This is a genomic window from Streptomyces sp. HD (assembly GCF_028369295.1).
In the GTDB taxonomy this organism is placed as follows: Bacteria; Actinomycetota; Actinomycetes; order Streptomycetales; family Streptomycetaceae; genus Streptomyces.
This window is the reverse complement of record NZ_JAQMYP010000036.1, coordinates 1-107449: the sequence shown is the minus strand read 5'-3', so window position 1 is coordinate 107449 and position 107449 is coordinate 1. Positions and strand designations below refer to the sequence as shown.

The following is a 107449-nucleotide window of genomic DNA, read 5'->3' as shown; positions in this document are numbered from 1 at the left end:
GACCGCGGCGGCGACGGCCGGGTCCAGCTCGTGCAGGGGTGCGTTCAGAAGCGACTTGTCAGACATCTCAGACATAAGGGGGACTGCTCCTCAGCCGGCGGAGTGGGCGTCGTACTCGTCGGCGGAGAGCAGGTCGGACGGCTCCTCCGTGACGCGTACCTTGAACAGCCAGCCGCCCTCGAAGGGGGCGGAGTTCACCAGCGACGGGTCGTTCGTCACGTCCTCGTTGACCTCGGTGATCTCACCGGTGACAGGGGAGTACAGGTCGGACACCGACTTGGTCGACTCCAACTCGCCGCAGGTGTCACCCGCGGTCACGGTCGAGCCGACCTCGGGGAGCTGGGCGTAGACGACATCGCCGAGCGCGTTGGCCGCGAACTCGGTGATGCCGACCGTCGCCACGCCGTCCTCGGCGGTCGACAGCCACTCGTGCTCCTTGCTGTAGCGCAGCTGCTGGGGGTTGCTCATGGCCTGAATTCTCCTGTACGCGCGGGAGTGGTGATGAATGGGGGACTGCTGGAAACGTGTGTGAGCAGCGGAAATGTGCGCAGGGTCACGCCCAGGCCGCTGTCGGACTGCCTCTGAGCCAGTCTCTCTACTTCTGTCGCTTGTAGAACGGCAGCGCCACGACCTCGTACGGCTCGTGGCTGCCGCGGATGTCCACACCGACGCCCGCCGTGCCCGGCGCCGAGTGGGCCGAGTCGACGTACGCCATGGCGATGGGCTTGCCCAGCGTGGGGGAGGGGGCACCGGAGGTGACCTCGCCGATGACCTCGCCGCCGGCGACGACCGGGTACCCGGCGCGCGGGACGCGACGCCCCTCGGCGATCAGGCCGACCAGGACGCGCGGCGGGGCGGCCTCGGCCCGGGCGGCGGCCTCGGTCAGCGCCGCACGCCCGACGAAGTCGCCCTCCTTCTCGAACTTCACCACCCGGCCGAGCCCGGCGTCGAAGGGCGTGAGGGAAGTGCTCAGCTCATGGCCGTACAGCGGCATGCCCGCCTCCAGGCGCAGCGTGTCCCGGCAGGACAGCCCGCACGGGACCAGGCCGACGCCCTCGCCCGCCTTGGTGAGCGCCTGCCACAGCTCGACGGCGTGCTCCGGCCGCACGAACAGCTCGAAGCCGTCCTCGCCGGTGTAGCCGGTGCGGGCGATGAGTGCGGGGACACCGGCGACGGTGCCGGGCAGGCCGGCGTAGTACTTCAGACCGTCCAGGTCGGCGTCGGTGAGGGACTTGAGGATGCCGGGGGACTCGGGGCCCTGCACGGCGATCAGCGCGTACGCGTCGCGGTCGTCGCGGACCTCGGCGTCGAAGCCGGCGGATCGTTCCACCAGGGCGTCGAGCACGACCTGGGCGTTGGAGGCGTTGGCGACGACCAGGTACTCGGTCTCGGCGAGCCGGTAGACGATCAGGTCGTCCAGGATGCCGCCGTCGGCCTGGCAGATCATGGTGTAGCGGGCGCGGCCGACGCCGACGGAGGCGATGTTGCCGACCAGGGCGAAGTTCAGGAGGGCGGCGGCCTGCGGGCCGGTGACGGTGATCTCGCCCATGTGGGAGAGGTCGAAGAGTCCGGCCTTGGTCCGTACGGCGTTGTGTTCGTCGCGCTCGGAGCCGTAGCGCAGGGGCATGTCCCAGCCGGCGAAGTCGGTCATCGTTGCGCCGAGCGAGCGATGCAGGGCATCGAGCGCGGTCCGGCGCTTCTCGGAGGGGGCGGTGCTGCTCATCGGTCGGTTGTCTCCAAAGGCATGACGGGCGAGGTCGTTCCTCCCCATCTGTCATCGGAACCTGAGAGGTTCGCCACGACCGCCACGGGGACGATCACGGCTTGCACCTTGGGTGGAGCCACGCCCCTTCGCCAGGACAGAGGGGTGGCCCGCTTTTCAGATGTGCCTCGCCCGCGCGGTAACGGGGCCTGAGAGATTCAAGGGAGGGACTTGCTCCTTCGGCGCCCCAGCGATGGACTGCTGGGGACTCTCCCGCGCGGATTCAAACGGCCGGTATGCAGTTGGCGCGGACATCATTGCACGCCTGGGCCCGGCTTCGGCAGGGCCGTGTCTGTAACCGGGTTGTGGCAGTAAGCGAACGAAAATGCGAGAGATCATCCATTACCTTCTCTTTACGCTCAGTGGGGAAGGGACTCCTGACCCCGGAGGAGGACGATGACGGTGAAGCGCACCACGGCGTACGCGACGACCTCGGGCATCGCGCTGCCCAAGCAGCCCGCGGCCCCCGCTGTCGAAGCCCGCGGCACGTTGCACGCACGTGTGGTCCGCGATCTGCGCGAGCGCTCCGGCCGCAGCCCGCACGCCCTGCTCTTCGGCCCCGAGGACCTCGTCGTGGTCACCGGTCTGCCCGGCAGCGGCAAGTCCACGCTGATGAGGCGGACGGTGAAGGGCCTCCGTGTCGACTCCCAGGACACCCGGGACCGCTGGGCCGCCCGCATGCCCGGCTTCCTCCCCTACGCCGTCTACCGCCCCCTGGTCCGCCTGGCGCACTACGCCGGACTGCGCCGCGCCCTGCGCTCCGGCAAGGGCGTCGTCGTGCACGACTGCGGCACCCAGGCCTGGGTGCGCGCCTGGCTGGCCCGCGAGGCCCACCGCCGCGGCGGCACCCTGCACCTGCTCCTCCTCGACGTCACCCCCGGCACCGCCCTGGAAGGCCAACGCGAGCGCGGCCGAGGCGTCTCCCGCTACGCCTTCCTCCGCCACCGCACGGCGGCCGCCCGCCTCCTGCGCTCGGTGGAGAAGGGCCGTCTGCCCCAGGGCTGCAACTCGGCGGTCCTGATCGACCGCTCGGCGGCGGACGTACTGCGCCGGATCGGGTTCACCGGCTGACAGCCCGGGTGCGCGGGCTGACCGGTCGTGAGTACGGGATGACGGGCCGTAGAGCAGGGCGGGGCCGACACCGGCTAGCCTCTTGGGTCTCAGACGTGGTTCACAGCAGGCGGTCAGACAGATGGACTTCCCGGCGGATCTTCCCGCGGACTTCCCGGCACAGACACACCTCCACCCGCACGGCGGCTGGCCCGGCAACGAGCTGGAGGAGGTGCTCTCGGCCTCCCTCGGCCTGCCCTCGGCGGGCGGGCGGATCATCGAGGTGCTGGGCCGCAGCTTCCTCTGGGTGCCCCTGCCCAGCGGCGGCGGCCCGCAGAGCGGCCCGCTGGACCTGCCCACGGTGGAGATCGCGGGCCAGGCGTACGTCCCGGTCTTCAGCTCCGAGGAACAGTTCCGCCAGGTCGTCGCCTCCCACATGTCGTACACCATCGCCCCCGCGGTGGAGTTCGCCCGCGGGCTGCCCCCGCAGATCGGCATCGCCCTGAACCCGGACGGCGTGGTCGGTGTCCCGCTGCCCCCGGCTGCGGTCGCCGAGCTCTGCCGGGTGGGCCGCACCCCGCTGGACGGCCTCACCTCCGGCGGCCGCGTCAGGCTCTACGAACCCGACTGGCAGGAAGAGCCGGTCGACTTCCTCGCCACGGCGTCCGCCGAGTTCGCCGAGACCGGCGTCGTCGCCACGGCCCGCCGCTGCCTCGCGGCGATCGAGACGGCCACCCCGGTGATGTTCATAGGCGTCGAACTCTCCCAGCGGGAGGGCGACTTGCGCGCGGCCCCCATGGACGCCCTCGCCCGCGCCCTGGGCCGCACCCCGGTCCAGTGGCCGGTCAACCTCGTCCTCCTGGACGTGGCCCAGGACCCGGTGATCGAGTGGATGCGCCAGAAGGTCCGTCCCTTCTACCAGCGGGATTTTTGAACGCCCTGGGGGCAGCGCTCCGTCAGGGGCGCGGGGCCGTGACATATGCGGCTCCGCCGCGGGGCGCGACCAGCCACAATGAATCCGCAGACGGCAGACCACATTAAGTACCGAGCTCTCAACGGCTCGCCCAGCGGAGAGCCTAAGCTGGGAGCGAAAAGCCATGTTTCCCGAAGGGGCGGTAACGGTGAGCGCGAGCGGCACGACCTCGACCGGACAGGTCGAGCACATGCTGCGCCAGGTGACGCCCGGGCGCTACGACGCCTATGAGGCCCTCCTGCGCGCCCTTGCCACCCCCGCCACCGGCCAGGTCTGGATGCTGCTGTGGCACGGCCAGGCCGGCTCCCCGGACGCCCAGTACGGAAACATGGAGGTCGACGGCCACGGCTACGCCCCCTGCGTCACCTCCGCCCAGGAGCTGTCCGCCAGCGGCTGGAACCGCAGCTACGAGGTCGTCGACGGTGTCGACGTCGCGCGCACCCTCTACCCGGACCACTACGGCCTCTGGCTCAACCCGCACGCCCCCGGCGGCGGCGTCGGCATCCCCTGGCTCGACCTGCGCCGCATCGCCACCGGCCTGGACCGCCAGCCCGCCGGCCCGCTCCGCCTGACTGAGCCCGGCATCGAGATCCCGCAGTTCTACGCCCTGCTCGCGCAGAACGCCCACCGCACCCCGGCCGTCCGTTCCCTGCGCCGCGCCTGGGTACAGCCGGCGCTCGGCGCGCCGTATCTCGCCATCGGGCTCGACGTGTACGACACCAGCCCGCCCGCCGTGGACTCGGTGCGCTCGATGATGTCGCAGTCGATCGGCGCGGTCCCGGACGGACTGCCCGTCTCGACCGTGGCGATGTCCGACGAGTTCGACCCGGTCGCCATGTGGATGCGCGCGAACGGCCGGCCCTTCTACGACCGCGAGGCACACGCCCCCGCATCCGTCCAGGCCCCGGCCGCGGGATACGGCTACCCTCCGCCACCAGGGCGCTACTGATCACTCTCCGACTGACCCGCCGTTCAGTCGGTGGCCCGACTGTCGTAGGCGCAAACCGCCACGGACTTCGGTTTCACAGGTAAATCTCCGCGCGTAGATGCGATCGGAAGGTCCCGGTCCGCCCTCATACGCCCCAAGTAGCTCGCGTCCGTCGTTCGTTACCTGCTGTTCGGATAACGGAACCCGCCAGACAGCATCACGGTTGCGCATCCTTTCCCCGCCAGCTCTGGCAACAAAACGCCGAAGCGTTGAAGACTCCCGCTCCAGGGGTGCTCGCCCCTGTGTACGACGACTGAGTACCACTGCGTACGACGGACTGATCACGCCGCCACAGCGGCAAGTGCGGGCCGGCTACCGCCGGTCGAGAGGGGTCCCTGCCACATGACGGCACCATTGCACGAGCCGACCGCGGAAGCGGCCCCCAGTGCGGCCGAGGAAGCGGCGGCGGTTGCCACAACCGGCGCCAAGGCCGTACAGGGGCGTTCCCTGGGACGGATCGCCTGGGAGCGCCTGAAGCGGGACAAACTCGCCCTCACGGGCGGCGTCGTGGTGCTCGTGCTCATCGCCGTCGCCCTCCTCGCACCGGCGATCGCCAGTCTCGTGGGCCAGGACCCCGAGACGCACCACGAGGACTTGATCGACCCTCTGTTCGGCACGCCGACCGGGTCATTGGGCGGCATCAGCGGTGAGCATCTGCTGGGTGTCGAGCCGGTCAGCGGCCGCGACATCTTCGCGCGCATCATCTACGGCGCCCGGATCTCGCTCCTCGTGGGCTTCCTGTCCGCGCTGGTCGCGGTCGTCATCGGCACCGTGCTGGGTGTCCTGGCCGGCTTCTTCGGCGGCTGGGTCGACTCGGTCATCAGCCGGGTCATGGACGGTCTGCTGGCCTTCCCGCAGCTGCTGTTCATCATCGCCCTGGTCTCCGTCATGCCGAACCAGATGCTCGGACTGAGCGGAACCGAAGTCCGGCTGTTCGTGATGATCCTGGTCATCGGCTTCTTCGGCTGGCCCTATATCGGCCGGGTGGTCCGCGGTCAGACGCTCTCGCTGCGCGAACGCGAGTACGTCGAGGCGGCCCGATCACTCGGCGCCGGGCGGTTCTACATCCTGTTCAAGGAACTTCTGCCCAACCTTGTTGCCCCCATCATCGTGTACACGACGATGATGATCCCCACCAACATCCTCACCGAGGCGGCGCTCAGCTTCCTGGGCGTGGGCGTCAAGCCGCCCACGGCCTCCTGGGGGCAGATGCTCTCCAGTGCGATCGACTACTACGACTCGGACCCCATGTACATGGTGATCCCGGGCCTGGCGATCTTCATCACCGTTCTTGCCTTCAATCTCTTCGGCGACGGCGTGCGTGACGCGCTCGACCCGAAGGGCTCCCGCTGAACTGCCGTTACCCAAGCGACCCGTGACACCACACGGGGTCTCTCATCAATTCCGGAGGATCCGAGATCGTGACTACCCAACGCACCTCAGGGCGGCGCAAGCAGGCCATGGCCGCTGCCGCGGTGGTCGCTGCGCTGCTGACCACGGCGGCGTGCGGCGGCGGCAACGACGACGGGGGGTCGAAGGACGGTGCGGCCGGCTTCGACGCCGCGAACAACAAGGTTGCCCAGGCTTCCCTCGCCAAGAAGGGCGGCACGCTGAAGTTCGCCGGCGCCCAGGACGCCGACTCGTGGGACACCACGCGTGGCTACTACGGCTTCATGTGGAACTTCTCCCGCTACTACAGCCGTCAGCTCGTCACGGGCAAGACCGAGCCCGGCAAGGCCGGCGCCGAGCTGACCCCGGACCTCGCCACCGGGCTCGCCAAGGTCTCGGACGACGGCAAGACCTACACGTACACCCTGCGTGACGGGGTGACGTGGGAGGACGGCAAGCCGATCACCTCCAAGGACATCAAGTACGGCATCGAGCGCGTCTGGGCGCAGGACGTGCTGTCCGGCGGTCCCGTCTACCTGAAGGACGTGCTCGACCCCAAGGGCGAGTACAAGGGTCCGTACAAGGACAAGGCGGCCGACAAGCTGGGCCTGAAGGCCATCGAGACGCCGGACGACAAGACCATCGTCTTCAAGCTGCCGCAGGCCAACTCGGACTTCGAGGAGATGCTGGCGCTGACCTCGGCGTCCCCGGTCCGCCAGGACAAGGACACCAAGTCCAAGTACGGTCTGCACCCGTTCTCCTCCGGCCCGTACAAGTTCGAGTCGTACAACCCGGGCAAGGACCTGACGCTGGTCCGCAACGCCGAGTGGAAGCAGGCCTCGGACCCGATCCGCAAGGCGTACCCGGACAAGGTCACGGTCAAGTTCTTCTCCAACGCCAATGACCTGGACGCGCGTCTGATCGCGGGCGACTACGACCTGGACCTCAGCCAGACCGGTCTGTCGCCGCAGGGCCGCACCACCGCCCTGAAGCAGCACAAGGGCAACCTGGACAACCCGGTCTCCGGCTACATCCGTTACGCGGTCTTCCCGCAGAGCGTGAAGCCGTTCGACAACATCGAGTGCCGCAAGGCCGTGATCTACGGCGCCGACCACGTCTCGCTGCAGAACGCGCGCGGCGGCCCGGTCGCCGGTGGTGACATCGGCACCAACATGCTGCCGCCGTCCGTCCCGGGTGCCGAGGGCCAGAAGTACGACCCGTACGAGCTCGCCGGTGCCAACAAGAGCGGCAACGTCGCCAAGGCCAAGGAAGCGCTGAAGGCCTGCGGCAAGCCGAACGGCTTCAAGACCACCATCGCGGTCCGCAACAACAAGCCGTCCGAGGTGGCCACCGCCGAGTCCCTCCAGGCCTCGCTGAAGAAGGTCGGCATCACCGCCGACATCGACCAGTACGACGGCTCGCAGAGCACCGGCATCATCGGCAGCCCCTCGAACGTGGTGAAGAAGGGCTACGGCATCATCATCATGGGCTGGGGTCCGGACTTCCCGTCCGTCCAGGGCTACGGTCTGCCGCTGTGGAGCAGCAAGTACATCCTGGAGAGCGGTAACAACAACTTCGCCCTGATCAAGGACAAGGCGATCGACGGCCTGTTCAACCAGTACGTCACCACGCTGGACGACGCGGGTAAGACCAAGATCGCCTCGGAGATCAACCACAAGGTCATGGAGGGCGGCTACTACCTCCCCTTCGTCTTCGAGAAGTTCATCAACTGGCGCTCCAGCAACCTGGCCAACGTCTACACGACGGACGCGTACAGCGGTATGTACGACTTCGTCAACCTCGGCCTGAAGAACCCGAAGTAGACCCGGCACACCCGCCATACGGCACGAAAGGCAGGTGAAGGCCGGCGCGGCGTGACCGCGGGCCATCGGACGACCTCCGGTGGCCCGCGGTCCGCAGCGGGCCGAGAGCTGTGCTCGCATACCTCATCAGGCGGTTGTTCGCCGCCGCAGTGATGCTCGTGGTCATCATCATGGTGGTCTTCGGCATCTTCTTCCTCGTCCCGAAGTGGGCCGGTGTCGACATCGCCACCAGCTTCGTGGGCAAGCAGGCCGACCCTGCGGCCGTCGAGGCCGTGCGGCAGAAGCTCGGTCTGGGCGACCCGATCTACGCCCAGGTCTGGGAGTTCTTCAAGGGCATCTTCACGGGCCGCACCTACGCGGCCGGCGGCGATGTCACGGAGTGCGCCGCGCCCTGCTTCGGCTACTCGTTCCGCAGCGAGCAGGCCATCTGGCCGGTACTCACCGACCGCTTCCCGGTGACCCTGGGTCTCGCGCTCGGTGCCGCCGTGCTGTGGCTGCTGTTCGGTGTCTCGGCGGGTGTCCTCTCCGCGCTCAAGCGGGGCACCCTGTGGGACCGCAGCGCGATGGTCATCGCGCTCGCCGGCGTCTCCCTCCCGATCTACTTCACCGGTCTGCTCAGCCTGGCGATCTTCTCCTACGGCCTGGGCTGGATCAACGCGGAGTACGTCCCACTGGAGGAGAGCTTCACGGGCTGGCTCGGCGGCATGATCCTCCCGTGGATCACTCTCGCGTTCCTCTACGCGGCGATGTACGCCCGGATCACCCGCGCCACCATGCTGGAGATCCTCGGCGAGGACTACATCCGCACCGCCCGCGCCAAGGGCCTGCGCGAAGGCGTCGTCATCCGCAAGCACGCGATGCGCTCGACGATGACGCCCATCATGACCATGCTCGGCATGGACCTCGGCGCCCTCATCGGCGGTGCCATCCTGACCGAGACCACGTTCAGCCTGCCCGGCCTGGGCCAGGCGGTGCTCAACGCGATCAAGACGCAGGACCTGCCCGTCATCCTGGGCGTCACCCTGATCACTTCTGTCGCGGTGCTCATCGCCAACCTCGTGGTGGACGTCCTGTACGCCGTGATCGACCCCCGAGTGAGGCTGGCATGACCGAACTCAGCAAGACCGGAGCGGCCGTGGGCGAGCCCACGGGCACCTCACCGGCCCCGACCTCCTTCCTGGAGGTGCGCGATCTGAAGGTGCACTTCCCGACCGACGACGGCCTGGTCAAGTCCGTCGACGGACTCAGCTTCCAGCTGGAGAAGGGCAAGACCCTCGGCATCGTGGGCGAGTCGGGCTCCGGCAAGTCGGTGACCTCGCTCGGCATCATGGGCCTGCACACCGCCGGCCAGTACGGCAAGCGCAAGGCGCAGATCTCCGGCGAGATCTGGCTGAACGGCACCGAGTTGCTGTCCGCCGACCCGGACCACGTCCGCAAGCTGCGCGGCCGCGACATGGCGATGATCTTCCAGGACCCGCTGTCCGCGCTGCACCCGTACTACACGATCGGCCACCAGATCGTGGAGGCGTACCGCATCCACCACGACGTCGACAAGAAGACCGCGAAGCGCCGTGCGGTCGAGATGCTCGATCGGGTGGGCATCCCGCAGCCGGACAAGCGGGTCGACAGCTACCCGCACGAGTTCTCCGGCGGTATGCGCCAGCGCGCCATGATCGCGATGTCGCTGGTCAACAACCCCGAACTGCTCATCGCGGACGAGCCGACCACCGCCCTGGACGTCACCGTCCAGGCGCAGATCCTCGACCTCATCCGCGATCTGCAGTCGGAGTTCGGCTCCGCGGTCATCATCATCACCCACGACCTCGGCGTCGTCGCCGAACTGGCCGACGACATCCTCGTGATGTACGGCGGCCGCTGTGTCGAGCGCGGACCGGCCGAGGAGGTCTTCTACGAGCCCCGCCACCCCTACACCTGGGGGCTGCTCGGCTCGATGCCGCGGCTGGACCGTGAGCAGCAGGACCGGCTCATCCCGGTCAAGGGCGCCCCGCCCTCGCTGATCAACATCCCGTCGGGCTGTGCCTTCCACCCCCGCTGCCCGTACGCGGACCTCCCCAAGGACAACGTCACCCGTACCGTCCGCCCGGAGCTGACCGAGGCCGGCAGCCGGCACTGGGCCGCCTGCCATCTGACCATGGAGCAGCGGCAGCGTATCTGGACCGAAGAGATTGCGCCGAAGCTGTGAGCGAGAATCCCAAGGACACAGCCGTGACCACTCCCGCGAAGAGCGACGGTGCCACCCTCACCAAGGACGCCGCCCCCGGCGAGGTCCTGCTGCGGGTGTCGGGGCTGCAGAAGCACTTCCCGATCAAGAAGGGCCTGTTCCAGCGGCAGGTCGGCGCGGTGCACGCCGTCGACGGCATCGACTTCGAGGTCAGGGCCGGTGAGACCCTGGGCGTCGTGGGCGAGTCGGGCTGCGGCAAGTCGACGATGGGCCGGCTGATCACGCGGCTGCTCGAACCGACCGCCGGCAAGGTGGAGTTCGAGGGCCGGGACATCACGCACCTCGGCGTCGGCGGGATGCGCCCGCTGCGCCGCGACGTGCAGATGATCTTCCAGGACCCGTACTCCTCGCTGAACCCCCGGCACACCATCGGCACGATCGTCGGCGCTCCCTTCAAGCTCCAGGGCGTCACGCCCGAGGGCGGCATCAAGAAGGAAGTGCAGCGGCTGCTGTCGGTGGTCGGACTCAACCCCGAGCACTACAACCGCTACCCGCACGAGTTCTCCGGCGGTCAGCGCCAGCGCATCGGCATCGCCCGCGCGCTCGCGCTCAACCCCAAGCTCGTGGTGGCCGACGAGCCGGTCTCCGCGCTGGACGTGTCCATCCAGGCGCAGGTCGTCAACCTCCTCGACGACCTCCAGCAGGAGCTCGGCCTGACGTACGTGATCATCGCGCACGACCTCTCGGTCGTCCGGCACGTCTCGGACCGGATCGCGGTGATGTACCTCGGCAAGATCGTGGAGCTGGCCGACCGCGACTCGCTGTACAAGGCGCCGATGCACCCGTACACCAAGGCGCTGATGTCGGCGGTGCCGATCCCGGACCCGCGGCGCAGGGCGGCCAAGAGCGAGCGCATCCTGCTCAAGGGCGACGTGCCCTCGCCGATCTCCCCGCCGAGCGGCTGCCGCTTCCACACCCGGTGCTGGAAGGCGACGCAGATCTGCACGACGACCGAGCCGCCGCTGAAGGAGCTGGTGCCCGGTCAGCGGGTCGCCTGCCACCACCCGGAGAACTTCGAGGACCAGCAGCCGCAGGACACGGTGCTGCTGTCCGTGGCCAAGGAGGCCGCCGAGCTGGTGGCCGACGAGGTCCTGGCGGAGTCGGCGGCGACGTCCGCCGCGGTGGCGGCGCAGGTGGAGGCCGAGGCGGTCGCTGAGCCCTCGGAGGCTGCTGAGGCCTCGGAGGTTGCCGAGGCCGAGGAGACGGCATCCGAGGAGGCCACCGAGGCCGAGGCCACTTCCGCGGATGCCTCGTCCGAGGAGTCCACCCCGTCCTCGGATTCCACCGAGAAGTAGCCCAGCCCAGCGCAAGCCCTCGCCTTCCTTTGCAAGGCGAGGGCTTTGCGCTGCGCAAGAATGTACGGGTGCTCCAGCAATTGTTCAGCCCGTCCGTCCAGCACACGCTCGACCTGATCGGCATCTTCGTCTTCGCGATCTCCGGCGCGCTGCTGGCCGTCCGCAAGAACTTCGACATCTTCGGCATGGCCGTCCTCGCCGAGGTCACCGCCCTGGGCGGCGGGCTGTTCCGGGATGTGGTGATCGGTGCCGTACCGCCGGCCGCCTTCACGGACCTGGGCTACTTCCTCACCCCGCTGCTCGCCGCGCTTCTCGTCTTCTTCCTCCACCCGCACGTGGAGCGCATCCAGACCGGCGTGAACGTCTTCGACGCGGCGGGCCTCGGTCTGTTCTGCGTCGCCGGGACGACGAAGGCGTACGAGTACGGACTCGGCCTCACCGCCTCCGCCTGCCTGGGCCTCGCGACCGCCGTGGGCGGCGGTGTGCTGCGCGACGTCCTGGCCAACGAGGTGCCGTCCCTGCTGCGCTGGGACCGCGACCTGTACGCGGTCCCGGCGATGGTCGGCGCCACGATGGTCGTCCTGTGCATCCGCTACGACGCCCTGACCCCGCTCACCAGCGCCTTCGCGGCCGTCACGGCTTTCGTGCTGCGTCTTCTCGCGATGCGGTTCCACTGGCGAGCTCCGCGTGCCTGGAACCGGCGGTCGACGGTGCGCGAGGAGTAGTCCCCGACTCCGTGCCGGCCCTGGCTTGCGTCCCCATCACCTCGGTCAGCCAGCGGAACGCGGGCACGACCTGCGGCTTCCACAGCGCCATGGTGTGGCCGCCCGCGTTCTTCGGGACGAACACCACGTTCACGGTCGTCGGCGCCTTCGCGACCTGCTTGAGGGCCATCGCCGCCTCGTACCCGTCGCGGGGCTGACCGGACATGTAGAGCGCGACGCGCGGCGGGACAGGGGCGTTCTTCAGGAGCATGTACGGGTTGTTCGCCGCCCGCAGCGCCCGGGACCTGCCGGCCAGCGACTGGGGTACGGCGGAGGGGTCGTTGTACCCCGACATGCTGACCGCGGCCCGGTAACGGTCGGGGTGGGCGACCGCCAGCTTCGCCGCGCAGTGCGCGCCCGCCGAGTACCCGGCGACCGCCCAGCCGTCCGGCGCGGCCTTGGCCCGGAAGTTGTCCATGACCATCTTCGGCACGTCGATGCTGAGCCAGCTGTCGGCGTTGACCTTGCCGGGTATGTTCGCGCAGCCGGTGTCCTTGCCCGGCAGCAGCGTGGTGCGCGGCGAGACGATGATGAACGGCTCGATCTGCCCGCTGCGCATCAGCGGCGCCAGCTGCTGGGGCGCGTCCATCGTCCCGTACCAGGCCTTCGACGAGCCCGGGTAGCCCGGCAGCACCTCGACCACCGGGAACCGGTGATTGCGGTAGGCGGGCTCGTGGTACTGCGGCGGCAGCCAGACGTTGACCTCGGCGTGCACCCCGGACACCCGGCCCTTGAGCTGCGTGACGAGTACACCGCCCTCCGCGCGCATGCCCGGACCCTTGGCCGGCTTGAAGGTCTGCCGCACCTTGGGCAGCTTCTCCAGCGCGATCCCGCCGGTCCCGCTCACCCCGAGGTCGGCCGCCTCCGCGACATGGTCGCTGGTGCCGAGCAGGTCGCCCCAGTTGTCGTACAGCTGGTTGGAGTTGTTGACCATGGTGAACACCAGGGCGACCGCCGTGCCCTGGGCGAACAGCACCATCAGCATTCTGGCGACGGTCCGCACGACCCTGGGCCCGCGCACTCGCGACCAGAGGACCAGCGGCAGCACGACGGCCACGGCGCACAGCGTGACAAGCGTGTAGAGGAACGGGGTCCCGGTGAGACTCATGTCCTCATAGAGGGCGAGAACGGGCTCCGGGTTTCGGGCGACCAGGGACACTTACCGAAAAGTTGCCCAGGTCTCAATGCCTTTCGGCCTGCACGGAGAGCGAAAAGCTACCGCTTAGTAGTTTGCTGTTGTACCGTTCATCCATGCCAGAAGCAGCCTCCGCACCGACGGCCCCACGGGCCACGATCGGCGACAGCGAGTTCGACCGCGACACCGCGCTCACCCTGCGCGAACCCGGCGTCTACGACATCGACCTCTCCGCCGGCTGGACCATCATCAGCGCCGTCAACGGCGGCTATCTGCTGGCCGTCCTCGGCCGCGCCCTCGCGGACGCCCTGCCGCACGGCGACCCGTTCACCATCTCCGCGCACTACCTGACCGCGTCCCAACCGGGCCCGGCGGTCGTCCGCACGGACGTGGTCCGCACGGGCCGCACCCTGTCCACCGGCCAGGCCTCGCTCTTCCAGTACGACGACCAGGGCAACGAGGTCGAACGCATCCGCGTCCTCGCCTCCTACGGCGACCTCGACGCCCTCCCCGACGACGTTCGTACGACGGCCAAGCCGCCCGCGATCCCGCCGATGGGCCACTGCTTCGGCCCCGAGGACGGTCCGGCACCGGTGTCGGGCAGCTCGGCGATCGCCGACCGCCTGATGCTCAAGCTCGACCCGTCGACCCTGGGCTGGGCGCTGGGCCAGCCCTCGGGCAAGGGCGAGATGCGGGCCTGGTTCGGCCTCGCCGACGGCCGCGACGCCGACCCGCTGTCCCTGCTGCTCGCGGTGGACGCCCTGCCGCCGACCGCCTTCGAGATCGGCATCTCCGGCTGGGTCCCCACGGTCGAACTCACGGTCCACATACGCTGCCGCCCGGCCCCGGGGCCGCTGCGGGTGTCGATCACGACGCGCAACCTCGCGGGCGGGTTCCTGGAGGAGGACGCGGAGGTCTGGGACAGCGCGGACCGGCTGGTGGCCCAGTCGAGGCAGCTGGCGCGGGTGCGGCTGGGCTGAGGCCCCGTTGTGTCACGGGCCTGTACCAGCGAGTGGCGCGAGGCTCCGAGGGAACGCGCAGGTCGGCGAGGCCTCTTGGGCGGTGCTTTGCCCGGCGCACAGGTGATCGACAGCAGGACCTCAAGGAAGCCCTGAGCGGCGTTGGTTGAGTTCCGGCTCCAAGGACTCTCCTCATCTTCCATGGAGCTGTTTCTCATGAAGCGTGCGCGTCTTCTCCCCGCCGTGGCCCTGCTGGCGCTCTCGCCCCTGGCCCTGGGGGCCTGCGGATCCGGCGACTCGTCGTAAGAACTCGAACAGTGGCAACTCCGGTCGGCAGTCGTCGTCTTGCCGGCCGCCGTCCGGGGCGCCCGGTGGCGCCCCGAGCGGTGCACCGAGCGCGGCGGCGTCGGCGACCAAGAGCTGACGCGGGACGACTTGCGTCAGGGGCGGTACTCCCGGTGAACGGGGGTGCCGCCCTGTCGTGTTGCGTCGTGTTGCCGGTGCTCAGTCCAGCCAGTGCTCGCGCCCGATGCTGATCAGCCGCATCTGACGGGTCGCGACCTGGGCGACGCGCTCCCGCTCCTCTTCCGGCTCCTCCAGGGCGTCCAGGAACAGGGAGGCCGTCATCAGCATCTGGTCGACGTAGAGGTTGGCCAGCATCAGGAGGTCGTCGTCGCCCCAGCCCCGGGAGACCGGGTCCTTGGTGAGCGCGACCTTCACCTCCTCGGCGAACTGGGCCAGTTGGTCCTGGATCGCCTCGCGCACCGACTGCACCCCGCCGTGCCGTTCCCGGGCGATGAAGCGGACGTGGGCCGGGTGTGTGTCGACATGCCGGGCGATCAGCTCGACGGCGCGTTCTATGCGCAGGTCGCTGTCGCCGGCGGAGGTGACGATCTTGCGGATCATCGGGTGCAGACTGCCCAGCGCCTCCTCGACGAGAGCGACGCCGAGGTCGGCGGTGGAGCGGAAGTGCCGGTAGAAGGCGGTCGGGGCGACGCCGACCTCGCGCGTGACCTCGCGCAGGCCCAGACTGCTCAGGCTCTGCTCCTCCAGCAGTCCCAACGCCGCGTCCAGGAGCGCCTGTCGGGTCTTCTGTTTCTGGGCCTGCCGAATGCCGAGGGTGTGACTCATGCCATGCAGTTAACAACTGTTCTCTGGAATTGAAAAGCCGTGGGGCACGCTAGACTTGGGAGTCAGTGAACAACTGTTACTACAACTGTTCACCGAAACGTAACGAGAGAGATCGCCGAAAGAGAGATCTCGAAGGGGGATCCGACCCATGCTGTTCCTCGTCGCCGCACTCCTGCTGCTGGGTGTGCTGCTGGGCGCCGTGGCCCACGCACCGCTCACCTTCACCGCTGTCGCCGCCGCCGTGATCGCCGTCTGGCTGGGCATCTTCGCCGCCCGCGAGCGTCACGCCCGCCGCAACTGACCCCATCGACCGGACCGAACCGACTCCTCAGGAGCTGACAATCATGCAACTCACCGCACCGGCCACCCCCCGCCCCGGCACCCGCACCCGCGACGCCGACGGCATGGCCGTGGCGTCCTTCATCCTCGGCCTCCTCGGCCTCCTGGTCTTCAACGTCTTCCTCGGCCCGACCGCCATCGTCCTGGCAGCGGCGTCCCTCTGGCGCGGCACCGCCCGCAAGGGCCGCGCCTACCTGGGGATGGGGCTGGGCGTCGCTGACCTGCTGGTCCTGGTGACGCTGATGCAGATGGACAGCACGTTGTCCTGGAGCTTCTAGCGGACGTCGTCCCGCAGCTTCCAGCGGCTGCTGCCACCCGGGGCCCTTGGCTCGGGGGCGCCCACCAGGGCGCCGTAGAATCGTCGCCACCATGGCTTACCTCGACCACGCCGCGACCACCCCCATGCTCCCGGAGGCGGCAGAGGCGCTGACCGCCCAGCTGAGCGTCACCGGCAACGCGTCCTCCCTCCACGCATCCGGCCGCCGCGCGAGGCGCACCGTCGAGGAGGCCCGCGAGACCCTCGCGGAAGCGCTCGGCGCCCGCCCCAGCGAGGTCGTCTTCACCTCCGGCGGCACCGAGGCCGACAACCTCGCGGTCAAGGGCCTGTACTGGTCCCGCCGCGACGCCGACCCGGCGCGGACCCGCACCCGCGTCCTGGCCAGCCCCGTCGAACACCACGCCGTACTCGACGCCGTCCACTGGCTCGCCGAACACGAGGGCGCCACCGTCGAGTACCTCCCGGTCGACGCCCACGGCCGGGTCCACCCGGACGCTCTGCGCGAGGCCATCGCCCGCAGCCCCCACGACATCGCCCTGGCCACCGTGATGTGGGCCAACAACGAGATCGGCACCGTCATGCCGGTCCGTGAACTGGCCGACGTGGCAAGGGAGTTCGACGTCCCGCTGCACGCCGACGCGGTCCAGGCCTTCGGTCAGGTCCCCGTCGACTTCGCCGCCTCCGGCCTCGCCGCGATGACGGTGTCGGGCCACAAGATCGGCGGCCCGTACGGCATCGGCGCCCTGATCCTCGGCCGTGAGTACACCCCCGTCCCCGTCCTGCACGGCGGCGGGCAGGAACGCCACGTCCGCTCCGGCACCCTCGACGTCCCCGCCATCGCCTCCTTCGCGGTCGCCGGCCGCCTCGCCGCCGAACAGCGCGAGTGGTTCGCATCCGAGATCGGCACCCTGCGCGACGCCCTCGTCGAGGCGGTCCGTACGGCGGTGCCGGACGCGATCCTCGGCGGCGACCCGGCATCCGACGGCCGTCTCCCGGCCAACGCGCACTTCACCTTCCCGGGCTGCGAGGGCGACTCCCTGCTCCTCCTCCTGGACGCCCAGGGCATCGAGTGCTCCACCGGCTCCGCCTGCACCGCGGGCGTCGCCCAGCCCAGCCACGTCCTCCTGGCCACCGGCACCGACCCCGACCTGGCCCGCGGCACGCTCCGCTTCTCCCTCGGCCACACCTCCACGGAGGCCGACGTCGAAGCGGTCGCCAAGGCGATCGGCCCGGCGGTGGAACGGGCACGGGCGGCAGGGCTCACCTAGCGCGCTACGCGGGCGCCGCCGTACGCGCCGCCCGCACCAGCTTCATGTACCGGTCCCAGTCCCAGTGCTCCCCGGGATCCGTGTGGTCGGTCCCCGGCACCTCCACATGCCCGATGATGTGCTCGCGGTCGACGGGTATGTCGTAGCGCGCGCATATCCGGGCCGTGAGCCGCGCGGACGCCTCGTACATCTCGTCCGTGAGGTCCTGCGGCCGCTCCACGAAGCCCTCGTGCTCGATGCCGACACTGCGCTCGTTGTAGTCGCGGTTGCCCGCGTGGTACGCCACGTCCAGCTCGCGGATCATCTGTGTGACGTGGCCGTCCTTGCGGACGATGTAGTGCGCGGCCGCTCCGTGCTCCGGGTCCTGGAACGCCTTCACCGCGCTGTCGAAGCTGCCCTGGGTGACATGGATGATCACCATGTCGATGCCGTAGTCGTCGGGCCGGTCCGCCCGCCGCCAGTTCGCGTCCGACGCCGCCACCCAGCGCGCCCCGGCGTAGTCGACCTCGCCCTCCTTGCGTGGCTTCTCCACGCCGGGCACCCGCCACCACAGGCGCGCCAGCTCGTCGCGGGCCAGCACGGCCGAGCCCACCGCGGCCGCCGTACCGCCGATGAGCAACGCGCGACGACCGACCTTCCGGTCGCCGTCCTTCGAGGCCTTCCGCTGTCCCATGTGATCGTCAACGGATACTCGGGAGCCCTGGTTCCCGCGCCCCCTTACCCTGGAAGGGTTATGACTGACACCGCGCAGCCCTCCCGCCCCCTCCGCGTCCTCGCCGCCATGTCCGGCGGGGTCGACTCCGCCGTAGCCGCCGCCCGCGCCGCCGAAGCGGGCCACGACGTGACCGGCGTCCACCTCGCGCTCTCCGCGAACCCCCAATCCTTCCGCACGGGCGCGCGGGGCTGTTGCACCATCGAGGACTCCCGCGACGCCCGCCGTGCCGCCGACGTCATCGGCATCCCGTTCTACGTCTGGGACCTCGCCGACCGCTTCCGCGAGGACGTCGTCGAGGACTTCATCGCCGAGTACGAGGCCGGCCGCACCCCGAACCCCTGCCTGCGCTGCAACGAGAAGATCAAGTTCGCGGCCCTCCTGGACAAGGCGCTGGCCCTCGGCTTCGACGCCGTCTGCACGGGCCACTACGCCACGGTCGTCCTCAACGAGGACGGCACCCGCGAACTGCACCGCGCCTCCGACATGGCCAAGGACCAGTCGTACGTCCTCGGCGTCCTGGACGAGAAGCAGCTGGCGCACGCGATGTTCCCGCTCGGCGACACGCTGACGACCAAGGACGAGATCCGTGCGGAGGCCGAGCGCCGTGGCCTCGCGGTCGCCAAGAAGCCCGACTCGCACGACATCTGCTTCATCGCCGACGGAGACACCCAGGGCTTCCTCGCGAACCGCCTCGGCAAGGCGGAGGGCGACATCGTCGACGAGTCGGGAGCCAGGCTCGGCACGCACGAGGGCGCGTACGGCTTCACCATCGGCCAGCGCAAGGGCCTGCGCATCGGCACCCCGGCCGCCGACGGCAAGCCGCGCTACGTCCTCGACATCTCGCCGGTGAACAACACGGTGACGGTCGGCCCGGCGTCCGCGCTGGACGTGACCGCCCTGACCGCCATCAAGCCCCGCTGGTGCGGCACCGCCCCGACCGGCCCCGGCACCTACACCGCCCAGCTGCGCGCCCACGGCGGCGAGACCGAGGTGACCGCCGAACTGATCGACGGCTCCCTGGAGGTCACCTTCACCGAGCCGGTCCGCGGCGTCGCCCCCGGCCAGGCGATCGTCCTGTACGACGACACGCGCGTGGTGGGCTCGGCGACGATCGCGTCCACGGTTCGGGCGACTCCGACGGCGGTCTGAGGCCGCCCAGGGTCACCTCCCGAAGAACTCCGCGAGCACCGGCGCGAGCACCTCCGGCTCCACCATGTGGGTCTGCCCCGCCAGGCTCCGATACGCCCCCTCGGGCACCGTCTCCGCGACCGCCCGCGCCGCCTCGTGCATCCACGCGGGGCTCGCGCTGCCCGCGACGGCCAGCACCGGGATGCCGATCGAGGCCAGCCGGTCCCGGGGCACCAGGCCGTCGCCCATCACGGCGTTGTCGTAGGCGAGGCTCGGCGCGATCCTCTCCATGCCGGGCCACATGGGGGACTGGCGTGCACCCTGGATCATCTGCTCGGCCATCCCGGTCAGCCGCAAGAACAGCTCGACGGCGTCCCCACGACTCCCCTGAGCGAGCGCTTCCGTGAGCCGCTCGGTGTACTCCGCTCGCTCCTTCGCGCCGCCCTCGTAGACGGCGAACGGCACCTCGTACACCGCGACCTGACGCACCGGCAGCCCGCTCGCCGCCGCCTCCAGCACCAGCGCGCCGCCCGACGAGACGCCGCACAGCGCCGCCTCCCCGCCCACCGCCTCGATCAACGCGGCAAGGTCCTCGACCTCGCGCTCCACCGCGTACGGCGGCGTGTCACGGCTCTGACCGCGCCCGCGCCTGTCGTACACGGCGACCCTGAAACGGTCCGCCAGAGCCACGGCCAGCGGCGCCACGGTGCCCCCGGTGGACATCGCACCGCTGACGAGGATCACCACCGGACCCTCGCCGCGGATCTCGTACGCGATGGAGGTGCCGTCGGCCGAAATGGTCTTCTTGTCCATGCCTGTGGAGACTGCCCTACGGCACGGAACTAATCGCTCACGACACTTCGACGTCGTAGAAGCAGAGGTGGTCCTTGATCTCGGCCACGTCCGGCTTGGGGTCCGGGTACGCCCAGACCAGGTCCGTCGTGTCCGGCAGGGACCAGTAGGAGGCCGTTCCCTTGAACGGGCAGTACGTGTGCGTGTCGGAGGGAGTGAGCAGGTCGAGTCGTACGTCCTCGGCCGGGATGTAGTAACGCACCGGACAGCCGGTCTCCCGCAGGACGAGGGGGCGGTCGCTCTCCGCCAGGACCTGGTCGCCGTGAACGACCCGTACGCGTCGCGTGCCCTGCTCGATCGTGATCGTGTGTCCATCAGCCATACCCGGAAAGCGCTCGCGGGCGCCTGGTTCTTCCCGCGTACGGTGGCCTCATGCGAATCTGCGTCTTCCTCTCCGCCGCCGACCTCGACGACCGTTACACGCACCCCGCGCGCGAGTTCGCGAAACTGCTGGGCAAGGGCGGGCACACGCTCGTCTGGGGCGGCTCCGACGTCGGGCTGATGAAGGTCGTCGCGGACGGGGTGCAGGAGGCGGGCGGCCGCCTCGTCGGCGTCTCCGTGGAGTTCCTGGCCGCCAAGGCCCGCCCGGGCGTCGACGAGATGGTGATCGCCAAGGACCTCGCCGAGCGCAAGAGGCTGCTGCTGGAGAAGGCCGACGCCGTGGTGATCATGGTCGGCGGCACGGGCACGCTCGACGAGGCCACCGAGATCCTGGAGCTGAAGAAGCACGGCCACACCGACAAGCCGGTGGTGCTGCTCAACACCGCGGGCTTCTACGACGGCCTGAAGGAGCAGTTCCGCCGCATGGAGGACGAGGGCTTCCTGCCCCGCCCGCTGACCGACCTGGTGTTCTTCGCCGAGGAGCCGGTCGGGGCGCTGGCCTACCTGGAGGAGAGCCAGGGCGTGGAGTGAGTTCCCGCTGATGCGAGCATGGCGGGCATGGCTACACATGTGATCACCGGAGCCGGATCCGGCATCGGCGCGGCCGTCGCCCGCCGCCTGCACGCGCGCGGGGACGAACTCGTCCTCCACGCGCGCGACGCGGGCCGCGCGAAGGAACTGGCGGCGGAGTTCCCCGGCGCGCGGACGCTCGTCGGCGACCTGGCGGACCCGGACAAGCTGTCCTGGGCCTTCTCCCACCAGTCCCTCCCGGACCGGGTGGACTCCCTGCTGCACATCGCCGGGGTCGTGGACCTGGGCCCGGTGGGCGACCTGACCCCGAAGGCCTGGCGCCACCAGCTCAACGTCAACCTGATCTCCCCGGCCGAACTGACCCGCCACTTCCTCCCCCAACTGCGCGCCACCCGCGGCCATGTGGTCTTCGTGAACTCCGGCGCAGGCCTCAACGCGCACGCCGACTGGTCCGCGTACGCCGCGTCGAAGCACGGCCTGAAGGCCCTCGCGGACTCCCTCCGCCACGAGGAGCACGCGGGCGGCGTCCGCGTCACCAGCGTCTACCCCGGCCGCACCGCCAGCCCCATGCAGGCCAAGGTGCATCAGCAGGAGGGCAAGGAGTACGACGCCTCGAAGTGGATCGACCCCGAGTCGGTGGCCACGACGATCCTGATGGCCCTGGACCTGCCGAGGGACGCTGAGGTGAACGACCTGACGGTGCGGCCGGGGCGCTGACCGGCCGGAGGGGCGAAGGCGGTCCTGGAAGCCACAGGGGGGAAGCCGGTACCGGAAGGTTGCATAGGCTTCCCGGGTGAGTGAAAACAGCCCGTTCACCTTCGCCCCTGCCACAGCCATCGGTTCCATGCCCGGCGGCGACGCCCGTGAGGCCGCCAAGACCGGCACCGGGTCCTTCGGCGACTTCCCGTTCCTCGCCGAGCTTCCCGCCCGCGGCCCCGGCGCGGACATGATCGGCCGGACCGCGGGGATGCTCGTCGAGCTGTACGCGCGCGTGGAGCCCAGCGGCTGGCGGATCGGGGATCGGCCGGGGCGGGACACCAAGCGGGCGAGGTCCTGGCTGAGGGAGGACCTCGACGCCCTGGAGGAGTTCACCCAGGGGTACGAGGGGATGCTGAAGGTCCAGGCCGTGGGCCCGTGGACGCTGGCCGCCGCACTGGAGCTGAGGAACGGCGAGGCAGCGCTCTCCGACGCCGGCGCCTGCCGGGACCTCGCCGCCTCCCTCGCCGAAGGCCTGCGCCAGCACCTTGCGGAGGTCCACCGCCGAGTCCCCGGCGCCCAGCTCGTCCTCCAGCTCGACGAGCCCTCCCTCGTCGCCGTACTGCGCGGCCAGGTCAAGACCGCCAGCGGCTACCGGACCCACCGCGCCGTCGACCGGCAGATCGTCGAGGCCACCCTCCGCGACGTCGTCGGGGTTCACGGCGACGGCCCCGTCGTGGTCCACTCGTGCGCACCGGACGTCCCGTTCGGCCTGCTGCGCAGGGCGGGCGCGGCGGCGATCTCCTTCGACTTCTCCCTCCTCACCGAGCGTGACGACGACGCGATCGGCGAGGCGGTGGAAGGCGGCACCCGGCTCTTCGCCGGTGTCGTCCCGGGCACGGACGGCCCATTGTCAGACCCTGCCGGTAGCGTCATGGGTGTCAGGACGTTGTGGCGCAGGCTGGGGCTGTCACCGGGGCTTCTCACGGAGGCGGTCACGGTCACGCCGTCGTGCGGACTCGCGGGGGCCTCCCCGGAGTACGCGCGCAGGGCTCTCGCCCACTGCGTCCGGGCGGCGAGATCCCTCGCGGACAACCCAGAGTAACGGGAGGACAACACGGTGGCCGGCGACAAGCAAGCGGAGACGACGGCGGTGCCCGCCGAGGCCCGCGAAAAGCACGCGCAGCTGGCGGAGCAGGTCGAGGAGCACCGCTTCCGGTACTACGTGAAGGACGCTCCGGTCGTCAGCGACGCGGATTTCGACAAGCTGCTGAAGACTCTGGAGGCGCTGGAGGAGGAGTACCCGGAGCTGCGTACGCCGGACTCGCCCACCCAGAAGGTCGCGGGGTCGTACGAGACGGAGTTCACGGCGGTCGAGCACCGCCAGCGGATGCTGTCGCTCGACAACACCTTCAACGACGACGAACTCGCCGCCTGGGCCGACCGGATCGCGCGGGAACTGGGCGATCAGGAGTACCACTTCCTGTGCGAGCTGAAGGTCGACGGTCTGGCCGTCAACCTGACGTACGAGAACGGCCGGCTCACGCGCGCTGCCACGCGCGGCGACGGCCGTACCGGCGAGGACATCACTCCGAACGTCCGGACGATCGCCGAGATCCCGGACCGCCTCAAGGGCGACGAGGTCCCCGCCCTGGTGGAGATCCGCGGCGAGGTCTACTTCCCGATGGAGAAGTTCCTCGAACTCAACGAGCGCCTGGTCGCCGCGGGGGACAAGCCCTTCGCCAACCCCCGCAACGCCGCCGCCGGTTCGCTGCGCCAGAAGGACCCGCGCGTCACCGCGACCCGCCCGCTGCACATGGTCGTCCACGGCATCGGCGCCCTGGAGGGCTTCACGGGCATGACCCGCCTCTCCGAGGCGTACGACCTGCTCAAGACCTGGGGCCTGCCCACTTCGCGGCACAACCGGGTCGTGGACGACCTCGGCGGCGTGCGGGAGTTCATCGCCCATTACGACGGCGAGAACCGCCACTCCGTCGAGCACGAGATCGACGGCGCCGTCGTCAAGCTGGACGAGATCCGGCTCCAGGGCCGCCTCGGCTCCACCGCCCGGGCGCCCCGCTGGGCGATCGCCTACAAGTACGCGCCGGAAGAGGTCAACACCAAGCTCATCGACGTCAAGGTGGGCGTCGGCCGCACCGGCCGCGTCACGCCGTACGCCCAGGTCGAGCCGGTCACGGTCGCGGGCAGTGAGGTCGAGTTCGCGACCCTGCACAACCAGGAGGTCGTCAAGGCCAAGGGCGTGCTGATCGGTGACACCGTGGTGATCCGCAAGGCCGGGGACGTCATCCCGGAGATCCTCGGCCCGGTGGTGGACCTGCGCGACGGCACCGAGCGGGAGTTCGTCATGCCGAGCGAGTGCCCCGAGTGCGGTACGGCGCTCAGGCCCATGAAGGAGGGCGACATCGACCTCCGGTGCCCCAACGCCCGTACCTGCCCCGCTCAGTTGAGAGAGCGCGTCTCCTATCTCGCGGGCCGCGAGTGCCTGGACATCGAGCATTTCGGCGGCGTGGCCGCCGCGGCGCTCACCCGCCCGCTGGAACCGGCCGACCCGCCCCTGGTCGACGAGGGCGACTTGTTCGATCTCACGGTGGAAAAGCTGCTGCCCATCAAGGCCTACGTCCTCGATCAGGACAGCGGCCTGCCCAAGAGGGACCCCAAGACGGGCGAGGAGAAGGTCGTCACGGTCTTCGCGAACCAGAAGGGCGAGCCGAAGAAGAACACCCTCGCGCTGCTGGAGCACATCGAGGCGGCCAAGCAGCGCCCGCTGGCCCGGTTCCTCAACGGGCTGTCCATCCGGCACGTCGGGCCGGTGGCGGCCCAGGCCCTCGCGCGTGAGTTCCGCTCGGTCGACCGTATCGAGCAGGCCACCGAAGAGGAGCTGGCGGCGACCGACGGTGTCGGTCCCATCATCGCCGCCGCGCTCAAGGAATGGTTCGCCGAGGACTGGCACCGCGAGATCGTCCGCAAGTGGAAGGCCGCCGGGGTTCCGCTGGAGGAGCAGTCGACCGGCGAGGACGAGGGACCGCGCCCGCTGGAAGGGCTTACCGTCGTCGTCACCGGCACGCTGGAGCAGTTCACCCGCGACGGCGCCAAGGAGGCGCTGCAAAGTCGCGGAGCGAAGGTGACCGGCTCCGTTTCGAAGAAGACATCTTTTGTGGTCGTCGGCGACAGTCCAGGGTCCAAGTACGACAAGGCCATGCAGCTGAAGGTGCCTGTCCTGAACGAGGACGGCTTCAAAGTCCTCCTTGACGACGGGCCCGAAGCGGCGGCCGAAGTTGCCCTCCCCGTAGAGGAGTAGCGGTTGAAGGCCCCCCGATCGGCGCATACCAGATGCATACGGGTGGCTGGGGCGCATTCGGGCAACCGTCGGCGACCGTTGCCCGAGGAAGCCTTCTGCGGCCTACTGTTGAGGGGTGCGCCTGCCGTGCCCAGCTGCGGTTGGGGCATCCCCTTGCTCTGAGAGGGCTTTGCAGAGCGAGGGGAAGGGTTTTCCAACGCGGTGCCGTTGAGGGTTGTTGTCGGGCATCGGGCCGCGTGGCGTGGGCACCGCCGGCTGTGAGAGGGACGGGAATGGAACCGACCGAGAGCGCCGCCCCCCACTCACGGCTGCGCCGGATCACCGGCGCGTGGCGGGAGTGGGTGGCGCGCACCGCGGAGCGTTCGCGGGCGGAAAGAGGCGCGGGGAGCGCCGCCGGGCAGCACACCGCGACGGACGGCCGCGCCGGCGTGCAGCTCGGCGCCGAGCCCACCGCCGGGCTGCCGGACTCCGAGCATGAACGGCACCTGTCCTGGCCCGCGCTGCCGGCATCGATCGTCGCGGCGGCCGGGTTCGTCCTCGGAGCCGGTTTCTACCAGGCGTTCAGCGGCAGTCACGCCCTCTTCCCGTCCGGCACGGTCGGCTGGTCGCTGGCCGTGCTGACCGGCGTCATCGTCGGCCACCTGGTCGCGCTCGGACGCGCCCGCTGGTGGGGCGGCACCGGCTCCGGCGCCGCCCTCACCCTCGCCGTGCTGATGCTGTACGGCTGGGTGCCCGCCGGGATGGTCAGCCTCACCGTCGTCGTGCTGGTCGGCATCGCCCGCCGCAACCGCTGGCGGCAGGGCGTGCTGCACGGCGCGGTGGACATCCTCGGCATCGCCGCCGGGGCCCTCGTGCTGGCCGCGTTCGGCCGCGTACCGACCGTCGAGCACCCCTGGAACCCCGACAGCTGGACGCTCTACACCGCCCCCGGCGTGGTGCTCGTCGCCGCCGCCTATCTCGTGGTCACGCGCGTCCTGCTCTGGTATCTGCACGCCCCGCGCGGCGGCCTGCCCACCGTCGCCCGTACCGCCCTGGTCAGGCAGGGACTGGTCGCGGTCGCGCTGCTCGGCATCGCGCCGCTGGTGTGCGTGGTCGCCGTCGCCAAGCCCCTGCTGCTGCCGCTGTTCTCCATCCCGCTCATCGCCCTCGACTCCACCCTGTGGATCGCCCGGGCCCGCGCCGAGGAGCAGCTGCGCGACCCGCTGACCGGGCTGCCCAACCGGCAGTGGCTGCTGGAGCGCATCTGGACCGCGCTCGACGACGCCGAGCGCATCGGCGCCCGGTCCGCCCTGATGCTGATCGACCTCGACCGGTTCCGATCGGTCAACGACACGCTCGGTCATCTCGCCGGTGACCGGTTGCTGTTGCAGATAGCCGACCGGCTGCGGCTCGCCCTGCCGCGCGGAGCGGAGGCCGCGCGGCTCGGCGGCGACGAGTTCGCCGTCTTACTGCCGGTCGCCGACTCCACGACGTCCGCGACCCGGGTCGCCCGCAATCTCGTCGCCGCCCTGAGCTCCCCGCTCGACCTCGACGGGCTCACCCTGGTCCTGGAGGCCAGCGCCGGCGTAGCCGTCTTCCCCGACCACGCGCTCGACGCCGAGGGGCTGCTGCGGCGCGCGGACGTGGCGATGTACCAGGCGAAGCGGGACCGTACGGGCGTAGAGGTCTACGAGTCGAAGCGGGACTCCAACACCCCCGACCGGCTGGGTCTGCTGGGGGATCTGCGCCGGGCGCTCGACGCGCACGAGGTGGAGCTGCACTACCAGCCGAAGGTCCGCTTCGACGGACAGGTGGCCGGGCTGGAGGCGCTGGTCCGCTGGATGCATCCCGAACGCGGGCAGGTGCCGCCGGACGAGTTCATAGCGATCGCCGAGTCGTCGGGGCTGATGCCGCATCTGACGGAGTATGTGCTGGAGACGGCGCTCGGGCAGGTCGCGCAGTGGCGGTCGCAGGGGCTGTACGTGCCCGTAGCCGTCAACGTCTCGCCGCGCGATGTCCACACTCCCGGGTTCGCCGGTTCGGTCGCCGCGCGGCTCGCCCGGCACGGGGTTCCGGCCGGAGCCCTCCAGCTGGAGATAACGGAACACGTCCTCCTGGAGGACCCGCAGCGGGCCGCCGACACACTCGCCGGGCTCACCGGGCACGGCGTGAAGATGTCGCTGGACGACTTCGGGACGGGGTACTCCTCACTGGTCCACCTCAGACGGCTGCCGGTGAGCGAGCTGAAGATCGACCGGTCGTTCGTGGCGCGGCTCGCGGTGGACACCGAGGACGCGGAGATCGTGCGGTGCACGGTGGATCTGGCGCACTCGCTGGGGCTGCTGGTGGTCGCCGAAGGCGTCGAGGACGACGAGACGTGGGAACGGCTGCGCGACCTCGGCTGCGACGCAGTGCAGGGCTGGCTGGTGGCCGCGGCGATGCCCGCGGAAGAGACGACGGCCTGGCTGCGGGCGCGCGGATCACGGGGTTGGCAGCGCCCAAGGGCAGCTCTTCCCGCCGCCGAGTAACGTCAACGCGCCCTTTGGGGGCGCGGGGCTGTATCGATATGCGGCTCCGCCGCGTGGGCGCGACACGCCACGACGGGCCTGCAGACGAAAGACGGCACATCGCGGCACTCCCCATCGCGGCCCCATCAGCGAAGCGCCCCCGCGCTGAAGTGCTCCGTCAGCAGCTCCAGCCTCCGCTCGTGCGCCCCCTCCGGCAGTCGCCCGCTGCGCATCAGCGTCACGAGGCCGTGCAGCCCCGCCCAGTACGTCTCCGTCAGCAGGCCAGGATCGTCTCCCGCGGCCGCGATCGGTTCGACGGCATGCAGTAGCTCGCCGAAGCCTTCCTGCAGTGGCGCCGGGGACTCGGACGTGGCGAACGGCAGGTCGACGCGGTGGGTGAACATGGCGTCGTACAGCGCCGGTCGGCGCCGCGCGAACGCCGTGTAGGCCTCGCCCACCGCCGCAAGCGCCCCGCGCGTGCCCTTGGCCGCCGTCCGGGCCGTACGCAACTCGGCGGCCAGCTCCGCGAAGCCCTGCAACGCCACCGCCGCCATGATCGCGTCCTTGCCCTTGAAGTGGCTGTAGAGGACGGGCTGGCTGTACTCGATCTCCGCCGCCAGGCGGCGCGTGGTGACCGCCTCCCAGCCCTCGGCCTCCGCCAGCTCACGGGCCGCCGTGACGATCAGCCGCTCGCGTTCCGCTCGTTCGCGCTCCTTGCGCGTCTGGATCGACATGCCAGAAATTCTAGCAGTGCTAGCCATCTTGTCGCCGCTCTGCTAGCTTCGCTCTCGTCCCTAGCGTTGCTAGCGAGGAGTCAAGACCATGACCGTGACCGCCTACACCCTGGCCGTCGTGCTCAATCTGTTCTGCCTGTTCCTCGGGTACCGGTTCCTGTTCCAGCCCGGCTCCGCCGCCACCGGCTACGGCGTCCCGGCCCGGCCGGACGGCGACGCCGGCGCCTATCTCTCGATCAAGGGCGTGAGGGACGGCACCTTCGGCGTGGTGGGCCTGGCGCTGCTGTTCTTCGTCGGCGCCCGCGCCGAGGCGTGGTTCATGCTCGCCGTGGCGATCGTGCCGCTCTCCGACACACTGATAGTGCTGCGGCACGGCGGCACGAAGGCCGTGGCCTTCGGGATCCACTTCGCCACGGCGGCCGTCGTCCTCATCAGCGCCGCCCTGCTCTTCGTCGCCTGAACAACTCCGAACAGCTCTGCGCCACACCGTCACCGGGGGTTCGCGACATGTCCCCCGAGGAGCGAGGTCCGGGGCCGGCAGCGTCGGTGAGTGAGCGCCGGCCGGGCCCGACCGGCGCGGGGCCGGGAAACCGTTGCGCGGCCACACGTCCCCGCCCCATAGGATTGGCCCCAAACCACAAACTCTCACCCCAGAGGATCGCTGCATGCCTGGCATCACGCGCGAGGAGGTCGCCCACCTCGCCCGGCTGGCGCGTCTGGAGCTGAAGCCCGAAGAGCTTGAACACTTCGCCGGCCAGCTGGACGACATCATCGGCGCGGTCGCCCGCGTCAGCGAGGTCGCCGACCAAGACGTACCGCCGACCTCGCACCCGCTCCCGCTGACGAACGTCATGCGCGTGGACGAGGTCCGTCCGTCGCTCACCCCCGAGCAGGCGCTCTCCGGCGCCCCGGCCCAGGAGCAGCAGCGTTTCAAGGTGCCGCAGATCCTGGGGGAGGACTAAGAAGTCATGACGGACATCATCAAGCTCACCGCCGCCGAGACCGCCGCGAAGATCGCCTCCGGCGAGCTCACGGCCGTCGAGGTCGCCGAGGCCCACCTGGCCCGCATCGAGGCCGTCGACGAGAAGGTGCACGCCTTCCTGCACGTCGACCGCGAAGGCGCCCTGGCGCAGGCGCGCGCCGTGGACGAGAAGCGGGCCAGGGGCGAGAAGCTCGGCCCGCTGGCCGGCGTCCCCCTCGCGCTCAAGGACATCTTCACCACCGAGGGCATTCCGACGACCGTCGGTTCGAAGATCCTGGAAGGGTGGATTCCGCCGTACGACGCCACCCTCACCAAGCGCCTCAAGGCCGCTGACGTCGTCATTCTCGGCAAGACCAACATGGACGAGTTCGCCATGGGGTCCTCCACCGAGAACAGCGCCTACGGCCCGACCGGCAACCCCTGGGACCTCACCAAGATCCCCGGTGGTTCGGGTGGCGGTTCCTCCGCCGCGCTCGCCTCCTTCCAGGCGCCCCTCGCCATCGGCACCGACACCGGCGGCTCCATCCGCCAGCCGGCCGCCGTGACGGGCACGGTCGGTGTGAAGCCGACTTACGGCGCGGTCTCCCGCTTCGGCATGGTCGCCTTCTCGTCCTCCCTCGACCAGGGCGGGCCCTGTGCCCGTACGGTCCTGGACGCGGCCCTGCTCCACGAGGTCATCGCCGGCCACGACCCGCTGGACTCGACGTCGATCGACGCGCCCGTCCCGCCGGTCGTCGAGGCCGCCCGCAACGGCAGCGTGCAGGGCATGCGCGTCGGCGTCGTCAAGCAGTTCCGCGGCGAGGGCTACCAGGCCGGTGTCATCCAGCGCTTCGACGAGTCGGTGGCCCTCCTCAGGGAGCTGGGCGCCGAGATCGTCGAACTGGACTGCCCGTCCTTCGACCTCGCGCTCTCCGCGTACTACCTGATCGCGCCCTCCGAGTGCTCCTCCAACCTCGCCCGCTTCGACGGCCTGCGCTACGGCCTGCGGACCGGCGACGACGGCTCGAACTCCGCCGAGGCGGTCACGTCGCTCACCCGTGAGGCGGGCTTCGGTCCCGAGGTGAAGCGCCGCATCATGCTCGGCACGTATGCGCTGAGCTCGGGCTACTACGACGCGTACTACGGCTCCGCCCAGAAGGTGCGCACGCTCATCACGCGCGACTTCGAGAAGGCCTTCGAGCAGGTCGACGTCATCGTCTCCCCGACGACGCCGACCACCGCCTTCGCGATCGGCGAGCGTGCCGACGACCCGATGGCGATGTACCTCGCCGACCTCTGCACGATCCCGACGAACCTGGCGGGCAACGCGGCCATGTCGCTGCCCTGCGGTCTGGCCCCGGAGGACAACCTCCCGGTCGGACTGCAGATCATCGCGCCGGCGCTGAAGGACGACCGTCTTTACAAGGTCGGGGCGGCCGTCGAGGCGGCCTTCGTGGAAAAGTGGGGGCACCCGCTTCTGGAGGAGGCACCGTCGCTGTGAGCAAGCTGTCGAAGGCCAAGGACTTCAAGAAGTCCAAGTCCGGTCTGTACCTGTCCATGGCCACCACCGCGTTCGGTGCGGTCAGTGTCGCCAAGCAGGCCAAGAAGGCCCGCGTGGAGAGTGACACGCTGCGCCTGATCGACGCCGCCGTGTCCGCCGCCGCCATCGTCACCGGCCTCGCCATCCTCTACCGCGAGCTGAAGCGGCTGGGCGACGACGACGTCCTGCTGGGCTGAGAGGGAAGTTTCACCGTGACCACCACGACCGACCTGGTGTCGTACGAGGACGCGTTGGCGTCGTACGACCCCGTCATGGGCCTTGAGGTCCATGTCGAACTCGGCACCAAGACCAAGATGTTCTGCGGCTGTTCGACCGAGCTCGGTCAGGACGCCAACACGCAGACCTGCCCCACCTGCCTCGGCCTGCCCGGCGCGCTCCCGGTCGTCAACGCGACCGGCGTCGAGTCGGCGATCAAGATCGGTCTCGCGCTGAACTGCGAGATCGCCGAGTGGTGCCGCTTCGCCCGGAAGAACTACTTCTATCCGGACATGCCGAAGAACTTCCAGACCTCCCAGTACGACGAGCCGATCGCCTTCAACGGCTACCTCGACGTGCAGCTGGAGGACGGCGAGACCTTCCGTGTGGAGATCGAGCGCGCCCACATGGAGGAGGACACCGGCAAGTCGACGCACGTCGGCGGCGCGACGGGCCGTATCCACGGCGCTTCGCACTCGCTGCTCGACTACAACCGCGCCGGCATCCCCCTCATCGAGATCGTCACCAAGCCGATCGAGGGCGCCGGCGACCGTGCCCCCGAGGTGGCGAAGGCGTACGTCCGTGAGCTGCGCGAGCTCATCAGGGCGCTCGGCGTCTCCGAGGCCCGGATGGAGATGGGCCAGATGCGCTGCGACGTGAACCTGTCGCTGCGCCCGAACGGCACCGAGAAGTTCGGTACGCGCTCGGAGACGAAGAACGTCAACTCGCTGCGGTCCGTGGAGCGCGCGGCCCGCTTCGAGATCCAGCGGCACGCGGCCGTGCTGAGCAGCGGCGGGACGATCATCCAGGAGACCCGGCACTTCCACGAGGACACGGGGTCCACGACCTCGGGCCGAGTGAAGGAAGAGGCCGAGGACTACCGGTACTTCCCCGAGCCGGACCTCGTCCCGGTCGCCCCGTCCCGCGAGTGGGTCGAGGAGATCCGGGCGGCGCTGCCCGAGCTGCCGCTGGCCCGTCGTACCCGGCTCCTCGCGGAGTGGGGCATCTCGGCCACCGACATGCAGGCGATCCTCAACGCCGGTGCGCTGGACCTGATCGTCGCCACGATCGACGCCGGTGCCGACGCGGCCGCCGCCCGCAAGTGGTGGATGGGTGAACTCGCCCGCAGCGCCAACGAGTCGGGCAAGTCGCTGGACGAGCTGGCCATCACGCCCGCCCAGGTCGCGCGCGTCACCGAGCTGGTCTCGAAGGGCGACCTCAACGACAAGCTGGCCCGCCAGGTCATCGAGGGCGTTCTCGCGGGCGAGGGCACCCCGGACGAGGTCGTCGACAAGCGCGGTCTGAAGGTCGTCTCCGACGAGGGTGCCCTGGGTACCGCCGTCGACGAGGCCATCGCCGGCAACCCGGGCATCGCCGACAAGATCCGTTCCGGCAAGGTCGCCGCGGCCGGCGCCCTGGTCGGCGCGGTCATGAAGGCCACCCGGGGTCAGGCCGACGCCGCCCGCGTCAAGGAGCTGATCCTGGAGAAGCTGGGCGTCAGCGAGGGCTGAGCGCCGAGAACGGTACGGCCCCGGAGGCACTGCCTCCGGGGCCGTGGTCGTGCTCACGGGGTCACTTACGGCGCCCCACGAGTCGTACGAAGCCCAGCGTGCGGCCCTCGTCATGGCGCACCATCTCGCCGACCCGGCGGGCCATCGTGCGATGGAACTCCTCCGGGCTCTCCTCGGCGATCACGTCGCACCACAGCAGCCAGTCCCGCCAGCCGTCCGGCTGCCAGTCGGCGGTCTCGACCTCGACGCCGCCGCCGCGGGTCCAGTGGCGCCGCCACCACTCGGCGGAGTGGAAGCACCAGAAGTCGGGCTCCCACCAGGGCTTGAGATGCTCCGGCGGTTCTAGGCCGTCCGGCTCCTCCCGCAGCGCGGGCACGACGACCCCGATCCGCCCGCCGGGCTTCAGCAGGCGGGTGAGCGTGGGCAGATAGAGATCGTTCGTGCCGAAGTACTGGTACGCGTCGATGCTCACGATCGCATCGAAGCTGCCCTCGGCGAACGGCAGGTCGTGCGCCTCGGCGTGCACGGGCAGTACCCGGTCGGCGAAACCGGCCTCGGCGATGCGCCGGGCGTTGTCGTCGGGCTTGACCCAGAGGTCGGCGGCGGTGACCTGGGCGTCGTACTCCCTGGCCAGGAAGACGGAGGTCATCGCCCGGCCGCAGCCCAGGTCGAGGACGCGCGCGCAGGGGCGCAGGGCGTCCAGGCCGAGGGCGGGGGCCAGCCACTCCAGCAGCCACAGTGCGTTCGGGCCCATCTGGTTCTCGATGACCCAGCGGATGTCGTAGCTGTTGCTGCGCGGGTAGCGGGCGTGGGTCAGCCGCTGGGTGAGGTCCTCATTCGAGGTCCCCGGGGTGATGTCTGGCATCGGTGAACGGGCTCCTTGAGTCCTGGAAGGCGGAAGGGGATACGGAGGAGCTCGGTCGGACGCTCAAACAATGCACCTGCCCAGGTCGGCGGCGATGTGCCGCACAGTGGCTGACCTTCGGAAGCTAGCAGCGGACCGCACGGCCCCGCATCAGGTTTCTCAGCGCGACGCGCTACGCTCGCCCGCCATGAGTGGACGTGGTGATTCCGAGATATCCGAGACGGGGGAGGACCGGACCGAGGCGCCCGACGAGGAGCACGTCGACGAACCGGAGGACGACGAGGACCCGGCGCAGGTGGCGCGGCGGGCCCGCTGGACGGCCGCTGCCGCCGGGATGCTGCTGACCCTGGCCGGGCTGTCCGCGTCGGTCATGCGGGCCACCGGATCCGCCCCGGCCCTCGTCCCGGCCGCCTACGCCTGCGGCGCCGCCGTCTGCGCGCTCGCCGCGTTCCTCGGCTCGCGGGGGCGTACGCGCCGGGCGCTGTGGTTGCTCGTCACCGGAGTGATGGTGATGGCGCTGGGGGATCAGTTCGACTGATGTGAAAGGCGTCACTCGGGAACGACAGAGTGGCCGTTACTGTCCTGTGATCTGCCTCCCACTCCTGTGAATAAACGCACGAATGGGGCAAACGATCTCCTCGGCCTGCGAGAGTTTGCTTCACATCGCTCATGCGTTCTTTGCGGGCTGTTCACTTCATGAACGACTGATCCCGGCCAAAGATCCGTAAATCGTCCCCCGGGAGCACGTTCGTGGCAGCTCTAGCACGCTGGTGTGTCCAACGCCGCCTCGTGGCCGTACTGCTCTGGCTGCTCGCCTTCGGCGGGGTGAGCGCGGCCGCCGCCGTCACGGGCACCGCGTACTCGAACGACTACAACGTCCCCGGCACCGAGTCCGGCCGTGCCACCCAGCTCCTGGCGGACGGCTTCCCCGGCCTCGGCGGCGACAGCGACACCGTCGTCTGGCACACCACGTCCGGCACCGTGCGCGCCGCCGACGTCGAACAGACGATGACGCACACCCTGGACGAGATCGCCGACCTGCCCGGCGTCGCGGCCGTCGGCAGCCCCTACGACAAGCAGGGCGCCGCCCAGATCAGCGAGGACGGGCACACGGCGTATGCCACCGTCACCTTCGACGACAGCGCCGAGAACCTCGACAAGGGCGAGGCGCAGGCCGTCGTGAGCGCGGCCAAGGACGCCGAGGCCGACGGGCTCCAGGTGGAGCTGGGCGGCGGTGCCGTCGGGCTCACCGAGTCGCCGGGCGGGCACATCGCCGAGATCGTCGGGGTGGCCGTCGCCGCGGTCGTGCTGTTCCTCGCCTTCGGCTCGCTCGCCGCCTCGCTGCTGCCCATCGCCACCGCGCTCGTCAGTGTCGGCACCGCGTACGCCGGGATCGCGCTGCTCGGGCACGCCATGACCGTCGCCGACTTCGCGCCCATGCTCGGCATGCTCATCGGCCTCGGCGTCGGCATCGACTACGCGCTGTTCATCGTCACCCGGCACCGGCGCGGGCTGAAACGCGGGCTGCCCGTCACCGAGTCGATCACGAACGCCGTGGCGACCACCGGACGGGCGGTGGTGTTCGCGGGCGCGACGGTGTGCATAGCCCTCCTCGGGATGCTGATCCTGCAGCTCAGCTTCCTCAACGGCGTCGCGATCGCCGCCTCGCTCACCGTGGTCCTCACGGTCGCCGCCTCCGTGACGCTGCTGCCCGCCCTGCTGTCCTTCATCGGCATGCGCGCCCTCAGCCGCCGCGAGCGGCGCCGGCTGGCCGAGCACGGGCCCGAGCCGGAGCTGCCGACCGGGTTCGCCGCCCGCTGGTCGGCGTTCGTGGAGCGCCACCCGAAGGCGCTCGGCGCGATCGCCCTGGCCGTCATCACGGTCCTCGCGCTGCCCACCCTCGGCCTGCGCCTGGGCACCTCCGACCAGGGCAACAACCCGGAGACCGCCACCACCCGCCAGGCCTACGACCTGCTCGCCGACGGCTTCGGGCCCGGCGTGAACGGCCCGCTCACCCTGGTCACCGAGGTCGACGGCGGCGACGACAAGCTCGCCCTCGACAACCTCGACGCCACCTTGCGGGGCACCGAGGGCGTCGCGTCGGTGACGCCCGTTACGTACAGCTCCGGCGGTGACACCGCGTACCTCACCGTCGTACCGGAGTCCTCCCCGCAGTCGCAGCAGACCAGCGATCTCGTCGACCGGCTGCGCTCCGAGGTGCTGCCCCGCGCCGAGACCGGCACCTCGCTCGATGTGCAGGTCGGCGGCATGACGGCCGGCTACGACGACTTCGCCGACGTGATCGTCGGCAAGCTGCCCCTGTTCGTCGGCGTCGTCATCGGCCTGGGCTGTCTGCTGCTCCTGCTCGCCTTCCGGTCCGTCGGCATCCCCCTGAAGGCCGCTGCGATGAACGTGGCCGCCGTCGCCGCCGCCTTCGGAGTCGTCGTCGCGATCTTCCAGTGGGGCTGGGGGAGCGAGCTGCTCGGGCTGGGCCGTGCGGGCCCGATCGAGCCCTTCCTCCCGGTCATCATGGTGTCGGTGCTGTTCGGCCTCTCCATGGACTACCAGGTCTTCCTGGTCAGCCGGATGTACGAGGAGTGGCTGGAGACCGGAGACAACCGACGGGCCGTGCGGGTCGGCCTCGCCGAGACCAGCCGGGTGATCAACTCCGCCGCCGTCATCATGATCTCGGTGTTCCTCGCCTTCGTCCTCAGCGGCGACCGGGTGATCGCCATGTTCGGCATCGCCCTCGCCGCCGCCGTCGCCCTGGACGCCTTCGTGCTCCGCACGCTCCTCGTCCCCGCCCTCATGCACATGCTCGGCGGCGCCAACTGGTGGCTGCCCCGCTGGCTCGACAAGCGCATGCCCCGCATCAGCATCGAGCCGCCCGAGTCCCGCGCCGCCCATGAGAGGCTGGCCGCCGCGACGGACGCCGAGGTGGCGGACGTGCTGGCGGAGGAGGAGCGGCAGCGGGATGTACGCGATATCGCTGGGTGACGACGGAGCCGAACTGCGTCCCCTGGAGCCCTGGCACGCCGAGGAGTTCCTGGCCCATCTGGAGCGCGGGAGGGAGTTCATCAACCAGTACGTCCCCTTCGGCTCCAAGGCCGTCGACGTGGACTCCGCGCGCGAGACGCTCCAGCGGTACGCCGACATGCGCGCCGCCGACACCGCGTCCCTGCACGGCCTGTGGCTGGCGGGGAAGCTGGTGGGCGGGGTGCTCTTCCTCAACTTCGACGCCGAGAACGCCAACTGCGAGGTCGGCTGCTGGCTGGAACCAGCGGCCACCGGGCGCGGGCTCGTCACACGCGCGATGCGTGTCCTCATCGACTTCGCGGTCGAGCTGCGCGGCATGCACCGGGTGGAGTGGATCGCCGCCGCCGGGAACACACCCAGCCTGAACGTGGCACGCCGCCTCGGCATGACCCGCGAGGGCGTACGGCGGGAGAGCTACCCCTATGGTGGGGTGCGGCACGACCTGGAGGTGTGGTCGATCCTGGCCCCCGAATGGCGTGCGGCACGCGCGCGTGCCGCTCACAGCGATCATTAAGAGACTTCTCAGACAGCGTCCGTACGGTGCGAGACATGGGAACGAAGACAGTGGACGAGACCGGGGCCGAGACGGGCACCGAGACGAAGACCGACGACGAGAAGGCGAACGTCGTCAAGACGACCGCCGCCACCGCCGCCACCGGCGTCGCCGACGAGGTGGCGGAGGGCGACGAGGCCGAGGCCGGGGACGAGGTGACCGCCGAGGCAACGGAAGCGGGTCCCTCCGGCGTCGGCCAGGGCGCGGCGGCGGTCGTCTCCGCGGTGCTCGGCCTGGTCTCCCTGACCGGCGGCTGGATCGGTACGGTCGCCTCCGCGCGGCAGAACATCATCGCCCAGCTGGAGTCCTCCTCGTCGTCCTCCCAGAACGTCTCCCAGCTGCTTGAGCGCGGCTACGGGGACGCCTGGAACGCCACCGCGTTGACCGCCGGCCTCTTCGCGCTGGCCGCCTTGATCGTGGGTGTCGGAGTGCTCGCCCGGCCCGCGTTCGGGGCGCCCGGCAAGCCGCAGGCCCCGTGGATCAAGTCGGTCGCCTGGGCCGGCGTCTCGCTCGGTGTCATCGGCCTGCTGATGGCCGTACTCAAGTACACGGACGTGCTGCTCGGCCTGCCGTCAGTGGGCTGAGTCACCGCAGGTCCCGAGGGGTCTCAGAGTCGCCGTAAGCACCTTAGACGGCGCCCTGAGGCCCCTCACGCATGTCTAAGGCCCCTCCCACCGGCGAAGATGCGGAACTCTCCCGATGTGGCGGACCCCTCTGGGAGACGAAGGTTGAGGCATCGCGGCAAGCGATGGCGAAACCGACTCTCACCGGACCGAACGAGGGGCCAACCATGTACGAGTACGAGATCCACCACTTCCGTTCCACCGAACTGATCCGCAAGGCCGAGCACGAGCGCCTGGCCCGCGAGGCCCTCCGCCTCCGCCGCGCCGCCCGCCGCGAGGCCACGGAACGCTCCGCCGAGGGCACGGGAGACGCCGAGTCACATACGTCCCGCCTTCGAAGGCACCGACACCCACGCGCCGCGTGACGGCGGGGGACACGGGGGCCGGGGGACGTTCCTCCCTGGCCCCCGGTCGGCTTCTTTCAGCCCGTCCGGCGTTTGAGGACAAGGCCCCTTCAGGGCCGAAGCGGGGGTCCGGGGGCGGCAGCCTCCAGAAATCCGGTGCCGGACTGTCGACGGTGCGTGCGATGCTCGGCCCCGTGGAGACCAGGTCCGTCAGCCCCGTGTTCGTCGGTCGTGCAGCCGAGTTGGAGACGCTGCACGACAACATCGCCCAAGCCGCCGCAGGCAACCCGCAGGCGTTGGTGATCGGCGGTGAGGCCGGGGTCGGCAAGACGCGCCTCGTCGAGGAGTTCGCCACCGCCGCCGCCCGTGAGGGCGCCGTCGTCGCGCTCGGCGGCTGTGTCGAGATAGGCGCCGACGGCCTGCCGTTCGCCCCCTTCTCCACCGCACTGCGCGCCCTGCGCCGCGAACTGCCCGAGGAACTCGCCGCCGCGGCCGCCGGCCAGGAGGAGGAACTGGCCCGGCTGCTCCCCGAGTTGGCCGACGCGGCCCCTCCCCGACGCCCGGACCGGTCCGACGAGGAGGGCATGGCCCGCCTCTTCGAACTCACCGCCCGCATCCTGGAGCGCGTCGCCGCGCACCGCACGGTCGTCGTCGCCCTGGAAGACCTCCACTGGGCCGACGCCTCCACCCGCCACCTCCTCGCCTATCTCTTCCGCACCCTGCGCACCGGCCGCCTCGTCGTCCTGGCCACCTACCGCTCCGACGACATCCACCGCCGCCACCCGCTGCGCCCCCTCCTCGCCGAACTCGACCGACTGCGCACGGTCCGCCGTATCGAACTCGGCCGCTTCAACCGCGCCGAGGTCGGCCGTCAGATCGCCGGCATCCTCGCCAGCGAACCCGACCCGGCCCAGGTCGACGAGATCTTCGAACGCTCCGACGGCAACGCCTTCTTCGTCGAGGAACTCGCCGTCGCCGCCCACGAGGGCTCCTGCGCCGGCCTCACAGACTCCCTGCGCGACCTGCTCCTGGTCCGCGTCGAGCGGCTGCCCGAGAGCGCCCAGCGGGTCGCCCGGATCGTCGCCGAGGGCGGCTCCACCGTCGAGTACCGGCTGCTCGCCGCCGTCACCCAGCTCGCCGAGGACGACCTCATCGAGGCACTGCGGGCCGCCGTGAACGCCAACATCCTCATCGCCACACCCGCCGGCGACGGCTACCGCTTCCGGCACTCCCTGGTCCGTGAGGCCGTCGGCGACGACCTGCTGCCCGGCGAACGCTCCCGCCTCAACCGCCACTACGCCCAGGCCCTGGAGGCCGACCCGACACTCGTCCCGGCCGACCAGCGCGTCATGCGGCTGGCCAGCTACTGGTACCACGCCCACGACCCCGCCAAGGCCCTGCCCGCCGTCCTGGACGCCTCCGTCACCGCCCGCCGACGGCACGCCCACTCCGAGCAACTGCGGCTGCTCGAACGCGCGATGGAGCTGTGGGACTCCGCCCCCGAGGACATCCGCGCCGCCCTGCGCCCCGTCGACTACACCGAGGTCTACCCGCCCTGCGGCTGCGACCCCGCGACCACACCCCTGCGCTATCTCGACCTGATGGCCGAGGCCGCCGTCGCCGGACGCCTGTGCGGGGAGCGCGAACGCGCCCTGAAGATCACCAAGCGGGCCCTGCACCTGCTGGAGGACGAGGGCGACCCCCTGCGCGCCGCCTGGTTCTGGGTCCAGCGCTCCCGTCTGGTCCAGGCCCTGGCCCGCGGCGACGGCTGGAAGGAACTGGGCACCGCCCAGCAGTTGGTGCGCGGTCTGCCACCGTCCGAGGTGCACGCCGAGGTACTGGCCACCGCGGCCGGCTGGTCCATGCTGCGCGACCCGGGGCCCGAGGCCGTCTCCGCCGCCGAACGGGCCGTCGAGTACGCGCGCATGGTGGGCGCCGAGGACATCGAGCTGAACGCCCGCCTCACTCTCGGCGGGCTCATGGTCGACGCCGGACAGATCGAGGCCGGACTGGCCCAGATGTACGAGGTCAGGGACGAGGTACTGGCCCGAGGCCTCGCCACCGTCGTGGGCCGCAGCCATGTGAACCTCCCGTCCGTCCTGGAAGGCATCGGCCGCTCCGAGGACTCCGTCGGCCTTCTGCAGGAGGGGCTGCGGCTGACCCAGAAGATGGGCCTGCGCGACTCCGAGGCCTGGGTCTGGGCGAACCTCGCCGAGTCACTCATATCCCTCGGCCGCTGGGACGAGGCCGCCGAGGCCGCGGTCAACGCCCAGCGCACGGGACAGTCCGCCAAGCCGCGCGGCGGGGGCTCCAACTCCCTCGCCCATCTCGCGCTCGCGCGCGGCGAGGTCGCCGAGGCCGTCCGCCATCTCGCCGCTGCACGTGCCTCCTACGGCACCCACGACCCCATGCCGCAGAACAACCTCCCGATGTCCTGCCTCACCATCGGCACAGCCGCCGCCGAAGGCCGCCTCCTCGACGCCAGAGCGGAAGCCGACCGGGCCCTGAGCGCCGGCTTCCCGCCCGGCACCCAGCGCTACGCCTGGTCGGTGGTGCTGGCCGCCGCCGTCGCCGAGGCCGATGCCCGCGCACTGCCCGCCGCCCAGGACGGCCGCGACGCCTTCCTGGAACGGCTGGCCGCGGCCGTCCGCAAGCTCACCACGGGCGCGCCCCTGTGGCTGGCCTACGAGAAGTGGACCCGAGCCGAGCTCGATCGCGCAGAGAGCCGGGCCACCCCCGACACCTGGTCGGACGTGGTCACCGCCTTCGAGGCGATGGGGCGCCCCTACGACCTCGCCCAGGTCCGCCACCGGCTGGCCGAGGCGCTGCTCGCGATCGGCGGTGACGACGAGCGTGCCCGCGCCACGGAACTGCTCCGCCTGGCCCGCGCCACCGCCACCCACCTGGGCGCCCACCCCCTCGCCGACGCCACGGCCCAGCTGGCCCAGCGAGCCCGCCTCACCCTCACGGCAGCCCCGCACCCGCCCTCCGCGGACCCAGCCGAGTCCCTAGGCCTCACCACCCGGGAACGGGACGTCCTCCGCCTGGTCTCCGCAGGCCGCACCAACCGCCAGATCGCCGAGGAACTCTTCATCTCCCCGAAGACGGCCAGCGTCCATGTCTCGAACATCCTGGGGAAGCTCGGCGTCTCGGGAAGAGGCGAGGCGGCCGCGGTGGCGCATCGGCTGGGGCTGTTTCCGGCCGAAACGCTCACCTACGGGACCTGAAGCGCAGATATACGCTGTAAGGGACGTCGGCCCTGTGGAGGTCCAGTGTTCAACGCGTTCGAAGAACTCTTCTCTCCTGGCCGCAAGCACACCAGCGACGAACAGAACCGCCTGGAACTGACCCGCGAGGACGTCGGGGACAACGACCCCGGACGCGGGCCGATAGATCTCGCGTCCGGGAAGGTGGTCGTACGGCCGCCCGAGGCGTCGGCCGAGGAGGGCGACGAGGACGACGGCAGGCAGTAGGACCGCTCAGCTCACCTGCACCTCCAGAATCCGGTCGTCCCCGTCCTTGGGATCGCCCCGCCCGTCCGTATTGCTCGTCGTCAGCCACAGCTTGTCGCCGCCCGCCGCGACCACCGTCCGCAGTCGGCCGTACTTGCCCTCCAGGAACGCCTGCGGGGCCGCCGATGCCTCCGTGCCGTTCAGCGGGATGCGCCACAGGCGTTGGCCCTTCAGACCGGCCATCCATATGGAGCCCTCGGCATGGGCGATGCCGCTGGGAGAGGCGTCGTCGGTGCCCCACTGGGCCAGCGGATTGTGGTACTTGGCGTCGTCCGCCTTGCCCTCGACCTCCGGCCAGCCGTAGTTGTCGCCCGGCTTGATCGCGTTCAGCTCGTCCCAGGTGTCCTGGCCGAACTCCGCGGCGAACAGGCGCTGTTTGGAGTCCCAGGCGAGGCCCTGCACGTTCCGGTGCCCGTACGAGTACACGGGGGAGTCGGGGAAGGGGTTGCCGGGGGCCGGTTCGCCCTCCGGTGTCATGCGCAGGATCTTGCCGCCCAGGGACTTCTTGTCCTGCGACAGCCCCGTGTCACCGCTCTCGCCCGTGCCCGCGTACAGCATCTTGTCCGGGCCGAAGGCGATCCGGCCGCCGTTGTGGATATAGCCCTTGGGGATGCCCCTGAATATCGTGTCGGGCGCGCCCAACTGCTCGCCGGACGGCTTCTGCTCGTCGTACAGCATGCGGACGATGCGGTTGTCCGAGGCCGAGGTGAAGTAGGCGTAGACCATGTGGTCCGAGGCGTAGTCCGGCGACAGCGCCAGGCCCATGAGACCGCCCTCGCCCGCGGGTGACACCCCCGGTACCTCGCCCAGCTCGGTCTTCTTGCCGGTCTCTCGGTCGACCCGCGTGATCGTGGCCTCGTCGCGGGAGGAGACGAGCAAGTCATCGTCGGGGAGGGGCGCCAGACCCCAGGGCGTCTTCAGGCCCTCGGCGACCGTACGCACGACCTTGACCGAGCCCTGCGCCGGTGGGGTCTCGGCCGCCTGGCGGGTGGGCGACGCCCCTCCGGCCGTGGCGGTACTGGATGCCGCGCTCTCGCCCTCGCCCGGTGATCCCCCGTCGTCGGAGGAGCAGCCGGCCGTCAGCAGGAGTGCGGCCGCGGCCCATACGGCCGTCACAGCTCGACGATGCACGATCACGGTCCCTTCGACGCGGCCGGTTCTACTCTTCATACACCGCTCGCGCCTCAGAGGTTCCCGATCCATGAACCCCGAATCAGTGCAGCCCGGCCCGCAGCCGGATCGGATCCCCCGACCGGTCTCCGCGTGGCTCTCCGCCGGGCTCTCAGCCGACCGGGATCGCCTGGCCGGATGCCGCCCGGCCCCTCGGTCGGATCGGGTCCCGGCCGGTCTTCGCCAAGTCCCCCGCCGGCTCTGACCGCCTGGCCGGATGCCGCCCGGCTCTCGGTCGGATCGGGTCCCGGCCGGTCTTCGCCAGGCTCTCAGCCGGCTCCGACCGCCTCGCCCGATGCCGCCCGGCCTCCGGCGGACGTCAGTCCCAGGACCCCAGCGCCCCCGGCAGATCCGCCACCTCGGCCAGATCATGCTCGGTCAGCCGTACGCCCTCGGCCCCCGCGTTCTGCGTCACCCAGCGCTCCTGCTTGGTCCCGGGCACCACGATGACATGCCGCCCCTGGGTCAGCACCCACGCCAGCGCCACCTGCGCCGGCGTGACCCCGGCCCCGTGCCTGGCCGCTATCCGGCGCAGGCCGGCCACGATCGGCTGGTTCGCCGCCATCATCTCCGCGGTGAAGCGCGGATGCCGGGCGCGGACGTCGTCCGGCTCGAAGCCCTCGCCGGGGGTGAGCGTGCCGGTCAGGAAGCCGTTGCCCAGGGGCATCGCCGCCAGGAAGCCGATGCCGCGCGCCTCGCACCACGGCAGCAGCGTCTCCAGCGCCTCCGGCGACCACACCGACAGCTCCGCCTGCACGGCGCTCACCGGGAAGACCTGCTGCACCCGCTGCAACTGCCGGATCGTGGCGTCGTGCAGGCGGGTTCCGGAGCGACGGCCACCCCGCGCGCCCACCGCGCACAGCCCCAACGCCCGTACTTTTCCGGCCTGGACGAGCTCCGCCATCGCGCCCCACGTCTCCTCCACGGGGACTTCGGGGTCGGCGCGGTGCAACTGGTAGAGGTCTATGACGTCCGTCTGCAGCCGGCGCAGGGAGGCGTCGCAGGCTCGTTTCACATAGCCGGGGCGGCCGTTGGCCACGATGTGCTGTTCGCCGACGAGCAGCCCGACCTTCGTCGACACGAACGCGTCCTGGCGGCGCTCCTTCAACACCCGCCCCAACAACAGCTCGTTGGTGAACGGGCCGTACATGTCGGCCGTGTCCAGCAGCGTCGAGCCCAGATCGAGTGCCCGGTGCACCGCCCTGAGCGACTCCTCGCCCCGCTGTCGCGACGAGCTGTACGCCCAGTTCATCGGCATGCACCCGAGCCCGACGGCCCCCACCGCGAGTGCCGCCGCGCCGATCGTCCTGCGCTCCACCTGGCCGTAACCCTCCCTCTTCCGGCACCCCAACCTAACCTCTGCACTCCTGTTCGCCTGACATAGCCTCCTGACATGACCGCTGACGTGTGGCTCCCCATCCCGCCGGAAGACATCGAGGGCCTCCCAGAAGGCCCCAACTACCGCTATTGGGACGGCGCCGAGGACTTCCCCGCCGACCCGGCCGAGTGCGTCTTCTACGTCGTCCCGTACATGAAGCCGCCCGCGCTCGGGCAGCGTCCCCTGCCGCGGATGAGCTCCGTCGAGGTCGTGCAGACGCTCTCCGCCGGCGTCGACCACGTGGAGCCGGGCCTCAGGCACCTGCACCCGGGCGTGCGGCTGTGCAACGCGCGCGGGGTGCACGAAGCGAGCACCGGCGAGCTCACCCTCACGCTGATCCTCGCCTCGCTGCGCGGCGTTCCCGACTTCGTGCGGGCGCAGGACAGGGGCGAGTGGCTCGGCGGATTCCGCCCCGCGCTGGCCGACAAGAACGTCCTCATCGTGGGATACGGCTCGATCGGCGCCGCCATCGAGGACCGGCTCGCACCGTTTGAACTCGCGCGGGTGGCGCGCGTCGCGCGCTCTGAGCGCACCACGGCGCGCGGACCCGTGCATCCGCTCACCGAACTGCCCGCCCTGCTGCCGGAAGCGGACGTCGTCATCCTGTCCACACCCCTCACGGACACCACCCGTCACCTGGCAGATGCCGACTTCCTGGCCCGGATGAAGGACGGCGCGCTGCTGGTCAACGTCGCCCGTGGACCCGTCGTCGACACCAAGGCCCTGCTCGCCGAGTTGGAGACCGGGCGCATCACCGCCGCCCTGGACGTCACCGACCCCGAACCGCTGCCCCGGGAGCATCCCCTGTGGCGTGCGCCGGGCGTGCTGATCAGCCCGCATGTGGGCGGGCCGACGTCCGCGTTCCTGCCGCGCGCCAAGCGGCTTCTGGTGGACCAGTTGAGTCGTTATGTGAACCGGGAGCCGTTGCGCAACGTGATCCTTACGACGGGCGCGAAGCGCGCGTGACGCTCACGGGCTGAGCGTCGCGCGGGTGCCGCACACGCCGCGCGCAACAGGCTCTTCATCCGCTTCGAGTACCCTCCGCAACCTCGCGGAAGCGGTCCGTACTCGCATATGCGCTGGTCGTCACGGAGCGTAGAGACGCTATGTCCCTGAGTGACGAGACTGGTGTATCGTCCCGACAGGGGTTGCGCCGCGCACGTTCGGCGCCGGGGATGGACATTTCAGATTTGTGAGGGGGGCGACGGACGATGCACGGCCTATGGACGAGCGATCCGACGCGACGGGGCCGCCGTCGGCGACCCTGGGTCACGGCCGCGCGCAGACGCGGCCACCACGGCACTCACGGCTGCCATCACAACCATCACCACCGCCGGCACACCAGCCGCAGGCGGCATGCGCAGCCGGCGCACCGGGACCCCCGGGACCCGGGAGCGGCGCGGACCGGGAGGGCCCGGTGAGTTCGCCGCCGCCCCCCACGACGACCCTCGACTCGGCGCTGCGGGCACAGCCCTCGTCGGCGGCGATGCTGCCCCGGCTGTCGTCTTCCGGCGGCGGCTCGGGCATGGTTCCGCAACTCGTTCTGGCCCTGCTGTGCGCCGGCTACGCCGTCGGCTCCGCGCTCGGCTGGGGATCGGATCAAGTCGCGCTGATCATGGGCGACTTCGGACTGGCCGCCGCGGCCGGCGCCGCCGCCGTGTCCTGCTTCCGCTACGCCCGTAGCCGCCGTATCCGCTTTCGACCTGCCTGGCTGCTGTTCGCCCTCTCCTCCGCGATGGCGGCCCTCGGCAACCTGGTCTGGGGGTGGTACGAGGTCGTCCTGGAGCGGCCCGTGCCCAGCCCCTCCTACGCCGACGGGTTCTTCCTGTGCTTCGCGCCGCCCGCCATCGTGGGACTCCTGGTGCTCGCCAAGCGACCGGTGACCAAGGCCGGCTGGGTCTGCCTCGGGCTGGACGCCTGGCTGATCGGCGGCTCGCTGCTGACGCTGGCGTGGAGCCTCGCCCTGGCCCAGGCGGCCAAGCTCGACTCGGGCGGTGGGGCGAGCGTGGCGCACACCGCGCTCTCGCTCGCCTACCCGCTGCTCGACATCGCCCTGGTCAGCATGGTGCTCGCGCTGCACTTCCGCCGCTCCTCGGCCAACCGCACCGCGGTCAACACCGCGATCGGCGCGCTCGCCCTGACCGTCATGTGCGACGCCCTGTTCACCTCGCCGCTGCTGCACAACAACTACCGCTCGGGCCAGTTGCTCGACGCGGGCTGGTTCGCCGGCTCCCTGCTCCTGGCGTACGCCCCGTGGGCCGCGCCCAGGCGTGGGCAGGAGGAGGCCGACCGGCACCCCTCGGCGGGGCACACACGCGTGGTGCACGAGCACGTGCCGGGACAGCGCGGCGGGGGCCACCTCCACGCCCCCGCGCAGGGAGGTGATCACAGCCGGTATCCGGCCACCCGGCCGATCTCCGGCTCCCTGGCCGCCCTCACGCCGTACCTCGCCGCCGCCGTCTGCACCCTGGGGATCCTCTACAACGTCCTCAACGGCCGCAGCGTCGACCGCGTGGTGCTCTTCACCGGCGGCACCGTCGTGCTCGCCCTCGTGGTGCGCCAGGGCATCATGCTGCTCGACAACATCACCCTCACCCAGGAACTGGCCCAGAAGGAGAACCACTTCCGCTCCCTGGTGCAGGGCTCCAGCGACGTCATCATGATCGCCGCACCCAACGGCATCCTCCGGTACGTCTCCCCGGCCGCCGCCGGGGTCTACGGCCGCTCCGCCGAGGATCTGGTGGGTACGGAACTGGCCAATCTCATCCACCCGGAGGACCTGGGCTGCGTGGTGCACGAAGTGCGCCGCTTCCTCGCCGCCAGCCCACTTGAGGAACCCACTACGCGCATCGAGTGCCGCTTCCGCTCCGGCGAGGACAGCTGGCTCAACGTCGAGTCAACGGTCAACCGGCACCACGGCGGACTCATCTTCAACAGCCGGGACGTGACCGAAAGAGTGCGCCTACAGGCGCAGCTCCAGCACAACGCCGAGCACGACCCGCTCACCGACCTGCCCAACCGCGCGCTGTTCACCCGGCGCGTGCAGCAGGCCCTCTCCGGCCGCCGCGCCTCCGACCGGGGCCTCGCCCTGCGCAACACGGCCGTGCTCTTCATCGACCTCGACGGCTTCAAGGGCGTCAACGACACGATCGGACACCAGGCCGGGGACGAACTGCTCGTCCAGGCCGCCCGCAGACTCCAGGACACGGTCCGGCGCGGGGACACCGCGTCCCGGCTGGGCGGCGACGAGTTCGCGGCCCTGATCGTCGGAGACAACACCCGGGACCGCGCCGCCCGCGAACGGCACATCGTGGAGCTCGCCGAACGGCTCAGACTGACCCTGTCGCAGCCGTACCTCATCGACGGCAACGATGTCCGTGTCAACGCCTCCATCGGCGTCGCCTTCGCCGAGCCGGGCCTCGGCGCGGGGGAGCTGCTGCGCAACGCCGACCTGGCCATGTACCGCGCCAAGGCGGGCGGCAAGGGCCGCGTCGAGCTGTACAAGCCGCAGATGCAGCAGGACGTCGTACGCAAGGCGGAGCTGGCCACGCGCCTGCGGGCCGCGCTGCACGACGGTGAGTTCGCGCTGCTGCACCAGCCGGTGGTGTGTCTGGCGGACGGCCGGATCACCTCGGTCGCCGCCCAGGCGCGCTGGCGGTCCTCGCAAGGGGTGCTGTTCACGCCCGCCGAGTTCCTGCGGGTGGCCGAGGACAGCGACAAGACCGCCGAGCTGGGCCGCTGGATGCTGGAGGAGGCCGTGGAGCAGGCCGCCGAACGCACCGCGACCGGGCTCGCCGTACCCGTCGTCGTGCGGATGGGTGCGCGCCGGCTGCTGGACCGGTCGATGCCGCTCGGCTCGATCGAGGCGCTGCTGACCCGGCACGGGCTGCCGTCCGGGTCGCTGATCATCGAGCTGTCCGACCTCGACCCGCGCGCCTCGCTGGACGAACTGGAGCGCCGCCTCGGCGGCCTGCGCAGAATCGGTGTCCGGATCGCCCTGGACGGCTTCGGCAGCGGGTTCGCGGCGATCACGGCCCTGCGCCGGCTCCCCGTCGACGTCCTCAGGCTCGACCGCGGTCTGGTCGAGGGAGTCGTCGAGTCCGCCCGGCTGCACAAGATCACGGGCGGGCTGCTGCGGATCGCCGGCGACCTCGGGCTGCAGTCCGTGGCCGACGGCGTGGACCTGCCGGAGCAGGTCGTCGCGCTGCGCGCGATGGGGTGCACGCACGGGCAGGGCATGGCGTTCTCCGGGCCGCTCGACGAGTACCGGCTGCGCCGGGCGCTCAGTTCCGGCCACTATCCGGTGCCGCACGGACCGGCGGAGCCCGCCTACGCGGGTGGTGTGAGAGAGCCGAACGGACGTGTTGGAGGTGAACGCGCCCTGGACAGGGGTGCGGGGGTGTACACCGGTGGTGTGGCCGCTGTTCTCGGAGGCGGAAGCGCCCTCCGCTCACATAATGAGACTCCCGTCCCACCCACTTGACAGTGAGTGTGTGCCGGGGGGAGGGTCAGTGCCATGCGCACCCGAATTCTCGTACTTGGAAAGCGCGTCGGCTGAAGCTGGTGACGTCCGGACAGAACCGGAACTCCCAGCGACCACACCCGGCGCGCTCCCCTCGCTTGCCTTTTGGCACGAGGGGTTTTTTGTTGCACAGGCGCCATTCGTGCAACGCCCGAACTCCGCTCAAACCTCGCAAAAACCCTCAGCATCGAGAAGAGAATGCCGATGACCGAGCAGGCCTCCGGGGCCCATAATCCGCAGCCACGGCCCCGATCCGGAGGACAGCAGCCCGTGCCCGAGCACGTCACGGGTGCGCAGTCCCTCATCCGTTCCCTTGAGGAAGTCGGCGCCGACACGGTATTCGGTATCCCCGGCGGTGCGATCCTTCCGGCGTACGACCCGCTGATGGACTCCACCAAGGTCCGCCACGTCCTGGTCCGGCACGAGCAGGGCGCCGGTCACGCGGCCACCGGCTATGCGCAGGCCACCGGCAAGGTCGGCGTCTGCATGGCGACCTCCGGCCCCGGTGCCACCAACCTGGTCACGCCGATCGCCGACGCGCACATGGACTCGGTGCCGCTCGTGGCGATCACCGGGCAGGTCGCGTCCAAGGCGATCGGTACGGACGCCTTCCAGGAGGCGGACATCGTCGGCATCACCATGCCGATCACCAAGCACAACTTCCTGGTCACCAAGGCCGAGGACATCCCGCAGGTGATCGCCCAGGCGTTCCACATCGCCTCGACCGGCCGCCCCGGCCCGGTCCTGGTCGACATCTCCAAGGACGCCCTCCAGGCGAAGACCACGTTCTCCTGGCCGCCCACCATGGACCTGCCCGGCTACCGGCCCGTCACCAAGCCGCACGCCAAGCAGATCCGCGAGGCCGCCAAGCTGATCACCGCCGCGAAGCGGCCGGTCCTCTACGTCGGCGGCGGTGTCATCAAGGCCGGCGCCACCGCCGAGCTGAAGGTCCTCGCGGAACTCACCGGAGCGCCCGTCACCACCACCCTGATGGCGCTCGGCGCATTCCCCGACAGCCACCCGCTGCACGTGGGAATGCCGGGCATGCACGGTGCGGTCACCGCCGTCACCGCGCTGCAGAAGGCCGACCTGATCGTCGCCCTCGGAGCCCGCTTCGACGACCGCGTCACCGGCAAGCTGGACAGCTTCGCCCCGTACGCCAAGATCGTCCACGCCGACATCGACCCGGCCGAGATCGGCAAGAACCGCGCCGCCGACGTGCCGATCGTCGGTGACGCCCGCGAGGTCATCGCCGACCTGGTCCAGGCCGTCCAGAAGGAGCACGCCGAGGGCCACCGGGGCGACTACGCCGCCTGGTGGAACGACCTCAACCGCTGGCGCGAGACCTACCCGCTCGGCTACGACCAGCCCGAGGACGGCTCGCTGTCCCCGCAGCAGGTCATCGAGCGCATCGGGCAGCTCGCCCCCGAGGGCACGATCTTCGCGGCGGGCGTCGGCCAGCACCAGATGTGGGCCGCCCACTTCGTCCAGTACGAGAAGCCCGCCACCTGGCTGAACTCCGGCGGCGCCGGGACGATGGGCTACGCGGTCCCGGCCGCGATGGGCGCCAAGGCCGGAGCCCCGCAGCAGACCGTCTGGGCGATCGACGGCGACGGCTGCTTCCAGATGACCAACCAGGAGCTCACCACCTGTGCCCTGAACAACATCCCGATCAAGGTCGCCGTCATCAACAACGGTGCCCTCGGGATGGTCCGCCAGTGGCAGACCCTGTTCTACAACCAGCGCTACTCCAACACCGTGCTGCACAGCGGCCCCGAGGCCGACGGCAAGCAGCCGAGCGCCGGCACCCGCGTCCCCGACTTCGTGAAGCTGTCGGAGGCCATGGGCTGCTACGCGATCCGCTGTGAGCGGCCGGAGGACCTGGACAAGGTCATCGAGGAGGCGAACTCGATCAACGACCGCCCGGTCGTCGTCGACTTCATCGTCCACGAGGACGCGATGGTGTGGCCGATGGTCGCCGCCGGCACCTCCAACGACGAGATCATGGCCGCCCGGGACGTCCGCCCCGACTTCGGCGACAACGAAGACGACTGAGCGAGAGAGACGTAAAAAGACCATGTCCAAGCACACGCTCTCCGTCCTGGTGGAGAACACCCCGGGCATCCTCGCCCGGATCGCCGCCCTGTTCTCCCGTCGCGGCTTCAACATCGACTCGCTCGCGGTCGGCGTCACCGAGCACCCCGACATCTCCCGCATCACCATCGTGGTGAACGTCGAGGACCTGCCGCTTGAGCAGGTGACCAAGCAGCTCAACAAGCTCGTCAACGTGCTCAAGATCGTCGAACTGGAGCCGGGTTCGGCCGTTCAGCGCGAACTCGTCCTGGTGAAGGTCCGCGCCGACAACGAGACCCGCTCCCAGATCGTCGAGATCGTCCAGCTGTTCCGCGCCAAGACCGTGGACGTCTCCCCGGAGGCCGTCACCATCGAGGCCACCGGCTCCAGCGACAAGCTGGAGGCCATGCTGAAGATGCTGGAGCCGTTCGGCATCAAGGAACTCGTCCAGTCCGGCACGATCGCGATCGGACGCGGCGCGCGTTCGATCACGGACCGCTCGCTGCGAGCGCTGGACCGGTCGGCGTAAGGGCGTATCGGGCGGTCGGGTGACACCGGCCGTCCGGATTCCGCCCGTATAGCGAGACCCCGAAACTTCCCTTCCGCCCGCCGTCATACGGTGGGACGCAACACCTGCACACAAGGAGAGAACCCAAAGTGGCCGAGCTGTTCTACGACGCCGACGCCGACCTGTCCATCATCCAGGGCCGCAAGGTCGCGGTCATCGGTTACGGCAGCCAGGGCCACGCCCACGCGCTGTCGCTCCGTGACTCGGGTGTCGACGTGCGTGTCGGTCTGCACGAGGGCTCCAAGTCCAAGGCGAAGGCCGAGGAGCAGGGCCTGCGCGTGGTGACCCCGTCCGAGGCCGCCGCCGAGGCCGACGTCATCATGATCCTCGTCCCGGACCCGATCCAGGCCCAGGTCTACGAGGAGCACATCGCGCCGAACCTGAACGACGGCGACGCCCTGTTCTTCGGTCACGGCCTGAACATCCGCTACGGCTTCATCAAGCCCCCGGCCGGCGTGGACGTCTGCATGGTCGCCCCGAAGGGCCCGGGCCACCTGGTCCGCCGCCAGTACGAGGAGGGCCGCGGCGTTCCGTGTATCGCCGCCGTCGAGCAGGACGCGACGGGCAACGCCTTCGCGCTCGCCCTGTCGTACGCCAAGGGCATCGGCGGCACCCGTGCCGGCGTCATCAAGACGACCTTCACCGAGGAGACCGAGACCGACCTGTTCGGTGAGCAGGCCGTCCTCTGCGGTGGTACGGCTGCGCTGGTCAAGGCCGGTTTCGAGACGCTGACCGAGGCGGGCTACCAGCCGGAGATCGCGTACTTCGAGTGCCTGCACGAGCTGAAGCTGATCGTGGACCTCATGTACGAGGGCGGCCTGGAGAAGATGCGCTGGTCGATCTCCGAGACCGCCGAGTGGGGCGACTACGTCACCGGCCCGCGGATCATCACCGACGCCACCAAGGCCGAGATGAAGAAGGTCCTCGCCGAGATCCAGGACGGCACCTTCGCCCAGGCCTGGATGGACGAGTACCACGGCGGTCTGAAGAAGTACAACGAGTACAAGAAGCAGGACTCCGAGCACCTGCTTGAGACCACCGGCAAGGAGCTGCGCAAGCTCATGAGCTGGGTGAACGAGGAGGCGTAAGCCTCAGCCGACGGGACCGGAGCATGCCGCTCCGGTCCCGTTGTCCATCCCGTCGCGTCACGGACGGGTGATCCTTCCACGGAGGCACAGGACCGCCTCTGTGACGGCACTACACTGCCGTACTACATACGCGTCAGGCCCACAGCGTCGTGCGTCTTCCACGCGGCCAGTACCCTCCACCGCCTGCGGCCGTCGGGACGGCCGTCCGCATTGGACATGTGAGGACTCACGTGAGCTCGAAACCCGTTGTACTCATCGCTGAAGAGCTTTCGCCCGCGACCGTGGACGCGCTTGGTCCGGACTTCGAGATCCGGCACTGCAACGGCGCCGACCGGGCCGAGCTGCTGCCCGCCATCGCCGACGTGGACGCGATCCTGATCCGCTCCGCCACCAAGGTCGACGCCGAGGCGATCGCCGCCGCGAAGAAGCTCAAGGTCGTCGCGCGAGCCGGCGTCGGCCTGGACAACGTCGACGTCTCCGCCGCCACCAAGGCCGGCGTGATGGTCGTCAACGCCCCCACCTCGAACATCGTGACCGCCGCCGAGCTGGCCTGCGGTCTGCTCGTCGCCACCGCCCGCCACATCCCGCAGGCCAACGCCGCGCTGAAGAACGGCGAGTGGAAGCGCAGCAAGTACACCGGCGTGGAGCTCGCCGAGAAGACCCTCGGTGTGGTGGGTCTGGGCCGCATCGGTGCGCTGGTCGCCCAGCGCATGTCCGGCTTCGGCATGAAGGTCGTCGCCTACGACCCCTACATCCAGCCCGCGCGCGCCGCGCAGATGGGCGTCAAGGTGCTGTCGCTGGACGAGCTGCTTGAGGTCTCCGACTTCATCACCGTCCACCTGCCCAAGACCCCCGAGACCGTCGGCCTCATCGGCGACGAGGCGCTGCGCAGGGTCAAGCCGAGCGTGCGCATCGTCAACGCCGCGCGCGGCGGCATCGTCGACGAGGAGGCGCTGTACTCGGCGCTGAAGGAGGGCCGGGTCGCCGGCGCCGGTCTCGACGTGTACGCGAAGGAGCCCTGCACGGACTCCCCGCTGTTCGAGTTCGACCAGGTCGTCGCCACCCCGCACCTCGGCGCCTCCACCGACGAGGCGCAGGAGAAGGCCGGTATCGCCGTCGCCCGCTCGGTGCGCCTCGCCCTCGCCGGTGAGCTGGTCCCCGACGCGGTGAACGTCCAGGGCGGCGTCATCGCCGAGGACGTCAAGCCGGGTCTGCCGCTCGCCGAGCGCCTCGGCCGGATCTTCACGGCGCTCGCCGGTGAGGTCGCGGTCCGCCTCGACGTCGAGGTGTACGGCGAGATCACCCAGCACGATGTGAAGGTGCTGGAGCTCAGCGCCCTCAAGGGTGTCTTCGAGGACGTCGTCGACGAGACGGTGTCGTACGTCAACGCCCCGCTGTTCGCCCAGGAGCGTGGCGTCGAGGTGCGGCTGACCACCAGCTCGGAGGCCACCGACCACCGCAACGTCGTCACCGTGCGCGGCACGCTCGGCAACGGCGAGGAGGTGTCGGTGTCCGGCACGCTGGCCGGCCCCAAGCACCTGCAGAAGATCGTCGCGGTCGGCGACTACGACGTGGACCTCGCGCTGGCCGAGCACATGGTCGTCCTGAAGTACGAGGACCGTCCGGGTGTCGTCGGCACCGTCGGCCGCATCTTCGGCGAGGCCGGCATCAACATCGCCGGTATGCAGGTCTCGCGGTCGGTGGCCGGTGGCGAGGCGCTCGCCGTCCTCACCGTCGACGACACGGTGACGCAGACGGTGCTGACGGAGGTCGCCGAGGAGATCGGGGCGACGTCGGCCCGGTCGGTGAACCTGGTCTGAGGCGCCGGCGCCCTTGACGGGCCCAGGGTCTGTCGTTCGGACCATGCCGGCGTCGCGGGGTCTGCTCGGCCGGTCTGCGAGGTTTCCTGCGGCCGACCTGATCCAGACGACAGACCCCGGGCGTCAGACGCCGGACGTGCTGAGTTCACTCGGCGCGTCCGGCGTTTCGCATGTCCGCTCCCGGATCTCGACCCGCCGCAGCGCGACCGACGCCACCACGGCCGCCCCCGCCAGCACCACCGCGCCCGCGATCGCCGCCCCCTGCATCCCGCTGGTGAACGCCTCCCGAGCGACCGTGGCCAGTCCGGGGACCTGATCGGCGACGGCCAGCGCACCGCCGAGCGTCTCGCGGGCCGCGTCCGGCGCCGACGCCGGGATCTCGTGGCGGTAGACCGCCGTACCGATGGAACCGAGCACCGCCATGCCCAGCGCGCCGCCGAACTCTCCGCCGGTCTCCATCAGGGAGGACGCGGCGCCCGCCCGCTCCACCGGGGCGGTGCCCATGGCCAGGTCCATGATCTGGGACATCACCGCGACCGTGCCGACGGCGAGGACCGCGCACGCGACCAGCACCAGCACCATCGAGTCGGTGCCGGCGAGGGACAGCAGCGCGAAGCCCGACGCGGCGACGGCGAAGCCCGCGGTGACGACATGGGCGCGGTGGACGCCCCGCTGCACCAGCAGGGTCGCGACCGGCGCCGCCGCACCGATCGGCACCGACGGCAGCAGCGCCCACAGGGCCGCCTCCAGGGCGCTCCTGCCGAGCACCGACTGCAGGTACTGCGTGGTGAAGTAGGCCGAGCCCATCATCCCGAACACCGATACGAGGTTCAGGGCGACCGAGGGGGCGAAGCCCCGTCCGCGGAACAGGGCCGGGGAGATCATCGGGGCCGCCGCCGTGCGCTGGCGGTGGACGAAGAGCGCCGCCAACAGCAGGCCGACGGTGATCGAGACGACGTAGCGGACGTTCCAGCCCTCGGACGGGATCTCCTTCAGGCCGTAGATCACGGGGAGCACCGCCGCCATCGACAGCGGGACGCTCAGCCAGTCGAAGCGGTCGGGCGCCGGGTTCCTCGACTCGGGGAGCATGAGCGGGCCCAGGACCAGCAGAAGTGCCATCGCGGGCAGATTGACCAGGAAGACCGAGCCCCACCAGAAGTACTCGACCAGCACCCCGCTCATCACCGAGCCCAGTGCGACCCCGGCCGTCATCACGCCGGACCACAGGCCGATCGCCTTCGCGCGCTGGGCGGGGTCGGTGAACATCGTGCGGAGCATGGCCATCGTCGACGGCATCAGGGTCGCGCCGCCGATGCCGAGGAGCGCGCGGGCCGCGATCAGCATCTCGGCGCTGGTGGCGTACGCCGCCGCCAGTGAGGCCGTGCCGAAGGCGGCGGCGCCGATCAGCAGGAGGCGGCGGTGGCCCATGCGGTCGCCGAGCGAGCCCATCGTCATCAGCAGGCCGGCCAGGACGAAGGCGTAGATGTCGAAGATCCACAGCTGCTGGGTGCCGCTCGGCGCCAGGTCCGCGCTGATCGCCGGGATCGCGAAGTAGAGGACCGAGACGTCCATCGAGACCAGGAGCAGCGGAAGCATCAGGACGGCGAGGGCGGTCCATTCACGGCGGCCGGCCAGGGAACCGGCAGGGGTCGGGTTCGTCATGCCGGTGACTATACGAGCGTATTAAACGCTTGTCTATGACGCTTGTATAAATCGCTTGTCTAGATAGGCTGAGCGCATGGGACACCGTGAGGATCTGCTCGAAGGCGCCAAGCGCTGCCTGCTGGGGAAGGGGTTCGTGCGCACCACCGCGCGCGACATCGTCAAGGAGTCGGGGACCAACCTGGCCTCGATCGGCTACCACTACGGCTCGAAGGACGCGTTGCTCGCGCAGGCTTATGTGTCGCTGGTCGAGGGGATGGGCGACGCGTTCGAGGGCGACGGGGCCGGCGGGATCACCGCCGAGCCCGGCTCGGTCGAACGGTTCCGGCAGGTGTGGTCGAACATCATCGGCACCATGCGCGAACCCGGTTCGATGTGGCGTCTCAGCATGGAGATCGTCGTCATGGGCGACCAGCTGCCCGAGGTCCGCGACCATCTCGCGGCGGCCCAGCGGGAGGCCGGGCGCGGACTGATTCCGCTGCTCATGGGCGGGCGGGAGGAGGACGTGCCGGACGAGGCCGCGGACACCCTCGGCATGTTCTACGTGACCCTGATGACCGGGATCATCGCGCAGTGGACCTTCGACCCGAAGACCGCGCCCACCGCGGAGCAGCTCACCGAGGGGCTGCGTCAGGTGATCGAGGCCGCCACTCGGACCTGACCCGCCCGTCCCGCATCTCCAGCACCCGGTCCGCGACATGCCGTACGACGGCCCGGTCGTGGCAGATGAACAGGTAGCCGAGCCCGAGGTCGTCCTGGAGGTCGGCGAGCAGGTTCAGCACGCCGGCCCGGACCGAGGGGTCGAGGGACGAGACGGGTTCGTCGAGGATCAGCAGGCGGGGGTCCGAGGCCAGTGCGCGGGCGATGCCGACGCGTTGGCACTGCCCGCCGGAGAGTTCGTGCGGACGCCGGTCGCCGTACGACGGGTCCAGGCCGACCCGGTCGAGGAGTTCGGCGACCCGGGCGGGGCCGTCGCTGCCGTTCCAGCGGCCCCGCACCTTCAGCGGCTCGGCCACCGCGTCGCGGATGCGGTGGCGAGGGCTCAGTGAGCCGTACGGGTCCTGGAAGACGGGTTGCATACGCGGGCGGAGCGGGCGCAGCTCCGGTTCGGTGAGGGTCGTCAACTCCCGGCCCTCGAAGCGGACTTCGCCGGAATCCGGGCGGCGCAGCTGCAGGACGGCCAGGGCTGTCGAGGACTTGCCGCAGCCGGACGGGCCGTTGAGGGCGAGGGTCTCGCCGGGGGCCAGGGTGAAGGAGACGCGGTCCACGGCGGTCGCGTCGCCGTAGCGGACGACGAGGTCGCGGACGTCGAGCAGGGCGTCACTCATGAAACAACTCCGTTGCCGGATAAGGGAGTTCGGCCCACCGGTGGCAGGCCACCAGCCGTCCCTCCACCTCCTGCGGCTCCGGCTCCGCCGTATGGCAGGGGCCCGCCGCGAGCGGGCAGCGCGGGGCGAAGGCGCAGCCCGGAGGGAGGGCGGCCGGGGCCGGCGGGGTGCCGCGCAGGGCGGGGAGGCGACGGCCCGGGGGTGCGTGCTGGGGGAGGGAGGCCAGCAGGCCCGCCGTGTAGGGGGCGCGGGGGCGGTCCAGCACCTTGCCCGCCCGGCCGAGTTCGGTGAGGCGCCCGGCGTACATGACCAGCACACGGTCCGCGTGGTCCCGTACGACGTCCATGTCGTGGGTGACGAGGACGAGCGCGGCGCCCACGGCCTCCCGCTGCTCGGCGAGCACCCGCAGCACCTGGTCGCGGCGCTCCTCGTCCAGGGCGGTGGTGGGCTCGTCGGCGACCACGACGTCGGGTTCGTTGATCGTCGCCATGGCGATGACCGCGCGCTGGCGCATGCCGCCGGAGTACTCGTGCGGATACGCCCGTGCCTTGCGGGCCGCGTCCGGGATGCCGACCCGGTCGAGCGCGGCGACCGCCCGGGTGCGGGCCTCCTTGCGGGAGACACGGGCCACCGACCGTACGGCGGCGGCGAGTTGGTCGCCCACCGGATGCACGGGGGAGAGGGCGGACAGGGCGTCCTGCGGGACGAGGGAGATACGGCGGCCGCGGTGCGGCGCGAGGTCCGGCTCGATCGTCCCGCTCCTCGTCGCGCCCCGGGGCAGCATGCCCAGCAGCGCCCGGGCGGTGAGGGACTTGCCCGCGCCCGACTCGCCGACGATCGCGAGGGCCTCGCGCGGGCGGACGTCGAAGGACAGACCGCGTACGACCTCGATGCCGTCGAAGGCGATCCGCAGCTCGCGCACCGAGAGGAGCACATCAGACGGCAACGCAGGCCCCCTTCTTCTTCGCCGCGGGCTTCTTCGCCGACGGTGCGACTCGCCGTGTCCTCCGGCCCTGCACGGCCGCCGCCCCGGACACCGCCAGCCCCGCGAGGAGGGCCAGGGCGACGGCCGGGGCGAGAGCGGCCCAGGGGGCGCGTTCGACGTAGGCGCGGGACTCGTCGAGCAGCAGGCCCCACTCGGGGGCGGGCGGCTGGGCGCCGAGGCCCAGGAAGCCGAGGGAGGCCAGGGCGAGCGCGATGCCGGGCAGCCGGAGCAGGGCGTGGCGGGCGACCGGGGCGGCGACGGACGGCAGGACGTGCCGGGTGAGGATCCAGAACGGGCTCGCACCCATGGCCCGTTGGGCGGTCAGGAACGCCGACGCCCGCACCTCCTGCACCAGCGCCGCCGCGTGCGCGGACAGCGCGGGCCAGGAGATCAGGGCCACGGCGAGGGCCGCGCCGCCCGTGCCGGGGCCGGTCGCCGCGGCGACCAGGATGCCGACGATCACCGGGGGCAGGGCGTTGGCGATGTCCGCCGCGCCCGCCGCGACGCCGGGCAGGAAGCCGAGGGCGAGCGCGACCAGCAGGCTCAGTACGCAGATGGCGGCGGCCGTGCCGACCGTCGAGGCGGCACCGTGGCCGAGCCGCGCGAGGACGTCGCGGCCGAGGGCGTCGGTGCCGAGCGGGTGCGCCCAGGTGGGGGCGGCGAGGCGGGCGGCCGTGTGCACGGTGTACGGGTCGCGCAGCAGGCCCCAGCCGATGGTCACGGCGAGGACCGTGAACAGGGTCAGCGGGATCGCCGGGTGGGCGCGGACCGGGCGGGCCGGGGGCAGCGTCAGACCGGCGTCACGCAGTGCGGGGCCCAGCAGCCACCGCCGCGCGAGCGCCGCCGACACGCCCGCGACCAGGCCGAGCAGCAGCAACGCCAGCACCGAACCCTGGAGCAGCGGAAGATCCTGCGACTTGGCCGCGCCGAGCGCGGTACGGCCGATGCCGGGCACCGCGAACACCATCTCCACCGCGACCGCCCCGCCGGTCAGGCCGACGGCGGCCATCCCGAACTGCGGTACCAGCGGCGGCAGTACGCGCTTGAGGGCGGCCGTCGCGATCGCCGTACGGCTCACTCCCGCGCCCCGCCACAGCTCCACCCACCGTTCGTCGAGGACGGCGGGCAGCGCGTCCGCGACCAGTCGGCCGAGCAGACCGCCCGCCGGGACGCCGAGGGCGATCGCGGGCAGCACCAGATACTCGGGGCCCGCCCAGCCGGCCGTCGGCAGCCAGCCCAGCCACACCCCGCACACCAGCAGCGCGACAGTGGCCAGCAGGAACTCGGGAACCGCGGCGAGCATGGCGGCGAAGGCGCCGGCCGATCCGCGCCCGCGCACCAGCACCGGCGCCACCAGCAGGGCGCCCAGCACGACCGCGACGCCGAGTGCCGCGCCCATCAGGCCCAGCGACACCTGGAGCCCCGCGACGACGGACGGCAGCACGTCGGTGCCCGACACCCAGGAGGTGCCGAAGTCGCCGTGCAGCAGGTCCGAGGCCCAACGACCCAGCAGGGAAAGGGGACCGGCGTCCAGTCCCAGGTCCTCGCGGATCGCGGACAGGGCCTCCTCGGTCGGCTCCCGCTCGGCCGACCGGGCGCGCAGCACGGTGAGCGCCGGGTCCCGGTGCGAGAGCCAGGGCAGCAGGCCGACGGTGGCCAGGACGGCGACGAGACAGCCGAAGCGGGTCAGCCCGGCCGGGCTGACCGGCCTCCTTGCCGTGAACCTCACTTGACGTATGTGTGCGCGGTGACGAGTTCACGCTCGCGCGGGTCGTGAGCGGCGTTCACCACGCCGTCGGCGTCGCCCTGGATCACCCGCTCATGGAGCATCGGGACGGCCGCGTCCCGGGCGAGCACGGCGGCCTCGGCCTCGACGACCGCCCTGCGGCGGGCGTCCCCGACCTTGGTGTCGGCGGCCTTGCGCAGGGCCTTGTCGACGCCCTTGTCGGCGAGCCGCGACAGGTTGAAGGTGCCGTCGGAGGCGAAGTCGCTGTAGAGGTACGCGGCCGGGTCACCGGAGTCGAGGACGGTGGCGCGGGAGAGGACGAACGCGTCGAACCGGCCGGCCAGGGCGTCGGCCTCGATGTTGGTGTACTCGCGGACGTCGAGCTTCACCTTGAACCCGGCCTTCTGGAGCTGCTGTTGCAGCGTGGCCGCCACCTCGGGCATCTCCGAGCGTTCGGTGTACGTCCCGATGGTGATCGCCGCACCGCCCGGCTTCCCGGCCCCGGCGCCCCGAGTGACCGGCTTTCGCAGCTCGGCCGCCCACGGCAGCGCCGGCCCCAGCAGCCCCTCGGCGACATCGGCGCGACCCTCGTACACGCCCTTCACGATGGCCTCGGCGTCGATGGCCTCGCGGGCCGCCGCCCGCAGCGAGGCGTCCTTGAACGCGCCCCTCTCGGTGTTCAGGTACAGGGTGTTGGTGCGCGGCATCGGGACCTCGGTGATCAGGTCCTGGTCGAGCACCGCGGCCTGCGACACCGGGATCGCCTCCACGATGTCCGCCTCGCCGCTGCGCAGCGCCGCCGCGCGGGCGGTCCCGTCGGGGACGAACGTCACGTCGATTCCCGGGGCCTTGGCCTTGCCGCCCCAGTAGGCGGCGTAGCGGTCGAGGGTGGCGGAGGCCGTGCCGTTGACCTTCGTGAGCTCGAAGGGGCCGGTGCCGGCGCCGACGGGGTTCACCGTCTTCCCCCGGTACGCCTTCGCCGCCAGGATCGACAGCTGCGGTGAGCTGAGCCGCTGCGGGACCAGGGGGTCCTCGGTGGCGGTCGTGACGGTGACCTTGTCCCCGGCGGCCTTCGCGGTCAGCTCGACGCCGTCGAGGATGCGGGGCTTGGGGGATGCCGTGGCCGCCCTGGTGAGGGAGCGTACGACGGCGTCGGCGTCCAGCTTCGTGCCGTCGTGGAAGGTGACGCCGTCGCGTATCTCGAAGCTCCAGGTACGGCCGGACTGCTGCCACTTGGTGGCGAGCGCGGGTCGGGCGTCACCGTCGTCGTCGAGTTTCACGAGGGTCTCGGCCGTCGACCAGCGGGACAGCTTGAACGCGTCGTCCGAGAGCGGGGACAGCCCGGAGCGCGGGGGCTGCATCATCGCGACTCGGATGCGCTTGCCGTCCGCCGGGTCCGCGGTGGACTCCGCCCCGGCGAAGCAGCCGGTGAGCAGGGCGGAGGCCGCGGTGACGGCGGTGACGGGGAGCAGGCGGCGGGCGGGCAGGCGCACGGGACCCTCCGGGTAAAAGGGCGGTCAAGAGAGCGGTTGCCGTGACCGTAGCATGATGACAATCATTTCCAATAATCGGGTCGGGTGCGACGGGGCGGGTCGCGGTGTCGCCGATGTGCACAACCTCTGCTGGAAGGCGGGCGTGCTGCGCGGGTGGGCCGGGCCGGGGCTGCTGGACGGCCGCTGCGCGTCGCGATCCTGCCCGCCGAGCACGCCGGCCGGTGGGGTCGGGATCCGCTGGGCGTCCTGCTCGTCCGCCCCGACGGTCATATCGCCGTGCGCTGGAGCTCCCCACCGGACAGTGCCACGCTCCATGACGCCCTCGCCGCGATCACCGCGTGCTGACCCAGGCCTACAGCCGCGCCCCCTTCAACGCCATGTGCAGCAGCAGCCGGTCCTCCCCGTCGTCCAGGTCCAGGCCCGTGAGCTGTTCGACGCGGGAGAGGCGGTAGTAGAGGGTCTGGCGGTGGATGCCCAGCTCGGCGGCGGTGCGGCCGGCCTGGCCCGCGCAGTCCAGGTACACCTCGGCGGTGCGGGCGAGTTCGTGGTGGGCGGGGGAGAGGAGAGGGGTGACCGCGGGGTCGTGGACGGAGTCGGGGGAGAGGGCGGTCAGCAGACGGTACGGGCCGATGCGCGACCACTCGGCCACCGGGCCGAACCGCGGTTCCGCCAGGGCCGCGCGGGCCGCGGCCGACGCCTCCTGCCAGACGGTGCCCAGGTCGGCCAGGCCGGTGCGGGGTTCACCGAGACCGGCCGCCATCCGTGCCGGGCCCTGAGCGGATAGCCGTGGCCGCGCCGGGCTCTCCTTCAGCAGCCGGGACGCCGCCGCCAGTGCAGCCGTGCGCACCTCGGGCGAGCGCAGCCGGACCAGCACCGCGAGGCTCTGCCCCGTCGTCCCCCACGGGACCGTGCACAGTGCGGTGGCGTGCGGCACCGTCCGCACCGACGGGGCGTCGTCGGGGTCGGCCGAGGGCCAGGGGGCCACGCAGACCACCGTATGGACGCCGTCGGCGCGTGCGCCCAGGGCCGTGCGCAGCTCGGCGACCGCCATGTCGCCCTGCCAGCCGCGCTCGGCGGTCAGCACCGCCCGCAGCTCCCGGCTCAGGTCCGCCCCGTGCTGCGCCTCGTCCGCGAGCAGGGCGCCGATCCGCGCGGTCACCTCCATCGCGGCCGACAGCTGCCGGTCCGTGGGGCCCGGATCGTCGTCGAGGAGCCAGACGTAGCCCAGCACGACACTCCTATGGCGTACCGGCAGGCAAATACGTCCGCGGTACACCCCCGCCTCCGGAGTCCGCGGGATCCGCACCGGGCCGGTCGCGCGTGTGATGCCGAAGCCCTCGAACCAGGTCCGGACGGCCGACGTCGAGCGGCGGGTCAGGATCGAGCGGGTGCGGACGGGGTCCAGGGCCGACGCGTCGAGCTCGTCCTCGCTGTCGTAGGCACCGAAGGCGATCAGCTCGAAGTCCCGGTTCTCCAGGGTCGCGGGGGCGCCGAGGAGCTCCGAGATCTCATCTACCAGCTCCTGGTAGTCACCCTTGAATTCGGACGTCACACGGGCATTCTCCCGCATATCCCGAGGGGCTTCATACATCTGTCTGAGATCTGCGGCACGGATGCGTGACAGCTGTCGATGGCCGACGATCGGAGGGATCCTTAGGTTTCACGGTGGTTCTCCGTGCCGTACCCGAATGGTTGGGATTCGGCCGCCTTTCGCTGTTCTGTGGAGGTGCCCCGTGCTGGGTCCCGTGATTCTCGCCGCGTCGCGCAGCGACCGGATGCGACGCCTGATCTCGGCCGCTCCGGTGACCAAGCAGGTCGTCGACCGCTTCATCCCGGGCGAGACGGTCGACGAGATGGTGCCGATCATCAAGGACCTCAGCGACCGGGGTCTGGAGCTGACGATGGACGTCGTCGGCGAGGACATCACCCGCCCGGAACAGGCCGCGGCCGCCCGGGACGCCTATCTGGCGCTCATCGACCGGCTCAAGGAGCTGGAGCTGGGCGACCGGGCCGAGATGTCCGTGAAGCTGTCGATGTTCGGGCAGGCGCTGGACGGCGGCCACGAGCTGGCCCTGGCCAACGTCCGTCCGGTCGTCGAGGCCGCCGCGGCGATCGGCACCACCGTGACGCTCGACGCCGAGGACCACACCACCCTCGACTCGATGTTCGCCATCCACGAGGAGCTGCGCAGGGACTTCCCGCAGACCGGCTGCGTCATCCAGGCCTACCTTTTCCGCACCGAGGCCGACGCCCGCCGCCTCGCCGCGGCCGACAGCCGGGTGCGGCTGGTCAAGGGGGCGTACAAGGAGCCCGCCGAGGTCGCCTACCAGCAGAAACACGAGATCGACAAGGCGTACGTCCGGGTCCTGAAGGTTCTGATGGAGGGCGCCGGGTACCCGATGATCGGGTCCCACGACCCGCGTCTGATCTCCATCGCCCAGGAGCTCGCCCGGCGCGCCGGGCGCAAGCTCGACGAGTACGAGTTCCAGATGCTGTACGGGATCAGGAGCGACGAGCACCTGCGACTGGCCGCCGAGGGCCACCGCATGCGCGTCTACACCGCCTACGGCACCGACTGGTACGGCTACTTCATGCGCCGGCTCGCGGAGAAGCCCGCCAACCTGCGGTTCTTCGTACGAAGCATGATCACCAAGGGCTGAACCGCCACCGCTCAGTAAGGAGTTACGGAACCCATGGACGCTGTGACCCAGGTCCCCACCCCCGTCAACGAGCCGGTGCACGGCTATGCCCCCGGCTCGCCCGAGCGCGCCCGGCTGGAGGTCAAGCTGAAGGAGCTGGCCGAGAACCCGATCGACCTGCCGTGCACCATCGGCGGCGAGCGTCGGATGGGCGGCGGTGAGCGCTTCGACGTCGTGCAGCCGCACAACCACAAGGCCCGCCTCGGCACCTACGGCAACGCCACCCAGCAGGACGCCCAGGACGCCATCGACGCGGCCCTCGCCGCCGCACCGGCCTGGCGTGCGATGTCCTTCGACGACCGCGCCGCGATCATCCTGCGCGCCGCCGAGCTGCTGTCCGGCCCGTGGCGCGAGACGCTGGCCGCCTCCACCATGCTCGGCCAGTCCAAGACCGCCCAGCAGGCCGAGATCGACACGCCCTGTGAGCTGATCGACTTCTGGCGCTTCAACGTCAAGTACGCCCGTGACCTGCTCGCCGAGCAGCCGGTCGCCAACTCCCCGGGCGTCTGGAACCGTCTCGACCACCGCCCGCTGGAGGGCTTCGTCTACGCGATCACGCCCTTCAACTTCACGGCGATCGCGGGCAACCTGCCGACCGCACCCGCGCTGATGGGCAACGTCGTCGTCTGGAAGCCGTCCCCGACCCAGACCCACGCCGCCGTACTGCTGATGCAGCTGCTGGAGGAGGCCGGTCTGCCCAAGGGCGTCATCAACCTCGTCACCGGCGACGGCATCGAGGTCTCCAAGGTGGCGCTTGAGCACCGCGACCTCGCCGGCATCCACTTCACCGGCTCGACCAAGACCTTCCAGTACCTGTGGAAGACGGTCGGCAACAACATCGAGAAGTACCGCTCCTACCCGCGCATCGTCGGCGAGACCGGCGGCAAGGACTTCGTCGTCGCCCACCCGAGCGCCGACAAGGCGATCCTGAAGACGGCGCTGACCCGCGGTGCCTTCGAGTTCCAGGGCCAGAAGTGCTCGGCGACGTCCCGGGCGTACATCCCGGCGTCGATCTGGAACTCCGGCTTCAAGGAGGAGTTCGCGGCCGAGGTCGACTACATCACCATGGGTGATGTCACCGACCTGTCGAACTTCATCGGCGCCGTCATCGACGAGCGTGCCTTCGCCAAGAACAAGGCCGCGATCGACCGCGCCAAGTCCGACCCGTCCTGCACGATCGTCGCGGGCGGCTCCTACGACGACTCGGTCGGCTACTTCGTCCGCCCGACCGTCGTCGAGTGCTCCGACCCGGAGAACGAGGTCTTCACGACCGAGTACTTCGGCCCGTTCCTCGCCGTGCACGTCTACGAGGACGACAAGTACGACGAGATGCTGGAGCAGATGGAGTCGGTGTCCGCGTACGCGCTGACCGGCTCGGTCATCGCGGGCGACCGCGCGGCCGCGGCGCACACGATGGACAAGCTGCGCTACGCCGCCGGCAACTTCTACATCAACGACAAGTCGACCGGCGCCGTCGTCGGCCAGCAGCCCTTCGGCGGCGGCCGTGCCTCCGGCACCAACGACAAGGCCGGCGCCCCGCAGAACCTGATGCGCTGGACCCTGACCCGCGCCATCAAGGAGACGCTGGTCCCGCCGACCGACTACACCTACCCGCACATGGGCTGACACCCCGACTCAGCGCACAAGGCCGGGTCCTGACGGACCCGGCCTTTGCCGTGCGGGGAGAATACGGCCGTGACGGTGAGGACGGACGACGGCGTACGACTGTGGGCGAGCGCCTCCGGCCGGGGCGAGCCGCTGGTCCTGTGCCACGGCGGGCCCGGGCTGTGGGACATGTTCGGCGACGTGGCGGGGATGCTCGGTGACCTGGCCACGGTGGTGCGCTGGGACCAGCGCGGATGCGGGCGCTCCGAGCGGTGCGCCGGCCCGTGGACCACCGACCGGTTCGTGGCCGATCTGGACGCCGTACGGCGGCACTTCGGGCTGGAGCGGACGGCGCTGCTCGGTCACTCCTGGGGCGCACAGCTCGCGCTCGCCCACGCACTGGCCCACCCGGAGCGGGTGAGCGCGCTGGTGTACGTGTCCGGAACGGGCATCGGCCCGGATACCGACTGGCGTGCGGCCTACGAGGAGAACTTCCTCGCCAGGCTGGGCGAGGACCCCGAACGGCTCGCCCGCTGGCGGGAGTTGCCCCGGGACGACCGGGAACGGGCGGTGCTGCAATGGTCCGCGGAGTTCGAGGACCGGGCACGGGCGCTGGAGCATGCCGGGCGGATGGCCGACCCGTGGTTCGGGATCAACACCGAGTGCGGTGCGGCCCTGAACGCCGAACGGCGCCGCACCTGGGGCACCCCCGAGCTGTACGCCGCCTGCCAGGACCTCGACGTGCCCGTGCTCATCGTCGACGGGGCCCGGGACATCCGGCCGCGCTCGGCGGTGGACTCGCTGGAGCGGGCGCTGCCGAGGGTGGACCGGGTGATCCTGCCCGACGCCGGGCACCTTCCCTGGGTGGAGGACCCGAAGGGCTTCCGGGAGGCGGTGGCGGCGGTGCTGGGGTGAGCCGCGGTGCTCCGTGACGTAGGACGGGCGGGGCGCTAGCCCGGCATCTCCGTGCGCTCCCACCACTCGTACACGGGGAGGCTGCCCTCGGGTGTGTTCGCCTTGCGTGCGGTCGGCCGGAAGTGTTCGTAGCCGTTGCGGAGCTCGATCTTCACGTCCGGGCCGGGGGAGGGGGTGCGGACGATCCGTTCGGGCAGGTCGTCCGGGCCACCCTCAAGGAACACCTTCGCCGTGTCGTTCATGACCTCACCGTTCCCCTCGTCGTGACCGTCTGTCCCGTGCCGCGCGGAGGATCAGCCAAGTGGGCGATCCACGGCCCGGGCCGCCCGGGCGGCGTCCGTCCATCGTGACCCCGGTGGCCGGTCCTCGACACCCCTCCGACGCGGGCGCCGATACTGGGCCGATGACCACCACCGCATCCCCCTACGCCGTGCGCACCGCCCACACCGCCGACCTCACACCCGCCGAACTGCACGCGATCCGTGCCCTGTTGGACGAGGCGTTCGACGGCGACTTCTCCGACGAGGACTTCGAGCACGGGCTCGGCGGGATGCACGTCCTGGTGCAGGACGACGCCGGGCGGCTCGTCGCGCACGGGTCCGTGATCATGCGGCGGGTGCGGCACCGGGCGCGGTGGCTGCGGGTCGGGTACGTCGAGGCGGTCGCCGTACTGCCGGATGCGCGTCGTACCGGGCTGGGCGGGCGCGTGATGGCGGAGCTGGAGCGGGTCATCGACCGGGCCTACGACGCGGGGATGCTGTCCGCGAGCGACGAGGGGGCCGCGCTGTACGCCGCCCGGGGCTGGCAGGTGTGGGGCGGACGGGTCTGCGGGCTGGGGCCCGAGGGCGTCGTGCGGCTGGCGGAGGAGGAGGGGAGCACGTTTGTGAGGGCTGCCCTCACCCCTGCCCTCGACCCCGCCTTCGAGCTCGTCTTCGACTGGCGGGACGGGGACGTGCTCTGACGGGGTGGCGTTGAAAAGTGCAGGTCAGCGCTGTGTGACCTACTCCACCGTCTCAGATAGTAGGAAGTCCGAGTAATTGTGGAGACAGATGCGCCGTCCTCCCTTAGCTTTGTAGAAGCCGAACGTCTCGCTCGATCAAGCGAATGGCGGTCGTGAGCCGGGCCCCGTGCAGGCAACCCCTGCGGCACCGCTCCCCGCCCCACCCGGCGTCTCGTAACCCCCCGTTGCACTCCAGGATGTCGAAGGAGTCGATTTCCCATGGCCGAGACGACCGCCCGCCGTCGAGTCCGTCACCTCTCCCGTACGAGCGAGTCCGACCGCAAGAACGCCGCAGCCGCCCTTCAGCGCGCCCTCGACCGCAGGGACAACGGCGGCGCCACCGGCCACCAGGCGGCGTAGGCGCCGCACCTCAGGTCGGTCAGCTGCTGCGCCGCACCTCGAAGTGGTCGATGCGCTTGCCGTTCTGGGCCAGTGCCGACACCTTCAGCCGGGGCTTCGCGCCGCCCTCCGCCTCCACGCTGAGGAACGAGAAGCCCCGGTAGCGCACCCGCGACCACTCCACGCTCTCCGCCTTGGTGTTCCGTGACCTGGTCCACTTGAAGGTGTCGACCGACTCCCGCTCGGTGACATGCCCCTCGTAGCTCTCCTCGACGCCCGGGGGGAAGCCGTACAGCTCCTTGCCGCCCCCGCCCGCCGTGACGTACACGATGCCGTCCCGCGTCGGGTCCGTCGAGGCGCCGATGGGCACCTGCCCGCCGACCTCGCCGTTCTTGATGGCGTCCGTCCGCTCGTAGACGTGGTTGTGCCCGTTGATCACCAGGTCCACCTGGTGCCGGGCGAACAGCGGCACCCACTCGGCCCGCACACCCCCGTCGGACGCATGCGAGGAGGTGGAGTAGGCGCAGTGGTGGAAGAAGACGACGATGAAGTCGACGCCCTTCGCCGCCCGCAGTTCACCGAGCCGCTGGTCCAGCCACTTGGTCTGACGGCCGTCCGTGTGACCCTGGTTGGCGGGAATCTCGTACGACACGTCGTTCGCGTCCAGCGCCACGAAGCCGACGTTGCCGTAGGTGAAGGAGTACACGCCCGGGGCCGTACGGGCATCGAAGCCGCTGTCCGGCAGGGACCAGCGTGCCAGCTGGCCGCCGTAGCCGTCCGGCGAGTACCAGGCCTCCATGTCGTGGTTGCCGGTCGTCACCATCCACGGCACCGACCTGGCCACCGACTCGGTCTGCTTGAGGTAACCGTCCCAGAAGCCGGGGTCGTAGCCGTCCGACTTCTCGCCCAGCCCCTTGACATCGGCGTAGCAGATGTCGCCGGCGTGGAGGTGGAAGGCAGGGTTCTGGCCCAGCAGGAGTTTGTCGTTGGTGGCGGCCGCCTCGCTGACGCCCTGGTCGCCGAAGGCCGTGAAGGTGAAGGTCTCCGGGCTCGCGGGAGCCGTGCGGAAGGAGGCGATCGTGGCGCGGTTCCTCGGGGCCGCCGGGTCGAAGCCGTCATGGCCCACGCCGTAGTAGTACGTCGTGCCGGGGCGCAGGGAGTCCAGTGCCGCATGGACGTAGTACTGCTCCAGCGCCGCGCGGATGCCCTGCAGTTCGGGGGTGTACAGGTCACGGACCTCGGCGTCGATCCTGCGGCTCAGGTCGTCGGGACGCAGGCCGATCCGGACGTACGGCTTCTTCACCGCGGCCGGTACCTGCCAGGAGATCCGCATCTGCGACTTCGGGTCGGCGCCGAAGGCGAGATGGCGGCCGAAGGGGGCGACGGCGGAGCCCGGCACCTTGGTGGAAACGGACGGGGAGGGCCGCGGGCCGGCCGTGCCCGCCGGCTTCTCCGAGCCCGAGCAGCCCGTCAGCAGCCCGCCCGCCACCGCGCCCGCCGTCACCAGCGTGCGGCGCCGGGTCAGCTTCGTGCGCAGGTACTCGTGCTGTTCCGCCATGCTCATACGGCGGGCGAGCTGAGGCGGGATGCCGAAGTCGGGGATGTCCATAGTGGGAAAGTTCCCAGCGGCGGCCAACACCCGCCCTGCGTACGGGTGAACGCCGGTTGAAGCGCAGAAACCTTCCCCTGTCCGGGTGTCCGCATCACGGACACCGCATGTCATTCCATGGGACGAGGAGTAGGGTGCCGACATGTCTCGCAGCCTCAATCTCGCAGTGATTCCCGGTGACGGCATCGGCCAGGAGGTCGTGGCCGAAGGTCTGAAGGTCCTCTCCGCCGTCCTTCCGCAGGATGTGAAGCTGGAGACCAAGGAGTACGACTTCGGCGCCCGGCGCTACCACGCCACCGGTGAGACCCTCACCGACGCCGACGTCGACGCGCTGAAGAAGCACGACGCGATCCTGCTCGGCGCCATCGGCGACCCGTCGGTGCCGTCCGGTGTGCTGGAGCGCGGCTTCCTGCTGAAGCTCCGCTTCCTCTTCGACCACCACGTCAACCTGCGTCCGTCGAAGCTGCTCCCGGGTGTCGCCACCCCGCTCGCCGGCCAGCCCGAGATCGACTTCATCGTCGTCCGCGAGGGCACCGAGGGCCCGTACACCGGCAACGGCGGCACCATCCGCAAGGGCACCGAGCACGAGGTCGCCACCGAGGTCTCCGTGAACACGGCCTTCGGTGTCGAGCGCGTCGTCCGGGACGCCTTCGCCCGTGCCCAGGCCCGCCCGCGCAAGAAGCTCGCCCTGATCCACAAGAACAACGTGCTGACCTTCGCGGGTCACCTGTGGACCAACATCTTCAACAAGGTGGCCGAGGAGTTCCCCGACGTCACCACCGAGTACATGCACGTCGACGCCGCGACCATCTACCTGGTCACCCAGCCCGAGCGCTTCGACGTCATCGTCACCGACAACCTCTTCGGCGACATCATCACCGACCTCGCCGCGGCCGTCTCCGGCGGCATCGGCGTCGCCGCCTCCGGGAACATCAACCCGAGCGGCGCGTTCCCGTCCATGTTCGAGCCCGTGCACGGCTCGGCCCCGGACATCGCCGGCCAGGGCAAGGCCGACCCCACCGCCACGGTCCTGTCCGTCGCCCTGCTCCTGCGCCACCTCGGCTACGACGCCGAGGCCGCCCGGATCGACGAGGCCGTCTCGGCCGACCTCGCGGAGCGCACCGGCAAGCCCGCCCGCTCGACGTCGGAGATCGGCGACGCGCTGGCCGTACGAGTAGCCGGCTGACCCGCCGCGCTCGCTCGAATACTTTCGAAGCCGCCGGGTCACTCCGCACCCGGCGGCTTCCCCATGTCCGCTGCCGGGTGCCACCATCAACCCCTGGATCGCGATTCACGCCGGATCACGCCGATCACGCCGATTTCTTCCACGGCTCCCGCTTGCGATAATCGAATGCGGAGCCGCGGAATGAGGGAATGCTCGGACGTCCTAGCACTGGCCACTGGCAGTACTGGCGTGAGCGCGGCCCGCCACAATCAAAACCGGTGAAGGACATCCACTCATGACGACGCCCACGATCGAGCTCAAGCCCTCCGCCAGCCCGCTCTCCGCCAGCGAGCGCGAGGCGATACTGGCCAACCCGGGGTTCGGCCGCCACTTCACCGACCACATGGTGACGATCAAGTGGACCGAGGGCCGCGGCTGGCACGACGGCGAGCTCGTGCCGTACGCGCCGCTCTCCCTCGACCCGGCCACCATGGTCCTGCACTACGCGCAGGAGATCTTCGAGGGGCTCAAGGCCTACCGGCAGCCCGACGGGTCCGTCGCCTCCTTCCGCCCCGAGAAGAACGCCAGGCGCTTCCAGGCGTCGGCCCGCCGGCTCGGCATGCCGGAGCTGCCGGTCGAGACGTTCATCGAGGCGTGCGACGCGCTGGTCCGGCAGGACCAGGCCTGGGTGCCGGCGCACGGCGGTGAGGAATCCCTCTACCTGCGCCCGTTCATGATCGCCACCGAGGTCGGCCTGGGCGTGAAGCCCGCCGGCGAGTACCTGTTCCTGGTCATCGCCTCCCCGGCCGGCGCCTACTTCCCCGGCGGCGTCAAGCCGGTCTCCATCTGGGTCTCCGAGGACCACGTCCGCGCCGTTCCCGGCGGCATGGGCGACGCCAAGACCGGCGGCAACTACGCCGCCTCCCTGCTGGCTCAGGCCGAGGCCGCCGCGAAGGGCTGCGCCCAGGTCTGCTACCTCGACGCGGTCGAGCGCAAGTGGGTCGAGGAACTCGGCGGCATGAACCTCTACTTCGTGTACGGCGACAAGATCATCACCCCGTCGCTCACCGGCTCCATCCTGGAGGGCGTCACCCGTGACTCCCTCCTCTCGGTCGCCCGTGACCTCGGCTACGAGTCCGAGGAGGGCCGCGTCTCCGTCGACCAGTGGCAGCGCGACTCCGAGAACGGCACCCTCACCGAGGTCTTCGCCTGCGGTACGGCCGCGGTCATCACGCCGGTCGGCACGGTGAAGCGCACCGGCGCCGAGTGGCAGCAGAGCGGCGGGCAGCCCGGGGAGGTCACGCTGAAGCTGCGGCAGGCGCTGCTGGACATCCAGCGGGGCACGGCCGAGGACAAGCACGGCTGGATGCACAAGCTGGGCTGACCCCCGAGGCCGTGGGCCCAGGACTCCAAGGCGAAGCCGCCCCGGACAGCACCGTCCGGGGCGGCTTCGTCCGCTCGACGATGCCCAGGGTCAGCGCCTGCGCCCTCTCCTCCAGGTTCCGCTTCCCGTCCCGGTAGGCGTGATCGCGCCCCTACGGCAACCGCCCTCCTCGGCGGCACTCGGGCGAGCGGCCTCCTCGCCGAGGACCAGGACGTACGGGAGAGGGCGGACCGCCTACGAGTTCACCGAGGCGCGCTGAGCCTCGGTTCCCTCGGGCCCCTTGGTGCCGACGGCGACCGGCGTACGGCCTGCCCGCCCGGTCAGCGCCAGGTAGCCGAGCCCGCCCACCGCCCCCGACAGCAGGAAACTGCAGTCCACCCCGCCGGTCCAGGCCAGCAGCGGACCCTCGTACGACGGCAGTGACACCGCCAGCACCCCCACCACCGCGCCCAGCGCCCACGACACGGTCGCCGGGAGGTGCCAGCCGGCCCGGTACCAGTAGATCCCGCCCCGAGCCCGGCGGTTGAAGACCTGCAGGGCCTCCGCGTCGTACACGCCACGGCATCGCGCGAAGCCGATCATGGTGATGACCGCCCATGGGGTGCCGATGGCGGTCAGCAGGAGCACGAAGGACGTCATGGCGTCCTGGGCCGACGAGTAGTAGTGGCCGACGAACACGCAGGCCGTCGCGATCACCGCGACCGTGTAGGTGGCCGTCGCCCGGGACGCGCGCGGCAGGATCGCGTCCAGGTCGAGGCCCATGGAGTAGAGCATCAGACCCGCGTTGCCGACCGAGCCCGCGGAGGCGGCCAGCAGGAGCGGGACCAGGTACCAGGTCGGGGACGCGGAGACCAGCGGTCCGGCGTAGTCGAGGGCGGCCCGTGCCGCGTACGCCGTGAACGTGCCGAACAGCTGGGGGACCAGCAGGCCCAGGATCAGGCCGAGCCAGGTCGCGTGCAGGACCCGGCGGGAGGAGTGGCGGGCCGGGGAGATGTAGCGGGTGTAGTCGCCGAGGAGGGTGATGAAGGCGATCGGGCCGGACAGACCCGCCGCCACCGTCGCCAGCAGCCACGTCGGCCAGAAGCCGCCCAGCAGATAGCCGCCCGCCTCGGGCAGCGCGCCGGTCGTGAAGTGCGGGGCGTAGGCGATCACGCCGAGGACCAGCAGGGCCGTCATGCCGATCGCGAGGACCCGGGACATGGCGAGCAGCACCCGGTAGCCGTACACCGCGCCCGCGACGGTCGCCGCGGCCAGCAGTCCGTAGACCACCCCGTACGACATGTCGTTCGCCGGCACATCGAACAGACGGCCCAGCACGCCCACCATCACATCGCCGCCGATCCACACCGTCAGCGCGGAGTAGCCCAGCGCCAGCAGCAGCCCGACGAACGAGCCGACCAGGCGGCCCCGGACACCGAACTGGGCGCCGGAGGACGTGGACAGGTTCGTCGCCGTGCGCAGGGAGATCAGGGCCAGTGGGGCGGTGACGGCGGTGCCCACCAGGGTGCCGACCACGATCGAGCTCACCGACGCCCACCAGTCCAGGCCGAAGGACGGCGGCAGCCAGCCGAAGACGATCACCCCCAGGCAGAGGTTCGAGCCGAGCAGGATCGAGACGAGGTCCCGTGGGCTGCTCGTCCGTTCCCCCTCGGGGATGGTGTCGACTCCGCGCTGTTCCCTTGGCATGAGCGTCTCCCTCGGTTTGAGTGACGTTCAATCTGAAGTGCCCGAGGTTTGCTGTCAACCTTTCGGGCGACGGGATTTCGTGTTTAGAGTGATGCTCTAAAGTCGAGCAGGCAAGGAGGTGCCGCGTAGTGAGACTGACCCCAACGGAACGTGACCGGCTGCTGCTCTTCGGAGCCGCCGAACTGGCCCGGACGCGAAAGGCCCGCGGGCTGAGGCTGAACGTGCCGGAGGCGACCGCGATCGTCGCGGACACCGTGTGCGAGGCCGCCCGGGACGGGGCCCGGCTCGCCGAGGCCGTCGAACGCGCTCGCTCGGTGCTCGGTCCCGACGACGTGCTGCCGGGTGTCGCGGACGTCGTCACCGAGGTGCACGTCGAGGCCGTCTTCGACGACGGTTCGCGGCTCGCGGTGGTGAGCGACCCGATCGGCGGGGGACTGGGCGACCGGGCGCCGGGCGCGCTGCTGCCGGGGCCGGCGCACGCCGAGCCCGAGGCGGTCGTACGCCTGACGGTGACGAACACGGCGACCGTCCCCGTCTCCGTCACCTCCCACTTCCACTTCTTCGAGGCCAACCCGCGCCTCGACTTCGACCGGGGCACGGCGTACGGCATGCGGCTCGCCGTCCCCGCCGGATCCTCCGTGCGGTTCGGGCCGGGGGAGAGTGTCGAGGTCGGGCTCGCGCCCATCGGGGGCGACCGGATCGCCATCGGGTTCGCCGGTCTCGTCGACGGGGCGCTGGACGCGCCGGGGGCGAAGGAAGAGGCCCTGCACAGGGCCGCCGCCTGCGGATATCTGGGAGTCGAACGATGAACCCGCACGAGTACGCCGCCACCCACGGCCCCCGCGCCGGCGACCGCGTCCGGCTCGGGGACTCCGGTCTCACCATCCGCGTCGAGTCCGACTCCCAGCGCTACGGCGACGAGTTCCTCGCCGGGTTCGGCAAGACCGCCCGCGACGGGCTGCATCTCAAGGCGGCCGCCGTCCGGGAGACCTGTGACGTCGTGATCAGCAACGTCGTCGTGATCGACGCGGCGCTGGGGATCCGGAAGGTCTCGATCGGGATCAGGGAGGGGAGGATCTGCTCGATCGGGCGGGCCGGCAATCCCGACACCCTCGACGGGGTCGATGTCGTGGTCGGCACGGGTACGTCCATCGTGTCCGGCGAGGGGCTCATCGCCACCGCCGGGGCCGTCGACACGCATGTGCATCTGCTGTCGCCGCGCATCATGGAGGCGTCGCTCGCCTCCGGGGTGACCACGATCATCGGCCAGGAGTTCGGGCCGGTGTGGGGCGTCGGGGTCAACTCGCCCTGGGCGCTCAGCCACGCCTTCAACGCCTTCGACGCCTGGCCCGTCAACATCGGCTTCCTGGGGCGCGGCTCGTCGTCCGACCCGGCGCCCCTGGTCGAGGCGCTGGCCGAGGGCGGGGCGAGCGGCTTCAAGGTGCACGAGGACATGGGCGCCCACACCCGGGCCCTGGACACGGCGTTGCGTGTCGCCGAGGAGTACGACGTCCAGGTCGCCCTGCACAGTGACGGGCTGAACGAGTGCCTGTCCGTCGAGGACACCCTGCGCGTCCTGGAGGGCCGCACCATCCACGCCTTCCACATAGAGGGCTGCGGCGGCGGACACGTGCCGAACGTCCTGAAGATGGCCGGCGTCCCGAACGTCATCGGCTCCTCCACCAACCCCACCCTGCCCTTCGGCCGGGACGCCGTCGCCGAGCACTACGGCATGATCGTCTCCGTCCACGACCTGAAGACCGACCTGCCCGGCGACGCCGCCATGGCCCGCGACCGCATCCGCGCCGGGACCATGGGCGCCGAGGACGTGCTGCACGACCTGGGCGCGATCGGCATCACCTCGTCGGACGCGCAGGGCATGGGGCGGGCCGGCGAGACCGTGCGCCGTACCTTCGCGATGGCCGGGAAGATGAAGGCCGAGTTCGGCGCCCCGGACGTCGGCCACGACAACGAGCGCGTCCTGCGCTACATGGCCAAGCTGACCATCAACCCGGCCATTGCGCACGGCCTCGCCCACGAGGTGGGGTCGCTGGAGGTCGGCAAGCTGGCCGACGTCGTGCTGTGGCGGCCGGAGTACTTCGGCGCCAAGCCGCAGCTGGTGCTGAAGGCGGGCTTCCCGGCCTACGGCGTGGTCGGTGACCCGGGCGCCGCGACCGATACCTGCGAACCCCTCGTCCTGGGGCCGCAGTTCGGGGCGTACGGCGCCACCCCCGCCGACCTCTCGGTCGCCTTCGTCGCCGGGGCCGCCGTCGACCAGGGCCACGACACCATGCCGACCCGGCGCCGCAGGGTCGCCGTACGCGGCACGCGCGGTATCGGGCCGGCCGATCTGCGCCTCAACTCCCGTACCGGAGCGGTGGACGTGGACCAGCACACGGGCCTGGTGACGCTGGACGGAGAGCCACTGCGCTCCGAGCCCGCGGACTCGGTCTCCCTCAACCGCCTCTACTTCCTGTGAAGGACGACCGCATGAGCACGCCCGCCGCCGACGGCTTCCGTATGCCCGCCGAATGGTCCCCGCACGAGCGCACCTGGATGGCGTGGCCGGGGCCGAACCCGACCTTCGAGGACCCGGACGACCTGGCCGCCTCCCGCCGGGCCTGGGCCTCGGTGGCCCGCACGATCCGCCGCTTCGAGCCGGTGACGGTGGTGTGCGGTCCGGGACAGTCGCAGGAGGCGCGGCGGCTGCTCGGCCCGGACGTCGACACCGTGGAACGCGACCTGGACGACGCCTGGATGCGGGACATCGGCCCGACCTTCCTGACCGACGGCGCCGGTGGACTCGCCGCCGTCGACTGGACGTTCAACGGCTGGGGCGCCCAGGACTGGGCCCGCTGGGAGCACGACGCGAAGATCGCCGCGTACGTCTCCGACCTTGCGGGGTCGACCAGGACGTATGCCTCGCGGCTCGTCAACGAAGGCGGAGCGATCCATGTGGACGGCGAGGGTACGGTCCTGCTCACGGAGACCGTCCAGCTCGGCCCGGAGCGCAACCCGCACTGGACGCGGGAGGAGGTCGAGGCCGAGATCCACGCCATGCTCGGCACCCGCAAGGCGATCTGGCTGCCGCGCGGCCTCACCGGTGACTACCCCCCGTACGGTTTCGGCACCCTCGGCCACGTCGACATCGTGGCCGCCTTCGCCCGCCCCGGCGTGGTCGTGGCCCATGTGCAGCCGGACCCGGCGCACCCCGACCACGAGGTGACCAAGGAGATCGTCGGCCTGCTGAAGTCGCGGACGGACGCCCGCGGCCGCCGCCTGGAGGTCGTCGAGATCCCCGCCCCGACCGTGCTGGAGGCGGACGGCCACTGGGCCGACTACTCCTACATCAACCACTACCTCTGCAACGGCGGCGTCGTGCTCTGCGCCTTCGACGACCCGCGCGACGAACTCGCGGCCGGCATCTTCCGCCGCCTCTTCCCGGAGCGGACGGTCACCCTCGTGGACGCCCGTACGATCTTCGCGGGTGGTGGAGGCATCCACTGCATCACGCAGCAGCAGCCGAAGAGCTAGGAGTGCAGATGGCCGGTGGGCGCAGGCAGGCGCCGCCTCGTGACGAGGTCCTCGCCGCCGCCATGGAGATGATCGCCGAGCGCGGTCTGGAGAAGCTCACCATGGCGGCGCTCGGCCGCGAGGTCGGCATGAGCAGCGGTCATCTCCTCTACTACTTCCACTCCAAGGACGAGCTGCTGCTGCGCACCCTGGAGTGGAGCGAGGGCCGGCTCGGCGCCGAGCGCGGCCGGCTGCTGACGCGCACCGCCTCCGCCCGCGAGCGGCTCGACGCATACGTCGACCTGTACGTCCCCGACGGTCATCGCGACCCGCACTGGACCCTCTGGCTGGAGGTCTGGAACCGCTCGCAGAACGCCGACGACGCCGCCAGGGAACGCCAGGCCGCGATCGAGGGCGCCTGGCACCGCGACCTGGTGGCGCTGCTGGCGGAAGGGGTGTCGCGGGGCGAGTTCCGGACGGTCGACCCGGACCGTTTCGCCGCCCGGCTGAGGGCGCTCCTCGACGGCTTCTCCATCCATGTGGCCATCGGACTGCGCGGCACGGACCGGGCGCAAGTTCTGCGCCACGTAAGGGAGTTCCTGGACGACAGCCTCCTCGCGGACTCCTGAACCCACGCCCTGGTTGTACGCAATATTGCGGATTGACCCTGTAGCGCATGGTGCGTTTGCCTCAGGGGAGGACCAAGAGGGGAACGACCGACCACCTCTGACACCGACCGGCATCAACGGGGGAACCACCATGCACAGCACCAGGCGCGCCCGCGCGCTCGCCATCGCCGTCGCCCTCGCCGCCGCCACGGCGACACTGACCACGGGGACGTCGGCGGGGGCCGCACCCCGCGTCCCCTCGACCGAGCGGGTCACCGTGTCGGCGACGGGGGAGCAGGGCAACGGCAACTCGTACGCGCCGCAGTTCAGCGCCGACGGCCGCTTCGCGGCGTTCACGGCCGACGCGTCCAACCTGGTGCCCGGCGACACCAACGAGCGGGGGGACGTCTTCGTGCGCGACCTGCGCACCGGGGCCGTCGAGCGGGTCAGCGTCAGCTCGGCCGGCGCACAGGCCGACCAGCGGTCGACGGTGCAGGCCATCAGCGCCGACGGGCGGTACGTGCTGTTCCGCTCCAACGCCAGGAACCTGGTCCACTGGGACACCCGGCCCGCGGACGAGGGGGCCGACGACACCTATCTGCACGACCGCCGCACCGGCACCACGAAGCGGATCAGCGTCGCCTTCGACGGCGGCTCCGCCTACGCGGCCGGCGCCGACATGTCGGCCGACGCCCGCTACATCACCTTCAACGCCAAGGCCGACCGGATGGAGCAGGGCGCCCGCGACCTCTTCGGAGCCGTGTACGTCTTCGACCGCGGCACCGGCACGACGAAGCGGATCAGCAACCCCGGCCGCCCCGACAATCCGGCGCTCTTCCAGGACGTGAGCGCCGACGGCCGCTATGTGCTGTACACGCAGCTGGTGCCGCGCAGCTCGAACGGCGTCACCTGGGTGCACGACCGCCGTACCGGCACCGAGGAGCGGGTCAACGTCAAGGCGGACGGGACCCCGGCGGCGCGGTACGCGATGCCCGCCACACTCTCCGCGGACGGCCGCACCGTCGCCTTCCAGAACTGGGACGAGGACCTGGTCCCCGGCGGCGGCCCGGACGCGTCCGACATCTACGTCCGCGACCTGCGCACGGACGTCACCCGACGGATCGACGCCGGCCCCGACGGCGAGAGCATGCCGGACCGGCCCGTACTCAGCGCCGACGGCCGGTACGTGGGCTACGAGGCCACGCCGAAGCTGCCCGACGGAACGCTCGGCCCGGCCAACATCTATCTGCGCGACCTGCGCACCGGCTCCACCCGCCTGGTCAGTGAGTCGGTCACCGGCGGCCCCGTGACCGATGCGTACGTGTGGCTGGATTCGGTGAGCGAGAGGGCCAGGCGCATCGGCCTCAGCAGTTCCTCGGCCCAGCTCGTCGCCGGCGACACCAACGGCGTGAACGACGGCTTCGTCCGCCGCCTGCGCTGATCAGCACAGTGCTCGCATCCTGAGACGGACAGTGAGCGCGGGGGCGACTTGTGCCAGACTGCCCCCGTGCTCTCGTTCGCCATGATTATTGGCAGCAGGCGCGCCGGTCCGCAGTGACCACCACGTACGACCAGGTACGGGTGGACACCGTCGTCCTCGACCCGCGCGCAGACCTCTCGCACCCGCGAGAGGTTTTTCGCTTTTCTGGCCCACCTTCAGCCGGGAGCAAAGCGCGAGGGATCATAGGAGGACGGTGGAGCCGGTCATTCCGGTAAAGACCGCGATCCAACGGGATCCAACAGCAGGAGCCTTGACACCATGACCGCAACCAGCGAGCTCGACGATTCGTTCCATGTCTTCGACACCACCCTGCGCGACGGCGCGCAGCGGGAGGGCATCAACCTCACCGTCGCGGACAAGCTGGCCATCGCACGGCACCTGGACGAGTTCGGTGTGGGCTTCATCGAGGGCGGCTGGCCCGGCGCCAACCCGCGCGACACCGAGTTCTTCGCACGCGCCCAGCAGGAGATCGACTTCCGGCACGCCCAGCTGGTCGCCTTCGGCGCCACCCGCCGGGCCGGCGGCAAGGCGTCCGAGGACCCGCAGGTCAAGGCGCTGCTGGAGTCCGGCGCCCCGGTGATCACGCTCGTCGCCAAGTCCCACGACCGCCATGTCGAGCTCGCCCTGCGCACCACCCTGGACGAGAACCTGGAGATGGTCCGCGACACCGTGTCGTTCCTGCGCGAGCAGGGCCGTCGCGTCTTCGTCGACTGCGAGCACTTCTTCGACGGCTACCGCGCCAACCCCGAGTACGCGAAGTCCGTCGTCCGTACGGCGTCGGAGGCCGGCGCCGATGTCGTGATCCTCTGCGACACCAACGGCGGCATGCTCCCCGCCCAGGTCCAGGCCGTCGTCTCCACCGTCCTCGCCGACACCGGCGCCCGGCTCGGCATCCACGCCCAGGACGACACCGGCTGCGCGGTCGCCAACACCCTCGCCGCGGTCGACGCGGGCGCGACCCACGTCCAGTGCACGGCCAACGGCTACGGCGAGCGCGTGGGCAACGCCAACCTGTTCCCGGTCGTCGCGGCGCTGGAGCTGAAGTACGGCAAGAAGGTCCTCCCCGACGGCCACCTGCGCGAAATGACGCGCATCAGCCACGCAATCGCGGAGGTCGTCAACCTCACCCCCTCCACCCACCAGCCCTACGTCGGCGTCTCCGCCTTCGCCCACAAGGCCGGACTGCACGCCTCCGCGATCAAGGTCGACCCGGACCTGTACCAGCACATCGACCCGGAGCAGGTCGGCAACACCATGCGGATGCTGGTCTCCGACATGGCCGGCCGCGCCTCGATCGAGCTCAAGGGCAAGGAGCTCGGCATCGACCTCGGCGGCGACCGCGAACTCGTCGGCCGGGTGGTCGAGCGGGTCAAGGAGCGCGAGCTCAAGGGCTACACCTACGAGGCCGCCGACGCGAGCTTCGAACTCCTGCTGCGCACCGAGGTCGAGGGCAAACCCCTCAGCTACTTCCAGGTCGAGTCCTGGCGCGCGATCGTCGAGGACCGACCCGACGGCAGCCACGCCAACGAGGCCACGGTCAAGCTCTTCGCCAAGGGCGAGCGCATCGTGGCCACGGCCGAGGGCAACGGCCCCGTCAACGCCCTCGACCGCGCCCTCCGGGTAGCCCTGGAGAAGATCTACCCCCAGCTCGCCAAGCTGGACCTCGTCGACTACAAGGTCCGCATCCTGGAGGGCGTCCACGGCACCCAGTCCACGACCCGCGTCCTGATCTCCACGTCCGACGGGGCGGGGGAGTGGTCCACGGTGGGCGTCGCCGAGAACGTCATCGCCGCCTCCTGGCAGGCCCTGGAGGACGCCTACACCTACGGCCTGCTGCGGGCCGGGGTGACACCGGCCGAGTAGGCCGAACGGACCTCGCCGTCATCCCCCGGGCCCGTCGTCCAGGGCACACTGGAGCCATGGACACGGACGACGTGAGGAACCTGCTGGCCCGGGGGCAGGTCGCGACCCGTCTGCCCGCCCAGGACCTGGAGCGGGCCCGGCGCTTCTACTCCGAGACGCTCGGTCTGGAGCCCGTCGACGAGCGCCCGGGCGGGCTGCTGTACCGGTGCGGGGGCACCGAGTTCGCCGTGTACCAGTCGACGGGCGCCTCCCCCGGCACCTTCACGCAGATGGGGTGGCAGGTGGAGGACGTGGACGCCGTAGTGGCGGAACTCAGGCGGCGCGGCGTCGAGTTCGAGGACGTCGACGTGCCGGGCCTGCGCACGACGAACGGCATCGCCGACATCGAGGGGCACTACCCCGGCAAAGGCTTTCGTGGGGAGCGCGCCGCCTGGTTCCACGACAGCGAGGGCAACCTGCTGGGCATCGGGCAGCCGTACGTCTGAACCGTTACTGCAGGCGCCACTTCTGGTTGGCGGCGCCCGTGCAACTCCAGATCTGCGCACGCGCCCCGTTCGCCGAGGAGTTGTCCGTCACGTCCAGGCACTTGTTCGCGGCGCGGTTGACCACGTCACCCGACGACGCGTCGTACGACCACTGCTGCGCACCCGTGCCGTTGCAGTCGTACAGCTGCACCTTCGCCCCGTCCGCCGTCGATCCGGACGTCACGTCCAGGCACTTGCCCAGCGCCCGCACCGACCCGTCGCCCTGCACGGTCCACCGCTGGGCGGACGTGCCGTTGCAGTCGTAGAGCTGCACGGCGGCCCCGTCGGCCGTCGAACCGCCCGCCACATCAAGGCACTTGCCCGCGAGGCCCACGAACGCGCCCGACCGGGATGGGCCCTCGGTCTGGGTGCCCGACCAGGTGAAGGTCGCCGACGTCTTGCCCGGCAGCGAGTAAGTGGCGTGCTGTGAGCCCCAGTTGACGGTCACCGTCTTCGCGGTCGAGGCGTCGTTGTAGGCGATCAGCGCCTTCGAACCGTCGGTGTTCCGCCATGCCACGTTCGGCACGGACGAGGACGCGGTCGACGCGATGCGCTGCGCGCCCGGCCGTACGAACTTCGTCAGATGGCCCATCGTGTAGTACTCGACCGTGTAGTCGACCTGCCCGTGCCGCGAGTCCCCGTTGTGCACGGTGATGAACCCGTCGCAGGTCCCGCAGCCACCGTTGTGCGGCCCCCGGTTCTGGTCCACCGCCAGCGACCACTTCGTCACCGACTTCGCCCAGTTCCGGGTGTAGTCGATGATGTTCATCATGTCCTCGCGCTGCTGGTTGGCGATCCAGGTGCCTCCCGAGTGCTCGGTGCCGAGGGCGTCCAGCCGCGGGTACCGGTCGTGCACCTGCGTCTGCTCGGCCACGTCGCCGCCGTAGCCGTGCCAGGCGATCCCGCCGAAGTTCGGGTGGCCGCGCACCGCCGCGTCGTCCACGGTCTGGGCGGCGTAGGCGTCGTAGGTGTCCCAGTTCCAGTCGTGCGCCAGCACCTTGGTGGGCAGCCCGGCCGACTGGAGCCTGGGCAGCAGCTCGTTCTTGGTGAAGTACGCCAGCCCGCTCGCGTTCCAGCTCATCGACGGGTAGCCCGAGCAGCAGGTCGGTTCGTTCTGGGCGGTGACGTACGCGATCGGGATGCCCTGTGCCTGATAGGCCTGCACGTACTTCACGAAGTACGAGGCGTACGCGCCGTAGTGCTCGGCCTTCAGCCATCCCCCGTTGAGCTGCCCGTTGTCCTTCATCCAGGCGGGAGCCGTCCACGGCGAGGCCATCACGGTGAGCCCCGGGTTGAGCTGACGTGCCTGCTTGGTCAGCGGCACGACGTCCTGCAGATCGTGTGCGATCGAGAACTCGGACAGATCCGGGTCGGTCTGCCCGGCCGGTACGTCGTCGTACGTGTAGCCGAAGCGGGCGAGGTCCGACCCGCCCATGGGATTGCGCAGGAACGACAGCCCGATGCCCTCCGTCGGCGAGAACAGCTTGCGCATGGTGTCGTCCTTCGTGGCCTGCGACAGCGCACCGCTGCCGTCCATCAGCCAGGCCGCGGTGTCCGTGAACGACGCGCCGCCGCCGGTGAAGGACTGGTAGCGGGTGTTCTCGTCGACGGTGATGTTCTCGCCGCCCCCGCCGGAGCCCGCCTGGAAGGCGAACGGGGTCTGCGGCTGGAGCCCGCGGACCACATGGCGACCGCCGGAGTCGTCCGTCGTGGTGAGCCAGGCGGTGACCTGTTCGCCCGCCGCCTGCGCGGGCGTGGCCGTCGTGAAGCCGACCGCCGTGAGACCGGCCGTGCCGAGGAGCCCGGTGAGGAGCAGCCCGAGCGTCCGAGTGGATCTCCTCATGGAGCGCAGCCCTTCTGGATGTGGGGATGGGGGCCGTGCGAGGCGTGAGTAAATGACGGGTTCGTAGACGCGTCAAGGGGTCTCGCGTTCATTAGCTGAAGCGACAACCCTCCAGATTCAGCCGGGAGTTGAGTGCGTACCGATCCTGACGTGAAGTCTTGACGTCAATCGGTGCCGCCAGTTAACTCACGGCGTGAGCTAAGTCGTATGTGGACTATGAGAGTCGAGGGACGTGCCATGCGCAGAACCGCCCTGCTCGCCTCCGCCGCACTCCTCACCACCCTGCTCCCGCTCACCGCGGCGGCCCCCGCGTCCGGCGCCGACGACCCCGCCCCGGTCCCCGTCGACCGCTTCGAGGGCGAGGTCCCCTTCGTCGGCCCGCCCGCCGAGGGCGTCTTCACCTGGGGCGGTGACAACGACGACCCGCCCACTCTCCGGCTGGCCGCCCGCGACGACGCGCCCGAGGGCGAGAAGGTGCTGTCCGGCACTTACGACATCAGCGCCTATGGCGGATTCACCCATACATTCGCCTACACCGAACCCGCCCACGACTGGTCCGCCCACCAGGGCATCCGCCTGTGGTGGGACGGCCGCAACAACGGCAGGAAGATCGCCTTCGAACTCAAGGACGGCGGCGCCAACGGCGACGCCACCGAGCTCTGGACGACCTCCTTCACCGACGACTTCAGCGGCTGGAAACAGATCGAGCTGCCGTTCACCGACTTCATTTATCGCACGGACTACCAGCCCGTCGGCGGCATCGACCACATCCTCGGCCTCACCGAGACCTGGGGGTACGCCGTCACACTCCCCGCCGGTGTCCAGGGCCAGTTCGCCATGGACGGCGTCGAGTTGTACGGCAAGGCCGACCAGTCCCTGAAGGCATCCGTCCGTACCGACTCCGCCGTGTACCCGACGGACGAGGGCGACCGGGCGACCGTCCGCCTCACCGTCGCCACCACCGGCTCCGCCCCCATCGACGAACCGGTCACCGTCACCTACGAGACCACCGGCGGCACCGCCGACCCCGCCAAGGACTACACCCCGGTCGGCGGGACCCTCACCTTCCCGGCCGGCACCGCCTCCGGCACCACCCGCGAGATCCACGTCCCCACCCTGCGGGACAGGTCCGCCGAGCCCGCCGAGACGATCCCGCTGAAACTGACGGTGACCGGCGCCAAGGCCCCGGCCGAGACCCCGCAGATCGTGGTCGACGCGCACGGACTGCCGTATCTGAACGGCAAGTTGCCGGTGCGGAAGCGGGTCGCCGATCTCCTCTCCCGGATGTCCCTGGAGGAGAAGGCCGGCCAGATGACCCAGGCCGAGCGCGGCGCCCTGGCGAACCCGGGGGACATCGCGGCGTACGACCTCGGTTCGGTCCTGTCCGGCGGCGGCTCGGCCCCGACGCCCAACACCCCCGCGGCCTGGGCGAAGATGATCGACGGCTTCCAGCTCCGGGCGCAGGCGACCCGCTTCCAGATCCCGCTGATCTACGGCGTCGACGCGGTGCACGGCCACAACAACGTGGTCGGCGCGACGATCATGCCGCACAACGTCGGACTCGGCGCCACCCGGAACCCGGGGCTCGCCTACCGGGCGGGCGCGGTGACGGCGGCCGAGACACGGGCCACCGGCATCCCCTGGGACTTCGCGCCCTGCCTGTGCGTGACGCGGGACGACCGCTGGGGACGGGCGTACGAGTCCTTCGGCGAGGACCCGGCGCTCGTCGACTCGATGGAGACGGTCATCCAGGGCCTGCAGGGGCGCGCGGACGGCCGGGACCTGGACCGCGCCGACAAGGTCCTCGCCACCGCCAAGCACTTCGTCGGCGACGGCGGCACGGCATACGGCACCTCGACCACCGGGACGTACACCGTCGACCAGGGCGTCACCAAGGTCACCCGGCAGCAGCTGGAAGCCGTCCACCTGGCGCCGTACGCGACGGCCGTCGACCGCGGTGTCGGCACGGTCATGCCGTCCTACTCCTCCCTCGACCTCGTCGGCGACGGCCGGGGCCCGGTCAGGATGCATGCCCGCGCCGACATGATCAACGGTGTACTCAAGGGCCGTATGGGCTTCGACGGCTTCGTCGTCAGCGACTGGAACGGCATCGACCAGATCCCCGGCGACTACGCGAGCGACGTGCGCACGTCGGTCAACGCGGGCGTGGACATGGTCATGGCCCCGTACGCCTACAAGGACTTCCACGCGGCCCTCGTCGCCGAGGTCCGGGCCGGGCGCGTCAGCGAGAAGCGGGTGACCGACGCCGTATCCCGCATCCTCACCCAGAAGTTCCGCCTCGGCCTCTTCGAGAAGCCGTACGCCGACACGAGCGGCGCGGCGCGGATCGGGTCCGCGGAACACCGGGCGGTGGCGCGCCGGGCGGTGGCCGAATCGCAGGTGCTGCTGAAGAACACCGACGGCCTGCTTCCCCTGCGGAAGTCGCAGAAGGTGTACGTCGCCGGATCCAACGCCGACGACATCGGCAACCAGAGCGGCGGCTGGACCGTCACCTGGCAGGGCTCGTCCGGCGCCGTCACCCCCGGCACGACCATCCTGGAGGCGATGCGGAAGAACGCCGCGCGGCTGACGTATTCCAAGGACGCGTCCGCGCCCATGACCGGCTACGACGCAGGCGTGGTCGTGGTCGGCGAGACCCCGTACGCCGAGGGCGTCGGTGACGTCGGCAACGGCCACGACCTGCGACTGAGCACCGCCGACCGGGCCGCCGTGGACAGGGTGTGCGGCGCGATGAGGTGCGCCGTGCTGATCGTCTCCGGACGCCCGCAGCTGATCGACGACGAGCAGCTGGCCGGAATCGACGCCCTGGTCGCCTCCTGGCTGCCCGGCACCGAGGGCGACGGCGTGACGGACGTGCTGTTCGGGAACCGGCCCTTCACCGGGCAACTCCCCGTGACCTGGCCGAAGAGCGAGGCACAGCTGCCGATCAACGTCGGCGACACGTCGTACGACCCGAGGTTCCCGTACGGCTGGGGCCTGACGACGCTGACCAAGGTGCCCGGCGGAGGCGCCGCGACCCTGAAGGCGCTGGGTGTCGCGGCGACGGCCGCCGAGCAGGCCGGAGCGGCGCAGACCGGCCGCACGCTCGTCACCAAGGCCCGCCTGATCGTCCAGCAGCGGGCCGCCGCGAAGGGAATCACCGAGCAGGTGGCCGCACCCTTCGCCGAGGCCGACCATCTGCTGCTCACGGGCAGGTACGGGGCGGCGGTGGAGAGGCTGAGCGCGGCGTATCGGGGGGCCTGAGCGGTTGGCCGGGGATGGGGAGGGAGGCCGTAGGGCGGCGCCGGCCCGGTGGGGAACCCACCCACCGGAATCCGCTCACCGGGACCGGCGCCTTTGCCCGCCCCATCAGGTAGCGTCGAGGGTATGAGGACTCTGCTCGTCCGGGGCCTCATGCGCTCGCTGATCGTGCCGGTCGCCGCGGCAGTCGCGGTGCTCACCGCCGGCGCGCCCGGCGCACATGCGGCCACGGACCTTTCCCAGGTCGCCGAGGCGCTGCGCGACGGCCCCGTGTACGTGGACCCCGCGGCCTCGGACCAGCTGTCGTCGGCGGACGCCGAAGCACTCGCCGACAAGATCGAGGACGCCGACAAACCGGTGTTCGTGGCCGTACTGCCTGCCGATCAGCCCACCGAGAAGCTCCTGCTGAACCTCCGTACGGAGACCGGAATCACGGGCCTGTACGGCGCCCGCGTGGGCGATCGGTTCGACGCGGCGGCCGACGCCTCCGTGATGTCCGGGCGGGCGGTGGACAACCTGGTCACGTCGGTGCAGAGCGCCGGCGACGCCAAGGCCCAGCTGAACGACTTCGTCGACGCGGCGCTGAACAACGTGCGCGGCACGGCCCCGGCGAGCTGGAGCGATGGCGGCGAGGGCGTGGACGTCGGCGGTCTGGTCGCCGTCGGCGCGGTGCTGGTGGCCGGCGGCGCGGGCGCGTACGCGCTGATCAGGCGCAACCGGCGGCGCCACGAGGCGGAGCAGCGGGCGGCACTGGAGAAGCTGCGGGTCGTGGTCGACGAGGACATCACCGCCTTCGGCGAGGAAATGGACCGCCTGGACTTCCACCCGGCCGAGGCCGGCGCCGACGACGCGATGCGCGCGGACTACGAACGCTCGCTGGACGCCTACGACCAGGCGAAACGGCTCATGGACGGGGCCCGTAAACCGGAGGACGTCAAGGCGGTCACCCAAGCCCTGGCGGACGGCCGCTTCTCCCTCACCCAGCTGGCCGCCCGCCGGGAACACCGGCCCCTCCCGGAACGCCGGCCGCCCTGCTTCTTCGATCCCCGTCACGGCACGGCGGTGGCCGAGGAGACCTGGATCCCGCCCGGTGGCACCGCCCGCGAGGTCCCCGTCTGCGCGGCCGACCGCACCCGCCTGTCCGAGGGCCGCGACCCCGTGATCCGCGAGGTCGACACCGAACACGGCCGCCGCCCGTACTGGGACGCCGGCCCCGCCTACGGCCCCTGGGCAGGCGGTTACTTCGGCAGCGGCCTCCTCCCCGGCCTCCTCATCGGCACGATGCTGGGCAGCATGATGTCCGCACCGGCCTATGCGGCCGACTATGGGGCCGGGTACGGATTCGGCGGCGGGGGTTATGAGGGCGGCGACATGTCCGGTGCGGACTTCGACCCCGGGGACTTCGGTGGCGGGTTCGGGGGTGGGGACTTCGGCGGGGGTGGGTTCGACGGCGGAGGGTTCTGAAGGCAGACGGGGCGTGGCCCCGCACATCGGGTGACAGTTCTCGGTGCGGTCGACGGCCGCGTGTCCTCCGCGTTCCTGGGACGAGCAGCAACTGTGCGATGTCGCCGTTTCCAGGAAGAAGGAACCGTTGACGAGCGGGAACGTGTACCGGGCCTGCTCGGGTGTCAGGTGACCGGTAGCCGGTGACCCGTAGCCGGTAGCCGGTACACGAAACCCGCGGGCCCGGCATCCGAAGACACCGGGCCCGGGGGTCTGGCAGGTCAGAGAGAGGACGCCGCCGAGGCGATCGCGGAGGCGAAGGTCGAGACCTCGGTGTAGACGCCGGGGGCGTTCGGGCGGGCGCAGCCTATGCCCCAGCTGACGATGCCGACCTGGATCCAGGCGTTGTTGGCGTCGCGGCGGAACATCGGGCCACCGGAGTCGCCCTGACAGGTGTCGACGCCGCCCGCGGGCAGGCCGGCGCAGATCTCCTCGTTCGCGATGAGGCCGCTGTAGCCGCTGTAGGAACGGCACTGGGCGTCACTGACGAACGGCACGTTGGCCTTGAGCAGGTAGCGCTGCTGACCGCCGCCCTCGGTGGCCGCACCCCAGCCGGCGACCGTGAAGGTGCCGGTGTTGTACTGCGAGGTCGTCGCGATCTTCAGCGTCGGCAGGTTGATCGGCTGGGCGAGCTTGATGAGCGCCCAGTCCTTGCCGTTGCCGTTGTAGCCGGGTGCCTGCAGCACCTTGGTGGAACGGACCTGGACACGACCGCTGGAGGACTGGAGGTCCACGACACCGGCGGTGGCCGTGATGCTCGTGTTGTTCCCGGAGCCGCTCACGCAGTGCGCGGCGGTGAGCACGATCTGCTGGGTGTAGAGCGCGCCGCCACAGCCCATGGAGAGCCGGACCATGAACGGGAACTCGCCCTGCGCGGCACGGGTCCCGCCGACGACGGGGTTGGGAGCGGCCTGCGCGGCCGAGACGGGCTGAAGGCTGGCGATCGCGAGAGCGGCGGCGCCGATGGCCGCGCATCTCTTGAGTGCGGTGATGAGCTTCTTCAACGTGATGCCTTCCGTGGGGGGTTGGACATACGAACGTGGAGAGAGCACTGGAATGTCGGGGGCATGCCAGCAGGGGGGAGTGAGCTTCTGGTGACATGCGCCGGTCAAAGTTGTTGCTGGATTATGAGAACCCCGCGCACGCGACGACAAGGGGTCAATTCCGGCCACGCCGCTCGGGGCAGATGGCTCGGGCTCGCCCACCGTCACCCATACCGTTCCCCGGCCGTATGCCACCAGCCGGGCGGCGAGGGGGAGTTAACGACAGCGGTCGGCTGATCGGGACGCAGTCCGGATACGGCGCCGACCTGCCCGTCCTTTTCGGCGCGCGGCCGGATCACCGGCCTTGTCCATCGCACCGCCCCCATCGACCCCACCAGCCCCACCTGCCGTACCCGCCACCCCGGCCACCACCAGCGACAGGGCGACCAGCGCAGCACTGACCCACAGGGGCGACCGATACCCGCCGCCGGCCTCGCCCCCGATCGCCGTTGAGAGCACCGGCCGCCGGCACACAGACCCCCAGGTCCCGCGCGATGTCCGGCACCAGCCCGGCCAGCATGAACTCGGACGTCCCCTGCGCGAACACGGCGACACCCAGCAGAAAAAGAGCGAACGGCATGAAGAAACTCCGCAACCCGAAGTCGAAGTCGAAAACGGCACGTCGAACGGCCGTCCGGCAGCGGAGTGAGCCTTGAAAGGGAGTGAGCCCTGATCAGCCCGGCATCACGAGCAGCCACCGGAGAGCCGGTGGCCGGAGTCTGGAGGCTTCGGGGCTGGACACGGACGCAAACTAACAACGCCGACAGCACCGGCACCACTGAAATTCAGCACGCCCGTCGCACGGGCCCACCACCCCGGGTTCCACTCCCCGGTGCTTGGCCCTGTAAGTCAGGTTCCGAATGGGCCAGGTTCCGAATAGGCCAGTTTCTGACCTATAGGCGACCTACGGTGACCTCATGACCCCCTCCGACGGCACAGCCCCCCGCGCCTTCGAATCGGCCGCCGCTCTGGACACCTGGCTGACCACTCACTCCACCCCCGAGCACCCGCTGCAGGGCGGCCTCTGGATCAAGGTCGCCAAGAAGGGCTCCGGCACCCCCTCCGTCACTGCCGCCGAGGTCAACGACGTGGCTCTCTGCCACGGCTGGATCACCGGTCAGCGCAAGGGGCTCGACGCCACGCACTACCTGCAGCGGATCACCCCGCGCCGGCCGGGCAGCCTCTGGTCGATGGTCAACGTCCGGCGGGTCGAGGAGTTGGCGGCCGCCGGACGGATGCGGCCCGCCGGGCTCGCGGAAGTGGCCGGTGCGAAGGCGGACGGCAGATGGACGGCGGCCTATGAGTCGCAGCGCAACGCCACCGTCCCCGAGGACCTCGCGGCCGCACTGGAGCGCAACTTCCGGGCCAAGGCCGTCTTCGAGGGGCTCGGCAGGACGGACCGCTATCTCGTCATGCTCGGGTTGCTTCGGGCCCGTACTCCGGAGAACCGTGCGGCTCAACTGGCGGCCGCGATCGCCAAGTTGGAGTCCGGGCCAGTGAGCGGGCGACGCCGAGCGGGACACCCGCCCTCCTGATACGGGAATTGAGGAACTGGAGGGCGAATGCTCAGCGGGTCGCGGCTCCGTCGCCGAAGGCCTACGCGTTCCTGATGGCCGAAATGTCGAAGTTCAGCTTGATCTTGTCGGAGACCAGCACCCCACCCGTCTCCAGCGCGGCGTTCCAGGTCAGCCCCCACTCCGACCGCAGCAGCTCCGCCTTGCCCTCGAAACCGACGCGCTCGTTGCCGAACGGGTCCTTCGCGGCGCCGTTGAACTCCAGGTCGATGGTGAGCGGCTTGGTCGTGCCGAGGATCGTGAGATCGCCGGTGATGCGGTAGTCGTCGCCACCGAGGGACTCGGCCGAGGTCGAGCGGAAGGTCATCGTCGGGAACTCCTCCGCCTTGAAGAAGTCCGCGCTCTTGAGGTGACCGTCGCGGTCCGCGGAGCCGGTGTCGATGCTCTCCATCTTGACGTCGATGGACGCGGTGGACGCCGACGGGTCGCTGCCGTCCAGGTGCAGCGAGCCGCTGAAGTCGAGGAACTTGCCCTTGACGTTGGTGACCATGGCGTGGCGGACCGTGAAGCCGATCGTGGAGTGGGCCGTGTCGATCGTGTAGTCACCGGTCAGGGCGGAGAGGTCGAGGTTCGCCATGACGTGCTCCTTCGAGTGATGTCCCGACAGTGATGCCGAAACGGTGATGTTGAATCTTTAACTACATCAACGTGACCGACCTTAGGGCTATTCCGTTCAATGTTCAACATCATCCGTAAAGTGTTGGCGTGATTACTCTGAGGTGGTAGATGCCCAGGGCATGAACCCACAGCGAAGAGCACCCATGGGACCCACTCGCCGAGCCGTCTTAGTCGCGACGGCGCTCATGGCCGCGGCCGCTCCCGCCGCCCGCGCCGCCGTCGCCGACCCCTACGACGCCCTCCGTCTGCGCTGGCTGACCATCGCCCTCGGCGCCGGCTACGACCCCGCCACGGAGCCGTACGCCTCCCGCCTCGCCGAGACCGGCACCCTCGCCCGCGGCTTCCGGGCCACCATGGCTCCCGCCCCCACCTCCCTCTGGCCCGACCACCCCTACGACCCGCCCGCCGGCATCACGCAGAGCTACAGCCGCCTGTGGACCATGACCCAGGCCTACGTCCAGCAGGGCACCGGATCCACCGCCGACCCCGCCCTCCTCGCCGACGTCCTGCGTGGCCTCGACCACCTCTCCGCCACCGTCTACAACCCCTCCACCACCCGCTACGGCAACTGGTGGGAATGGCAGATCGGCAGCCCCCGCCTGCTGATGGACATCGCGGCCGCGCTGTACGGCCATCTCGCCGATCCCCGGATCGACGCCGCCTGCGCTGCCGTCGACCACTTCATCCCGGACGCCATGCTCACCGATTACTCCGGCACCTCCACCGGCGCCAACCGCGTCGATCTGTGCCGCAGCGTCGCCCTGCGCGGCATCCTCGGCCGGGCCCCGGCGAAGATCGCGCTCGCCCGCGACGCGCTCTCTCCGGTCTTTCCGTACGTCACCAAGGGCGACGGCCTCTACGCCGACGGCTCCTTCGTCCAGCACACCTGGGTCGCCTACTCCGGCACCTACGGCCAGGTGCTCCTCGACGGCCTCGGCCGCCTCTTCGCGCTGCTCGCCGGATCCGAGTGGGAGGTGACCGACCCGAACCGGCAGATCGTCCTCGACGGCGTCGAGCGCGCCTACGCGCCCCTCATCCACGACGGACTGGTGATGGACGGCGTCAACGGCCGTGCCATCAGCCGGGGTTACCTCAAGAGCGACGAGCGGCAGGTGATGCGCAGCGACCACTACCACGGGCAGGCGATCATCGCCGCCGTCGCCCTGCTCGCGGGCGGGGCGAGCGCGGCGGAACGCGAGCGCTGGTACGGCCGTATCAAGGGATGGATCGAACGGGACACCGTCACCCCGATCTTGACTGCGCGTCAGTTCGGCGTCGCCGACCTCGCCCGACTGCACACCGTCGCCGATTCACCGGTCCCGGCCGTACCCGAACCCACCGGCCACCACCTCTTCGCCGCCATGGACCGGGCCGTCCACCGCCGCCCGCGCTTCGTCGCGAACATCACCATGGCCAGTGACCGCATCGCCCACTACGAGTGCGGCAACGGCGAGAATCCGCGCGGCTGGCACACCGGCGCCGGAATGCTCTCGTGGTGGGCCGACGGCCCCGGCGGCCGGGCCGATCGGGCCGCCCAGTACACGGACTGGTACTGGCCGACCGTCGACTGGTACCGCCTTCCCGGCACCACCGTCTCCACGCGCCGCCTCCCCGACAGGGCGGGCGGCGAGTGGGGCGAGCCCAAGCCCGGCGTGCGGTGGGTCGGGGGCGCGACCGACGGCGAGTACGCGGCGATCGGGCAGCACCTGAAGGGACTGGGGTCGACGCTCGAAGCCCGCAAGTCGTGGTTCTGCGTCGCGGACGCCGTGATCTGCCTCGGCGCCGGGATCAGCTGCACCGACGGAGTCCCCGTCGAGACCGTCGTCGACAACCGCAACCTGGGGGAGGGCGGCGACCAGGCCCTCGTACGCGGCCGGGGCTGGGCCCATCTGGAGGGCCACGGCGGCTGGGTGGTGCCGTACGGCGATCTGCGCACCCTGCGCGAGGACCGCACCGGCGCCTGGTCCGACATCAACACCGGCAGTACGACCGAGCGCCGCACCCGCCGCTGGCAGACCCTCTGGCTGGAGCACGGCACGGACCCGGTGGATGCGGCCTACGTCTACCTGCTCATGCCCGGCGCCGAACGGGACGCGGTGGCGGCGCGGGCCGCGTACGGTGCCCGCTGGCTGTCGGTCCTCGCCAATCACAGCGGATGCCAAGCCGTACGCGTGCCCTCTCTGGGGCTGACCGCCGCCAACTTCTGGCAGCCGGGTACGGCGGGTCCGCTCACCGCCTCCGCCGGGGCGAGCGTGCTGCTCCGCGGCCGGGGCGGTACCGCTACCCTCTGCGTGAGCGAGCCGCCGCGCACGGGCGAGCCGCTGGAGATCATCTGGGACCGTCCCGTACGACGGATCCTGCGGGCCGACGACTCGGTCGAGATCCTCGCGACGGGGCGCCGACTGAGGGTCCGTGTCACTCCGGGGATGGTATGCGCGACCCACCAGTGTGAGGTGGCTCTCGGCTGAAGCCTTTGTGTGACCCCGACAACGCGCACGCCCTCTGAGCAGTCGGAAGGGCTGCATGCCGTCATGGTTCTGTTCAGTGGCACCAGGAAATGGCTCCGGAGACTGTACGGAGTCAACGGCTCGCTTTCCTTGGTGTCCTTCGTAAGGTCACTACATGACCGTTTTGGAAGAGGCACCGGGTGAGCCGATCGACGCGCGCGGACGGACCGCCGAGCTGCACGAGATCCGTGCGCAGGCGCTGGCCGGCCCGAGCGAGAAGGCGACCGCGGCGCAGCATGCCAAGGGCAAGCTGACCGCCCGGGAGCGGATCGAGCTGCTGCTGGACCCGGATTCCTTCCGGGAGGTCGAGCAGCTGCGCCGGCACCGGGCCCAGGGCTTCGGCCTGGAGGCCAAGAAGCCGTACACCGACGGTGTCATCACCGGCTGGGGCACGGTGGAGGGCCGCACGGTCTTCGTCTACGCCCACGACTTCCGCATCTTCGGCGGCGCGCTGGGCGAGGCCCATGCCACGAAGATCCACAAGATCATGGACATGGCCATCGCGGCCGGTGCCCCGCTGGTCTCGCTGAACGACGGCGCCGGCGCCCGTATCCAGGAGGGCGTCTCCGCCCTCGCCGGTTACGGCGGCATCTTCCAGCGCAACACCAAGGCGTCCGGCGTCATCCCGCAGATCTCGGTCATGCTCGGCCCGTGCGCGGGCGGCGCGGCGTACAGCCCCGCCCTGACGGACTTCGTGTTCATGGTCCGCGAGACCTCGCAGATGTTCATCACCGGCCCGGACGTCGTCAAGGCGGTCACCGGCGAGGAGATCACCCAGAACGGCCTGGGCGGCGCGGACGTGCACGCCGAGACCTCCGGCGTCTGCCACTTCGCGTACGACGACGAGGAGACGTGCATCGCCGAGGTGCGCTACCTGCTCTCGCTGCTGCCCCAGAACAACCGCGAGAACCCGCCCCGGGCCGAGTCCTCGGACGCGCCCGACCGCCGCAGCGAGGTGCTGCTCGACCTGGTCCCGGCGGACGGCAACCGGCCGTACGACATGGCCAAGGTCATCGAGGAGATCGTCGACGACGGCGAGTACCTGGAGGTCCACGAGCGCTGGGCGCGGAACATCATCTGCGCGCTGGCCCGGCTCGACGGCCAGGTCGTGGGCATCGTGGCCAACCAGCCGCAGTCCCTCGCCGGCGTCCTGGACATCGAGGCGTCGGAAAAAGCTGCGCGCTTTGTCCAGATGTGTGACGCTTTTAACATTCCGATCGTCACTTTCCTGGACGTACCGGGCTTCCTCCCCGGCGTCGACCAGGAACACGGCGGCATCATCAGGCACGGCGCGAAGCTCCTCTACGCCTACTGCAACGCGACCGTGCCGCGGATCTCGCTGATCCTGCGCAAGGCGTACGGAGGTGCGTACATCGTCATGGACAGCCAGTCCATCGGCGCCGACCTCACCTACGCCTGGCCGACCAACGAGATCGCCGTGATGGGCGCGGAGGGCGCGGCCAACGTCATCTTCCGTCGGCAGATCGCCGAGGCCGAGGACCCCGAGGCCATGCGGGCCCGCATGGTCAAGGAGTACAAGTCCGAGCTCATGCACCCCTACTACGCGGCCGAGCGTGGCCTGGTGGACGACGTGATCGACCCCGCGGAGACCCGTGAGGTGCTCGTGAAGTCCCTGGCGATGCTCCAGACCAAGCACGCCGATCTGCCGTCCCGCAAGCACGGCAACCCCCCGCAGTAACCCAGCGGACCCTCCGCGATACCCCAGCGGAAACCTCTCTCACGGAGACTGACACCCATGAACCTCCCTGATATTCGCGTCGAGAAGGGCCATGCCGAGCCCGAGGAAGTCGCGGCCATCACGGCGATCCTCCTGGCCCGCGCCGCCGCCCAGCCCTCCGACCCCGCCCCGGCCCATCGCGGCCGCGCGAAGGCCGGCTGGCGCCGCCTGGAGCGCGAGCCCGGCTTCCGGGCACCGCACAGCTGGCGCTGAGCTTCTGAGTGTGGCTACGGCCCCGTTCTCCTTCGGGAGTGCGGGGCCGTACGCACGCGGTCAACTGATCACGACGTGCGTGCTGAACTGATCACGACGTGCGTGCTGGGCGGGCCGAGGGCGGCGGCGTCCTCGGGGAGGACACAGTCGTGCAGGTTCAGATGGTCGATGGTGGCAGGAAGCTCCGTGTCCCGAAGCCAGGCGGCCACGTCCACTCTTGTGAGGGTCAGGGTTCGCAGCCGGACGGTGGAGAGGGCCGACATGGCCCTGGGCAGGCAGATGGCGTCGGCCCGCAGGTCCAGTGTTGCGATGCCGGAACCGGTCAGCGGCGTCAGATCGGTGGTGGCGGTCACGTTCCGCAGTTCCAGCAGGAACACCCTCGGCGCCAGCCGGAGAGCACCGAGGTCCGGCACGTTCTCCAGGTCGAGAGCGACGGCCATCAGCGCCGGAAGTTCGCGCAACACATCGAGATGGCGCAGCGACGCGCTGCCCAGCAGGCGGATCCGTGTCAACCCGGGATGCGCGCTCAGCCCCGAGAGGTCGGCTGCGCCGCGCAGGTCGTAGGCGGTCAGCGTCGAGAGCTGAGGAAGCTCGTCCAGGGCGGTCAGGTCCGTGCACGGATACCGGATCCGCAAGTCCTTCATCGAGCTCAGCCGGGTCGCCGCGCTCCACTGGGCGGAGTGCGTGAGCGTGACGACGTGCCTCTGCAGCGGCAGTTGCGACAGAACCCGGTCGGCGTAGGCATCCGCGTCGAAGTAGCCCCAGGCGTCGATGAGCTCGTTGATGACGTCGGCGCGCTGGTCCTGGGCGTATCCGGCCACCAGCCGCAACGCCCTCTGGCCACCCATCAGGGCGACCGTGCGCACGGTCTGCACGGCCGCCTTGTCCGTCAACCCGTCCAGTGACTGCGGCATCCTTCGCAACAGGCTCGGTCCCACGGCCGCCAGAGCAGGAGGGTCCGTCTCCCGCCGGGCGGGCAGCAGCGCGGCCACCGCCGAGTCCAGCCGGGCGGCCAGTTCGTCCGAAACCTCCGGCACCGTCTCCTGACAGGCCGCCGCCAGCAACCGCAACCGCCGCGCGTACCGGGGTGCGTGCTCGGCCCAATCCAGGATCCTGCCCAGCAACTCCTCCCGCTGAGGCCGATTCGCATGGCCCGCGGCCATGATGATCGTCTCGCGCCAGATGTCGAGGTGCGCCCGCCCGACCAGGTTGCCGATCCGGTCCTCCTCCGTCGCCTCCTCCGCGGCGAGATACTCCTGGAAGGTGCGATGCACGAAGTCCAGCCGCCCCACGGCGGGGGAGCGAAGCACTCCGGAACGGCCCCGCAACTGCTCCAGGACGCGGCCGCCGTCCTGATCATCCAGATGCCGCATGGCCGCCAGCTTGCGGCCGACATACCTCTCCGCCTTCTCCAGCGAGATCTCGCTCCGGTCGTTGTCGGACAACCGCCAAGCGAGATCCCGCAGCAGCACCAGCTTGTCCTGGAGGCTCAGCCGGCTGGCCGCGGCCGAGGGAACATTCCGGTCCGCGTCCCGCTCATGGACCAGCATGTGCAAGGCGTTGCGGTACAACTCCATACGATTCCGGGGCAGTTGACTGCCGCGGTTCAGGTGCATCGCGCACAGCATCGAGGCCAGCAACGGCGTCCCCGCGAGTGACTGCAGGTGCGGCCGGTCCTTGAGGCTGTTCAACAACGACTGCTCGTAGTGCGGCAGTTCCTCCACCGTGCACGGCAGCTCCTCACCGAGCTCCCGCACCGCCTGATGCCACTGCCGTACGAACGCCGCCAGGTCAGGGGGCGTCATCCGGTCCAGATGCAGCGCCGTGAACTCCTCCCGCCGTAGCCAGTCCGCCCCCGCGGCGGCCGGTCGTGAGGTCACGACCACCCGGACGCCCCCGTACGCCGACAGCAGGCTGCGCAGCCACTCCCGTACGCTGCGGCGCTCACTGTCCAGCAGTTCGTCCACCCCGTCGATCAACAGCAGTGCTTTCCCGGCCGCCAGCTGCCGCTCCACCCACCCCCTCGGCATCAGCCCCGCGATGTGCCCGGCCACCGAGTCCAGCATCGCCCCGGGCGTCGGCAACGTCCGCCCGCTGTACTCCCGCAGCTTCACGAGCACCGGCGTCAGACCGTTCCAGCCCGCAAGCTCACCGGTGAACGCACCCCGTGCTGCCGTGACCGCGAGCCACCGCAACAGGGTCGTCTTGCCGGAGCCCGCCTCACCACGCAGCAGAACCCGCGCGTCACCGTGCAGCAGAGCCCGCGAGGCGCCGCCCAGTGCGGCCTCCACCCGCATTCCGGCGGCCTCGCCGTACTCCCAGTCGCTCATATCAGGCCGCAACAGCGGCATGGAGCGCTCTCTGGGCCCGCCCGCATGCCTGCGGACCCCGTCGTCCCCCGAGGCCCGCAGACTCACATACGCCACCGACAACCGCGCCCGCGCCGCAGCCCGGTCCGACGTACGCCGGAACAGCTCGACCTCGTCCAGCGACGCGCTCACCAGTTCCAGATACCGCCGCCGGAACTCCCCGTCCCGGTCCGTCCCCTCCGGTGCGAACAGCGACCGGTCCGGCAGTCGCTCCAGCACCCGGGCGATCTCCGCGCCCAGCGACGTCGTCCGTGCCAGCAGTTCCGCCAGTGCCCGCTCCTCGAAGACCGGCAGCCCCCGCACGATCCGTACGTAGTACTCGCAGCACTCGGCGAGCAGCACCTCGTACAGTCGTGTCTCGGCCTCGCTCAGCCCCACCGGGACCCGCACGGAACCAGCCACCCGGCGCACCACCTCCGCCGGATTCACGTCCGCCGCCAGCAGCGCCTCGTCCGACAGGTCCGCCTGCGCGAAGGTGTCGCACACCCCGTCGGCCACCGCCTGCCGGCCGCCCTCGTCCAGCCCCCGGAACTCCCGCTCCAGAAACGGCGCCAGCCGGTCGAACACCGCGTCCGCGATCTCCTCGAACTGCCGCTCCACGCTGCGCTGCAACCGCAGCCCGGACACCCGCAGCCGCACCAACTCGGCCATCGGCAACCGGCGTTCCTGCTCCCGCCGCTTCCCGCCGAGCCATGCCTGGGCCGCCGCCCGCGCCACGGTCGTCCCCAGCCGTAATGCGGCCGCCTCCGCACTCATCCCCGTCCCCCTCCCGAAACGACTTGCGGCCCCCATCCCTCCCACAGGAGGAACGGGGGCCGCAAGCGAAACGTGCCGAAGAGCCCGGCCGCTAGCGCAGACGTGCCATCAGGGCATGCTCGACCAGCGTGATCAGCGCCGACTTCGCGTCCGCGCGATGGCGGGCGTCGGTCGTGATGATCGGGGTGTCCGGACCGATCTGCAGCGCCTCGCGGACCTCGTCCGGGTTGTACGGCTGGTTGCCGTCGAAGCCGTTGAGGGCGATCACGAAGGGGAGGCCGGAGTTCTCGAAGTAGTCGACCGCGGGGAAGCAGTCGGCGAGACGACGGGTGTCCACCAGCACGATCGCGCCGATCGCACCGCGGACCAGGTCGTCCCACATGAACCAGAAGCGGTCCTGACCGGGGGTGCCGAACAGGTACAGGATCAGGTCCTGGTCCAGGGTGATACGGCCGAAGTCCATGGCGACCGTCGTGGTCGTCTTGTCTCCGGTGTGGGTGAGGTCGTCGATGCCCGCCGAAGCGGAAGTCATCACGGCCTCTGTGCGCAGCGGGTTGATCTCCGAAACGGCCCCGACGAACGTGGTCTTGCCCACGCCGAAGCCACCCGCCACCACGATCTTCGCCGAGGTGGTGGAGCGGGAAGGACCGCCGCTAGAGCTTGCGAAGTCCACTGAGCACCCTTTCGAGCAGTGTCACGTCTGGCTGGCCGCCGGCGTTCTCGTCGCCGCCGGGCTGATGGATGGCGACCAGGCCCGCCTCCGCCAAGTCGGCGACGAGGATCCTGGCCACGCCGAGAGGGATCGTGAGCAGAGCCGAGATCTCGGCTACCGACTTGATCTCACGGCAGAGGTTGCAGATCCGCTGATGCTCGGGCAGCTGGCCCTGCATCTGGTGCGGCTGCGCGGTGGTGTGCACCAGCGCCTCGATGGCGAGCTGGTAACGCGGGCGCGTCCGGCCGCCGGTCATGGCGTACGGGCGCACCAGGGGGTTGTTCGACGCCCCGGCGGGCGCCGGCTCAGGGGCGCGTCGTTGCGGCTGCACCGGCTGGATGCGCGGCGCCGGCGGCTGGTCGTACGGCGAAGGACCGGGGCCCTGCGGGGCGTACGGCTGCCGCTGGCTCGGTGCGGAGGGGAAGTTGTAACGGTTCGGGTTCTGGGAACCGTCGTTCCGGCCCTGGCCGGGACCGTACGACCAATTACCCGACGATGAACCGCCTGGGGGTGTTGCCACTTTCTCTCCTCCTCCGACTGTGCCTGGCACCCATCTTGTGGAGCCGCGTCCCGAAACCTTACGGCCCCGGGACGCCAAAACGCACCGACTGTCTGTTAGTTGAGCAGGCTGCCCTGGAGCTCGGCACGCAGATCCGGCGTGAGGACCGTACCGGCACGGTCGACCAGAAGCGCCATCTCGTACCCAATGAGGCCGATGTCCGCCTCGGGATGCGCGAGGACCGCGAGCGACGAACCGTCGGAGATGGACATGATGAACAGGAATCCCCGCTCCATCTCCACAACAGTCTGGTTCACGCTGCCACCCTCGAAGATGCGGGAGGCGCCTGCCGTCAGAGACGTCAGACCGGAGGCGACGGCCGCGAGCTGGTCGGCGCGGTCGCGCGGAAAGCCTTCGGACATCGCCAGAAGGAGTCCGTCGGCGGAGACCACCACCGTGTGCGACACCCCGGGGGTGTTGTCCACGAAATTGGTGATCAACCAGTTCAGGTTCTGTGCCGCCTGGCTCATCGGGCTCACACTAACGCTCCTGGTTGTAGGTGCTGTCAGGACCGAAGCCCTGGCCGTTCGTTTCACTTCCCGCACTGCGACCCCGCTGGACACCGCGGCGCAGGTTGCTCAGCCTGCCCCGGACGTCCTCGGGAGCGCGGGAGACCTGTGGGCCGCCCTGTGGGGTGGCTGCGGCGGCTCCCTCGACCAGGTTGGCCTTGGGTACCCGCCGCGGCAGACCGGAGGAGGTCACCCCGCCTGCCTTGGGCTTCCGGAGCTGCGAGGCCTGCTGCCAGCGGTCGTCGTTCTGTGAACGCCAGCTGCTGTCGCCGTTGCTCTCCGGTGTGGGGGCCGGCGCTTCCTGCCGCGCGGGCCGCGCGCCGTTCGTGCCGCTCGCCGTGGATCCGCGGCGGGGAAGCCCGGCGTCGGTCATTGCGTGAGCGGCGGAGGAAGCCGGTCCCGGACGGTCGAAGCCTACGCGGTCCTGCTCGTTCGAGTCATCGGCCTGCGCAGATTCCGCTTCCGGAGCGTACTGGTCCGGGTACCCGTTGCGGTAGCCGTTCGACTGCGGCCAGTCGTCCTGCTGACGTCGCTGCTCGAAGGCCGGGAAGCTCTCCGCCGCGGCGGCGCTCGCGGTCGCGGGCTCCTCGCGCACCGGCTCCGGATACGACGGCTCGGGGTAGCCGCCGCCCGACGAGAAGGTGTCGTTCTGCGGCAGGCCGCCGTTCGGCGCGTAGTACTGGTCGTCGTACGCCGGCTGCTGGGGCTCGTCGTATGCGGCGCGCTGAGGCTCTTCGTACGCAGCCTGCTGCTGCTCCTCGTACGACGTCTGCCCCTGGTCCTCGTACGACGTCTGCGGGTCGTATCCGCCGCGCTGCTCAGGGAAACCGCCCTGGCCGTCGTAGCCGGACTGACCGGTGAAGTCGTCGTACGCGGTCGGCTCGGCGGCATCCTGGCCGTGCGTCTGGGCCTCCAGAGCCGCCCGGCGCTCCTCGCGCATCAGGGAGCGGCCGACCGGGTCCAGCTCCCGGATGTCGTCCGGGACCTCCGTGTAGCGGCTGTCGTCGAAGCCGAGCTCGGCGGCCGTCCGCAGCTGCGGCTGGTTGAAGTTCTCACCCTGGAACTGCTGCTCCGGGATGATCTGCGAGACGGTGAACTCGTCGTGGCCCGGCTGCTGGTAGTCGCCGCCACCGCCGTGGGTGATCGCGTCCGGCAGCATGACCAGCGAGGTGGTGCCGGCCTGCTCGCCGGAGGGGCGCAGCTGGACGCGGATGCCGTGCCGGTCGGACAGCCGGCCGACCACGAACAGACCCATTCGCTGGGAGATCGCGGCGTCGACGGTCGGCGGGTTGGCCAGCTTGTGGTTGATGTCCGCGAAGTCCTCGGCAGTGAGGCCGATGCCCTTGTCGTGGATCTCGATCATGATCCGACCGTCGGGGAGACGGGTGGCGGTCACGCGAACCTTGGTCTGCGGGGAGGAGAACGTCGTCGCGTTCTCCAGCAGCTCGGCGAGCAGGTGCACGAGGTCGGTCACGGCACGGCCGTGGATCTCGGCCTCCGGGACGCCGGACAGCTCGATGCGCTCGTACTGCTCCACCTCGGAGGAGGCGGCGCGCAGCACGTCGACCAGCGGGACCGGCTGGTCCCAGCGGCGGCCGGGCTCCTCGCCGGCGAGGACGAGGAGGTTCTCGCCGTTGCGGCGCATACGGGTCGCGAGGTGGTCCAGCTTGAAGAGGTTCTCCAGCTGGTCCGGGTCGGCCTCGTTGTTCTCCAGGTCGGTGATCAGGGTCAGCTGGCCCTCGATCAGCGACTGGTTGCGGCGCGACAGGTTGGTGAAGATCGCGTTGATGTTGCCCCGCAGGAGGGCCTGCTCGGCGGCGAGCCGGACGGCCTCGCGGTGGACCTGGTCGAAGGCGCGGGCGACCTCGCCGATCTCGTCCCGGGTGTTGATCGGGATGGGCTGGACGCGGGTGTCCACACGGCCCGGGTCGGTACGGGAGAGCTGGTCGACCAGCATCGGCAGCCGCTGCTCGGCGATGCCGAAGGCGGCGTTGCGCAGCTGGCGCATCGAGCGGGACATCTGGCGGGCCACGGCACCGGCCAGGATGAACGCGACCAGCAGGGCGACCACGACGACGGCACCGGTGATCAGGGCGTCGCGCTTGGCGTCGTCGGAGATGGCCGAGGCCTCGTTCACCGCGGTGTTGGCGAGGTTGTTCTCGATGTCGCGGTAAGCGTTGTACTTGAGGGTGTTGACCGCCCACCAGTTCTCGGCCGTGATGCCCTGCCGGGCGAGCGCGGCACGCTCACTGGTGTCCGTGGAGGTCAGCTGGGCCAGCGCCCCGACCATCTTGGTGGGGTCGGACGGCGGCGCCACGTAGTCGGGGTTCTTCTGCTTGGCCGCCTTGGCCATCGCCAGACCCTTGGCCTCGATGGCCGCCTTGGCGTCCTTGAGCTTCTGGATGTCCTGCTCGGTGCCGCCGCTCTGGTACTCCTGGATGGCGATGCCCTCCAGGTAGGCGTACGAGGAGAGGGCGATGCGCTGCCGGGACAGGTCCGACGCCTTGGGACCCGGCTTGACCAGCATGTGCATACCGATGGAGCGCTCCAGGGAGAGCGCGCCCTTGGTGAGCGAGATGGCGTAGACGGTACGGCCGTAGCTGGTGATGTTTCCGGTGCCGAGGCCCAGCTCGTTGGAGAACTCAAGCAGCCGGTGCTCGACCTCTACGTAGCCTTCCTCGGTCTGTACGCCGGAGAGCTTGGTGGTGTAGGCGGCGGCGCGCAGGTCCGCCAGATCCGGCTCCACCTCCCGGAAGCGCGCCAGACGGCGCTCCAGGTTGGGCCGGTCGGGCATGTTCTGCGCGGCTTCGTCGAAGGCGTCGGCGGCCTTGTCGGTGTTGTCGCGGGCCTGGACGACCGCCTTGTCGTCCTGTCCCTTGCCCTGGAGCAGGGGAGCGGCGGTCGAGTCGCGCTCGACGAGGAGGGCGTCGCCGTAGGCCGAGGCGGCGGCCACCAGACGCGCGGTGTTCTCCGCGTCCTCGGCCTCCTGCCAGGTGTCGATCGAGCTCTTCACCTGGAAGCCGCCCATGACGAGGCCGACCAGCACGGGTATGAGCAGGATCGCGTTCAGCCTGGTCGGCACGCGCCAGTTGCGCGGGGAGAGACGGCCGCCGCTCGGGGCCGGCACGGCCGTTGGTTCCGATCCGGGCACAGGGGCGGGCGCCGCTCCGCGCGGCGGCGGGGTGAAGTTGCCCCGGGCCGACGGCTCGGGACTGCTCTTGCTTCGCCTCACTCGACCAACAACCTTCCGGCGGGGTCGGCACCTACGTATGTGCCGCTGTGTCTCAGAGCCCAGTTCGCCATTGAGTACGCAGTACTGCTGAGTACGTCTTTGACTATTAGGCAGTTCAGGCATTCCAGCACGTCGGCCTGCGCTCTTCCAAACAGTGGAAGAGGTTCATACCACGTGATGTAAGCCCCAGATAAAACGGTCATAAAGAACGAGCCCCGTCAAAAGACGGGGCATTTGTGAGCGCAGCGAGACCGCATGACCGCGACGAGTGGCCGTACCACCCGATTCCTCTGCCGAAACGTTATGAACAACGAAGCCGGCCGTGTCAAAGGCCACAGCCGGCTCCGGCACATCTACGACAACTGCCGTATGACGCTTCCGACTTGATCTACCGCAGCCGCGCCATGAGTGCGTGCTCCACCAGCGTGATCAGCGCGCTCTTGGCATCGGCCCGGTGCCGGGCGTCCGTCGTGATGATCGGCGCGTCCGGGCCGATCTGCAGGGCCTCGCGCACCTCGTCGGGCGAGTAGGGCTGGTGCCCGTCGAAGCCGTTGAGGGCTATGACGAACGGCAGCCCGCTGTTCTCGAAGTAGTCGACCGCCGGAAAGCAGTCGGCGAGCCTGCGGGTGTCGACCAGCACGACGGCGCCGATGGCGCCGCGTACCAGGTCGTCCCACATGAACCAGAAGCGGTCCTGGCCCGGGGTACCGAACAGGTACAGGATCAGGTCCTGGTCCAGGGTGATGCGTCCGAAGTCCATGGCCACCGTGGTGGTGGTCTTGTCCCCGGTGTGCGTGAGGTCGTCGATGCCCGCGCTCGCGGAGGTCATGACGGCCTCCGTGCGCAGCGGGTTGATCTCCGAGACGGCGCCCACGAACGTGGTCTTGCCCACGCCGAAGCCACCCGCCACCACGATCTTGGCGGAGGTGGTCGCCCGGCCTGGTTCAGAGCTTGCGAAGTCCACTGAGCACCCTTTCGAGCAGCGTCACGTCAGGTGCGCCGCCGTTGTTCTCGTCGCCACCCGGCTGGTGGATGGCGACCAGGCCGGCCTCTGCGAGGTCCGCGACGAGGATCCTGGCCACGCCCAGCGGCATGGACAGCAGCGCGGAGACCTCTGCGACCGACTTCACCTCACGGCACAGGTGGCAGATGCGCTGGTGCTCGGGCAGGAGCCCCATGAGCGCTGCCGGGTCGGCCGTGGTGCTGATCAGGGCCTCGATGGCGAGCTGGTAGCGCGGCCGGGTCCGGCCACCGGTCATCGCGTACGGACGTACCAGCGGCTGGTCGCCCTCATCCTCGTACGGCTCCGCGTACGGATCATGAGAGGCGGTGGGCGGGGTCATGAATCCTCCGGGCGGGGACAGCATGTCGGTCAGTCAAGGCCGTCTGGTGGGCGCCGGTGCGGGGTTTGTGGCGGCCGGACGGTGATTTGGTGAGGCGGGTGGATCCGGGGCTGATCAGTGGAGCAGACTGCCTTGGAGTTCGGCGCGCAGGTCCGGCGTGAGCACGGCGCCCGCGCGGTCGACCAGCAGCGCCATCTCGTAGCCGACGAGGCCGATGTCGCATTCGGGGTGAGCCAGGACGGCGAGTGACGAACCGTCCGAGACGGACATGAGGAAGAGGAATCCCCGTTCCATCTCGACCACGGTCTGTGCCACGTTGCCGCCGTCGAAGATCCGGGACGCCCCTGCCGTCAGCGAGGTGAGACCCGACGCGACGGCCGCCAGCTGGTCGGCACGGTCGCGGGGGAAGCCCTCCGACATGGCCAGCAGAAGACCGTCGGCGGACACGACGACGGTGTGGGACACCCCGGGGGTGTTGTCCACGAAGTTGGTGATCAACCAGTTGAGATTTTGTGCCGCTTGGCTCATCTGGCTCAACTAACGCTCCTGCTGGTGAGTGGGGTTCGGGAAGCTGCCGGTCTGGTCGTTGCCGACCTGGCGACCCTGCGCGATACCCCGACGGAGATTGGTCAGCCGACCGCGTACGTCGTCAGGCGCACGCGAGATCTGCGGACCGGTTTGGTGCTGTTGCTGCTGCTGAGCCGTACCCGGGACGAGGTTCGCCCTGGGAACCCGGCGCGGCAGACCGGAGGTGGTGACACCGCCCGCGGCCGGTTGCCGGACGCGTTCTGCCTGCCGTACGAGGTCGTCGTTCGGCGAGCTGCGCCAGGAGGTGGCCGCGGGACGCTGCGGGGGAGCGGCGGGAGCCGACTGCTGCGGCGCCGGTGCCGAACCGTTGTTGTTGGTCGATGAGGTGTTACCGCCGGCCGGCGCATGGTTGCCGCCGGACTGCCGTTCCTGCTGACCGCCGTGGAACCAGTTGGTCTCCAGCGTGTCGTACAGCGGGGTGCGCCCGTCACCGGGACCCGTCGCGGGCGGCAGGGCCTCGGGCTCCTGGCGGGCGGGCCGCTGCTGCGGGCGCGCCGGGGCCGGGGGCTGCGGGGCACCGAAGCCGTTGCCGTACGTGCCGTTGACCTGGGGCCGCTCGAACTGCCCGGTGGACTCGGGGTTCTGGCGGCCGGGCAGGGTGTGCTGGCCCGTCGAGCTGCCGTCGTACGCCTGCGGCGAGGCGAACTGGCCGGTCTGCGACGAGGTGTTCTGCGAACCAGGGGCCCCGAAGATGTCCGAGCGGACGAACTGGCCCGTGTTCTGCTGCCCGGTGTTCTGGGAGCCGCTGTTCTGCGGGCCGCCCGCACCGGGGCGGGGGAACTCGGAGGCCGAGCCCGAGCCCTGGCGGTCGTCGGGGCGCGGCGGAATCACCGGCAACTCCGACGTCGAGCCGGGGCCCTGACGGTCGTCGACGCGCGGCATCCGGGAGGTCTGTGCGGGGTCCTCGTCGTGCCCGCGCGGGGTGTCGAGGGAGGCGCGCGGCACCGGCGGCTGGGCGTTCTCGTCGCTCCAGCTGGGCACGCGCGGCTGGTCGCCGCCCGGCAGCTCGGCCCGCGCACCACCGCGCGGCGGCAGCTGCGGCCGACGGCCACGACGGCCCTTCTCGGCACCGGCGGACGGGGACGCGGCCGGCGGAGCGGCGGGACTCTGCGGCCGGGACTGCTCGCGGCCGGCGGACCCGGCACGGGAACCGCCGAAGGCGTCCTGCCCGGAACCGAAGGCGTTCTGGCCGGCACCGAAGGCGTCCTGACCGGACCCGAACGAAGCCGGACCCGTGCCCGCGGCCTGCAGCCCCTGCGGAGCACCCGGAGCCTGGCCGCCGCCGAACCCGGCGCCCGCACCGGCCGACGGCCGGCCCTGCGAAGGCGCGCCCGAACCCTGAGGTCCGCGCTGAGCACCCGGCTGCCCGCCACCGTCACGCCCGGGCAGCGCGGCCCGCGGACCCTGACCGGCACCGAGCCGGCCACCGCCGGACGCACCGGCACCGAGCGCACCACCC

Annotated in this window: 90 protein-coding genes, 2 pseudogenes and 2 riboswitches; of the genes and pseudogenes, 59 read left to right on the top strand and 33 right to left on the bottom strand. The window is 70.5% G+C overall.

Annotated elements, in window-relative coordinates:
- Window positions 1-90 precede the first annotated feature (90 nt).
- On the bottom strand, window positions 91-468 hold the full coding sequence (gene gcvH, locus POF73_RS30520; RefSeq protein ID WP_272121934.1) for a glycine cleavage system protein GcvH: 378 nt from the start codon (window positions 466-468) through the stop codon (window positions 91-93).
- A 127-nt stretch (window positions 469-595) separates the two neighbouring features.
- Window positions 596-1723, bottom strand: a complete 1128-nt coding sequence (gene gcvT, locus POF73_RS30515) for a glycine cleavage system aminomethyltransferase GcvT (protein ID WP_272121933.1) — start codon at window positions 1721-1723, stop codon at window positions 596-598.
- Window positions 1724-1761: 38 nt separating this feature from the next.
- A riboswitch (glycine riboswitch) is annotated at window positions 1762-1889 on the bottom strand.
- Window positions 1890-1988: riboswitch (glycine riboswitch) on the bottom strand. It abuts the riboswitch before it with no gap.
- A gap of 170 nt (window positions 1989-2158) precedes the next feature.
- Between gcvT and POF73_RS30510 the strand changes: the two genes are divergently transcribed.
- From POF73_RS30510 to POF73_RS30470, 9 genes are all read left to right on the top strand, one after another.
- Window positions 2159-2833, top strand: a complete 675-nt coding sequence (locus POF73_RS30510; protein ID WP_272121931.1) for an AAA family ATPase — start codon at window positions 2159-2161, stop codon at window positions 2831-2833.
- 121 nt (window positions 2834-2954) lie between these two features.
- Window positions 2955-3746, top strand: a complete 792-nt coding sequence (locus tag POF73_RS30505; protein WP_272121929.1) for an enhanced serine sensitivity protein SseB — start codon at window positions 2955-2957, stop codon at window positions 3744-3746.
- Window positions 3747-3933: 187 nt separating this feature from the next.
- A complete protein-coding gene (locus tag POF73_RS30500; RefSeq protein WP_272121928.1) occupies window positions 3934-4734 on the top strand; it encodes an enhanced serine sensitivity protein SseB C-terminal domain-containing protein in 801 nt (266 codons plus the stop codon).
- A 381-nt stretch (window positions 4735-5115) separates the two neighbouring features.
- The gene (locus POF73_RS30495) at window positions 5116-6126 is read left to right on the top strand and encodes an ABC transporter permease (protein ID WP_272121924.1); all 1011 of its coding nucleotides are present in this window, start codon (window positions 5116-5118) and stop codon (window positions 6124-6126) included.
- Between the two features lie 68 nt (window positions 6127-6194).
- Complete coding sequence (locus POF73_RS30490; protein ID WP_272121922.1) at window positions 6195-7985, top strand: ABC transporter substrate-binding protein; 1791 nt, start codon at window positions 6195-6197, stop codon at window positions 7983-7985.
- A 110-nt stretch (window positions 7986-8095) separates the two neighbouring features.
- Window positions 8096-9094 carry an ABC transporter permease gene (locus POF73_RS30485; RefSeq protein ID WP_272121920.1) on the top strand — a complete coding sequence of 333 codons (999 nt, stop codon included), beginning with the start codon at window positions 8096-8098 and terminating at the stop codon, window positions 9092-9094.
- Window positions 9091-10188: an ABC transporter ATP-binding protein gene (locus POF73_RS30480; protein WP_272121918.1), complete on the top strand. Its 1098-nt coding sequence runs from the start codon at window positions 9091-9093 to the stop codon at window positions 10186-10188. Before POF73_RS30485 ends, POF73_RS30480 begins: the two co-directional genes overlap by 4 nt.
- 23 nt (window positions 10189-10211) lie before the next feature.
- Window positions 10212-11522, top strand: coding sequence for an ABC transporter ATP-binding protein (locus POF73_RS30475; RefSeq protein ID WP_272121916.1), 1311 nt, complete (start codon window positions 10212-10214; stop codon window positions 11520-11522).
- A gap of 68 nt (window positions 11523-11590) precedes the next feature.
- On the top strand, window positions 11591-12247 hold the full coding sequence (locus POF73_RS30470) for a trimeric intracellular cation channel family protein (RefSeq protein WP_272121914.1): 657 nt from the start codon (window positions 11591-11593) through the stop codon (window positions 12245-12247).
- On the opposite strand, the gene POF73_RS30465 is transcribed toward POF73_RS30470, so the two are convergent.
- Entirely contained in the window at window positions 12156-13394 is a 1239-nt protein-coding gene (locus POF73_RS30465; protein WP_272121912.1) for an alpha/beta hydrolase, read from the bottom strand. The two genes, POF73_RS30470 and POF73_RS30465, sit on opposite strands and share 92 nt — an antisense overlap.
- Before the next feature lie 143 nt (window positions 13395-13537).
- On the opposite strand from POF73_RS30465, the gene POF73_RS30460 reads away from it, so the two are divergent.
- Window positions 13538-14401, top strand: a complete 864-nt coding sequence (locus POF73_RS30460) for a thioesterase family protein (RefSeq protein WP_272121910.1) — start codon at window positions 13538-13540, stop codon at window positions 14399-14401.
- Between the two features lie 483 nt (window positions 14402-14884).
- Here POF73_RS30460 and POF73_RS30455 read toward each other — a convergent pair whose 3' ends face one another.
- On the bottom strand, window positions 14885-15511 hold the full coding sequence (locus tag POF73_RS30455; protein WP_272121908.1) for a TetR family transcriptional regulator: 627 nt from the start codon (window positions 15509-15511) through the stop codon (window positions 14885-14887).
- Window positions 15512-15659: 148 nt separating this feature from the next.
- Here POF73_RS30455 and POF73_RS30450 point away from each other — a divergent pair, with 148 nt between their 5' ends.
- From POF73_RS30450 to POF73_RS30440, 3 genes are all read left to right on the top strand, one after another.
- Window positions 15660-15812 (top strand): hypothetical protein, encoded by a 153-nt coding sequence (locus POF73_RS30450; protein ID WP_272121906.1) that lies wholly within the window; start codon window positions 15660-15662, stop codon window positions 15810-15812.
- A 43-nt stretch (window positions 15813-15855) separates the two neighbouring features.
- A complete protein-coding gene (locus tag POF73_RS30445) occupies window positions 15856-16128 on the top strand; it encodes a DUF4190 domain-containing protein (RefSeq protein ID WP_272121904.1) in 273 nt (90 codons plus the stop codon).
- Between the two features lie 91 nt (window positions 16129-16219).
- On the top strand, window positions 16220-17395 hold the full coding sequence (locus POF73_RS30440) for a cysteine desulfurase family protein (protein WP_272121902.1): 1176 nt from the start codon (window positions 16220-16222) through the stop codon (window positions 17393-17395).
- Window positions 17396-17399: 4 nt separating this feature from the next.
- Here the strand turns inward: POF73_RS30440 and POF73_RS30435 are convergent, their stop codons facing one another.
- A complete protein-coding gene (locus POF73_RS30435; RefSeq protein WP_272121899.1) occupies window positions 17400-18068 on the bottom strand; it encodes an N-acetylmuramoyl-L-alanine amidase in 669 nt (222 codons plus the stop codon).
- Window positions 18069-18128: 60 nt separating this feature from the next.
- Between POF73_RS30435 and mnmA the strand changes: the two genes are divergently transcribed.
- The gene (gene mnmA / locus POF73_RS30430; protein WP_272121897.1) at window positions 18129-19259 is read left to right on the top strand and encodes a tRNA 2-thiouridine(34) synthase MnmA; all 1131 of its coding nucleotides are present in this window, start codon (window positions 18129-18131) and stop codon (window positions 19257-19259) included.
- A gap of 12 nt (window positions 19260-19271) precedes the next feature.
- Here the strand turns inward: mnmA and POF73_RS30425 are convergent, their stop codons facing one another.
- Both POF73_RS30425 and POF73_RS30420 read right to left on the bottom strand, forming a co-directional pair.
- Window positions 19272-20051: an alpha/beta fold hydrolase gene (locus POF73_RS30425; protein ID WP_272121895.1), complete on the bottom strand. Its 780-nt coding sequence runs from the start codon at window positions 20049-20051 to the stop codon at window positions 19272-19274.
- 37 nt (window positions 20052-20088) lie between these two features.
- Window positions 20089-20412, bottom strand: a complete 324-nt coding sequence (locus POF73_RS30420) for a DUF427 domain-containing protein (RefSeq protein ID WP_272121893.1) — start codon at window positions 20410-20412, stop codon at window positions 20089-20091.
- Window positions 20413-20462: 50 nt separating this feature from the next.
- On the opposite strand from POF73_RS30420, the gene POF73_RS30415 reads away from it, so the two are divergent.
- From POF73_RS30415 to POF73_RS30395, 5 genes are all read left to right on the top strand, one after another.
- A complete protein-coding gene (locus POF73_RS30415) occupies window positions 20463-21002 on the top strand; it encodes a TIGR00730 family Rossman fold protein (protein WP_272121891.1) in 540 nt (179 codons plus the stop codon).
- Window positions 21003-21020: 18 nt separating this feature from the next.
- Entirely contained in the window at window positions 21021-21719 is a 699-nt protein-coding gene (locus POF73_RS30410) for an SDR family oxidoreductase (RefSeq protein ID WP_272121889.1), read from the top strand.
- A gap of 76 nt (window positions 21720-21795) precedes the next feature.
- A complete protein-coding gene (locus tag POF73_RS30405) occupies window positions 21796-22803 on the top strand; it encodes a methionine synthase (RefSeq protein WP_272121887.1) in 1008 nt (335 codons plus the stop codon).
- A gap of 15 nt (window positions 22804-22818) precedes the next feature.
- A complete protein-coding gene (gene ligA / locus POF73_RS30400) occupies window positions 22819-25017 on the top strand; it encodes an NAD-dependent DNA ligase LigA (RefSeq protein ID WP_272121885.1) in 2199 nt (732 codons plus the stop codon).
- 272 nt (window positions 25018-25289) lie between these two features.
- Window positions 25290-27524, top strand: coding sequence for a putative bifunctional diguanylate cyclase/phosphodiesterase (locus POF73_RS30395; RefSeq protein ID WP_272121882.1), 2235 nt, complete (start codon window positions 25290-25292; stop codon window positions 27522-27524).
- Window positions 27525-27649: 125 nt separating this feature from the next.
- Here the strand turns inward: POF73_RS30395 and POF73_RS30390 are convergent, their stop codons facing one another.
- Entirely contained in the window at window positions 27650-28237 is a 588-nt protein-coding gene (locus tag POF73_RS30390) for a TetR/AcrR family transcriptional regulator (RefSeq protein WP_272121880.1), read from the bottom strand.
- Window positions 28238-28325: 88 nt separating this feature from the next.
- Between POF73_RS30390 and POF73_RS30385 the strand changes: the two genes are divergently transcribed.
- The 5 genes from POF73_RS30385 (at window position 28326) to gatB (ending at window position 32465) form a co-directional block, all read left to right on the top strand.
- Window positions 28326-28697 carry a DUF4267 domain-containing protein gene (locus POF73_RS30385; RefSeq protein ID WP_272121878.1) on the top strand — a complete coding sequence of 124 codons (372 nt, stop codon included), beginning with the start codon at window positions 28326-28328 and terminating at the stop codon, window positions 28695-28697.
- Window positions 28698-28902: 205 nt separating this feature from the next.
- Window positions 28903-29199 carry an Asp-tRNA(Asn)/Glu-tRNA(Gln) amidotransferase subunit GatC gene (gene gatC / locus POF73_RS30380; protein WP_031485327.1) on the top strand — a complete coding sequence of 99 codons (297 nt, stop codon included), beginning with the start codon at window positions 28903-28905 and terminating at the stop codon, window positions 29197-29199.
- Between the two features lie 6 nt (window positions 29200-29205).
- Entirely contained in the window at window positions 29206-30699 is a 1494-nt protein-coding gene (gatA, locus tag POF73_RS30375) for an Asp-tRNA(Asn)/Glu-tRNA(Gln) amidotransferase subunit GatA (RefSeq protein WP_272121875.1), read from the top strand.
- Complete coding sequence (locus POF73_RS30370) at window positions 30696-30935, top strand: hypothetical protein (RefSeq protein ID WP_031485323.1); 240 nt, start codon at window positions 30696-30698, stop codon at window positions 30933-30935. The genes gatA and POF73_RS30370 overlap by 4 nt, the downstream gene beginning before the upstream one ends.
- Window positions 30936-30950: 15 nt before the next feature.
- On the top strand, window positions 30951-32465 hold the full coding sequence (gatB, locus tag POF73_RS30365; RefSeq protein ID WP_272121872.1) for an Asp-tRNA(Asn)/Glu-tRNA(Gln) amidotransferase subunit GatB: 1515 nt from the start codon (window positions 30951-30953) through the stop codon (window positions 32463-32465).
- 61 nt (window positions 32466-32526) lie between these two features.
- On the opposite strand, the gene POF73_RS30360 is transcribed toward gatB, so the two are convergent.
- On the bottom strand, window positions 32527-33330 hold the full coding sequence (locus tag POF73_RS30360) for a methyltransferase domain-containing protein (RefSeq protein WP_272121870.1): 804 nt from the start codon (window positions 33328-33330) through the stop codon (window positions 32527-32529).
- 187 nt (window positions 33331-33517) lie between these two features.
- Between POF73_RS30360 and POF73_RS30355 the strand changes: the two genes are divergently transcribed.
- From POF73_RS30355 to POF73_RS30325, 7 genes are all read left to right on the top strand, one after another.
- Window positions 33518-33868: a hypothetical protein gene (locus POF73_RS30355; RefSeq protein WP_272121868.1), complete on the top strand. Its 351-nt coding sequence runs from the start codon at window positions 33518-33520 to the stop codon at window positions 33866-33868.
- Window positions 33869-34080: 212 nt separating this feature from the next.
- Window positions 34081-36327: an MMPL family transporter gene (locus POF73_RS30350; RefSeq protein WP_272121866.1), complete on the top strand. Its 2247-nt coding sequence runs from the start codon at window positions 34081-34083 to the stop codon at window positions 36325-36327.
- Window positions 36305-36880, top strand: coding sequence for a GNAT family N-acetyltransferase (locus POF73_RS30345; RefSeq protein ID WP_272121864.1), 576 nt, complete (start codon window positions 36305-36307; stop codon window positions 36878-36880). The genes POF73_RS30350 and POF73_RS30345 overlap by 23 nt, the downstream gene beginning before the upstream one ends.
- A gap of 35 nt (window positions 36881-36915) precedes the next feature.
- Window positions 36916-37503, top strand: a complete 588-nt coding sequence (locus POF73_RS30340) for a hypothetical protein (protein ID WP_272121862.1) — start codon at window positions 36916-36918, stop codon at window positions 37501-37503.
- A gap of 206 nt (window positions 37504-37709) precedes the next feature.
- Window positions 37710-37907 (top strand): hypothetical protein, encoded by a 198-nt coding sequence (locus POF73_RS30335; RefSeq protein ID WP_272121860.1) that lies wholly within the window; start codon window positions 37710-37712, stop codon window positions 37905-37907.
- Window positions 37908-38068: 161 nt separating this feature from the next.
- Window positions 38069-41113, top strand: a complete 3045-nt coding sequence (locus tag POF73_RS30330) for a helix-turn-helix transcriptional regulator (RefSeq protein WP_272121858.1) — start codon at window positions 38069-38071, stop codon at window positions 41111-41113.
- Between the two features lie 45 nt (window positions 41114-41158).
- Window positions 41159-41359, top strand: coding sequence for a DUF6191 domain-containing protein (locus tag POF73_RS30325; RefSeq protein ID WP_272121856.1), 201 nt, complete (start codon window positions 41159-41161; stop codon window positions 41357-41359).
- Between the two features lie 6 nt (window positions 41360-41365).
- Here POF73_RS30325 and POF73_RS30320 read toward each other — a convergent pair whose 3' ends face one another.
- Together POF73_RS30320 and POF73_RS30315 are read right to left on the bottom strand one after the other, a co-directional pair.
- Window positions 41366-42568 (bottom strand): PQQ-dependent sugar dehydrogenase, encoded by a 1203-nt coding sequence (locus POF73_RS30320; protein ID WP_272121854.1) that lies wholly within the window; start codon window positions 42566-42568, stop codon window positions 41366-41368.
- A 319-nt stretch (window positions 42569-42887) separates the two neighbouring features.
- Window positions 42888-43886, bottom strand: coding sequence for an aldo/keto reductase (locus POF73_RS30315; RefSeq protein WP_272121852.1), 999 nt, complete (start codon window positions 43884-43886; stop codon window positions 42888-42890).
- Window positions 43887-43961: 75 nt separating this feature from the next.
- Here POF73_RS30315 and POF73_RS30310 point away from each other — a divergent pair, with 75 nt between their 5' ends.
- The 6 genes from POF73_RS30310 (at window position 43962) to serA (ending at window position 54017) form a co-directional block, all read left to right on the top strand.
- Window positions 43962-44912: a 2-hydroxyacid dehydrogenase gene (locus POF73_RS30310; RefSeq protein ID WP_272121850.1), complete on the top strand. Its 951-nt coding sequence runs from the start codon at window positions 43962-43964 to the stop codon at window positions 44910-44912.
- A gap of 451 nt (window positions 44913-45363) precedes the next feature.
- On the top strand, window positions 45364-48429 hold the full coding sequence (locus tag POF73_RS30305) for a putative bifunctional diguanylate cyclase/phosphodiesterase (protein ID WP_272121848.1): 3066 nt from the start codon (window positions 45364-45366) through the stop codon (window positions 48427-48429).
- Window positions 48430-48666: 237 nt separating this feature from the next.
- Complete coding sequence (locus POF73_RS30300) at window positions 48667-50523, top strand: acetolactate synthase large subunit (RefSeq protein ID WP_272121846.1); 1857 nt, start codon at window positions 48667-48669, stop codon at window positions 50521-50523.
- 22 nt (window positions 50524-50545) lie between these two features.
- The gene (ilvN, locus tag POF73_RS30295; RefSeq protein ID WP_003997672.1) at window positions 50546-51070 is read left to right on the top strand and encodes an acetolactate synthase small subunit; all 525 of its coding nucleotides are present in this window, start codon (window positions 50546-50548) and stop codon (window positions 51068-51070) included.
- Window positions 51071-51198: 128 nt separating this feature from the next.
- Window positions 51199-52197: a ketol-acid reductoisomerase gene (ilvC, locus tag POF73_RS30290; RefSeq protein ID WP_272121842.1), complete on the top strand. Its 999-nt coding sequence runs from the start codon at window positions 51199-51201 to the stop codon at window positions 52195-52197.
- A gap of 230 nt (window positions 52198-52427) precedes the next feature.
- A complete protein-coding gene (gene serA / locus POF73_RS30285) occupies window positions 52428-54017 on the top strand; it encodes a phosphoglycerate dehydrogenase (RefSeq protein WP_272121840.1) in 1590 nt (529 codons plus the stop codon).
- Window positions 54018-54140: 123 nt separating this feature from the next.
- Here the strand turns inward: serA and POF73_RS30280 are convergent, their stop codons facing one another.
- On the bottom strand, window positions 54141-55679 hold the full coding sequence (locus POF73_RS30280) for an MFS transporter (RefSeq protein WP_272121837.1): 1539 nt from the start codon (window positions 55677-55679) through the stop codon (window positions 54141-54143).
- Between the two features lie 76 nt (window positions 55680-55755).
- On the opposite strand from POF73_RS30280, the gene POF73_RS30275 reads away from it, so the two are divergent.
- On the top strand, window positions 55756-56340 hold the full coding sequence (locus tag POF73_RS30275; protein WP_272121835.1) for a TetR/AcrR family transcriptional regulator: 585 nt from the start codon (window positions 55756-55758) through the stop codon (window positions 56338-56340).
- On the opposite strand, the gene POF73_RS30270 is transcribed toward POF73_RS30275, so the two are convergent.
- Genes POF73_RS30270 through POF73_RS30255 form a run of 4 tightly spaced genes read right to left on the bottom strand, consistent with a single transcriptional unit; the run spans window position 56294 to window position 61211 of the window.
- Window positions 56294-57007: an ATP-binding cassette domain-containing protein gene (locus POF73_RS30270; RefSeq protein ID WP_272121833.1), complete on the bottom strand. Its 714-nt coding sequence runs from the start codon at window positions 57005-57007 to the stop codon at window positions 56294-56296. The genes POF73_RS30275 and POF73_RS30270 overlap by 47 nt on opposite strands.
- Window positions 57000-57953, bottom strand: a complete 954-nt coding sequence (locus POF73_RS30265; RefSeq protein ID WP_272121832.1) for an ABC transporter ATP-binding protein — start codon at window positions 57951-57953, stop codon at window positions 57000-57002. The genes POF73_RS30270 and POF73_RS30265 overlap by 8 nt, the downstream gene beginning before the upstream one ends.
- On the bottom strand, window positions 57943-59721 hold the full coding sequence (locus tag POF73_RS30260; RefSeq protein ID WP_272121830.1) for an ABC transporter permease subunit: 1779 nt from the start codon (window positions 59719-59721) through the stop codon (window positions 57943-57945). The genes POF73_RS30265 and POF73_RS30260 overlap by 11 nt, the downstream gene beginning before the upstream one ends.
- On the bottom strand, window positions 59718-61211 hold the full coding sequence (locus POF73_RS30255) for an ABC transporter substrate-binding protein (protein ID WP_272121829.1): 1494 nt from the start codon (window positions 61209-61211) through the stop codon (window positions 59718-59720). Before POF73_RS30255 ends, POF73_RS30260 begins: the two co-directional genes overlap by 4 nt.
- Window positions 61212-61364: 153 nt before the next feature.
- Between POF73_RS30255 and POF73_RS30250 the strand changes: the two genes are divergently transcribed.
- Window positions 61365-61556 (top strand): aromatic-ring hydroxylase C-terminal domain-containing protein, encoded by a 192-nt coding sequence (locus POF73_RS30250; protein ID WP_272121827.1) that lies wholly within the window; start codon window positions 61365-61367, stop codon window positions 61554-61556.
- Between the two features lie 7 nt (window positions 61557-61563).
- On the opposite strand, the gene POF73_RS30245 is transcribed toward POF73_RS30250, so the two are convergent.
- Window positions 61564-62763, bottom strand: a complete 1200-nt coding sequence (locus tag POF73_RS30245) for a PucR family transcriptional regulator (protein ID WP_272121825.1) — start codon at window positions 62761-62763, stop codon at window positions 61564-61566.
- 181 nt (window positions 62764-62944) lie between these two features.
- Here POF73_RS30245 and POF73_RS30240 point away from each other — a divergent pair, with 181 nt between their 5' ends.
- The 3 genes from POF73_RS30240 to POF73_RS30230 all read left to right on the top strand — a co-directional run bounded on the left by POF73_RS30240 (window position 62945) and on the right by POF73_RS30230 (window position 66430).
- Window positions 62945-63871: a proline dehydrogenase family protein gene (locus POF73_RS30240; RefSeq protein ID WP_272121823.1), complete on the top strand. Its 927-nt coding sequence runs from the start codon at window positions 62945-62947 to the stop codon at window positions 63869-63871.
- Between the two features lie 33 nt (window positions 63872-63904).
- Complete coding sequence (gene pruA, locus POF73_RS30235; protein WP_272121821.1) at window positions 63905-65536, top strand: L-glutamate gamma-semialdehyde dehydrogenase; 1632 nt, start codon at window positions 63905-63907, stop codon at window positions 65534-65536.
- 69 nt (window positions 65537-65605) lie between these two features.
- Window positions 65606-66430: an alpha/beta fold hydrolase gene (locus POF73_RS30230; RefSeq protein WP_272121819.1), complete on the top strand. Its 825-nt coding sequence runs from the start codon at window positions 65606-65608 to the stop codon at window positions 66428-66430.
- Window positions 66431-66465: 35 nt separating this feature from the next.
- On the opposite strand, the gene POF73_RS30225 is transcribed toward POF73_RS30230, so the two are convergent.
- The gene (locus POF73_RS30225; protein WP_272121817.1) at window positions 66466-66672 is read right to left on the bottom strand and encodes a DUF5988 family protein; all 207 of its coding nucleotides are present in this window, start codon (window positions 66670-66672) and stop codon (window positions 66466-66468) included.
- A 161-nt stretch (window positions 66673-66833) separates the two neighbouring features.
- On the opposite strand from POF73_RS30225, the gene POF73_RS30220 reads away from it, so the two are divergent.
- On the top strand, window positions 66834-67391 hold the full coding sequence (locus POF73_RS30220) for a GNAT family N-acetyltransferase (RefSeq protein WP_272121814.1): 558 nt from the start codon (window positions 66834-66836) through the stop codon (window positions 67389-67391).
- Between the two features lie 258 nt (window positions 67392-67649).
- Complete coding sequence (locus POF73_RS30215; RefSeq protein ID WP_107083653.1) at window positions 67650-67790, top strand: hypothetical protein; 141 nt, start codon at window positions 67650-67652, stop codon at window positions 67788-67790.
- 19 nt (window positions 67791-67809) lie between these two features.
- Here the strand turns inward: POF73_RS30215 and POF73_RS30210 are convergent, their stop codons facing one another.
- Window positions 67810-69378 carry a purple acid phosphatase family protein gene (locus POF73_RS30210; protein WP_272121810.1) on the bottom strand — a complete coding sequence of 523 codons (1569 nt, stop codon included), beginning with the start codon at window positions 69376-69378 and terminating at the stop codon, window positions 67810-67812.
- A gap of 142 nt (window positions 69379-69520) precedes the next feature.
- Between POF73_RS30210 and POF73_RS30205 the strand changes: the two genes are divergently transcribed.
- Window positions 69521-70564: a 3-isopropylmalate dehydrogenase gene (locus tag POF73_RS30205; RefSeq protein WP_272121808.1), complete on the top strand. Its 1044-nt coding sequence runs from the start codon at window positions 69521-69523 to the stop codon at window positions 70562-70564.
- A gap of 274 nt (window positions 70565-70838) precedes the next feature.
- Window positions 70839-71927: a branched-chain amino acid aminotransferase gene (locus POF73_RS30200; RefSeq protein ID WP_272121805.1), complete on the top strand. Its 1089-nt coding sequence runs from the start codon at window positions 70839-70841 to the stop codon at window positions 71925-71927.
- Window positions 71928-72161: 234 nt separating this feature from the next.
- Here the strand turns inward: POF73_RS30200 and POF73_RS30195 are convergent, their stop codons facing one another.
- Window positions 72162-73613, bottom strand: a complete 1452-nt coding sequence (locus POF73_RS30195; protein WP_272121803.1) for a cytosine permease — start codon at window positions 73611-73613, stop codon at window positions 72162-72164.
- 128 nt (window positions 73614-73741) lie between these two features.
- On the opposite strand from POF73_RS30195, the gene ureA reads away from it, so the two are divergent.
- The 7 genes from ureA (at window position 73742) to POF73_RS30160 (ending at window position 81583) form a co-directional block, all read left to right on the top strand.
- On the top strand, window positions 73742-74422 hold the full coding sequence (gene ureA, locus POF73_RS30190) for an urease subunit gamma (protein WP_272121801.1): 681 nt from the start codon (window positions 73742-73744) through the stop codon (window positions 74420-74422).
- Window positions 74419-76092 carry an urease subunit alpha gene (locus POF73_RS30185; RefSeq protein WP_272121799.1) on the top strand — a complete coding sequence of 558 codons (1674 nt, stop codon included), beginning with the start codon at window positions 74419-74421 and terminating at the stop codon, window positions 76090-76092. The genes ureA and POF73_RS30185 overlap by 4 nt, the downstream gene beginning before the upstream one ends.
- A gap of 11 nt (window positions 76093-76103) precedes the next feature.
- Window positions 76104-77147 carry an agmatine deiminase family protein gene (locus POF73_RS30180; RefSeq protein ID WP_272121797.1) on the top strand — a complete coding sequence of 348 codons (1044 nt, stop codon included), beginning with the start codon at window positions 76104-76106 and terminating at the stop codon, window positions 77145-77147.
- Between the two features lie 8 nt (window positions 77148-77155).
- Window positions 77156-77755: a TetR/AcrR family transcriptional regulator gene (locus tag POF73_RS30175; RefSeq protein ID WP_272121796.1), complete on the top strand. Its 600-nt coding sequence runs from the start codon at window positions 77156-77158 to the stop codon at window positions 77753-77755.
- A 130-nt stretch (window positions 77756-77885) separates the two neighbouring features.
- On the top strand, window positions 77886-79175 hold the full coding sequence (locus POF73_RS30170) for a TolB family protein (protein ID WP_272121793.1): 1290 nt from the start codon (window positions 77886-77888) through the stop codon (window positions 79173-79175).
- Between the two features lie 318 nt (window positions 79176-79493).
- Window positions 79494-81098 (top strand): citramalate synthase, encoded by a 1605-nt coding sequence (cimA, locus tag POF73_RS30165; RefSeq protein WP_272121791.1) that lies wholly within the window; start codon window positions 79494-79496, stop codon window positions 81096-81098.
- Between the two features lie 56 nt (window positions 81099-81154).
- Window positions 81155-81583, top strand: a complete 429-nt coding sequence (locus POF73_RS30160; protein ID WP_272121789.1) for a VOC family protein — start codon at window positions 81155-81157, stop codon at window positions 81581-81583.
- Between the two features lie 4 nt (window positions 81584-81587).
- On the opposite strand, the gene POF73_RS30155 is transcribed toward POF73_RS30160, so the two are convergent.
- Window positions 81588-83465, bottom strand: coding sequence for a lectin (locus tag POF73_RS30155; RefSeq protein WP_272121787.1), 1878 nt, complete (start codon window positions 83463-83465; stop codon window positions 81588-81590).
- A gap of 237 nt (window positions 83466-83702) precedes the next feature.
- On the opposite strand from POF73_RS30155, the gene POF73_RS30150 reads away from it, so the two are divergent.
- A complete protein-coding gene (locus POF73_RS30150; protein WP_272121785.1) occupies window positions 83703-86729 on the top strand; it encodes a glycoside hydrolase family 3 protein in 3027 nt (1008 codons plus the stop codon).
- A 123-nt stretch (window positions 86730-86852) separates the two neighbouring features.
- Entirely contained in the window at window positions 86853-88190 is a 1338-nt protein-coding gene (locus tag POF73_RS30145; RefSeq protein ID WP_272121783.1) for a hypothetical protein, read from the top strand.
- Window positions 88191-88450: 260 nt separating this feature from the next.
- Here POF73_RS30145 and POF73_RS30140 read toward each other — a convergent pair whose 3' ends face one another.
- A complete protein-coding gene (locus POF73_RS30140) occupies window positions 88451-89233 on the bottom strand; it encodes a serine protease (RefSeq protein WP_272121781.1) in 783 nt (260 codons plus the stop codon).
- A 490-nt stretch (window positions 89234-89723) separates the two neighbouring features.
- Window positions 89724-89852, bottom strand: a pseudogene (locus POF73_RS30135) (Cmx/CmrA family chloramphenicol efflux MFS transporter); the annotation flags it as partial.
- Between the two features lie 337 nt (window positions 89853-90189).
- On the opposite strand from POF73_RS30135, the gene POF73_RS30130 reads away from it, so the two are divergent.
- On the top strand, window positions 90190-90807 hold the full coding sequence (locus POF73_RS30130; protein WP_272121779.1) for a YdeI/OmpD-associated family protein: 618 nt from the start codon (window positions 90190-90192) through the stop codon (window positions 90805-90807).
- Between the two features lie 61 nt (window positions 90808-90868).
- Here the strand turns inward: POF73_RS30130 and POF73_RS30125 are convergent, their stop codons facing one another.
- On the bottom strand, window positions 90869-91423 hold the full coding sequence (locus POF73_RS30125) for a YceI family protein (RefSeq protein ID WP_272121777.1): 555 nt from the start codon (window positions 91421-91423) through the stop codon (window positions 90869-90871).
- 184 nt (window positions 91424-91607) lie between these two features.
- Between POF73_RS30125 and POF73_RS30120 the strand changes: the two genes are divergently transcribed.
- The 3 genes from POF73_RS30120 to POF73_RS30110 all read left to right on the top strand — a co-directional run bounded on the left by POF73_RS30120 (window position 91608) and on the right by POF73_RS30110 (window position 95922).
- Window positions 91608-93932: a polysaccharide lyase 8 family protein gene (locus POF73_RS30120; protein ID WP_272121774.1), complete on the top strand. Its 2325-nt coding sequence runs from the start codon at window positions 91608-91610 to the stop codon at window positions 93930-93932.
- A 154-nt stretch (window positions 93933-94086) separates the two neighbouring features.
- Window positions 94087-95670: an acyl-CoA carboxylase subunit beta gene (locus POF73_RS30115; RefSeq protein ID WP_272121772.1), complete on the top strand. Its 1584-nt coding sequence runs from the start codon at window positions 94087-94089 to the stop codon at window positions 95668-95670.
- Between the two features lie 57 nt (window positions 95671-95727).
- Window positions 95728-95922 (top strand): acyl-CoA carboxylase subunit epsilon, encoded by a 195-nt coding sequence (locus POF73_RS30110; RefSeq protein ID WP_272121770.1) that lies wholly within the window; start codon window positions 95728-95730, stop codon window positions 95920-95922.
- A gap of 68 nt (window positions 95923-95990) precedes the next feature.
- On the opposite strand, the gene POF73_RS30105 is transcribed toward POF73_RS30110, so the two are convergent.
- The 9 genes and pseudogenes from POF73_RS30105 to POF73_RS30065 all read right to left on the bottom strand — a co-directional run.
- On the bottom strand, window positions 95991-99047 hold the full coding sequence (locus POF73_RS30105) for an NACHT domain-containing protein (RefSeq protein ID WP_272121768.1): 3057 nt from the start codon (window positions 99045-99047) through the stop codon (window positions 95991-95993).
- Between the two features lie 91 nt (window positions 99048-99138).
- Complete coding sequence (locus tag POF73_RS30100) at window positions 99139-99720, bottom strand: GTP-binding protein (RefSeq protein ID WP_026248371.1); 582 nt, start codon at window positions 99718-99720, stop codon at window positions 99139-99141.
- Complete coding sequence (locus tag POF73_RS30095; RefSeq protein ID WP_272121764.1) at window positions 99701-100279, bottom strand: DUF742 domain-containing protein; 579 nt, start codon at window positions 100277-100279, stop codon at window positions 99701-99703. The genes POF73_RS30100 and POF73_RS30095 overlap by 20 nt, the downstream gene beginning before the upstream one ends.
- A 95-nt stretch (window positions 100280-100374) precedes the next feature.
- Window positions 100375-100788, bottom strand: a complete 414-nt coding sequence (locus POF73_RS30090; RefSeq protein ID WP_004983065.1) for a roadblock/LC7 domain-containing protein — start codon at window positions 100786-100788, stop codon at window positions 100375-100377.
- 10 nt (window positions 100789-100798) lie between these two features.
- Entirely contained in the window at window positions 100799-104059 is a 3261-nt protein-coding gene (locus tag POF73_RS30085; protein ID WP_272121750.1) for a sensor histidine kinase, read from the bottom strand.
- 388 nt (window positions 104060-104447) lie between these two features.
- Window positions 104448-105023, bottom strand: coding sequence for a GTP-binding protein (locus POF73_RS30080; RefSeq protein ID WP_272121748.1), 576 nt, complete (start codon window positions 105021-105023; stop codon window positions 104448-104450).
- Complete coding sequence (locus tag POF73_RS30075; RefSeq protein ID WP_003997626.1) at window positions 105004-105402, bottom strand: DUF742 domain-containing protein; 399 nt, start codon at window positions 105400-105402, stop codon at window positions 105004-105006. The genes POF73_RS30080 and POF73_RS30075 overlap by 20 nt, the downstream gene beginning before the upstream one ends.
- A 114-nt stretch (window positions 105403-105516) precedes the next feature.
- Window positions 105517-105930 (bottom strand): roadblock/LC7 domain-containing protein, encoded by a 414-nt coding sequence (locus tag POF73_RS30070; RefSeq protein WP_048580707.1) that lies wholly within the window; start codon window positions 105928-105930, stop codon window positions 105517-105519.
- A gap of 9 nt (window positions 105931-105939) precedes the next feature.
- Window positions 105940-107449, bottom strand: a pseudogene (locus POF73_RS30065) (nitrate- and nitrite sensing domain-containing protein); the annotation flags it as partial.

Bases quoted from the DNA above. Each gene is read 5' to 3' on its own strand.
- gcvH (WP_272121934.1), bottom strand. From the start codon at position 468: ATGAGCAACCCCCAGCAGCTGCGCTACAGCAAGGAGCACGAGTGGCTG.
- gcvT (WP_272121933.1), bottom strand. From the start codon at position 1,723: ATGAGCAGCACCGCCCCCTCCGAGAAGCGCCGGACCGCGCTCGATGCC.
- POF73_RS30510 (WP_272121931.1), top strand. From the start codon at position 2,159: ATGACGGTGAAGCGCACCACGGCGTACGCGACGACCTCGGGCATCGCG.
- POF73_RS30505 (WP_272121929.1), top strand. From the start codon at position 2,955: ATGGACTTCCCGGCGGATCTTCCCGCGGACTTCCCGGCACAGACACAC.
- POF73_RS30495 (WP_272121924.1), top strand. From the start codon at position 5,116: ATGACGGCACCATTGCACGAGCCGACCGCGGAAGCGGCCCCCAGTGCG.
- POF73_RS30480 (WP_272121918.1), top strand. From the start codon at position 9,091: ATGACCGAACTCAGCAAGACCGGAGCGGCCGTGGGCGAGCCCACGGGC.
- POF73_RS30465 (WP_272121912.1), bottom strand. From the start codon at position 13,394: ATGAGTCTCACCGGGACCCCGTTCCTCTACACGCTTGTCACGCTGTGC.
- POF73_RS30460 (WP_272121910.1), top strand. From the start codon at position 13,538: ATGCCAGAAGCAGCCTCCGCACCGACGGCCCCACGGGCCACGATCGGC.
- POF73_RS30455 (WP_272121908.1), bottom strand. From the start codon at position 15,511: ATGAGTCACACCCTCGGCATTCGGCAGGCCCAGAAACAGAAGACCCGA.
- POF73_RS30450 (WP_272121906.1), top strand. From the start codon at position 15,660: ATGCTGTTCCTCGTCGCCGCACTCCTGCTGCTGGGTGTGCTGCTGGGC.
- POF73_RS30445 (WP_272121904.1), top strand. From the start codon at position 15,856: ATGCAACTCACCGCACCGGCCACCCCCCGCCCCGGCACCCGCACCCGC.
- POF73_RS30440 (WP_272121902.1), top strand. From the start codon at position 16,220: ATGGCTTACCTCGACCACGCCGCGACCACCCCCATGCTCCCGGAGGCG.
- POF73_RS30435 (WP_272121899.1), bottom strand. From the start codon at position 18,068: ATGGGACAGCGGAAGGCCTCGAAGGACGGCGACCGGAAGGTCGGTCGT.
- mnmA (WP_272121897.1), top strand. From the start codon at position 18,129: ATGACTGACACCGCGCAGCCCTCCCGCCCCCTCCGCGTCCTCGCCGCC.
- POF73_RS30425 (WP_272121895.1), bottom strand. From the start codon at position 20,051: ATGGACAAGAAGACCATTTCGGCCGACGGCACCTCCATCGCGTACGAG.
- POF73_RS30420 (WP_272121893.1), bottom strand. From the start codon at position 20,412: ATGGCTGATGGACACACGATCACGATCGAGCAGGGCACGCGACGCGTA.
- POF73_RS30415 (WP_272121891.1), top strand. From the start codon at position 20,463: ATGCGAATCTGCGTCTTCCTCTCCGCCGCCGACCTCGACGACCGTTAC.
- POF73_RS30410 (WP_272121889.1), top strand. From the start codon at position 21,021: ATGGCGGGCATGGCTACACATGTGATCACCGGAGCCGGATCCGGCATC.
- POF73_RS30395 (WP_272121882.1), top strand. From the start codon at position 25,290: ATGGAACCGACCGAGAGCGCCGCCCCCCACTCACGGCTGCGCCGGATC.
- POF73_RS30390 (WP_272121880.1), bottom strand. From the start codon at position 28,237: ATGTCGATCCAGACGCGCAAGGAGCGCGAACGAGCGGAACGCGAGCGG.
- POF73_RS30385 (WP_272121878.1), top strand. From the start codon at position 28,326: ATGACCGTGACCGCCTACACCCTGGCCGTCGTGCTCAATCTGTTCTGC.
- gatC (WP_031485327.1), top strand. From the start codon at position 28,903: ATGCCTGGCATCACGCGCGAGGAGGTCGCCCACCTCGCCCGGCTGGCG.
- gatA (WP_272121875.1), top strand. From the start codon at position 29,206: ATGACGGACATCATCAAGCTCACCGCCGCCGAGACCGCCGCGAAGATC.
- POF73_RS30360 (WP_272121870.1), bottom strand. From the start codon at position 33,330: ATGCCAGACATCACCCCGGGGACCTCGAATGAGGACCTCACCCAGCGG.
- POF73_RS30355 (WP_272121868.1), top strand. From the start codon at position 33,518: ATGAGTGGACGTGGTGATTCCGAGATATCCGAGACGGGGGAGGACCGG.
- POF73_RS30345 (WP_272121864.1), top strand. From the start codon at position 36,305: ATGTACGCGATATCGCTGGGTGACGACGGAGCCGAACTGCGTCCCCTG.
- POF73_RS30340 (WP_272121862.1), top strand. From the start codon at position 36,916: ATGGGAACGAAGACAGTGGACGAGACCGGGGCCGAGACGGGCACCGAG.
- POF73_RS30335 (WP_272121860.1), top strand. From the start codon at position 37,710: ATGTACGAGTACGAGATCCACCACTTCCGTTCCACCGAACTGATCCGC.
- POF73_RS30330 (WP_272121858.1), top strand. From the start codon at position 38,069: ATGCTCGGCCCCGTGGAGACCAGGTCCGTCAGCCCCGTGTTCGTCGGT.
- POF73_RS30320 (WP_272121854.1), bottom strand. From the start codon at position 42,568: ATGAAGAGTAGAACCGGCCGCGTCGAAGGGACCGTGATCGTGCATCGT.
- POF73_RS30310 (WP_272121850.1), top strand. From the start codon at position 43,962: ATGACCGCTGACGTGTGGCTCCCCATCCCGCCGGAAGACATCGAGGGC.
- POF73_RS30300 (WP_272121846.1), top strand. From the start codon at position 48,667: ATGCCGATGACCGAGCAGGCCTCCGGGGCCCATAATCCGCAGCCACGG.
- ilvN (WP_003997672.1), top strand. From the start codon at position 50,546: ATGTCCAAGCACACGCTCTCCGTCCTGGTGGAGAACACCCCGGGCATC.
- POF73_RS30280 (WP_272121837.1), bottom strand. From the start codon at position 55,679: ATGACGAACCCGACCCCTGCCGGTTCCCTGGCCGGCCGCCGTGAATGG.
- POF73_RS30275 (WP_272121835.1), top strand. From the start codon at position 55,756: ATGGGACACCGTGAGGATCTGCTCGAAGGCGCCAAGCGCTGCCTGCTG.
- POF73_RS30270 (WP_272121833.1), bottom strand. From the start codon at position 57,007: ATGAGTGACGCCCTGCTCGACGTCCGCGACCTCGTCGTCCGCTACGGC.
- pruA (WP_272121821.1), top strand. From the start codon at position 63,905: ATGGACGCTGTGACCCAGGTCCCCACCCCCGTCAACGAGCCGGTGCAC.
- POF73_RS30225 (WP_272121817.1), bottom strand. From the start codon at position 66,672: ATGAACGACACGGCGAAGGTGTTCCTTGAGGGTGGCCCGGACGACCTG.
- POF73_RS30220 (WP_272121814.1), top strand. From the start codon at position 66,834: ATGACCACCACCGCATCCCCCTACGCCGTGCGCACCGCCCACACCGCC.
- POF73_RS30215 (WP_107083653.1), top strand. From the start codon at position 67,650: ATGGCCGAGACGACCGCCCGCCGTCGAGTCCGTCACCTCTCCCGTACG.
- POF73_RS30210 (WP_272121810.1), bottom strand. From the start codon at position 69,378: ATGGACATCCCCGACTTCGGCATCCCGCCTCAGCTCGCCCGCCGTATG.
- POF73_RS30205 (WP_272121808.1), top strand. From the start codon at position 69,521: ATGTCTCGCAGCCTCAATCTCGCAGTGATTCCCGGTGACGGCATCGGC.
- POF73_RS30200 (WP_272121805.1), top strand. From the start codon at position 70,839: ATGACGACGCCCACGATCGAGCTCAAGCCCTCCGCCAGCCCGCTCTCC.
- POF73_RS30195 (WP_272121803.1), bottom strand. From the start codon at position 73,613: ATGCCAAGGGAACAGCGCGGAGTCGACACCATCCCCGAGGGGGAACGG.
- POF73_RS30185 (WP_272121799.1), top strand. From the start codon at position 74,419: ATGAACCCGCACGAGTACGCCGCCACCCACGGCCCCCGCGCCGGCGAC.
- POF73_RS30180 (WP_272121797.1), top strand. From the start codon at position 76,104: ATGAGCACGCCCGCCGCCGACGGCTTCCGTATGCCCGCCGAATGGTCC.
- POF73_RS30175 (WP_272121796.1), top strand. From the start codon at position 77,156: ATGGCCGGTGGGCGCAGGCAGGCGCCGCCTCGTGACGAGGTCCTCGCC.
- POF73_RS30170 (WP_272121793.1), top strand. From the start codon at position 77,886: ATGCACAGCACCAGGCGCGCCCGCGCGCTCGCCATCGCCGTCGCCCTC.
- cimA (WP_272121791.1), top strand. From the start codon at position 79,494: ATGACCGCAACCAGCGAGCTCGACGATTCGTTCCATGTCTTCGACACC.
- POF73_RS30160 (WP_272121789.1), top strand. From the start codon at position 81,155: ATGGACACGGACGACGTGAGGAACCTGCTGGCCCGGGGGCAGGTCGCG.
- POF73_RS30155 (WP_272121787.1), bottom strand. From the start codon at position 83,465: ATGAGGAGATCCACTCGGACGCTCGGGCTGCTCCTCACCGGGCTCCTC.
- POF73_RS30150 (WP_272121785.1), top strand. From the start codon at position 83,703: ATGCGCAGAACCGCCCTGCTCGCCTCCGCCGCACTCCTCACCACCCTG.
- POF73_RS30145 (WP_272121783.1), top strand. From the start codon at position 86,853: ATGAGGACTCTGCTCGTCCGGGGCCTCATGCGCTCGCTGATCGTGCCG.
- POF73_RS30130 (WP_272121779.1), top strand. From the start codon at position 90,190: ATGACCCCCTCCGACGGCACAGCCCCCCGCGCCTTCGAATCGGCCGCC.
- POF73_RS30125 (WP_272121777.1), bottom strand. From the start codon at position 91,423: ATGGCGAACCTCGACCTCTCCGCCCTGACCGGTGACTACACGATCGAC.
- POF73_RS30120 (WP_272121774.1), top strand. From the start codon at position 91,608: ATGGGACCCACTCGCCGAGCCGTCTTAGTCGCGACGGCGCTCATGGCC.
- POF73_RS30115 (WP_272121772.1), top strand. From the start codon at position 94,087: ATGACCGTTTTGGAAGAGGCACCGGGTGAGCCGATCGACGCGCGCGGA.
- POF73_RS30110 (WP_272121770.1), top strand. From the start codon at position 95,728: ATGAACCTCCCTGATATTCGCGTCGAGAAGGGCCATGCCGAGCCCGAG.
- POF73_RS30105 (WP_272121768.1), bottom strand. From the start codon at position 99,047: ATGAGTGCGGAGGCGGCCGCATTACGGCTGGGGACGACCGTGGCGCGG.
- POF73_RS30090 (WP_004983065.1), bottom strand. From the start codon at position 100,788: ATGAGCCAGGCGGCACAGAACCTGAACTGGTTGATCACCAATTTCGTG.
- POF73_RS30075 (WP_003997626.1), bottom strand. From the start codon at position 105,402: ATGACCCCGCCCACCGCCTCTCATGATCCGTACGCGGAGCCGTACGAG.
- POF73_RS30070 (WP_048580707.1), bottom strand. From the start codon at position 105,930: ATGAGCCAAGCGGCACAAAATCTCAACTGGTTGATCACCAACTTCGTG.